Genomic DNA, 115343 nt, shown 5'->3' with positions numbered 1-115343 from the left:
CTGCCCACGACGCGCTGGCCCAAGATCTTCGTGCGGCCTTGGTAGAACGGCCCCGGTAGAGCCGCCCTGGTAGAGCAGGGCTGGCCGGGCAGGGCGGCCGGCAGGCTTACCATAGGGCGCAGTTCAGCTTCCGGCCCAACGCCATGTCCGATCCGACCTCCACCACGCAGCCCAAACCCGCCGTTGTTCCCAGCAATCCTTCGGGGCCCCTGGACTGGCGCAGGCTGGTGCAGTGGCTGCTGGCCGATGGCGTGATCACGGCCGAAGAGGCCCAGCGCACCGTGGCGCGCTGCTCGCAGGCCGAGAGCACCCAGCACCCGCTGGTCCGGCTGGCCAATGTGGGCATGGCCCGCGCCGGCGACGGGCGCGCGCTGGACATCGAGGAGCTGACCCAGTACCTGGCAACCCGCAGCGGCATGGCCTACCTGCGCATCGACCCGCTGCGCGTGGACGCGGGCCGCGTCGGCGAAATCATGAGCGCCAGCTATGCCGAGCGCCACAAGGTGCTGCCCGTGCAGGTATCGCCGCAGGAAGTGGTGGTGGCCACGGCCGAGCCCTTCATCGACGACTGGGTGGCCGAGGTCGAGCGCCAGGCGCGCCGCAAGGTGCGCCGCGTGCTGGCCAGTCCGCTGGACCTCAAGCGCTACACGGGCGAATTCTTTGCGCTGGCCAAATCGGTGCGCGCAGCCGAGAAGGCGGGCGGGGCCGCCAGCGCGGCCAGCTTCGAGCAACTGGTGGAGCTGGGCAACAGCAGCAAGCAGCTCGACGCCAACGACCAGGGCGTGGTGCGCGTGGTGGACTGGCTGTGGCAATACGCCTTCGACCAGCGCGCCAGCGACATCCACATGGAGCCCCGGCGCGAGCAGGGCGTGATCCGTTTTCGCATCGACGGCGTGCTCCACCCGGTCTACCAGGTGCCCATGGGCGTGCTCAATGCCATGGTCTCGCGCGTGAAGCTGCTGGGGCGCATGGACGTGGTGGAAAAGCGCCGCCCGCAGGATGGCCGCATCAAGACCCGCAACCCGCGCGGTGACGAGGTGGAAATGCGCCTGTCCACGCTGCCCACGGCCTTTGGCGAGAAGCTGGTGATGCGGATCTTCGATCCCGACAACACGGTCAAGGACCTGGATGCACTGGGCTTCACCAGCCATGACGCCCAGCGCTGGAACGAGCTGGTGCGCCGCCCGCACGGCATCATCCTCGTGACCGGGCCCACGGGCTCGGGCAAGACCACCACGCTGTACTCCACGCTCAAGCGCGTGGCCACGGAGGCGGTCAATGTCAGCACCGTGGAAGACCCGATCGAAATGATCGAGCCCAGCTTCAACCAGACCCAGGTGCAGCCGCAGCTGGACTTCGGCTTCACCGAGGGACTGCGCTCGCTGATGCGCCAGGACCCGGACATCATCATGGTGGGCGAAATCCGCGACCTGGCCACCGCCGAAATGGCCGTGCAGGCCGCGCTGACCGGCCACCTGGTGTTCTCCACGCTGCACACCAACGATGCGCCCAGCGCCGTGAGCCGGCTGATGGAGCTGGGCGTGCCGCCCTACCTGATCAATGCCACGCTGCTCGGTGTGCTGGCCCAGCGCCTGGTGCGCACGCTGTGCCCGCAGTGCAAGCAGCGTGACGAGGAGACCTCGGCCGCCACGCTGGCCGAGGCCGTGCGGCCCTGGAAACTGTCAGGCAGCTACCAGCCCTACAAGCCCGTGGGCTGCGTGGAGTGCCGCATGACGGGCTTTCGCGGGCGCATGGGCCTGTACGAGCTGCTGACCGTGAGCGAGGCGCTCAAGCAGCAGGTCCACACCTCGCCTTCCATGGATGCGCTGCGCCGCCAGGCCGTGCAGGACGGCATGCGCCCGCTGCGCCTGGCAGGTGCCCTGCGCGTGGCCGAAGGCGTGACCACGCTGGACGAGGTCATGGCCAGCACGCCCTTGCTGGGATGACGGGCAGGCGAATGGTGGGCTGGAGCGTGAGTGCCTGCTCTGGCGCAGGCCTTTGACATGGATGGATCGGGTGCCCCCTGCTGGCACCCTTTTTCATTCATGCGGGTAGGACATGAGGGTATGCCCTTTGTAGGTGGAATCCACATCCAGACACAGTTTTTCTGAACGCAAAATCGCCGGGTCGTGATTCCGTAAGGAGACATTCTCGTGAAAATCAAGAGTCAGAAAGACTTTTTTTCGGGCGTGATGTTTTTGGTTATCGGCCTCGCTTTTGCGATCGGCGCTACCAACTACACCGTCGGCTCCGGTGCCCGCATGGGCCCGGGCTACTTCCCGCTGATCCTGGGTGTGCTGATGTCCATTCTGGGCACGGCCATCTGCTTCACCGGCCTGACCAAGGGTCCTTCGGACGGTGACAAGATCGGCAAGTGGGCGTGGAAGCAAGTGTTCTTCGTCCTGGCTGCGAACTTCGCGTTCGGCGTACTGCTGGTCGGCGTTCCCAATCTGGGCATTCCCCAGTTCGGTCTGATCGTCGCCATCTACGCGCTGGTGTTCATCGCCAGCCTGGGTGGTCATGCCTTCAAGTTCAAGGAAGTGGCAATTCTGTCCACCGTCCTTGCTGTGGGCAGCTATGTGGCCTTCGTTTGGGCACTGAATCTTCAGTTCCCCGTCTGGCCCAGCTTCATCACCGGCTAAGCAGGAGCATCGTCCGTGGAACTTTTTCAGAACCTGGCGACCGGCTTCGGCGTCGCCTTCACTTTCCAGAACCTGATCTACTGCTTCGTCGGCTGTCTGCTCGGTACGCTCATCGGCGTGCTTCCAGGCATCGGCCCCGTGGCAACGATCGCCATGCTGCTGCCAGCAACCTACGCTCTGCCTCCGGTGGCGGCGCTGATCATGCTGGCCGGTATCTACTACGGTGCGCAGTACGGTGGCTCGACCACCGCCATTTTGGTGAACCTGCCTGGTGAATCCTCGTCCGTGGTGACCGTGATCGACGGCTACCAGATGGCAAGAAAGGGGCGAGCGGGACCCGCTCTCGCTGCCGCAGGCATAGGCTCGTTCTTCGCAGGTTGCGTGGGCACCGTGATCCTGGCCGCCTTCGCGCCTCCGCTGACGGAAGTCGCCTTCAAGTTCGGCCCTGCCGAGTACTTCTCGCTGATGACCCTGGGCCTGATCGGCGCCGTGGTGCTGGCTTCGGGCTCGCTGCTCAAGGCCATTGCCATGATCGTGCTGGGCCTGCTGCTGGGCATGGTCGGCACCGACGTGAACTCCGGCGTTGCCCGCTACAGCTTCGACATTCCCGAGCTGACCGACGGTATCGACTTCGTCGTGATCGCCATGGGTGTGTTCGGCTACGGCGAAATCATTGCCAACCTGTCCAAGCCCGAGGACGAGCGCGAAGTGTTCGCCGCCAAGGTGACGGGCCTGATGCCCACGAAGGAAGACTTCAAGCACATGATTCCGGCCATGCTGCGCGGCACGGCCCTGGGTTCTGCCCTGGGTATCCTGCCCGGTGGCGGTGCCATGCTGTCGGCCTTTGCTGCCTACACGATCGAGAAGAAGACCAAGCTCAAGCCGGGCGAAGTCCCCTTCGGTCAAGGCAACATCCGCGGCGTGTGCGCTCCCGAGTCGGCCAACAACGCCGGTTCGCAGACCTCCTTCATCCCGCTGCTGACGCTGGGCATTCCGCCCAACGCCGTGATGGCGCTGATGGTGGGCGCGATGACCATCCACAACATCCAGCCGGGCCCGCAGGTGATGACCAGCAACCCCGAGCTGTTCTGGGGCCTGATCGCCTCGATGTGGATCGGCAACCTGATGCTGATCGTGCTGAACCTGCCGCTGATCGGCATCTGGATCAAGCTGCTGACCGTGCCCTACCGCTGGCTGTTCCCGTCCATCGTGCTGTTCTGCGCGATCGGCGTGTACGGTACCAACAACAACACCTGGGACGTGTGGATGGTGGGTATCTTCGGCTTCGTGGGCTATGTGTTCCACAAGCTGGGCACCGAACCGGCTCCCTTGCTGCTGGGCTTCATCCTGGGCCCGATGATGGAAGAGAACCTGCGCCGGGCGCTGCTGCTGTCGCGTGGCGACTGGAGCGTGTTCGTGACCCGTCCGATCTCGGCCGGCCTGCTGCTCGCCGCCGTGGTGCTGCTGGTGGTAGTGCTGATGCCTGCAGTGAAGAACAAGCGCGAAGAAGCATTCGTAGAGGATTGATCGCCTCAGCGTTGCAACCATGTTGCTTGACGGCCCTTCGGGGCCGTTTTTTTTGGTCAACAAGCGATCCCGGCGGAAAGCTGTTGATCCCGGATGCCTGGGAGCCGACGCGCCCGTGACTGCACAATAGCGCGCAGTCTTTCGAGGTCACGATGTCCCCACTACTGTCATCCCAGCACCCGCAGCGCGTGCTGCTGCACAACGAGATCCACGCCCGCCCCGCCGAGGAGATGCAGGCGCCGCTGGCCATCACCCACGTGGTGATGCTCACCGATGCGGCCCAGCGCGAGGCCAGCCGCGCCCATGTGGCCACCCTGCTGCGCAACCACCACCTACCGCCGCCCGATGCGGCGACCACCCATGTGCTGATCGACCTGGGCGCCTTTCACCTGCGCTGGGAACTGCACACGGAGTTCGTCTGCTGGACCTTCAGCAAGCCCATGTCGCAGGCCGGCATGGACGATGTGCGCGAGCCCGAGGCCGCCATCGACTACGTGCCGCGCGACTGGCTGGCTGCCTTGCCCGGCCAGTGCCTGAGCGGCCTGCACCTGTGGGCCTTGCAGGAGCAGGAGGTCAATGAGCCGCATCTGGTGCGCCACCTGCTGCAGGAAGACACGCTGGTGGGTGCGCGCGTGGCCGGCGATGCGGGCAAGGTCTACACCGACTTCGCCATCCATGCCGATGGCTTCTCGCGCATGCTGCTGCTGGCCGGCGAGTCATTGTCGCCACGCCGCCTGGGGCGGCTAGTGCAGCGGCTGCTGGAGATCGAGACCTACCGCATGGCGGCCCTGCTGGGCCTGCCGGCAGCCCGCCAGGCCGCTGCCGTACTGGCCACGGCCGAGCGGGATCTGGCGGCCCTGGCCCATTCCATCCGTCTTGCCGACCGCGATGCCGAGCCGGCACTGCTGGACCGGCTGACACGCCTGGCCGGGCAGGTGGAGAGCGAATACGCCACCACGCATTCGCGCTTTTCCGCCAGCGCGGCCTATTTCGAGCTGGTGGACAAGCGCATTCAGGACATCCAGGAATCGCGCATCGACGGCATACAGACCATCCGCGAGTTCATGGACCGGCGCCTGACGCCGGCGCGCAGCACCTGCGAATGGGCAGCGCGGCGGCAGAACGCGCTGTCCGAGCGCGTCTCGCGCGTCAGCAGCCTGCTGCGCACGCGGGTAGAGATCGAGCAGCAGCAAAGCAGCCAGCAGTTGCTGGGCGCCATGAACCAGCGCCAGGACATGCAGTTGAAGTTGCAGTCCACGGTGGAAGGCCTGTCCGTGGCCGCCATCACCTACTACTTCACGGGCCTGATCAGCTACCTGGCCAAGGGCGCCAAGACGCTGGGCTGGCCCTGGTCGCCGGAGAGCACGGCCGCCGTCGCCATTCCCGTGGTGGCACTGGGCGTATGGTGGTCGCTGCGCAGGCTGCACCACAGATTGTTCCGTGGCCAGCACGGGTCCGGCACGCACTGAAGGGAGCTCCCGCAGACCCGTCCATGCGCCTGTGTTCTCCTGCAGCGGCGTTTTCGCGTTTTCACACGTTTGGCGTGAAAGCATCGAAGCCTCGCGCACAATGTGCGCTGCCGTTCTGCAAGGATCGAGCAAGGCTTTTTTTGTTCAGGAGTGAGACATGGATCTGGGAATCGCGGGCAAGTGGGCCCTGGTATGTGGCGCCAGCAAGGGACTGGGCTTTGGCTGTGCCAAGGCGCTGGCGCAAGAGGGCGTGAACCTGGTGATCAATGCGCGCAATCCCGAGGCCCTGCAGGAAGCTGCGGCCAGCCTCGCCGCCCTGGCGCCGCAGGTGAAGGTGCTGGCCGTGGCGGCCGACATCACCACCGAGGAAGGCCGCGCCGCCGTGCTGTCGGCAGCTGGCGGCCCGGGCGTGGATTTCGACATCGTCGTCACCAATGCCGGCGGCCCGCCTCCCGGTGATTTCCGCGACTGGGACCGCGCGGCCTGGCTCAAGGCCGTGGACGCCAACATGCTCACGCCCATCGAGCTGATCAAGGCCACGGTGGACGGCATGGCGGCGCGCGGATTCGGCCGCATCGTCAACATCACCTCCAGCGCCGTGAAGGCGCCCATCGACATCCTGGGCCTGTCCAATGGCGCGCGCAGCGGCCTCACGGGCTTTGTGGCGGGCCTGGCGCGCAGCGGCATTGCGGCCAAGGGCGTGACCATCAACAACCTGCTCCCCGGCAAGTTCGACACCGATCGCCTGCGCACCACCTTCACGGCCGCCGCCAACAAGAGCGGCAAGAGCCTGGACGATGTGCGCCTGGTGCAGCAATCCCAGGTGCCGGCCCGCCGCTTCGGCTCGCCCGATGAATTCGGCGCCATCTGTGCCTTCCTGTGCAGCGCGCACGCAGGCTACATGACGGGTCAGAACATCCTGCCCGACGGCGGCCTGTACGCAGGAACCTTCTGATGCGCCGGTGCACTGCCTCCATGAACGGGTCCAGGGCCGGCAAGGCCCGGGAAATGGTCCCTTGCATGGCTGCGCAGTGCCGAGCGGTCCATGGGCAGGGTCAGCCTTGACAGTCCCGTTCCTGCATCGTGGCCAGCGGCCCTGCCGCAGCCTGCCCATTCCAAACGCCATGCAGGGAGCCCGGAGATGACGGGCCAGCCCCATCAGACGGACTGGGCGGCGGCCGACCCCGTCCGCGCGCCCGGCCCGGCAGCGGCCGCAAGCCCTGCGGGCATGCGCCATACCCTGGCGCTGATGCTGGTGCTGCTGACGGTGGCCCTGGCGGCCGCCATGGTCTGGCTGCTCAGCGGCATGCGGACCACGGCGCAGGAAGAGGCTTCGCTGCGCCTGGTGCGCTTTGTGCTGGGCACCGAGGCGGCCATCAGCCGCAGCCTGGAATCCCTGGATGCCCTGGCGCTGGGCGTGGACGAACTGCTGGGTTCGCGCAACCCCGCATCGGCATCGCAGCCGCAACTGCAGGAAATGCTGCACACCATGGTGCGGCAGAACACGCTGGCGCAGCGCGCCTCGGTGCACGATATCCAGGGCCGGGAACTGGCCGCTTCGGGCGATGGCCCGGTCATCGACCTGCCTGCGCAGGCCTGGGAGCGCCTGGCGGGCCAAAGCCGCTCCCAATTGCTGGCAAGTCCACCCTCCGTCGCGCCGCAGGTGCCGGGTGGCGAGCGCATGCTGTACCTTGTGCGGCCCCTGAGCCGGGCGGAGCAGGGCGGCTATGTGCTGATGCAGGTGCCGGCTGCGGCGCTGGGCGCCGTGCTGGCCCAGGGCGGTGTGCTGGACGGCCTGGAGGTCACGCTGGAGCAGGGCAGCGGCGAGCTGCTGCTGTCCATGCCCCAGTATGGCGATGTCGCCGCTGTGCGGCTGCTGCCGACGACGTCGCAGCTGCCGTCCAGCGGCGTCATGCACATGGCTGCACGCCTGAGCCGCGTGCCTGCCCTGGTGGCTGCGCATCCGCTGCCCAAGGGCCATCTGTGGGTCACGGCCAGCCTGCCCATGTCCTCCGTGCTGGCCAGCTGGCGCGTTGCTGCCTGGCTGATGGTGCTGGCCGTGATGATCTTCGGCGTGCTGCTGGCCGTGCTGGGCTGGACCGTGCACCGCTACATGGACCGCCTGCATGCCGCGCGGCGCCAGGCCCAGCGGTCCGAGCAGTGGCTGGACCAGGCGCTGGACAGCATGGTCAGCGGCTTTCTGCTGCTGGATTCGCAGCAGCGCGTGCTGCGCTGGAACCGCTGCTACGAGGAAATGTTCCCCTGGCACGCGGACCAGCTGGAGCCTGGGCGGCCCCTGCAATCGCTGCTCGATTCCTGCCCCAGCGCCGTGGGTCTGGCGGCGGCGCCGGCGCAGGCCTATGAGGCCAAGGACCTGCACCGCCAACTGGTGCTGCGCCCTGGCGTGCCCTTTGAGCAGCAACTGCCCAGCGGCCGCTTTGTCCAGATGACGGCACGGCTGGCCGCCGAGGACGGCGTGGTCATCACCTACAACGATGTCACCGATATCCGGCTGGCCACGGCCGAGATCGAGAGCCTGGCCTTCTACGATCCGCTGACCAGCCTGCCCAATCGCCGCCTGCTGCTGGACCGCCTGGCCCAGGCCACGGTGCTGGCCGCACGCGAAGGCTGGACCGGGGCGCTGCTGTTCCTGGACCTGGACCAGTTCAAGATGCTCAACGACACGCTGGGCCACGAAGTGGGCGACCAGCTGCTGCAGCAGGTGGCGCACCGCCTGCGCAGCGCCGTGCGATCTTCGGACACGGTGGCGCGCCTTGGGGGGGATGAGTTCGTGGTCATGCTCTGCGAGCTGTCGCACGAGCCTGCCGAGGCGGCCACGCTGGCCCAGCGCATCGGCGAGAAGATCCTGGCGCGGCTCAACCAGTCCTATGTGCTGGGCGCCCACCTGCACCGCAGCGCCTGCAGCATTGGCGCCACGCTGTTCGGCCGCCAGCCGCAGTCGGCGGCCGAGCTGCTCAAGCAGGCCGACATCGCCATGTACCAGATCAAGGCGCGCAACGGCAGCGGTCTGTGCTTCTTCGATCCGCAGATGCAGGTGGAAATCCACCAGCGCGTGCGCATGGAAGGCGACCTGCGCCAGGCCCTGGCGCAGTCCCAGTTCGAGTTGCACTACCAGCCCCAGTTCACGCTGGCCGGCGAGGTCATAGGCGCCGAAGCCCTGCTGCGCTGGCGCCACCCCGAACGCGGCCTGGTGCCGCCCGGCATGTTCATTGCCGTGGCCGAGGAAAGCGAGATCATCGTGCCGCTGGGCATGTGGGTGATCCGCACGGCCTGCGAGCAACTGGCGATCTGGCAAAAGGATGCGCGGCTGCGCCATCTGCAGGTGGCCGTGAATGTCAGTGCCCGCCAGTTCCGGCACCAGAACTTCGCCTCCCAGGTCATCGAGCAGGTGCGCAATGCCGGCATTGCGCCCCATCTGCTCAAGCTGGAGCTGACCGAGTCGCTTGTGATCGAGAACGTGCAGGAGTCCATCGACAAGATGAAGCAGCTGCGCAGCCATGGCGTGTGCTTTTCCATGGACGACTTCGGCACCGGCCACTCCTCGCTGACCTATCTCACCCAGCTGCCGCTGAACCAGCTCAAGATCGACCAGTCCTTCGTGCGCCACCTGGGCTTGCGCCATACCGATGACGTGATCGTGCAGACCATCATCGGCATGGCGCGCAACCTGAACCTGGATGTGATCGCCGAAGGCGTGGAGACCCTGGAGCAGCGCGCCCTGCTCGCACACTACGGCTGCGAGTATTTCCAGGGCTACCTGTTCAGCCCGCCCGTGCCCATACGCGCGTTCGAGCAGCTGCTGGCCAAGGTGCCCGTGCGCACCGTGGCGCATGGCCTGCCCAAGGCTATGCCCGGCGCGAAGACACCATGATGCCGCCCACGATGAGCGCGAAGGCCAGCCCGTGGTACAGCTGCGGCGTCTGGCCCAGCAGCGGAATGGACAGCAGGGCGGTGAACAGGGGCATCAGATTGCCGAAGAAGCCCGCCACCGCAGGGCTGCTGCGCTGCACGCCCAGGCCCCAGAAGCGATAGGCCAGGATGGCCGGCCCGACGGCGATGAACAGCAGGGCGCCCAGCAGCGGCCACCCTGCCTGAAGGTGAAACCGTCCCGATGCGGCCTCCAGTCCCGTGAACAGGCCGGACCACATCAGGCCGAAGACCATTTGTGCCAGCAGAAAGCCCGACCAGTCCGCGCGCAGCTGTCCTGACACGCTGGTCCTGGACAGCAGCCACGTATAGAAGGCCCACAGGATCGTGGCCAGCACCATGAACAGGTCGCCCGGCACCAGCTGCAGCTGGCGCAGCACCTGCGGATCACCGCGCGACAGCACCACGGCCACGCCCAGCACCGACAGCGCAGCCCCCAGCAACTGGCGGCGGCTCACGGCAATGCCCCAGCAGATGCGGCCCACGGCCAGCATCCACACCGGCATGCTGGAGCCGACCAGGGTGGCGTTCAGAGGCGTCGATGTTTTCAGTGCCAGGTACAGCAGGGCGTTGTAGCAGCCGATGCCCAGCAATCCCAGCAGCGCGAACTGGCGCCACTGCGGCCAGACGGCGCTGTCCCGGCGCAGCACCCATCCCGCCAGCGGCAGCAGCAGCATGAAGGCAATGGCCCAGCGCAGGAAATTCAGCGCGAAGGGCGAGATCAGGTCATGGACCATGCGGCCCACGATGGCATTGCCGGCCCACAGCAGCGGCGGCAGCGTCAGGATGGCGGCGGTGGAAGGCTTCAGCGGCTGGCTCATCGGGATCATCCGGCTTTCGGGCTCGCCACTATAGGCGTTGCGCGCTCTTTGCGCCGGCCATGCGTTGCCGTCTTCCGCGAGGCGGGCCGAAACATGGCACGATGCCGCTCTTGTCGCTTTTTGCAGGAGTGCTCCCATGGGTATTGCAGTGCAGATCCGCCACAACGGCGGCCCCGAAGTCCTGGAGCTGGTGCAGGTCGCCGTGGGCGAGCCCGGGCCAGGCGAGGTACGCATACGCCACCATGCGGTGGGCCTGAACTTCATCGATGTGTACCAGCGCTCCGGCCTGTACTCGCTGCCCATGCCCTTGAGCCTGGGCATGGAAGGCGCAGGCGTGGTCGAGGCCGTGGGGGCCGGCGTGGAGCACCTGTGCGTGGGCGACCGCGTGGCCTATGCCAGCAATCCACCGGGCAGCTACAGCGAGGTGCGCGTCATGCCCGCCATGTGCGTGTGCCGCCTGCCCGATGCCATTGCGTTCGAGACGGCTGCCGCCATGATGCTCAAGGGCCTGACCGCCCAGTACCTGCTCAAGAAATGCATTCCGGTCGAGGGCCTGGCACCGGGTGATGCCGTGCTGTTCCATGCGGCGGCCGGTGGCGTGGGCCTGATCGCCTGCCAATGGGCCAGGGCCCTGGGCCTGCAGCTCATCGCCACCGCGGGCTCGGACGAGAAGTGCGCGCTGGCCCTGGCCAACGGTGCAGCCCATGCCATCAACTACCGCAGCGAGAACTTCGCCGAGCGCGTGCAGGAGATCACGGGCGGCCAGGGTGTGAAGGTGGTCTACGACAGCGTGGGCAAGGACACATGGGAAGGCTCGCTGGCCTGCCTGCGGCGCTTCGGCCTGTTGGTGAGCTTCGGCAACGCCTCGGGCCCCGTGGCGCCTTTCGCTCCTGCCGTGCTCGCGGCCAAGTCGCTGTATGTGACGCGCCAGACCCTGTTCTCCCACATCACCAGCCGCGAGGCCACCCAGGCGATGGCCGACGATCTGTTCGCCGTGGTGGAAAGCGGTGCCGTGAAGATCCATATCGACCAGCGCTATCCGCTGGCCGAGGTGCGCCAGGCCCACCTGGACCTGGAGGCGCGCAAGACCACCGGCTCGACCATCCTGCTGCCATGAGTGTGCAAAAGCGCCTGACTGATCCGGCCGACCCGGCCGACCCGGTCGACCCGGCCGTGCAGGCCTGGCTGGACCGCCTGCGCGCCGACACGCGCCAGCCCGCGCTGCAGCCGCGCCGGCCGTTGCTGGTGGCGGGGCAGGAGACAGGTTCGCTGGAAGACGGCCTGGCCGCGCTGCTGCCGGACGATGTGATGCATGCCCACGGCGTGGCACTGCGCCTGCAGGCCGGTCAATGGCATCTGCAAGGCCAGGGCGATGCCACGACCCTGCTCAACGCCCTGGCCCGGGTGCTGCGTGCCACGGGCCACAGCGGCCCCTGGCGCGATGAGCAACTGGCCGTGTGCAACGTCCAGGGCCAGCGCATTGCCACCGTGGAGCGCGGCGCCGTGCGCCCGCTGGGCATTGCCACCCAGGCCGTGCATCTGGTGGGCGAGACGGCCGATGGCCGCATCTGGGTGCAGCAGCGCGCCGACAACAAGCCCACCAACCCCGGCATGTGGGACACGCTGATGGGCGGCATGGTGGCCGCGTGCGATACCGTGGCCGAGGCGGTGGAGCGTGAAACCTGGGAAGAGGCCGGCTTGCGCGTGGCCGAGCTGCAGGGCCTGCGCCATGGCGGCCATGTGCTGTTCGAGCGCCCCAGCGACGAGGCCGAGGGCCGGGGCTTCATGCGCGAGCGCATCGACTGGTTCAGCGCCACCGTGCCGCCGGCGCTGGAGCCCGGCAACCAGGATGGCGAGGTCCAGGCCTTTGCGCTGATCGAGCGCGACCAGCTCGTCGAATGGCTCCTGCAGGGCCGCTTCACGCCCGAGGCCGCCCAGGTGCTGGCGGCCTGGCTGGGCTGGTGAAACGCTTCAGCGCGCCGTCTTGTTCAGTGCCGATTCCTTGAGCCGGCTGGGCGCCAGGGCGCCGGCCGATTCGAGGATGGGGTAGGCCACCGAGCACAGCAGCGAGTTGATGCGCTTGAGGTCGCTGATCAGGTCGATATGCAGCGAGCTGGTCTCTATGCTGGAGACGGTGTTGTCGGACAGGCGCGCCAGGTGGGTGGCCGAGTAGGCCAGCTCCAGGTCGCGGAAACGCGCCTTTTCCTCCAGCAGCTTCTGCGCCTCGCGCACATTGCCGTTGAGGAACACGCTCATCGCCAGGCGCAGGTTGTCCAGCAGGTGGTGCAGCAGCTCGCGGATCTCCTGCGTGCCGGCCTCGGAGAACTGGCGGCCCTTCTTGATCTTCTTGTCCTCAATGTCCAGCAGCACGCGCTCGATGATGTCGCCGATCTGCTCCATGTTGATGGTGAAGCTGATGATTTCCGTCCAGCGCTGGCCCTCGCGCTCGTCGAGTTCGGCGCGCGAGATCTTGGTCATGTAGTACTTGATGGCCGAGTACAGATCGTCCACCGTGCCTTCAAGCTCGCGCAGCTCCTGGGACAGCTTGAGGTCGTCGGTCTCCAGCACGCGCTGCATGCCGATCAGCATGGACTCGACCATGTCGGCCTGGTGCAGGGCCTCGCGCGCGGCGCAGGAAATGGCCAGCGACGGCGTGCTCAGCGCCGAGGGGTCGAGGTGGCGGGGCCTCAGCAGGCTGGTGGAACTGGCCTCGGGCTTGGGCAGCAGGGCCGTCACCCAGCGCGCCACGGTCTGCGTCAGGCCGATGAAGCACAGGCTGTTGAAGATGTTGAAGGCCAGGTGGAACAGCACGATGTTCTGGCCCTTGCCGTCGATCATCGGCATCACGTAGGTGGCCCACAGCCCCAGGAAGGGCGCGACGATGGCCACCCCCATGATCTTGAACAGCATGTTGCCGATGGTGACCTGGCGCACTTCGGTGCTGGACTTGGCCGTGGTCAGCACGGCCACCAGGCCGCTGCCGATATTGGCGCCCAGCGTCAGGCCCAGCGCCACTTCCATGGGAATCGCGCCCGAGCTGGCCATGGCCGCGATCAGCAGCACGATGGCCAGGCTGGAATAGGCCATCACGGCCAGCAGCGCACCCAGCAGCAACTCCATGAAGATATCGCTGGTGACCGAGCCCAGCAGGGTGCGCACGGCGGGGGCTTCCAGCAGCGGCTCGGTGGCCTCGACCACCAGGCGCAGCGCCAGCAGCATCACGCCCAGGCCGATCAGCACGCGGCCTATGCGCCCGGCCGTGGTGTCCTGGCGGGTGATGAACAGCACCACGCCCACGAAGATGAACAGCGGCGACAGCCAGGACAGGTCGGTGGAGAACAGCACGGCCATCAGCGCCGTGCCCACGTCGGCGCCGCGCATCACGGCCAGCGCGGCCGGCAGCGAGATCAGGCCCTGGCCCACGAAGGCCGAGGTCATCAGCGAGGTGGCCGTGCTCGACTGCACCAGCGCAGTCACGCCCAAGCCCGACAGCGCAGCCGAGAAACGGTTGCTCATGCTGTGGGCGAGCAGGTCGCGCAGGTTGGCGCCGAACACCCGCAACACGCCGGTGCGGACCATGTGCGTGCCCCAGACCAGCAGGGCGATGGCGGCCAGTAGATTGAGTAAGTGCTTCATGTGCTGTGAGCGGAGAAGCGGACCAATATAACCCCGGTCCCGGCTTGCGCGCAGGAGAGTCGGCCGCATGAGCGCACAGTTTGGTGCGAAATAAAGAAAATTGTAGAAATAAAACGAATCAAAAAGAATTTCGGTTGACCAAAAACGCACTCAGGAAAACCCGAGGAGAAAGCCCGTCGACACGCAGTTGGCGGCAGCCTCCATGAAAAAGCCCCTCGCAGGAGGGGCTGGGCTGGCTGTCGTGGCGTGCGCCGCGGATCAGGTTCTTTTGGCCCGCCGTGCGCGCAGCACCTCGTCCAGGATCAGCAGGGCCGCCCCCACGCTGATGGCGATGTCGGCGGCATTGAAGGCCGGAAAGTGCGAACGGCCCCAGTAGAAGTCCAGGAAGTCCACCACGTAGCCGTGCTGCAGGCGGTCCACCACGTTGCCGATGGCGCCGCCCAGGATGCTGGCCAGCGAGAAGCAAAACAGCTTCTGCCCCGGATGCTTGCGCAACTGCCAGACGATGAGCAGCGTGGCCGCCACGCCGATGCCCACGAACAGCCAGCGCTGCCAGCCGCCCGCTCCGGCCAGGAACGAGAAGGCCGCGCCCGTGTTGTGGGCCCGCACGATGTTGAAGAAGCCCGTGATCGGCGTCCAGTCGCCCAGTTGGTAGGCACCAAGGATCCACTGCTTGGTGAGCTGGTCGATGGCGATGATCGCCAGCGACCAGGCCAGCCAGGGCCAGATGCGGCTGTTGCGGGATTCGGGGACCGCAGCAAAGGTAGGGGTCATGGCAGCGCCTCAGGGGTTGATTACGCCTTGTGGCGCTCTTCGCCAGCACCGTGCAGGTTGCTGTCGCAACGGCCGCACAGGCTGGGGTGCTCGGGGTTGATGCCCACGTCGGCACGGTAGTGCCAGCAGCGGTCGCACTTGGCATGGCTGCTGGGTGTGACGGCGGCCTGCAGGGCCTCGCCTGCCAGGGCCTCGGCCGCCGAGGTGATGAAGACGAACTTCAGGTCGTCGCCCAGGCTTTGCAGCAGGGCCAGGTCTTCGGGCTGGGCCGAGACACTGACTTCGGCCTGCAGCGAGGAGCCGACCCGGCCTTCGGTGCGCACGGCCTCGATGTCCTTGTTCACCACGTCGCGGATCTCGCGCAGGCGCGCCCACTTGGCCAGCAGGGCCTCGTCACCGGCCGGCAGGTCGGTGTAGGTCTCCAGGAAGATGGACTCGCTGTCGCCGAAGACCTTCCAGGCCTCCTCGGCCGTGAAGGATAGGAAGGGCGCCATCCAGCGCAGCATGGCATGCGTGATCTGGTGCAGGGCGGTCTGGGCGCTGCGGCGGGCCAGGCTCTTGGGCGCGCTGGTGTACAGGCGGTCCTTGAGCACGTCCAGGTAGAAGCCGCCCAGGTCTTCCGAGCAGAACAGCTGCAGCTTGGCCACCACGGGGTGGAATTCATAGACCTTGTAGTGGGCCAGCAGCTCGGCCTGGAACTGGGCGGCGCGGGCCAGGGCCCAGCGGTCGATCTCCAGCAGCTCTTCGGTGGGAACCGAGTCCTGCGCAGCATCGAAGTCGCTGACGTTGGCCAGCAGGAAGCGCAGCGTGTTGCGGATGCGGCGGTAGGCATCCACTACGCGGGCCAGGATCTTGTCGTCGATGCCCAGGTCGCCCGAGTAGTCGGTCGAGGCCACCCACAGGCGGATGATCTCGGCGCCCATCTTGTTGCTCACGTCCTGCGGGGCGACGGTGTTGCCCAGCGACTTGGACATCTTCTTGCCCTGGCCGTCCACGGTGAATCCGTGCGTCAGCAGGCCGCGGTAGGGCGCGCGACCGAAGATGGCCGAGGCCAGCAGCAGCGACGAATGGAACCAGCCGCGGTGCTGGTCATGGCCTTCCAGGTAGAGGTCGGCCTCGGGGCCCTGGTCGTGGTGCATGTCGGCGTGCGTGCCGCGCATCACGTGCCAGAAGGTGGAGCCGGAGTCGAACCAGACTTCGAGGATGTCGGTGCTCTTGGTGTAGTGCACGGCCTCCTCGGCGCCCAGGATGTCCTCGGCCGTCACGCGGCTCCAGGCCTCGATGCCGCCCTGCTCGACCATGGCGGCCGCCTGGTCGATGATCTCCATGGTGCGCGGGTGCAGCTCGCCGCTGTCCTTGTGCAGGAAGAAGGGCAGGGGCACGCCCCAGCTGCGCTGGCGCGAGATGCACCAGTCGGGGCGGCCGGCGATCATGTCGCGCAGGCGGGTCTTGCCGTTCTCCGGGTAGAACTGGGTGTGCTCGATGGCCTCCAGCGCGATCTGGCGCAGCGTCTGCGCGGGCTTGTCGCCGGGCTTGGTGAACACTCCCTCGCCTTCGTCCATGCGGATGAACCACTGGGCTGCGGCGCGGTAGATCACGGGCGTCTTGTGGCGCCAGCAGTGCGGGTAGCTGTGGGTGATGGTCTTGGTGTCCATCAGGCGGCCGGCCAGCTTGAGCGCGTCGATGATGGCGGGCGTGGCCTTCCAGATGTGCTGGCCACCGAACAGCGGCAGCTCGGGTGCGTAGACGCCGTTGCCCTGCACGGGGCTCAGGATGTCTTCGCGCGTCATGCCGTTGTTCATGCAGCTGTTGAAGTCGTCCACGCCATAGGCGGGGGCCGAGTGCACGATGCCGGTGCCGTCATCGGCCGTGGCGTAGTCGGCCAGGAACACGGGCGAGACGCGGTCGAAGCCCTTGTCCATATCGGCCAGCGGGTGCTTGAACTGCAGGTGGTCCAGCTTCCTGCCCACGGCGGTGGCGACGACCTGGCCTTCGAGCTTCCAGCGTGCCAGACACTTCTCGACCAGGGCCGAGGCCACGATCAGCAGGCCGCGCTCGGTGTCCACCAGGCTGTATTCCAGCTCGGGGTTGACGTTGAGCGCCTGGTTGGCGGGGATGGTCCAGGCCGTCGTCGTCCAGATGACGATGAAGGCCGGCTTGGCCAGCGAGGGCAGGCCGAAGGCGGCCGCCAGCCTGTCGGGCGCGGCCGTGGGGAACATCACGTCCAGCGTCTGGCTTTGCTTGTCGGCGTATTCGATCTCGAACTCGGCCAGCGAGGAGCCGCAGTCAAAGCACCAGTACACGGGCTTGAGGCCGCGGTAGACGAAGCCGCGCTCCATGACGCGCTTGAGGGCGCGCAGCTCGGCGGCCTCGTTGGCGTAGTTCATGGTCTTGTAGGGATGGTCCCAGTCGCCGAGCACGCCCAGGCGCTTGAAGTCCACCATCTGCTGGGCGATCTGCTCGGTGGCGAAGGCGCGGCTCTTGGCCTGCATCTCGTCGCGCGGCAGGTTGCGGCCATGCAGCTTTTCGATGGCGTTCTCGATGGGCAGGCCGTGGCAGTCCCAGCCCGGCACGTACAGCGCGTCGAAGCCTTCGAGCTGGCGGCTCTTGACGATCATGTCCTTGAGCGCCTTGTTCACCGCATGGCCGATGTGGATCTTGCCGTTGGCGTAGGGCGGGCCGTCATGCAGGATGAACTTGGGCGCGCCGTGGCGCGCGTCGCGCAGCTTCTTGTAGAGCCCCTTGTCCTCCCATTCCTGGACCCAGCCCGGCTCGCGCTTGGGCAGGTCGCCGCGCATGGGGAAGGGCGTGTCGGGCATGTTCAGCGTGGCGCGATAGCCCGCATTGGCGTTGGGAGAGACTTTCGAATCAGACATGGAGAACCTTGAAAGCAGGCCAGAGCCCGGACCGTCTGGTCCAGGCACGGAAAAAGGGGAGGGAAGCCTGGTGCGCACCCGCGCCCGGGCAGGTGACGGAGAGCGTCAAATTCGGTCGCGCGTGGTCTGGCGACGGGTCTCTGTGTAGATGGGCGTGTGGATGGTGGCGAAGAACGCGCGCGCGTCATCGCAGTCCTTGGCGATGCCGGCGGTGAGGGCGTCGAGACTGTCGTACTTCAGCTCGTCGTGCAGTTTGTGCAGAAGTTCCACGCGGATGATTTTACCGTAGGCCTCTTCGCCTCCCGGCGCGCCGGGCCAATCGAGGCAATGCGTCTCCAGCAGGACGCGCCCGCCGTTGACATCAGTCGGGTCCAGGGAAGGGCGCACGCCGAGGTTGGCCACGCCGCGCAGCGGTCGTTCATTCAGGCCATGGACCAGCACGGCGAAGATGCCGCTGGCCGCAGGCTTCCAATGGTTGAAGCGCAGGTTCAGCGTGCGAAAGCCGTCGCCCGCGCCCTGGCGGCTTTCGGCCAGGCTGCGGCCCAGCTTGCGGCCGTGCACCACATGGCCGGAGATGGTGTAGGGATGGCCCAGCAGCCGCGCGGCGTCCTGCATGCGCCCCTCGGCCAGGGCTGCGCGCACATGGGTGCTGGACACGCGCAGGCCGTGCACCTCGTAACTGTTCATGCGGGCCACGTCAAAGCCCTGGCGCTGGCCCGCCGCATCCAGCATGGCGTAGTCGCCCGCACGCTGGGTGCCGAAGCGGAAGTCGTCGCCAACCAGCACGTATTTCGCGCCTAGGCCCGCCACCAGCACTTCGTCGATGAAGGCCTGCGGCGACTGGCTGGCCAGCGTCTGGTTGAAGGGCAGCACCACGGTCTGGTCCACGCCGCAGCGCTCCAGCTCCGACAGCTTGTCGCGCAGCGTGCCTATGCGCGCCGGCGCGATTTCAGGCCGTCCCAGGGTCTGGGCGAAGTAGTCGCGCGGATGGGGCTCGAAGGTCAGCACGCAGGTGGGCACGCCGCGCTGTGCAGCCTCGGCCGATAGCAGGGCCAGCATGGCCTGGTGACCCCGGTGAACACCATCGAAATTGCCGATGGTGACGGCACAGGCCGATTCCCGCCCTGGATGGTTGAAGCCTCGAAAAATCTTCATGAGACGCTTTGTTTTCAATAGCGGCTGGCACGCGCGCAGCCAGCGCAGGCTGTCAATCCGACATGGAAACAGAGTATATTGCCTCGATAAGGCCTGCCTTGCAGGCCCTGTGCACTGGCTGCATTCCCGTTCACTTTGGTGTCAGAGGAGGCGTGTCGTGAAGGTCTTGAAGCTGTCGGCCCAAGGGCTGCCCCAATCCTGGATCACGCTGGAGCAGGCGGCGCTGCATTACGCGGCGGACGATGTGCGCTGGGAGTCCGGCGGAGAGGTCGCCTGTTTCCGCGGTGGTCACAATGCCGTCACGGGCTGCCAGTCGGTCATCCACATCAACAGCATCATCGGTACGCGCGGTGCGCCTGCCATCAATCCGCACAGCCTGCAGCCCGGCCTGACCAATGGCAAGCTGTTCGCACGCGACCGCTGCATCTGCGCCTATTGCGGCCGGGTCTTTCATGAAAACGACCTCACGCGCGAGCACATCGTGCCCATCTCCGCAGGGGGAGGCCACCAGTGGATGAACCTGGTGACGGCCTGCCGCTCCTGCAATCACCGCAAGGGCGCCCGCACGCCCGAGCAGGCGCGCATGCCGCTGCTCTATACGCCCTATATACCCAGCCTCTGGGAAGACTTCATCCTGCGCAACCGGCGGATCCTGGCCGATCAGATGGAGTTTCTGCTGCTGCACGTGCCCCGGAGTTCGCGCTGGGCACGGGACGGATTCGCCGAGGGCGGTGGTGCGCCCACGCACGAGGTGGCGTGGGCTTGATGAAGGCCCGTCAGGCAGCGGTTTTGGTGGCCGTCACGACAAAGCCCTGAACCGGCTCGCCACCTTCCTGGCGCAGCACCAGTTCTTCCGTCGACACACTGAAACCGGCTTGCTTGCACAGTGCTTCGATATGGCTGCGCTTGTGGGCGTAGCGCTGGCTGGGTTGGAGGACCAGGTCGGGACCATCTTCCGGGGCGGTTTCGCAGGAGAAGATAAGTTCGCCACCCGTCTTGAGAATGCGTGCGGCATTGGGGATGACCAGTTGGGGGGCGCCAATGTAGATCAGCACATCGAGCAGGGTGAGTACATCGTATTCATTGGCTGGCGTGTTCTGAAGCGCACCCAACAGGTCCACATTGTGGAAACGGTCATAGACGCCGTGTTTGGCAGCTTCCTCGATCATCTTGAGCGAGCTGTCCACACCGATCAGATAGCCTTGCATCGGACCCAGGAACAGCCCCAGCAGGCCGGTACCGCAGCCCAGATCCAGCAGGTTGAAGTCCTTCTCCGGGTGGCGAGCAATCAATTGCCCTGCAACGATTTTCGGCAGTTGGTAGTTCAGGCCGAGAACCAGGTGCCTGTCAAAGCGCTCGGCCATCTCGTCGAACATGGCTTGGTGCATTCCCACCGGAATATGCTGGGGAGTCTCGGCCCGTGCCAGTGCCGCGTAGTAAGCCAGTGTGGCGTCCTGTGGGAATTTTTCCTCAAGGGTGCGGATATCGTCCAGGGCCGCTACGGGTTCGCCGCGTGCGATTTGAACCTTGATGCGCCCCATTTTGTAGACAGGCTGTTCCGGGAATTCATCCACCAGAGCGTTCCAAATCTGGAGTGCCTCGGTGTGTTCTCCCAATTCGCCCAGGTCAGCGGCCAGATGCTGCCGCAGCATGGCATCGTTTGGAAAAAGCTCCAGTCCCCGGCGCAGGTGCAGGACAGCCATTTCATGATTTCCGGCACGGTGCGCGATGTCCACGACGCCCGCAAGCACCTGCGGATTGCGGGGCTCGATGCGCGCCACCTTTTCCGCCATTTCAATGGCGAGATCGAACTGATCGCGACGTGCGCGATAAAGGGCCGTTTCCAGGAGGCCCGGGCCCCACATCGGGGCGAGTTCAACGCAGCGATCGAAAGCCTCTTCGGCTTTGGTCAGGTTGCCGGCCTTTTCTGCCATCAGCCCGGCCAGCATGAAGACACGGGCATCGCCTGGCATCTTGCGATGGGCCTTGTTCAGAGTCAGTGCGGCCTTCTGCAGATCGCCGTTGGAGATCTGCTGGCGAGCCATTTCCAGGTGCTTGCGGTTGATGTCGGCGGGGATGGAAGTAGCGCTCATGGACAGGTGTGTGTTTATGGCCAAGGAGAGGCGGGCGTTGACTGCGGCATGTGCCGGCAGGCCACGCCAGTGGCGAACTTTTCATTATCGTGGATTCTTCGCCCGGCCATGTTTCAAGCCGATGCCTGCAAGGTCTTGGCCTGCGGTGCGGGCAAGGGGCGTGGTGGCAGCGTGAGCGTGAAGCTGGTGCCGCCCTGGTCTGATGGCGCTGCCTGTATGTCGCCGCCGTGCAGGCGCGCAATGCGCCGCGCCACCCACAGGCCCAGGCCGAAGCCGCGGGCCTGGTCCGCGCGGTGGCCGCGCTCGAAGCGCTCGAAGATGCGTTGCGCCAGCTCGGGTGCAAGACCCGGGCCCTGGTCGCTGACAGTGAGTTCCAGCCGGCCGTGTTCGTCGGTGCGCGCGCGCACGGCGATTTCTCCGGCCTTGGCGTATTTCACCGCGTTGTCCACGAGGTTGGACAGGGCGATGCGGGTGAGCGTGGAGTCGCACTCCCATGTGGCGGGCGCATTGGCGCTGTCCAGATTCAGATGGTGGCGGCGTGACCAGTGCACAAGCTGCGCGGCATCATCGACCAGCTCCATGACGGGAGCGCGGTGCAATTGCAGCCGGAATGCGGGAGCATCCAGGCGGTCGCTGATCAGGCAGTTGTCCACCAGGGCCGTCAGGCGCCTGCAGGCGCGCCGGATCTGGGCGGCGCGTTCCAGCTGGGAGTCGATGTCGGGCGAGGGAAAGGACAGCTGCTCGGTGGCCGCGCTGTCCACCACGGCCAGCGGCGTGCGGAATTCATGGTTGACCATGTTGAAGAACTGGCGCTGCTCCAGCCGCAGCGTGCGTTCGCTGTGCAGTGCCGCCTGCAGTGCGTTCTGGGCGCGCAGCAGCTCGGCCGTGCGCAGGCGTACACGCTCTTCCAGCGCATGCTCGGACTTGGCAAGGGACTCGAGCAGCTGTGCCTGGCGTGCCATGGAGTCGCGGAATTTCTGGATCAGACCGGCGCCCACGGCCACGGTGATCACGATGTTGACCAGCAAGGTGTTGAGCTGCCAGAACACGCTGGTTTCTATGGTCGGCAGGCTGGTCAGGCCGACATAGGCCGCCGTCACATACAGGCCCATCAGCCCATACATGGTACTGGGAACCACCATCAGCACATGGACCAGGTTGGCACGCTCGCGCAGCAGATTGCTCCATGCCACCACGGCGAACAGTGCGCTGATGGCCCAGGGCGCGCCAACCCCTATCCAGGCCCAGTCCTGGTAGCGGCCCAGCGGTATGCTGGGCAGGCACAGCAGCGGGATGATTCCCAGGGCAAGCAAGGCCCGGTCCATGCGCCGCCAGCGTGTGTCGCGTGTCAGCAGCTCGCGCATCTGCCAGGCCAGGGCGGCGGGCAGCATCAAGGTACCCAGGCTGACGCACAGATGGCCCCAGTGCGCGAGGTGGTCGGGCAGCCAGATCTGCAGGTACCCCCGGTCGCTGGCGCCGTGGATCAGCACGGCGATGGCGGCCACGGCCATGGCGGCGAGATTGCGCAGGCGCAGGGCCAGGGCAGCGCCGATGATCAGCAGGGCCAGCATGAGGTTGATGCCCTGGTGGATGCCAGAGGCCCATTCCACGGCCGAGAACTGTGTCATCAGGCCGCTGCTGCGCCAGAGCGTGGCGTCCAGCTGCATGGGGCTTGAGGTCTGCACGCGCAGGATGAAGGGCTGGCCCGAGTACAGCGGAAACACCAGCTGCCGAACATGCACGCGCGGTTCGTCGGTGGCCGTATCGCCGCTGCTGCGCATGCGCCATGCGCCGTCCACGTGCTGGTAGAGCGCAACTCGGTCGAGATAACTGGGCAGGATTTCCAGCCACAGCGGATCGTGCTCGGGGTCTGCCTTGCCGACTGCGATGTGAGGCGCCTGCACCTTGAGCCAATACACATCGCGCGTATAGCCCTTGTTCAGCGGTGTATCGAGCAGGGTGAAGGCCGTATCGGGCAGGGCTGCCACCTGATCGATGGTGAAGCTGCCCTGGGCATCGACGAGCGCCAGCATGGGCAGGTCCGTGCCCAACTGCAGGCGCTTTGCCGGCAGGGACTGCCAGGCCGGGCTGAGAATGAAGCAGACCACCAGCACCAGCGAAAACACCAGCCAGCCCGGCAGCGCCAGCCGGTTCAGGATACGCAGCAGGTTCAGGATACGCATGGCGAGGCGGGCTGTGTTGCAGCTGTGGCAAGGCCGCTGTCTTCGGGAATGCTGCTGGGCAGCGTCAGCGTGAAGCAGGTGCCGCCGCCCGCAGCTGGCGTGACCTGCACATCGCCGCCATGCATCTGGGCCACGCGCCGGGCCACCCACAGCCCCAGGCCGAAGCCTCGGGTCTGGTCCGAACGCTCTCCGCGCTCGTGCAGCTCGAAGATGCGCTGCGCCAACTCGGGCGCCAGGCCAGGGCCCTCGTCGCTGACGGTGAGTTCCAGCCTGCCCTGTGCGTCCAGGCGGGCGCATACGGCGATTTCTCCGGCCTGGGCGTATTTCACGGCGTTGTCCACGAGGTTGGACAGGGCGATCCGTACCAGGGTGGGATCGCACTCCCAGGAGGCGGGGACGCCCGCAGTCTCCAGCTTCAGATGGTGGCGGCGCGACCAGTGCACGAGCTGCACGGCATCGTCGATCAGCTCCATCACGGGCACCCGGTCGAGCTGCAGCCGGAACGCAGGCGCGTCCAGTCGGTCGCTGACCAGGCAGTTGTCCACCAGGGCCGTGAGGCGCCTGCAGGCGCGGCGGATCTGGGCTGCGCGTTCCAGCTGGGAATCGATATCGGTGGACGGAAAAGTCAGTTGCTCGGTGGCCGCGCTGTCCACCACGGCCAGCGGCGTGCGGAACTCATGGTTGACCATGTTGAAGAACTGGCGCTGCTCCAGCCGCAGCGTGCGCTCGCCATGCAAGGCGGCCTGCAGCGCGTTTTGCGCATGCAGCAACTCCGCCGTGCGTGTGCGCACCCGTCCTTCCAGCGCATGTTCCGACCGGGCCAGCGACTCCACCAACTGTGCCTGCCTGCCCATGGAGTTCTGGAATTTCTCGACCAGGCTGGCACCCACGGCAATGATGATGAGGATGTACAGCAGCAGCGATTCCAGCTGCCAGTACATGCCTGCCTCAATGTCGGAAGACACCAGTCCCGTATAGGCCGCAGCCACGTGGATGCCCATGACCGTATGCAGCGTGTAGGGAATCAGCACCAGCAGGTTGACGATGCTGGGGCCCTGGCGGAACAGGTTCTGCCAGGCCACCAGCGCACTCAGCAGACTGGCCATCCAGGGCACGCTGACCCCCAGCCAGGCCCATTGCGTGTAGTGCCCCGTCGGTATGCTGAGTACGGCCAGCAGCGGTGCCACGGTCAGCAGCACCAGCATGCGATCGATGCGGCGCCAGGCCGTGCCGCGCGTCAAGGTCTCGCGTGCCTGCCAGGCAAAGGCGGCAGGCAGCAGGAAGACGCCCACGCTCACCCAGACATCCGCATGCGGCGCCCAGGGCTCGGGCAGCCACAGCTGGGCATAGCCGCGCACATTGGCGTTGTGGGTCAGCACCACGAAGGCCAGCAAGGTCATGGCCATCAGGCTGCGCATGCGCAGGGCCAGGGCCGCGCCCGCGATCAGCAGGGTCAGCACCAGGTTCACACCCTGGTGCACGCCCGATGCCCACTCGACGCTGGACAACCAGGCCATCAGCCCCGTGCTGCGCCAGACCGTGGCGTACAGCTGCATGGCGCTGCTGGTCTCGATGCGCAGCACAAAGGGTTGGCCAGCGCGCAGTGGAAACACCAGCTGGCGCACATGGATGCGCTGAGCCATGGGCACGGTGTCACCGCTTTCCCTTGCCTGCCACAGGCCGTGCGCCTGCTGGTAGAGCGTGACCCTGTCCAGATAGGTGGGCGTGATCTCCAGCCACAGCGCATCGTTGTCGGCAAGCCCGCTTGTGGGCGCAAGCGCAGGCGTGGCAACCCTCACCCAGTAAGCATGGCGGGTATAGCCCTCGTTCAGAGGCGTGCGCCGGGTTTCGAAGGCATCATCGGGCAGGGCCGCGACCTGTTCAATGGTCATGCTGCGGCCCGCATCGGCAAGCACCTGCATGGGCAGGTCCTTGCCAAGACGCAGTCCCTTGTCAGGGGGAGGCATGGACGCCGGGCTCAGCACGAAAAATGCAAGCAACCCGAGCGAGACCATGATCCATGCAATAAATGTAAATTTTTGTGTGTTTCTCTGAACTGTGAGCATTCGAGAGTGTTCGTGCATGGCGGCGGACGTTCGCCCCAATGAAAATCCGCGCACCAATAGGCAAACATCATGCAGCAGACACTAGAGCCATCGATCGAGTTCACCGTCGCCGTCGTAGAGGACGACGAGGATATTCGTATCAATGTGTGTCGATTTTTAACAAAGTCTGGCTTGCATGCCTGGGGCACGGATTCTGCAGAAGACTTCTACATAAAGCTACTGCGTCAGAAGGCAGATCTGGTCGTCGTCGACCTGGGCCTGCCCGGCGAGGACGGCCTGAGCCTGGTCAAGCGCCTGGCCGAGCAGGAGATTCCCGTCGTGGTGCTCACTGCACGCGGCGATCTGGACAGCCGCATCGCCGGCCTCAATGCCGGCGCCCTGCAGTACTTCGTCAAGCCCACCGACATGAACGAGCTCGTGGCCGGCATCCGCTCCCAGCTGCGCCGCAACACGGGCCAGCCGGCGCGGGCGGCGGCACCGTTTCTGACCTGGCGCCTTGACCCCCTCTCGGCCTGCATGGTCGCGCCCAACCACCAGATCATTGCCCTGACCAGTCGCGAGCTGGAATTGCTCGGCTGCCTGATGGCAACCCCCGGAACCATGGTGGCCAAGCAGACCTTGATCGAGGCCATGGGATACGCCGATGTGGATGACGGCTTCCACCGCATCGAATCGCAGCTGACGCGGCTGCGCCGCAAGACCCTGGATATCTCCGGGCTGGCCCTGCCGGTGAGGGCAGTGTTCGGCCGAGGGCTGGTGTTCGTGCCTTAAGCACCCGCCACTTTTCTTTCCCTTTTCCCCACCTTTTGAACGCGGCTTTCAGAGCCCGCGCAGGGGATTCGTTCGCTCTTTTTTTGAGCGCGGGAAAGCTGCGGGGCTGTCGACAGTGGCGCTACAGAGTTTTTTCAACGGTGCGAAAGCATCAAAAAAGAGAGGAGCGGTATGACAAGACAGACTATCCGTGCCGAGCGGAGTGCTTTCAAACAGAAGGCCGGAACCCAAGCAAGGCGCCTGGCACTGGGAGCTGCGCTGCTTGCAAGCACCGTGGCCCAGGCATCGTTCATCAATGGCGATTTCGAGACGGGAAATCTGAATGGCTGGACGGAAGAGGCCTGGACCAACAATGGCACGGCGGCGACCTTGACGTCCAACCCCGTCAAACTGGCTGACCTGCAGCGTGCGGCTCCGGCGGGAAAGCTGCCGTTGAACTCGGTCGTCACAGCGCCCGAGGCGACGGTCAAGGATCGCCTGTGGGTTTCGGGCAGCTCCGATCTGTTGCTGCCCACGCGCGGCAGCAACACGGCCCGCATCAACCTGACCGAGACGCATATCCCTCGCAATGTGTCGCCAGAGCCCTCGTTTACCCAGCAGCCGAAGACAGCCAGTGCCATTTCGCAGGAAGTGACGCTGACGGCCGACGACATCGACAAGGACGGAAAGATCCATATCCGTTTCATCGCTGCGCCGGTGCTGGATGATCCAGGCAGCGGTCACACGCCTGCTCAGCGTCCGTACTATGCCATTGCATTGGTCAAGACTTTCGATGCACAAACTGCTTCGGTGGTGGATAAGGAACTTTTCTTTAAATATCACTATGCGGGTCAACCGGGTGTGGCTTGGAAATCGTTCCAGGATGCGAATGGGCACTCGGAGTTGTTCACCGACCCTCAGGCCTATGACGTGGCGCCAGGCAATGAAGTGCTGCGTGTGGGCGATAAGGTTCGACTGGAAGCGATTGCCGCTGGCTGCAGCCAGAGCGGACACTCGGGCCACCTGTACGTGGACAACTTCACCACCGCCCTGCCCAAGGGGGTATGGATCACGGCGTCGGGACCGGTGAGTGCCCCCAAGAACGATGGCACTGAGATCACCTACACGTACAGCTATACCAACAATGCCAGTACGCCGGTGACCAATGTCGAGGTGACGCCGGCCATGCCGCAAGACAGCACAGGCGTTTCCACCAGCTTTGTCTCTTTGGTCGATGCGAAAAACTATTGCACCGCACCTGTGGGTGGCGTGGACTCCACGGGCCCTGCAAAGTGCAGCATCCCCAGCCTTGCACCAGGTGAGACCCTGACGTTCAAGATGACGGTCAAGGTTCCGCTGGGCACGCCGGGCGACCAGATCAACAACGGCAACTACACCATTGGTGGCGATGGCGTGGCCACACTCATGGGAGCCATGGTGCAGACCAACCTGCTGGACGCTGCGTCCTCCAGCGACATGACCACGAACCCGAGCGGACTGCCGCCCAAGGGCACGGTGGGCGTGCCTTATCCGCCGACAGCTTCGTTCTCCTGCACCAACCAGGGTGCTGCAACTGCGAACAATGCGATCTGCGGCGTGACCGGCCTGCCCCCGGGTGTTACCGTGGGCCAGTGCAAGGTGAATGGTGTGGACTGGGCCCAGGGCGATGCCGTCGCTGCAGGCGAGACGGTGGTCTGCCCGGTCTCTGGCACGCCGACGGCTCCAGGCACTTCCAACGTACAGGTCACGACGGGTGCGGACAACGACGTGACTCCTGCCAACAACCAGGTGGCGGCGTCTCCTGTGGTGATTGCGTCCCCTGCGGGCCCGGCCTCCATCCCCACGCTCTCCGAATGGGGCCTGATCCTGATGTCCGGCCTGATGGGCATCATGGGCTGGGGCATGGCGCGCCGCCGCCGCGCCAACCCGCTGTGACCGGCAGTCGGTCGTGACACAGGGCGCCCTTCGGGGCGCTTTTTTTTCATCTGGGCGCGGCCGCAGCCAATTGACTTGCTCAATATGTGATCGAATAAGGGTTTGTACCTAGCGATATCCCCATGATCGTCCGTGATCGCCCCGCCGGCCTCAGGCTGTTTCTGATTTTGCGGGGCTCGGTGCTCCAGCGTATCCAGGTCACGCTGCTCGTGAACATCGTGTTCGCCGCCATCATCACTCTGGTGCATGGCAACCTGTTCGACGTGAAGATCACGGTGACGCCCATCCCTTTCACGCTGATCGGCCTGCCGCTGGCCATCTTCCTGGGCTTTCGCAACAACACCGCCTATGACCGCTACTGGGAAGGCCGCAAGCTCTGGGGTGAGATGGTGATCTGCGCGCGCACGCTGGCGCGCCAGTGCCAGAGCCTGATCGTCATCGACGGCGATCCGGACCCGGCCCGGCGCAGCAGCGATGTGCGCGTGCGCATGGTGCACCGGGCGATCGCCTTTGCGCATCTGCTGCGGACGCAGTTGCGCGGACTGCATGAGGATGTGGCCGCAGGCCGCTGGCTGGTGGACAAGGAATGGCGCCAGCTCCAGGGCCTGCCGCTGGAGCAGCGCTGCGACGCACTGATGATGTCCATGGGCCGCGATCTGGCGCAGTGCGTGCGCCGTGGCGAGATGGACCCCTGCCTGGCCGCGTCCATGGACAAGACCTTCACGCGCATGACGGCGGCAGCCGCCTCGTGCGAGCGCATTCGCAATACGCCCATGCCGTTCTCCTATGCGCTGCTGCTGCACCGCACGGCCTATATGTACTGCTTTCTGCTGCCGTTCGGCCTGGTGGACACGACCGGGTTCATGACGCCCTTTGTCGTGGCCATCGTGGCCTACACCTTCTATGGGCTCGACGCCCTTGGCGATGAGCTCGAAGAGCCCTTTGGCCTGGAGAGCAACGACCTGCCGCTGGACACCATCTGCCGCTCCATCGAGATCAGCCTGGGCTGCACGCTGGGCGAGACGGATCTGCCGGCACCGCTCAGGCCGGAGGGCTACCGGCTGACCTGAGGCGGCGGGCAGACATGGGCAAAGGCCCATGAAAAAAGCCCCGCAGTTTTCTGCGGGGCCTGGTGTGGTGCGGCGCGGTGAGGTCAGGCCTCAGGCAAACACGCCGGCCGTGTCCTGCATCTTCGCGGAGACGATGCCCAGGTGATGCAGGGTGTCACCGCCCGTCATCTCCATCTGAGTCAGGCGCTTGAAGTAGTGGCTGCCCGCGTACTCGTCGGTCACGCCGATGCCGCCGTGCAGCTGGACTGACTGCTGGCCGACAAAACGCAGCGACTGGCCCAGCTGGACCTTGGCGCGCGCGATGGCCACGTGGCGCTCGGCATCGGCTGCGCTCATCTTGAGGCTGGCGTAATAGCTCATGGAGCGGGCCAGCTCCAGCTGCATCTTCATGTCGGCCACGCGGTGGCGCAGGGCCTGGAAGCTGGCGATCACCGTGTTGAACTGCTTGCGCTGGTTCATGTACTCGGTGGTCAGCTTCAGCGTCTGCTCCATGGCGCCCACGCCTTCGGCGCACAGCGCGGCGTTGGCGGCGTCCTGGGCCAGCGTGAGGGCGGCCAGGCCATCGGCCGTCACCAGCGTGGCGGGGGCCGCCTGGCAGCGCAGCTCGGCCGCGCGGCTGCCGTCCTGGGTGCGGTAGCCCTGGGTGCTGACGCCGCTGGCGCCGCGCTCCACCAGGAAGAGGGCGATCTTGCCGTCCAGCTGGGCTGGCACCAGAAAGGCGTCGGCCGCGTCGCCTGCGGGCACCACGCTCTTGGTGGCGTCCACCGTGTAGCCGCTGCCGCTCTTGCTGGCCTTGGCGGCGCAGACATCGAGGCGGTAGCGGGCCTGGCGCTCCTGGTGTGCCAGCACGACCAGGGCCTCGCCGCTTGCCACGCGCGGCAGCCACTGGCCGGCCACGGAAGCGTCGGCGTGCTTGCCGAGCACGCCGGCGGCCACAAAGGCCTGCGCCAGCGGCTCCATCACCAGGCCGCGGCCCAACTCCTCCATCACCACCATCACGTCGGTGGCGCCCAGGCCCAGGCCACCGTGCTCCTCGGGCACGGTCAAGGCCGTCAGGCCCAGTTCGGCGAGCTCGCCCCAGACCTCGCGCGAAAAACCGCCCGCCTCGACGATGGAGCGGCGGCGCTCGAAGGTATAGCCCTTGTCCACCCAGCGGCGCACGGCGTCGCGCAGTTGCTGCTGGTCATCCGAAAAATCAAAGTCCATTTTCTGTCTCCCGAAGCTGATCGAAGCGCGTCCGGCGCACTTCCGGGTTCAGCGAAACTCCAGCCAAAATCAGCCCAGCACCGTCTGAGCGACGATGTTTCTTTGCACCTCGTTGGAGCCGCCGTAGATCGTCGTCTTGCGCATGTTGAAGTACGTCGATGCCAGCGGCGCGTTGTCCACCACGCCGCCGGGGAAGTCGCCCTGCCAGCCGGCTTCCATTGCCTCTTCGATGAAGGGCAGGCTGAAGGGGCCGGCGGCCTGCATCATCAACTCGGAATAGCGCTGCTGGATCTCGCTGCCCTTGATCTTGAGCAGGCCGGCGATGTCCAGCGGGTTCTTGCCCGATTTCTCGGCCGACAGCACGCGCAGCACCAGCATTTCCAGCGCGACCACGTCGACTTCGAGCTTGGCGATCTCGTCGCGGAAACGCTGGTCCTCGTAGACGCCTTCGGCCTTGGCGATGCGCTTGAGGCGCTCCAGCTCGCGCTTGGCGCGGTTCACGTCGGCGATGTTGGTGCGCTCGTGGCTCAACAGGTGCTTGGCGTAGGTCCAGCCCTTGTTTTCCTCGCCGATCAGGTTCTCGGCCGGTACCTCGACGTTGTCGAAGAAGACCTCGTTGACCTCGCACTCGCCGTCCAGCAGCTTGATCGGGCGCACGGTCACGCCGGGGCTCTTCATGTCCACCAGCAGGAAGCTGATGCCGGTCTGGGGCTTGCCCTCGTTGCTGGTGCGCACCAGGCAGAAGATCCACTCGCCGTACTGGCCCAGCGTGGTCCAGGTCTTCTGGCCGTTGACGATGTACTTGTCGCCCACGCGCTCGGCACGGGTCTTGAGGCTGGCCAGGTCCGATCCCGAGCCCGGCTCCGAGTAGCCCTGGCTCCACCAGACCTCGCCGCTGGCAATGCCGGGCAGGAAGCGCTGCTGCTGCTCGGGCGAGCCGTAGGCCATGATCACGGGCGCCACCATCACGGGGCCGAAGGGAATGATGCGCGGGGCGCAGGCCAGGGCGCATTCCTCCTCGAACAGATGCTTTTGCACGGCTGTCCAGCCGGGGCCGCCGAACTGCTTGGGCCAGCCGTAGCCCAGCCAGCCTTTCTTGCCAAGAATCTTGGCCCAGTTCTGCAGGTCGTCGCGCGTCAGGCGCAGCGAATGGCGCACCTTGTGCGCGATGTCCTGGGGCAGGTTGGCCCGCACCCAGGCGCGGACTTCCTCGCGAAAGGACTGTTCTTCAGGGGTAAATGCCAGGTCCATGGACTGTGTCTCCTTCAATCCCGGCTTTTGTAGCACGCACGTTCTTTTTTGGACTGTCCAGGGCGTGACAACCTATGGCAATCCCTGATGCAGCAAGCCCCGGGCGGCGAGGCCGTCCGGGGCTTGCTGCTGGGGCTGCCTGAGTGCAGGCGATCAGCTGGATTGGCCGGGCTCCTCCAGCCCCAACTGTGCATAGACATGCGCAAGACGTGCCTGCAATTGCTGTACTTGGGCTTCGAGATCGACCACGCGCTGGGCCAGGGCATCGCCGCGTGCGCCTGCTGCAGCGGGGGGCTGGGCCATGGCGTTCACGTCCACGGGGCCGCACAGCAGATGCGCCCAGCGCTGCTCGCGTGCGCCAGGCGCGCGTGGCAGCAGCACGACCAGCGGGCCGCCTTTTTCCTCGCTGCGTTCGCGCAGCTCTTCCAGGAAGGCTTCGACCGAGGAGATGTCGGCGAAGCGGTGCCAGCGCTCGGAGTTGATGCGCAGCTCGCCCGCCGTCTGCGGGCCGCGCAGCATCAGCAGGGACAGCAGCACGGCGCTCTGGTCGGGCACCCCCACGCCGCGCGGGAAGTTGTGCTCCCAGCGCGTGGCGCGCGCGCTGCTGATCTGTACGGACATGGTGCGCAGGCGCAGGCTGTCCAGCGCTTCCTGGGCCTCGCCCTCGCTGACTTCCATCACCGGATCACGGCTGCTTTTCTGGTTGCAGCCCGTGACCAGCGCGTTGAGCGTGAGCGGGTAGCTGTCGGGCACGGTGCGCGCCTTCTCCATCAGGGTGGCCAGCACGCGGGCTTCGACAGCGGTCAGGGGGGTGGTGCGGGGATCGAATGGCATGGGTGTCTGGACGGAAGAGGTGACAAGGCCCGGCAGGGCCATGGGCCTTGCCGGGGCTGGCGCAGGCCGCGCGGCCTGCGGTGCGACAATCGCCGCCCATGAAAAATATCGTGATCCTGATCTCGGGCGGCGGCTCGAACATGGCTGCCATTGTGCGTGCTTCGCAGCAACAGGACTGGGCGCGGCGTTACGGCGCCCGCGTGGCCGCCGTGGTCAGCAACAAGGCTGAGGCCTCGGGCCTTGTTTTCGCGCGCGAGCAAGGCATTGCCACCGAGGTGCTGGACCACCGCCCGTTTCCCAGCCGTGAGGCCTTTGATGCCGAGCTGGCCCAGGTGATCGACCGCCACGCGCCTTCGCTGATCGTGCTGGCCGGCTTCATGCGCATCCTCACGCCGGGCTTCGTGGCGCATTACGAGGGACGCATGATCAACATCCACCCCTCTCTGCTGCCCGCCTTCACGGGTCTGCACACGCACCAGCGGGCGATCGATGCAGGCTGCCGCTTTGCCGGCTGCACCGTGCACCGCGTTACGGCCGAGCTGGATGTGGGCCCCATCCTGGAGCAGGCCGTGGTGCCCGTGCTGCCCGGCGACACGGCCCAGGCGCTGGCCGCGCGCGTGCTGGTGCAGGAGCACCTCATCTACCCGCGCGCCGTGGCGCAGTTGATGCGGGGCTAGGGTCTGCTCACAGGCCTTCGCTCTGAAAGGCCTGCTGCTCCGGCTCGGGGCAGCGTGCAAAGCGGGGCTGCTCCACGCCGTCGATGACCACGGTTTCATTGAACATGGCGGCAGGCCGCACCCACAGGCCGCGCTCGCCATAGAGCGCGCGATACAGCGTCATGGACTCGCGCGTCTCGCTGTGGCGCACGGTGGCGAGCACTTCGTAGAGGGCGCCCTTGTAGTGGCGGTACAGGCCCGGGGGCGTGGGGATCAGGGGAGGCAGGTCGTCGTCGGTCATGGGGCGCCATGGTAGCTGCGCCAGCCGGGGGCTGCTGCGGGTTCCGACCTGTGGCCCTCTCGGATTTGCAAGGCAGTGGGACAATTGCGCCCATGCATCCCAAACAGCTTCTCGACGCCTGCGCCGAACTGGTCAAGCGCACCCTGACTTTCGAACACCCGGCCGACGCCGTGGTGTCACGCTTTTTCCGTGAAAACCGCAACCTGGGCCCGCGCGAGCGTGCCGCGCTGGCCGAAACCGCCTACACCGTGCTGCGCAAGAAGCTGCTTTTTGAGAGCCTGGCACGTTCTGGCAGCGGCTCGCGTGAGCGCAGACTGGCCATCCTGGGCTTTGCCCATAGCCAGGAAGCCCTGGCCCGCGTGGCCGGCAAGTCCGAGCAGGGCGTCAAGGAGGCGCTCGGCTTTGCGCGCGCGGCGCTGTCCCCCCAGGAACTGCAATGGCTGGACGCCTGCGATGCCGTGCGCCCCGATGAGCTGATGGAGCCGCACCGCCACAACCTGCCCGAGTGGCTGGTCGCGCCGCTCAAGCAGCAGCTGGGTGAAGATTTCTGGGCCTTTGCCCAGAGCATGGAGCAGGCCGCACCGCTGGATCTGCGCGTCAATGCGCTGAACGCCAAGCGCGCCGATGTGCAAAAGGAACTGGCCGATGCCGGCATCGCCGCCGAAGCCACGCCGTACTCGCCCTGGGGCCTGCGCGTGCAGGGCAAGCCTGCGCTGGCCCGGCTGGACGCCTTCACGCGCGGCGCCATCGAGGTGCAGGATGAAGGCTCCCAGCTGCTGGCGCTGATGCTGGACGCCAAGCGCGGCGAAATGGTGGTCGATTTCTGCGCCGGCGCAGGCGGCAAGACCCTGGCCATTGGCGCGTCCATGCGCAGCACGGGGCGCCTGTACGCCTTCGATGTGTCCGGCCACCGGCTCGAAGCCCTGAAGCCGCGCCTGGCGCGCTCGGGCCTGTCGAACGTGCACCCCGCGGCCATCGCCCATGAGCGCGACGACCGCGTCAAGCGCCTAGCCGGCAAGATCGACCGCGTGCTGGTCGATGCGCCCTGCTCGGGCCTGGGCACGCTGCGCCGCAATCCCGACCTCAAGTGGCGTCAGTCGGCCAAGGCCATCGAGGAGCTCACGCAAAAGCAGGCGGCCATCCTGGCCAGTGCAGCGCGTCTGGTCAAGCCGGGTGGGCGTCTGGTCTATGCCACCTGTTCGGTCCTGCCCCAGGAAAACGAAGCCATCGCCGAGGCCTTTGCATCGGAGCACTCTGACTTCGTGGCCATGGATGCCGGCGAACTGCTGGCCCAGCTCAAGGTGGAGCAGGGCAATGCGCTGTGCAGCGGCGGCGAGACCGGCACGCAGTACCTGCGCCTGTGGCCGCAGCGCCATGAGACGGACGGATTTTTCGCCGCCGTTTGGACCCGGAAGCCGTAACTTGCAGACGCAATAAGCTGTAAATCGCAGGAGATTGCCGAATGCCTTTGTAGGCGCATCGCCTAAAATTGAGGCATCGGTGCCACTGGGCGCCGCCTTGCCAAAGGCTTCGGTTATGTCGCTGGATTTCGGATCGGTTTGGAACCTCGCCGTGGATTGGATGGCCCATGGCCTGTGGCAGCTGTCGTGGTGGCAGCTGCTGCTGTACGCCCTGGTCACCACCCACATCACCATTGCGGGCGTCACCATCTTCCTGCACCGCTGCCAGGCCCACCGCTCGCTGGACCTGGGGCCGGTTCCTTCGCACTTCTTCCGGTTCTGGCTGTGGCTGGGCACGGGCATGGTCACCAGGGAGTGGGTGGCCATCCACCGCAAGCACCATGCCAAGTGCGAAACCGAGGACGACCCCCACAGCCCGCAGACACGCGGCCTGGACACCGTGATGCGCCAGGGTGCGGAGCTGTACCGCGAAGAGGCGGCGAACGCCGAGACACTCAGGAAGTTCGGCCACGGCACGCCCGACGACTGGATCGAGCGCCATCTCTACAGCCGGCATTCGATCTGGGGCCCTTCGCTGATGCTGATCATCGACGTGCTGCTGTTCGGCGCCATCGGGCTGACGATCTGGGCCGTGCAGATGGCCTGGATTCCGTTCTGGGCTGCCGGCGTGGTCAACGGCCTGGGCCATTTCTGGGGCTACCGCAACTTCGAGGCCCAGGATGCCAGTACCAACCTCGTGCCCTGGGGCCTGATCATTGGCGGCGAGGAACTGCACAACAACCACCATACCTACCCGACCTCCGCGAAGTTCTCGGTCAAGCGCTATGAGTTCGACATGGGCTGGGTCTACATCAGCGCCATGCAGAAGCTGGGCTGGGCCAAGGTCAAGAAGACGGCGCCGCGGCTGGTCATGGGCGCCGTCAAGCCCGTGGCCGACGAAAAGACGCTGGAGGCCGTGATCGCCAACCGCTACGAGGTCATGGCCCGCTATGCGCGCGGCGTGCGCGCCGCCGTGCAGATCGAGCTCGATGCGCTCAAGCAGCGCAAGGCCCGGCAGGCCGACCTGTCCCTGCTCAGGACGGCGCGCCGCTGGCTGCACCGCGATGCCGACAAGGTGCCCGCCCAGGCACAGGGGCAACTGGCCCAGGCGCGCGCAGCCCACCCCGTGCTCGACCAGATGCTGGTCATGCGCGAGGAGCTGCGCCAGCTGTGGCTGAACACCTCGCTGTCGCGCGAGCAACTGACGGCCCATCTGCAGGCCTGGTGCCATCGCGCCGAGGCCAGCGGCATTGCCGCGCTCAAGGAGTTCTCCGTCAAGCTGCGCGCTGCCCACGCCTGAGGCCGCGAAGCCAGCCGGCAACCGACCATGCCCGGGGCCGCATCCCCTCTTCGGAGGCGATGCGGCTTTTTGCCGTGGGGCTCTGCCGCAGTTCCAGGCTTGCCATGGCCTGGGACAAGGAGCGGACCCGTATCTGCAGGTCGGCGCCCGCACGCCAGCCCTGGCCCGGCTGCAGTCTGAAGGCCGGTGCGGGCACCCCATCCGCCCAGGCCTGTTGCGGGGCGGTGATTTCCAGCGGGCCGTGGCGGCAGAACAGTTCACTGCCCTCCAGCACATGCAGGTGAAGATCGTTGCCGGGGGCAAGATGGCGCAGTTCGAAGGAGCGGGTGTCGGCGTTGTGCATGGTCTGTGTCCTGTGATTCCAGGCCCTCAAGCGTAGGCATGCGGCCTTCATCGGCACAGGCACAGCCCGCGGCTTGTTGCATCGCAGCAGTGCAGATGGCGGTGGATCTGTTGTGCTTTGTGGTCCATGGATCTGTATCTGTTGCGTAACAGCGCATTGCGGCAAGATCGCGGGCAAGTCCTCTCGTCCCCGATTCGTTCTCCATCTGCTCCATGACCCTTGCAAGCGCCTCTCCGACCCTGTACCGCCGCCTGGCGGCCGACTACAGCCTGGCCATGGAACTGGGCACGCTCAAGGCGGGCGAGCGCATGCCTTCCGTGCGCGAGCTGATGCGCCGCCATGAGGTCAGCCTGTCCACGGCGCTGCAGACGCTGCGGCATCTGGAGGACCTGGGCCAGCTCGAAGCCCGCCCGCGCGTGGGCTACTTCGTGCGCGATGCCCGGCCTGCAGGCCTGGCCCCGGCCAGCGAGCCCGACCTGAGCCAGCCGGTGCAACCGCTGCCGCAGCCGCACTTCGCAGGCATCAATGAACACATTTCCCTGATGCTGGAGCGCGGCCGCCAGGCCGACGTGCGCGTGGACCTGGGCGGTGCCACGCCGCCGCCCGAACTGTTCGATCGCGGCTACCTGAACCAGGCCGCCGCCCGGCTGCTGCGCGAGCAGCCCGACCTGTTGGTGCTGGGGCGCTCCATGATGGGCAGTCACCCCGATTTCCAGCGCGCCATGGCGCGGCGCGCGTTGGCGGCGGGCATCCATGTGGCACCGGCCGATGTGCTGGCGACCACGGGCAATTCCGAGGCCGTGAGCCTGGCGCTGGCCGCCGTGGCCTCGCCCGGCGACGTGGTGGCCGTGGAGTCGCCGACCTACTACGGCCTGCTGCAGGTGGTGGAGTCCTTGCAGATGCAGGCGCTGGAGATTCCCTGCAGCCCGCGCACCGGCCTGTCCATCGAGGCGCTGGAGCTGGCCCTGCAGACCCAGCCGCGCCTGAAGGCCGTGGTGGTCGTGCCCGAGCTGCAGATGCCGCTGGGTACGCGCATTCCCGATGAGCACAAGGCCAGGCTGGTCGATCTGTGCGGTGCCCACGGCGTGGCATTGATCGAGGACGACTCCTATGGACTGTTCGTGGAAAGCAGCCAGCCCGTGCGCCCCATCAAGGCCTGGGATCGCCTGCCGGGCCATGTCATCTATTGCGAGGCCTTCAACAAGAGCATGGCGCCGGGCCTGCGCCAGGGCTGGATGAACGCTGGCCAGTGGCATGGGCGGGTGCAGATGCTCAAGTTCGCGCGCAGCCGGGGCACCCAGACCCTGGCCCAGTTGCTGGCGGCCGCCTGCGTGGGCTCGCCCGCGCATCTGCGCAATCTGCAGCGCCTCAAGCAGCAGTTGCGGCGCCAGCGTGAAGGCATGGCGCAGCTGGTGGCGCGGTTTTTCCCGCTGGGCACGCGGCTGAGCCTGCCGCCCGGCGGGCTCAGCCTGTGGCTGGAGTTTCCGGCTGGCGTGTCCACGTCCGCGCTGTTCACGCAGGCGCTGGCGCGCGGCATCCGCACGGCGCCGGGCAGCATGTTCTCGAACTCGGGGCGCTACGAGCACTGCATGCGCCTGGGCTGCACCCTGCCGGTGGATGCCGTGATCGAGCAGGCCTGCCGCGAGCTGGGTGCCATGGCCTGTGCGCAGCTGGGTCAGCCGGCGCGCAGTGGGTGACAGGCGAAAAACAGACGTAAAACGGACGCAAAGCGGGCACAAAGCCAACACAAAGCGGACGCAAAAAAACCGCCGGGCTTGCGCCGGGCGGTTTTTTGTCGGTACCGGGAACAGGCTGAATTACTTCAGCTTGATTTCCTTGTACGTGACGTGCTTGCGAGCCTTGGGATCAAACTTCATGATCGCCATCTTCTCGGGCATTGTCTTCTTGTTCTTGGTCGTGGTGTAGAAGTGGCCGGTTCCTGCAGTGGATTCCAGCTTGATCTTTTCGCGTCCGCCTTTAGCAGCCATGGTGTTTCTCCTTGAGGGATTTAGGCTTGGCCACGGGCACGCAGGTCTGCGAGCACGGAGTCGATACCGTTCTTGTCGATCAGGCGCAGAGCAGCGCTGGAAACGCGCAGGCGCACCCAACGGTTTTCGCTCTCAACCCAGAAACGGCGGTATTGCAGGTTGGGCAGGAAACGACGCTTGGTCTTGTTGTTGGCGTGGGAAACGTTGTTTCCCACCATGGGCTTCTTGCCCGTTACTTCACATACGCGTGCCATGAGGACACTCCGATAGTTGTACAGCCGCCGACGCTGATGCCCTGCATTTGCTGCATGGCTTGCCGGCAACCTCACCTCGCCATAAAGGGTGGCGGTAACCCCATGCTGAAAGTGTCCTGGCCATGCAAGCAAGGCGCGCTTCAAATTCAGCAAAGCCACGGATTATAGCGTCTCCATGAGAAAAGCCCCTGGGCCAGCCAAACACGGCTGCAGCCAGGGGCTTTTGCCGCCCTGCTGGAGAGCAGGGCGGGGCAGGGTGGCGTCCTGCTTATTCCTGTTCGAGGAAGCGCTGGGCGTCCAGCGCGGCCATGCAGCCCGTGCCGGCGCTGGTGATGGCCTGGCGGTAGACATGGTCCTGCACGTCGCCGGCCGCGAACACGCCGGGCACGCTGGTCTGCGTGGCAAAGCCCTTGAGGCCGCCCTGGGTGATGATGTAGCCGGTCTCGTCCATCTCCAGGTGGCCCTTGAAGATCTCGGTATTGGGCGCATGGCCGATGGCGATGAAGCAGCCCTGCAGCTGGATGTCCTCGGCATGGCCGTCCTGGGTGCTCTTGATGCGGATGCCGGTCACGCCGGACTGGTCGCCCAGCACCTCTTCGAGCACGAAGTGGGTCTTGAGCTCGATCTTGCCGGCCCGGACCTTGTCCATGAGCTTGTCCACGAGGATGGGCTCGGCCTTGAACTTGTCGCGGCGGTGCACCAGGGTGACCTTGCTGGCGATGTTGGACAGGTACAGGGCTTCCTCGACGGCCGTGTTGCCGCCGCCGACCACGCACACGGGCTGCTCACGGTAGAAGAAACCGTCGCAGGTGGCGCAGCCGGAGACACCGCGGCCCATGAAGGCCTCTTCGGAAGGCAGGCCCAGGTACTTGGCCGAGGCGCCGGTGGCGATGATCAGGCTGTCGCAGGTATAGGTGCCGGAATCGCCGGTCAGCGTGAAGGGGCGCTTGGAGAAATCGACGCTGTGGATGTGGTCGAACACCACCTGGGTCTTGAAGCGCTCTGCGTGCTCCAGAAAACGCTGCATCAGCTCGGGGCCCTGCACGCCGTTCACGTCTGCAGGCCAGTTGTCCACCTCGGTCGTCGTCATCAGCTGGCCGCCCTGGGCCATGCCAGTCACCAGCAGCGGGTTGAGGTTGGCGCGCGCGGCATAGATGGCGGCCGTGTAGCCGGCAGGGCCGGAGCCGAGGATCAGGACTTTGGCGTGTTGGGTAGAAGACATGGATGCAGTTCTTGAAAAAGGCGCACGCCGGCAGCCGGCGTGCAGAAAAAAAAGATACATCGGGAACAGCTGTGGAGTATCGCTCCGCAGTCAGGTTCCCGTTGCCATATGGATCAATGGCCCGGATTGTCAAAAATGATCGACGTGGCGCCGTCATGCGGCGGTGTCATGCTCTGTTGCAAGTGCTTGCATTACGCTTGCGGGTCGCCCTGGCTGTTTTTGCGGCCAGTCCGAGGGGGCTGGGGTAAGCTCCCGCCTGCGTATGACTTACTCATTGAACGCTCTGAACGCTTCCACATCCGCCAAGGGCAAATCCAGGTCTGCGGCGCGCCCCGGCATGGTGGCGCGCTTCGGCCACGAAATGCTGCTGCTGGCGGGGCTGCTGGCCCTGGTGTTCTGGCTTGCCTCCATGCTCAGCTACTCGCCCCAGGATCCAGCGTGGTCCACCTCCGGGGCGGGACACGCGCGCCTGGTCGCCAACTGGATGGGCCGCGTCGGAGCCTGGCTGGCCGACGCCTGCTATTTCGGTTTCGGCATGTCGGTCTGGTGGCTGGTGCTGGCCTCGCTGCAGACCTGGCTGTCTTCCTTTGCGCGCTGGCTGCGCGGCGGCGTGCCGCGCGACGGTGTGCCACTGCCGCCCCTGTGGCGCCGACGCCTGCGCTTTTGGGGTGGGCTGCTGCTGCTGCTGGGTGCGAGCTGCGCACTGGAGTGGACGCGCCTGTACCGCTTCGAGAGCGTTCTGCCCGGCCCGGCCGGCGGCGTCTTCGGCTACATGCTGGGGTACCACAGCCTGCAGTGGCTGGGCTTCATGGGCTCGGGCCTGATCGGCATTTGCGTGGCCGTGATCGGCCTGGCCATGGTGTTCCGCTTTTCCTGGGGCCATCTGGCCGAGTCCATGGGCGCACGCCTGGACGGCTGGGTGCTCTTTCTTTTTGCGCGCCGTGAAAAGGCCCGGGACGAAGCCGCAGGCCGCCGCGCTGCGCGCGAGCGCGAGGAAGTGGTGCAGGAAGAGCGCACGGAAAGCGCCGTGCAGCACCCGCAGCCCGTGCAGATCATCGAACCCGTGCTCCAGGAGGCTGCGCTACCCAGCGTGCGCGTGGTCAAGGAGCGCCAGAAGCCCCTGTTCTCCGAACTGCCCGACAGCAAGCTGCCCCAGGTGGATCTGCTCGATGCGGCGCAGCAGCGCCAGGAAAGCGTCTCGCCCGAGACGCTGGAGATGACCAGCCGGCTGATCGAAAAGCGCCTCAAGGACTTTGGTGTCGATGTGCATGTGGTCGCCGCCATGCCCGGCCCCGTGATCACCCGCTACGAGATCGAGCCGGCCACGGGCGTCAAGGGCTCGCAGATCGTGAACCTGGCCAAGGATCTGGCGCGCTCGCTGTCCCTGGTGTCCATCCGCGTGATCGAGACGATTCCCGGCAAGAATTTCATGGCGCTGGAGCTGCCCAATGCCAAGCGCCAGTCCATCCGCCTGTCCGAGGTGCTGGGCTCGCAGGTCTACCACGACGCCAAGAGCATGCTGACCATGGGCCTGGGTAAGGACATCGTGGGCAATCCGGTCGTGGCCGATCTGGCCAAGATGCCGCACGTGCTGGTGGCCGGCACCACGGGTTCGGGCAAGTCGGTGGGGATCAACGCCATGATCCTGTCGCTGCTGTACAAGGCCGAGGCCCGCGATGTGCGCCTGCTGATGATCGACCCCAAGATGCTGGAAATGTCGGTCTACGAAGGCATTCCTCACCTGCTGTGCCCCGTGGTCACCGACATGAAGCAGGCCGCCAATGGCCTGAACTGGTGCGTGGCCGAGATGGAGCGCCGCTACAAGCTCATGAGCAAGCTGGGCGTGCGCAATCTGGCGGGCTACAACGCCAAGATCGACGAGGCCAAGGCGCGCGAGGAATCCATTCCCAACCCCTTCAGCCTCACGCCCGAGGAGCCCGAGCCGCTGCAGCGCCTGCCGCACATCGTCATCGTCATCGACGAGCTGGCCGACCTGATGATGGTGGTCGGCAAGAAGATCGAGGAGCTGATCGCGCGCCTGGCCCAGAAGGCCCGCGCGGCCGGCATCCACCTGATCCTGGCCACCCAGCGCCCCAGCGTGGACGTGATCACCGGCCTGATCAAGGCCAACATCCCCACGCGCATCGCCTTTCAGGTCAGCAGCAAGATCGACAGCCGCACCGTGCTTGACCAGATGGGCGCCGAATCCCTGCTGGGCATGGGCGACATGCTCTACATGGCCAGCGGCACGGGCCTGCCCGTGCGCGTGCACGGCGCCTTCGTGTCGGACGAGGAAGTGCACCGCGTGGTGGGCTACCTCAAGGAGCAGGGCGAGGCCGACTACATCGAAGGCGTGCTCGAAGGCGGCACGGCCGAGGGCGACAGCGAGTTCGGCTCGGAGTCCGGCGATGGCGGCAACGGCGAGAAGGACCCCATGTACGACCAGGCCGTGGAAGTGGTCCTCAAGGACCGCAAGGCCAGCATCTCGTATGTGCAGCGCAAGCTCAGGATTGGTTACAACCGATCGGCGCGCCTGCTGGAAGATATGGAAAAGGCGGGCCTCGTCAGCGGTCTCACGGCCAGCGGGCAGCGCGAAGTGCTGGTGCCCGCGCGCGCCGGGGAATGAGCCCGCTTCCCCGCAATCATGGAGAAAGAATGAAACGTCTGTTGACTGCAGTTGTGATCGCGGCAAGCGCGACGGCCTCGTGGGCCGATGGCCTCAAGAGCCTGGAAGCCTTCATGAAGAATTCCCAGGCCGGCCGCGCCGAATTCACCCAGGCCGTCACGGCCCCGTCCAAGGATGGCCAGCCGCCACGCACCAAGAACTCCAGCGGCCAGTTCGAATTCCAGCGTCCCGGCAAGTTCAGGTTCGTCTACACCAAGCCGTTCGAGCAGACCATCGTCGCCGACGGCAAGACACTGTGGCTTTATGACGCCGACCTCAACCAGGTCACGCAGCGCCCCCAGGCCCAGGCCCTGGGCAGCACGCCGGCCGCCATCCTGGCGTCGGCCAACGATCTCAAGGCGTTGAGCGCCGACTTCGATCTGCAGTCCGCGCCCGAGCAGGATGGCCTGCAATGGGTCCAGGCCAGCCCCAAGGACAAGAACGGCCAGCTCAAGAGCGTGCGCGTGGGCTTTGCGGCCGATGGCCAGCTTTCGGCGTTGGACATCCTGGACAGCTTTGGCCAGCGTTCGCTGATCCGCTTCAACCAGTTGCAGACCCAGGCGTCCCTGCCGGCCTCGACTTTCGATTTCAAGGTGCCAGCGGGCGCCGACGTGCTCAAGCAGTAAGCCGCGCTGCCGCGCGGGGCAACCCTTCAGGCCTGTCACAGCTGCAGTGCGCAGTTTGTGAGGTTTTGTAATGGTTTTGCCTAATATCGTCGAGACAATGGCGGCCTGCGGCCAGCGATTGTTTCGACGTCCCTCCGAGGACATGCTGGCCGGCTCTCGCATGCCTTTATGAACCTCAGTCGCAAGTTGCCGCTCGCCATTGCCATGGCGCTGCTATTCACCCTCGCTGCCGGATTCTTCGGACTCTGGTCGGCCCATCGATCCCTAGGCGTCTTTCACGGCGATGTCCAGCGCCACATGGCGGCGGAACGCCTCGCCGCCGAGGTGGAAGGCCACTTCAAAACCCAGGTCCAGGAATGGAAGAACGTGCTGCTGCGCGGCTCGGACAACGCGCTGCGCGAGCAGCACTGGAAGGGCTTTCTGGCCGATGAGCGCGCCGTGCAGGACAAGACCGCTGCCTTGCTGGCCCTGGTGGACGATGCCTCCCTGCGCGAGATCGCCCAGGGCTTTGTGGCGCAGCACCGCAAGATGGCCGAAGGCTACCGCGTGGGGCTGGACAAATTCGAGGCCACGGGCTTCGACCCCTCAGTAGGCGACATGGCCGTGCGCGGCGTGGACCGCGAGCCGGCCGAGATGCTCTCCCAGCTCAAGGCCGGCATTGCGGCGCAGAGCAAGGCGGTGGCCGACGATGCCTACAGCAGCGGCAAGCACGCCACGGAGCTGAGCCTGGTGCTGATGCTGGTGGCGGCCGTGGCCGGCGTGGCCATTGGCTGGCTCATCACACGTGCCGTGGTGGCACCGTTGCGCAGCGCGGTCCAGCTGGCCGAGAAGGTGGCCCAGGGCCATCTGACCAATGCCATAGCGAGCGGCGGGCCAGACGAGCTGGGCCAGCTGCTGCGGGCGCTGGGCGCCATGCAGGAGCAGCTGCGCAGCATCGTCGTGGAAGTGCGCGGCAATGCGGAGCAGGTGGCATCCGCCAGCTCGCAGATCGCGGCGGGCAACAGCGACCTGGCCCAGCGCACCGAGCAACAGGCATCGGCCCTGCAGATGACGGCTTCGTCCATGGACCAGCTCGACTCCACCGTGCGCGGCAATGCCGATCACGCAGAGAAGGCCAACCTGCTGGCTTCTTCCGCCAGCGACATCGCCACGCGCGGTGGCGATGCCATCTCGGCCGTCGTGGGCACCATGCGCAGCATCCAGGATGCGTCCGAGCGCGTGGTCAGCATCATCGAGGTGATCGACGGCATCGCGTTCCAGACCAATATTCTTGCGCTCAATGCGGCCGTGGAGGCCGCGCGGGCCGGAGAACAGGGCCGGGGCTTTGCCGTGGTCGCCGCCGAGGTCCGCACGCTGGCCCAGCGCAGCTCGGGCGCTGCGCGGGAAATCCGTGAGCTGATCCAGGCCAACGCCCAGCGCGTGGCCCTGGGGGCCGAGGAGGTGGACAGCGCGGGTGCGACCATGGCCTCGGTGCAGGAGGTGATTGCCAAGGTCTCGCGCATGATCGGCGCCATCAGCCACTCCAGCGGCGAACAGAGCGCGGGCGTGAGCCACGTCAACAGCGCCATCGTCCGCATCGAGGAAGGGACCCAGCAGAACGCCGCCCTGGTGGAGCAGACCAGTTCGGCCGCCGAGAGCCTGCGCAAGCAGGCCCATCAGCTGGTGGAACTCATGGCGCGTTTCAGGACGGCCTGAACGCGTTGGCCGGGGCCGGGCGCAGCCGGTCGTGGAGCGCCGCCAGCACCAGGGTGGCTGCCACGGGCAGGGCCCAGCCCATGCCGTTGCCCGGCAAGCTGTTCAGGAAGGCCGGCAGCCAGTCCTGCCAGCCGGCCGCCTTGGCGGCATCGACAAGACCGAACACCAGCGCCACGGCCAGCACCGGCGCGAACACGCGCTGCGCATTGCGCCACAGGCCTGACAGCAGGCTCAACACCACCAGGGCGATGGCCAGCGGATAAATGCCCACCAGCACGGGGCCGGACAGGGCGATCAGCTGGGCCAGGCCCTGGTTGGACACCAGGATGCACGCCAGCCCAATGGCCACCACCACCGCGCGGTAGGGCAGGCGCAGCATCTCGCTGAAGTAGGCGCCACAGGCGCTGACCAGGCCCACGGCCGTGGTCAGGCAGGCCAGGGAAATCACCACGGCCAGCAGCAGGCTGCCGATGGGGCCGAAGGTGTGATCCACGTAGCGCGTGAGGATGAGCACGCCGGTCTGCGCCTGCGGGGCGATGGACTGGCTGGTGGCGCCCAGATGGATCAGCGACAGATACACCAGACCCAGGCCCACGGCCGCGATCACGCCCGCGATGATGGCGTAGCGCGTCTGCAGCCCGGTGTGGGAGATGCCCCGGTCCCGGATGGCGTTGACGATGACGATGCCGAAGGCCAGGGCGCCCAGCGCGTCCATGGTCTGGTAGCCCTCCAGAAACCCTTCGGTCAGGGGCGCGACCAGATAGTCGCCGCTGGCGCTGGTGGCGGCACCGGCCGGCAGCAGCACGGCGGCAGCACCCAGCACCACCAGGGCCAGGATCAGCACGGGCGTGATCAGCTTGCCGATGGTGTCGATCAGCTTGCCGGGGAACAGGGACAGGCCCATGACCAGCATAAAGTACACCGCCGAGTAGATGAACAGCGCAGTGCTGCTGTGGCCCACGAAGGGCGCAAAGCCCATCTCGAACGACACGGTGGCCGTGCGCGGCGTGGCAAACAGCGGGCCGAGGATGAGATAGATCAGCAGGCCCAGCACCATGCCTGCCTTGCGGCCCACGGGCGAGGTCAGCGCATCGAGCCCGCCGCCCACGCGCGCCAGCGCCACCACGGTGAGCAACGGCAGGCCCACGCCCGTGAGCAGAAAGCCCGTGGCCGCAGCGGCCGCGTGCTCGCCGGCGCCCTGGCCGACCATGGGCGGAAAGATGATGTTGCCCGCGCCGAGGAACAGCGCAAAGGTCATGAAGCCTAGGGCGATAAGGTCCCGGGTCTTGAGTGTTTGCATGGATGCAGAAATGAAAAGGTCCCGCCTTGCCGCATGGCAGGCAGTTCCGGAAACGGTGGGAGGCGCGGAGCGGATGGGGCAGCAATGGCGCAGGCCCGATGGCCGCGCATGCCGCGCGGCCGGCTCCGCAAAGGGCAGCATTTTAGGGCGGCGGCCCGAAGCGGGTGAAAAATGTCAGTGATTGCTCTTGATGAGGTGCATGCAAAACATTCATGTCATGTGAGTGACATGCCTTCAGGCGATGGCCAGGATCCCAGCTGGCGATCCATGGCTTCATCCCCCGCAACCAGGTACAGGCATCAGGGGCTGGCGCACCCGCTGCCGCCATGGCGTGGACAATGGCGTCATGGTTTTGCAACTGCATCTGTTCCCCTCGGCAGCGAATCCGGCACACGGGCTGCCGAACGCCTTCTGCGCGGCGCTGCCGGCGACGGAGCTGGCCCATGGCTGATCTGTTCACCCAGGAGCCCTCCGCACCACTGGCCGAAGCCCTGCGGCCCAAGACCCTGGACGAGGTCGTGGGCCAGTCCCATCTGCTGGGCGAGGGCAAGCCGCTGCGCCTGGCCTTCCAGTCAGGCAAGCCGCATTCCATGATCTTCTGGGGGCCGCCCGGCGTGGGCAAGACCACGCTGGCCCGGCTCACGGCCACGGCCTTCAAGTGCGAGTTCATTGCGCTGTCGGCGGTGTTCTCCGGGGTCAAGGACATCCGCGCGGCCATGGAGCAGGCGCAGCAGAACCTGGCCATGGGCCGGCACACCATCCTCTTCGTGGACGAGATCCACCGCTTCAACAAGTCCCAGCAGGATGCGCTGCTGCCCTATGCGGAAAGCGGGCTGGTCACCTTCATCGGTGCCACCACGGAAAACCCTTCCTTCGAGGTGAACTCGGCCCTGCTGTCGCGCGCGCAGGTCTATGTGCTGCAGTCCCTGACCGACGATGAACTCAGGCAACTGCTGCTGCGGGCTCAGGAAAAGGCCCTGGGCGGCCTGGAGTTCGACGACCTGGCGCGGGACACCATCGTCGGCTATGCCGATGGCGATGCCCGGCGCTTCCTGAACCTGCTGGAGCAATGCCAGACGGCGGCCGGCGCTGCGGGCGTCACGCGGATCGATGCCGAGTTCGTGCAGAACGCGCTGACCTTGAATGCCAGGCGCTTCGACAAGGGCGGCGACAACTTCTACGACCAGATCTCGGCCCTGCACAAGTCCGTGCGCGGCTCCCATCCCGATGCGGCGCTGTACTGGCTCACGCGCATGCTCGATGGCGGCGCCGATGCGCGCTACCTGTCGCGGCGCATCGTGCGCATGGCCTGGGAGGATATCGGCCTGGCCGATCCGCGTGCCATGCAGATCGCCAACGACGCGGCCCTGACCTATGAGCGCCTGGGCAGCCCCGAGGGCGAACTGGCGCTGGGCCAGGCCGTCATCTACCTGGCCATGGCCGCCAAGAGCAACGCTGGCTACAACGCCTACAACAAGGCCCGGGCCTTCGTGAAGCAGGACAGGAGCCGCGAGGTGCCCGTGCACTTGCGCAACGCGCCCACCAAGCTCATGAAGGAGCTGGGCTACGGCCATGAATACCGCTACGCGCACGACGAGCCCAACGCCTATGCGGCCGGCGAGACCTATCTGCCCGAAGGCATTGCGGAGCCGGGCTGGTACCAGCCCGTGCCCCGGGGCCTGGAGATCAAGATCGGCGAGAAGCTGGCCGTGCTGCGCAAGTGGGACGAAGAGGCTGGCGGCGCATAGCCGAAGCCGGTGAGGGCAGGCCGGTGCCGGGGCTAGGCGCCCGGGCCGGGCTCCACCGCCACGTCCCGCGCGTGCAGGGGGGCGAGGCACTCCGAGCAGACGACCAGGGGGTCGAACGTATGGCCGCACACCGTATGGCGGTGCAGCAAGGGCCGGCCTTCCTCGCCGGACATGTGTACATCACCCCAGTGCACGATGGCCATGACCACCGGATGCAGGTCCAGTCCCTTGGGCGTGAGACGGTACTCGTACCGTACCGGCGCCTCCTGGTAGGCCACCTTCTTGAGCACGCCTGCCTCGACCAGCCTGGCCAGCCTGTCCGACAGCATGGGGCGTGAAATGCCCAGGCGTCCCAGGAATTCATCGAAGCGGCGCACTCCCAGAAAGCAGTCGCGCAGCACCAGCAGTGTCCAGCGGTCGCCGATGACCGAGACCGTGCGTGCGATGGAGCAGCGCTCCTCTTCCAGTTCGTTCCATTTCATTGGGCAGTTCCCCGCTTGACGGGTTCTGATTTTAAACCTACCGTGCATTTAGTTCAAAAAATGAACTGACCAATCATCCACGGAGATCCCATGACCGACAAGAAAGCCATTCTCGTGATCGGCGCTGGCGACGCCACGGGCGGCGCCATCGCCCGGCGTTTTGCGCGCGAAGGCTATATCGCCTGCGTCACGCGCCGCGACGCGGACAAGCTCCAGCCCCTGGTCGAACAGATCCGCGCCGCCGGTGGCCAGGCCCATGGTTTTGGCAGCGACGCGCGCAAGGAAGAGGAAATGGTGGCCCTGGTGCAGAAGATCGAGGCCGAGATCGCACCCATCGAGGTCGCCGTCTTCAACATCGGCGCCAACGTGCGCTTCGGCATCACCGAGACCACGGCGCGCGTCTACTTCAAGGTCTGGGAGATGGCCTGCTTCGCCGGTTTCCTGATGGGGCGGGAGGCGGCCAGGGTGATGCTGCCGCGCGGCCGGGGCACCATCATCTTCACGGGCGCCACCGCCAGCCTGCGCGGGCGCGAGGGCTTTGCCGCGTTTGCCGGTGCCAAGCATGGCCTGCGTGCGCTGGCCCAGAGCATGGCGCGCGAGCTCTGGCCCAAGGGCATCCATGTGGCCCACCCCGTGATCGACGGCGCCATCGACACGGAGTTCATCCGGACCAACTTTCCCGATCGCTATGCCCTCAAGCAGCAGGACGGCATCCTCAATCCCGACCACATCGCCGACCTCTACTGGCAACTGCACCAGCAGCCGCGCGACGCCTGGACGCATGAAACCGAAATCCGTCCCTGGATGGAGTCCTGGTAGGCCCTTCAGCCATTTCCGCCCCTTCAGCCCCTTCAGCCAGTTCGCTTCGATGCTCCATCCCATTTGATGCAGGCCGTGCCATGAAACCCAACGTGCAATTTCTCTTCGACTTCGGCAGCCCCAACGCCTATCTCTGCCACCAGGTCATCCCCGCAATCGAGGCGCGCAGCGGCATCCGCTTCGACTATGTGCCGGTCCTGCTGGGCGGCCTGTTCAAGCTGGCCAACAACCGCTCACCGGCCGAGGCGAATGCCGATATTCCCAACAAGCGCGCCTATGAGGCGCTGGAGCTGCAGCGTTTCGTGCAAAGGCATGGGCTCACGCGCTTCCGGATGAATCCGCACTTTCCCGTCAACACCCTGCAGATCATGCGCGGGGCCGTGGCGGCGCAGGGCCTGGGCTGCTTCGAGCGTTATGTGGATGCGGTGTTCTCCAGCATGTGGGAGAAGGGCTGCAAGATGGACGACGCCCAGGTGATCGGCACCGAGCTGTCCGGGGCGGGCCTGGACGCCCCAGCCCTGATCGCCGCAAGCCAGACGCCCGAAGTCAAGGCCCGGCTGCTGGCAAATACCGAGCAGGCCTTCCACCGTGGCGCTTTCGGATCGCCCACCTTTTTTGTTGGCGACGAGATCTACTTCGGCAAGGACCGCCTGCGCGATGTGGAGGAACAAGCGCTGCGGGCCTGAAGCCAGCCTCAGGCCGATCGCCCGTCGTAGCGCGTGATGCGCAGCGCCTCGGGGTCCACGCCTTCCAGGCAGCGCACGTTGACGGCCGCCATGTGCCGGCCCTGGGGATCGATGGCCTCGCCGAACGGATGGATGCCGCAGGTAGGGCAGAAGCGGTGCTGGATCAGGTGCCGGTGGAAGGTGTAGGTGCGCATCTGCTCCTCGGGCGTGCTCAGTTGCAGTTGTTCGCGGGGCACGAACCACATGAGGGCGCCCTTGCGCGCGCAGATGGAGCAGTTGCAGGCCATGGCCTGCGTGAGTTCGCCTTCCACATCGAAAGCGATGCCGCCGCAGTGGCAGCTGCCGTGGTATTTCATCGGGGTTCTCCGTGGCCACCGCGGGCTGGCGGCACTGCCGTTGATGGTAGGAGTTCATGCTGGCTACGGCAAATTGCTGCAGTGCTACATAAGAGCGTTTGGCTTGTAAAGCCTCGGAAAACCCCCCTGCAACAAGGCGTTGCAGGCCACCGGGGGGTGCCTAGAATCGCCAATCCCCTGCGGTTTCCGGGCCACAAGCCAGGATGCGGCGGGAGAGCTTCCACCACCATGGCATTGCTGGCTCCGTTCGTTTGGATGCGAGGCACGCTGAATGTCTCCATCCTGGACTAAAGGGGAGAGCGCATATGGACATACTGCTTCAGCAGGTCATCAACGGATTGGTCCTGGGCAGCATGTACGCCCTGATCGCCCTGGGCTACACCATGGTGTACGGCATCATCCAGCTCATCAACTTCGCCCATGGCGAGGTGCTCATGGTCGGCGCGCTGACCAGCTGGAGCTGCATAGGCCTGATGCAGGAGGCCATGCCCGGTGCGCCGGGCTGGCTGATCCTGCTGCTGGCGACCGTGATCGCCTGCGTGGTGGCCGCGGCACTGAATTTCGTGATCGAGAAAGTGGCCTACCGCCGCCTGCGCAGCAGCCCGCGCCTGGCGCCGCTGATCACGGCCATCGGCGTCTCGCTGCTGCTGCAGACGCTGGCCATGATCATCTGGAAGCCCAACTACAAGGCCTATCCCACGCTGCTGCCGAGCACGCCCTTCGAGATCGGCACGGCGGTGATCACGCCCACCCAGATCCTGGTGCTGGTGGTCACGGCGATTGCGCTGGCATCGCTGACCTATCTGGTCAACTACACCAAGCTCGGGCGCGCCATGCGGGCCACGGCCGAGAATCCGCGCGTGGCGGCCTTGATGGGCGTCAAGCCCGACGTGGTGATCTCGGCCACCTTCATCATCGGCGCCGTGCTGGCGGCCATCGCGGGCATCATGTACGCCTCCAACTACGGCACGGCCCACCACACCATGGGCTTTCTGCCGGGGCTCAAGGCCTTCACGGCGGCCGTGTTCGGCGGCATCGGCAACCTGGCCGGCGCCGTGGTCGGCGCCATGCTGCTGGGGCTGATCGAGTCCATTGGCTCGGGCTACATCGGCGACCTCACGGGCGGCGTATTGGGCAGCCACTACACCGACATCTTCGCCTTCATCGTGCTCATCATCATCCTGACGCTGCGCCCCTCGGGCCTGCTGGGTGAGCGTGTGGCCGACCGCGCCTGAGGAGACCCGCATGAACAGCAAGAAGACCGTGCAATGGATTCTGGGCGGCCTGGCGCTGATGGTGCTGCCGCTGGTGCTGCAGTACTTCGGCAATGCCTGGGTGCGCATCGCCGACCTGGCCCTGCTCTATGTGCTGCTGGCACTGGGCCTGAACGTGGTGGTGGGCTATGCAGGCCTGCTGGACCTGGGCTACGTGGCCTTCTATGCCGTGGGCGCCTACATGTTTGCGCTGATGGCCTCGCCGCATCTGGCGGATACCTTCGAGGGCTTTGCCGCCATGTTCCCTGACGGGCTGCATACCTCCATCTGGCTGGTGATACCGCTGGCGGCGCTGCTGGCGGGCATCACGGGAATACTGCTGGGCATCCCGGTGCTCAAGCTGCGCGGGGACTACCTGGCCATCGTCACGCTGGGCTTCGGCGAGATCATCCGCATCTTCATGAACAACCTGGACCAGCCGGTCAACATCACCAACGGCCCCAAGGGCATAGGCCAGATCGACTCGGTGAAGATTTTGGGCCTGGACCTGGCCAAGCGCCAGGAGATCTTCGGCTACGACATCAGCTCGGTCACGCTGTACTACTACCTGTTCCTCTTCCTGGTGCTCGTCAGCATCGTGATCTGCTGGCGCCTGCAGGACTCGCGCATCGGCCGTGCCTGGATGGCCATCCGAGAGGACGAGATCGCCGCCAAGGCCATGGGCATCAACACGCGCAACATGAAGCTGCTGGCCTTCGGCATGGGCGCTTCCTTCGGTGGTGTCTCGGGCGCCATGTTCGCGGCCTTCCAGGGCTTCGTCTCGCCCGAGTCGTTCAGCCTCATGGAGTCCATCATGATCGTGGCCATGGTGGTGCTCGGCGGCCTGGGCCATTTGCCGGGCGTGATCCTGGGGGCGGTGCTGCTGTCGGCCCTGCCCGAGGTGCTGCGCTATGTGGCCGGTCCCTTGCAGCAGATGACCGACGGGCGGCTTGACGCCTCCATCCTGCGCCAGTTGCTGATCGCGCTGGCCATGATCGTCATCATGCTGATGCGTCCGCGCGGCCTGTGGCCGTCGCCCGAGCATGGCAAGAACCTGCCGCACCAGTCCTGAGCATGGAGACAACGCAGATGGCGAACACGGCAGACAACGGCTCTACCTCCCCGGTGCTCAGGGTTTCGGGCATTTCCAAGCGCTTTGGCGGACTGCAGGCCCTGTCCGATGTGGGCATGACCATTGGCCGTGGCCAGGTCTACGGCCTGATCGGTCCCAACGGCGCGGGCAAGACCACTTTCTTCAACGTGATCACGGGCCTGTACACGCCCGACAGCGGCAGCTTCGAGCTGGCCGGCAAGGCCTACGAGCCCTCGGCCGTGCACAAGGTGGCCAAGGCCGGCATTGCGCGCACCTTCCAGAACATCCGGCTGTTTGCCGAGATGACTGCGCTGGAGAACGTGATGGTCGGGCGCCATGTGCGCACGCATTCGGGCCTGATCGGCGCGGTGTTCCGCACGCCCGGCTTCAAGGCCGAGGAAGCCGCGATACGCGCGCGGGCCCGCGAACTGCTGGACTACGTGGGGATTTCCAAATACGCCGACTTCAAGGCCCGTACGCTGAGCTACGGCGACCAGCGCCGCCTGGAGATCGCGCGGGCGCTGGCCACCGACCCGCAACTGATCGCGCTGGACGAGCCTGCCGCCGGCATGAACGCCACCGAGAAGGTGCAGCTGCGCGAGCTGATCGACCGCATTCGCCGGGACCAGCGCACCATCTTGCTGATCGAGCACGACGTGAAGCTGGTCATGGGCCTGTGCGATCGCGTCACCGTGCTGGACTATGGCAAGCCCATCGCCGAAGGCACGCCGGCCGAGGTGCAGAAGAACGACAAGGTGATCGAAGCCTATCTGGGCACCGGAGGACACTGAACCATGGGTGAGCAAGTGCAAGACAAGGGCGTGTCCGCGCCGGTGCTGTTGAAGGTCCAGGGACTGAAGGTGGCCTATGGGGGCATACAGGCCGTCAAGGGCGTGGACTTCGAGGTCCGCCAGGGCGAGCTGGTCTCGCTGATCGGCTCCAACGGGGCGGGCAAGACCACGACCATGAAGGCCGTCACGCGCAGCCTGCAGATGGCGGATGGCGACGTGCACTACCTGGGCCGCAGCATCCGCAACGTGGGCGCCTGGGATCTGGTGGCCCAGGGCCTGGTCATGGTGCCGGAGGGGCGCGGCGTGTTCGCGCGCATGACCATCACCGAGAACCTGCTCATGGGCGCCTACACGCGCAACGACAAGGCCGGCATTGCCGCCGACATCGAGCGCATGTTCGGCATCTTCCCGCGCCTGAAGGAGCGCCGCGACCAGCTGGCCGGCACCATGTCGGGTGGCGAGCAGCAGATGCTGGCCATGGCGCGCGCGCTGATGAGCCAGCCCAAGGTGCTGCTGCTGGACGAGCCCTCCATGGGCCTGTCGCCCATCATGGTGGACAAGATCTTCGAGGTGGTGCGCGATGTGCATGCACTGGGCGTGACGCTGGTGCTGGTCGAGCAGAACGCCAGCCGTGCGCTGGCGCTGGCCGATCGCGGCTATGTGATGGAATCCGGCCTGATCACCATGACCGGGCCCGGCCAGACCCTGCTCAGCGATCCGCGCGTGCGGGCCGCCTACCTGGGCGAGTGACCACCGGGGTCGCCGCCTGCGCAGAGGTTGCTGGAATGTCCCGTGCCACCGACGGGATATGGCAAAAATATGACGATTTGATGAAGATTCATCGAATGCCCTTCGATGCGGAATGTTGCGTATCTGTGCGATGAAGCAGGTTTTTCGAGAAAATTCGCGCAAAAAAGCAATTTTTAGAAAGCAATCGAAAAACCGGCTTCTGGCGCTGCGGGCGCGATAATTCAGGCCTTCCAGCACCCGGGCGCACCTCACATGAACTGGCTCCAACACATCCCCGTCGGGCTGCAGACCGTGGTCCTGCTGGCCATGAGCAATGTCTTCATGACGTTTGCCTGGTATGGGCACCTGAAGAACCACGCCTCGTCGCCCTGGTACGTGGCAGCCCTTGTCAGCTGGGGCATTGCGCTGTTCGAGTACCTGCTGCAGGTGCCCGCCAACCGCATAGGCCACACGCAGTTCAGCGTGGCGCAGCTCAAGATCATCCAGGAGGTGATCACGCTGTCGGTGTTCGCGCCTTTTGCCGTGCTCTACCTGAACCAGCCCCTCAAATGGGACTTCCTGTGGGCCGGCCTGTGCATGGTGGGCGCGGTGTATTTTATTTTTCGCAGCGGCTGACAAGGCGGCGCGCCGGCGCGCAAAAACGCGCTTGGGACTCAAGAGTACACTTCGCCCCGTTCAAGCCGGGAAGCCATGCCAAGCATCCGCAATGTGACGCAGTGAGTCGCCTGGTTCCCACTTTTCCCGGTAAGGAGCATTCATGCTTTTTGGCAAACTATTGCCACGCGAAGGCAATTTCTTCGAGATGTTCAACCAGCATGCCGACCGCATCGTCGATGCCGCGCATGCCTTCTCGCAGCTTGTCGCCAACTACAACGATCCTCATCTTCGCGAGAAATACAACGAGGACGTGAACAACGCCGAGCGTGCCGCCGACCGCGTGACGCATGACGTCACCAAGGCGCTGCACAAGACCTTCATCACGCCGCTGGACCGCGAGCACATCCATTCGCTGATCAACACCATGGACGACGTGGCCGACCTGATCCAGGACTCGGCCGAGACCATGGCGCTGTACGACGTGCGCCACATGACGGATGAGATCACGCGCCTGACCGACCTGTGCGTGCGCTGCTGCGAGCGGCTGCGCGATGCGGTCAAGCTGCTGTCGCGCATCTCCGATCCATCGGTGGTGGACGCGGCGATGAAGACCTGCGAGGAAATCGACCGCCTCGAATCGGACGCCGACCGCGTGATGCGCTCGGCCATGAGCAAGCTGTTCCGCGAAGAGCCCGATGTGCGCGAAGTCATCAAGCTCAAGGCCATCTACGAGCTGCTGGAGACGGTGACCGACCGCTGCGAGGACGTGGCCAACCTGATCGAGGGCATCGTCCTCGAGAATTCCTGAGCCCTCGCGGAGTCGTTTCGTTATGGAATCCGTACAAGCGGCCCTGTGGGTCGTGATCCTGCTGGTGGTGCTGGCCTTGCTGTTCGACTTCATGAACGGCTTCCACGATGCTGCCAACTCGATCGCCACCGTGGTCTCCACGGGCGTGCTCAAGCCCACGCAGGCCGTGGCCTTCGCGGCCTTCTTCAACGTGGTGGCGGTCTTTGTCTTCCACCTCAGCGTGGCGGCCACCGTGGGCAAGGGGATCGTCCAGCCCGGCATCGTGGACACGCACGTGGTCTTCGGCGCCCTGGTCGGCGCCATTGCCTGGAACGTGATCACCTGGCACTACGGCATCCCCAGCAGCTCCTCGCATGCGCTGATCGGCGGCATCGTGGGCGCCGTGATCGCCAAGGCCGGCGCGGGCGCACTGATCGCCAGCGGCATCTGGAAGACCGTGGCCTTCATCTTCGTCTCGCCGCTGCTGGGCTACCTGCTGGGCTCGCTGATGATGGTGCTGGTGGCCTGGATCTGCCGCCGCGCCGCTCCCAACCGGGTGGACCGCTGGTTCCGCCGGCTGCAGCTGGTCTCCGCCGGCGCCTACAGCCTGGGCCACGGCGGCAATGATGCGCAAAAGACCATCGGCATCATCTGGCTGCTGCTGATCGCCACCGGCTATGCCAATGCCGGCGACGCGGAGCCGCCGCTGTGGACCATCGTCAGCTGCTACCTGGCCATCGGCCTGGGCACCATGTTCGGCGGATGGCGCATCGTCAAGACCATGGGCCAGAAGATCACCAAGCTCAAGCCCGTGGGAGGCTTCTGCGCAGAAAGCGGCGGCGCGCTGACGCTGTTCTTCGCGACCTTCCTGGGCGTGCCGGTCTCGACCACGCACACCATCACGGGCGCCATCGTCGGCGTGGGCTCCACCCAGCGTGCCAGCGCCGTGCGCTGGGGCGTGGCAGGCAACATCGTCTGGGCCTGGGTGCTGACGATTCCTGCCAGCGCCTTCGTGGCATCGATTGCCTACTGGATCAGCCTCCAGCTGTACTGAGCCAGAGCCATCGCCAAAAAGAAAGACCGCCAATGGCGGTCTTTCTTTTTGGGAGAGGCATTGCGCATCACTGGGAAATCTTGCGCGCTTCCTCCACCTGGTGCTCGAAGTAGTGCTGGAAGCTGTAGGCAATGCTGGCCATGAGCACGGCGGCACCCAGCATCAGGGACAGCGCAATGGCAAAGATGGTTGACCAGCCCGTGCGCCCGGCCTGCGCCTGCACGTCAATGCCGGGGTTGTGGCGCCGGTTCCAGGCTTCGGTGTCGGTCAGCCCGTAGAGGATGGCGCGCAGCGCGCAGCCGGCGATGGTGAAGCCCAGCAGCGGAATCAGCAGCCAGCTGAGCTGGTCGTCCTGCCCCAGTTGCTGGACGCGCTCGATGCCGTACACGCCCAGCGCCGTGGGCACGGGCAGCAGCCAGCCCAGCCAGTCGCCGAAGCCATGCAGATAGAAGCGGTGCAGCCCCAGCGGCCCGCCGACGAAGGCCAGCCAGGTCGTCAGGGTCTTGCTTTTGGAGCGCGCAGCCCCCTGCTGTGCTTGAGCGGGCTGAGGCAAAGGCGTGCTGGGTCGGTTCATGCGCCCATTATTCGGGCGAACTGCGGTTGCCGTCTCCCAGGGTCTTCTCCATGAGAACGATGTCCAGCCAGCGGCCGAACTTCCATCCCATGGAGCTCAGCGTGCCCGCCGGGGTGAAGCCTGCGGCGCGGTGCACGCCGATGGAGCCGGCATTGGCCGAGTCACCGATCACCGCCAGCAGCTTGCGCACGCCGGCCGCCTCGCATTCGCGCGACAGCGCATCGAGCAGCAGGCGGCCCAAGCCCTGGCCGCGCGCCGCGTCATGCACGTAGATGGAATCCTCGGCGGAGAAGCGATAGGCCGGGCGCGGCTTGAACCAGTTGGCATAGGCGAAGCCCAGCACCTGGCCCTGTTCGTCCACGGCGACCAGATAGGGCAGGCCCTTGGCCAGCACGTCCGCGCGGCGCGTTGCCATGTCCGATTCGGCAGGGGGATCGGTCTCGAACGTGCCCGTGCCGTGCAGCACGTGGTGGCGGTAAATGGAGGTGATGGCGGCGAGATCGCCGTCCAGGCTTGAGCGAATGGTAGGCATGGAAAGGGAAGTTGGATATAATCGCTGGTTTTACGGCGTGTCGCTGGCCGGGTGGCCATGTCGCGTGTCTCAAACGCCGCAAAACATGTGCAGCCATTCATTGTCTAGTTAATTGTGTGGTGGCTGCGCCCACCCGAAGGAAAATCATGGTCGTCATTCGACTCTCTCGCGGCGGTTCCAAGGCCCGTCCTTTCTACAACATCGTTGCCGCCGACAAGCGCGTGCGCCGCGATGGTTCGTTCATCGAACGCCTGGGCTTCTACAACCCCAACGCCCGTGGCGGCGAAGAGGGTCTGCGCGTTGCTCTGGACCGCGTGAACTACTGGAAGGGCGTTGGCGCGCAGGCTTCCGAGACCGCAGAGCGCCTGATCAAGCAGGCCACCCAGAAGACTGCTGCCTAATTCAGCATCCCTTCTGAAATCGGGTTCCGTTGGCTTGTCTGACGGAGCCCGTTTTTGTTTTCCCCTCCGGATCGCCTTGCACGGATCTGCAACGATCTGCATTGACTGTCCATCTACTGCCTACCGACTGCCATGAGCCACATGCCTGAACTCGAAGCCAGCGTCCTGCCCGCCGATGCCGTGGAGGTCGGGCGCATCGCCGATGCCTGGGGCATCAAGGGCTGGTTCAAGGTGGCCGCCTTCAGTGCCGACCCCGAGGCCCTGTTCACCGCAAAGCAGTGGTATCTGCAGCCCCCCGAGAAGGGTGCGCGGCAGTTCACCGGTACGGTGCTGCTGCCGGTCAAGCAGGCGCGCGTCCACTCCGATTCCGTCGTCGCCACCTCGCCTGTCGTGAACGACCGCAATACCGCCGAGGCCCTGCGTGGCGCGCGCATCTTCGTGGCGCGCAGCGATTTCCCGCAGCCCGAAGATGGCGAGTATTACTGGGTCGATCTGCTGGGCCTGTCCGTGGTCAACCGCGAGGGCGTGGTCCTGGGCGTCGTCCGCGACCTGCTGTCCACCGGCCCGCAGACCGTGCTGGTGCTGGCCTATGAAGAGGATGGCAAGGAGCGCGAGCGCATGATTCCTTTTGTCGATGCCTATGTGGACAAGGTGGATCTGCCGGGCAAGACCATCGTTGCCGACTGGCAGCCCGACTATTGATCGCCGACCTCCATGCGCTTCGACATCATCACGCTGTTCCCTGAGCTGTTCACGCCGTTTCTTGAAAGCGGCGTCACGCGCCGTGCCTATGCCTCGGGCCAGGTCGGCGTGCACCTGTGGAATCCGCGCGACCATGCCCAGGGCAACTACCGGCGCGTGGACGATCGCCCCTTTGGCGGCGGTCCGGGCATGGTGATGATGGCCGAGCCGCTGCAGCGTTGCCTGGAGGCGGCCCGGCAGGCGCGCCGCGAGGCCGGCGAGCCCGAGCCGGCTCCCGTGGTGCTGTTCTCGCCGATCGGCACCACGCTGCGCCATGCCGTGGTGGCCGAGTGGGCGCAGGGGCAGGGCGCAATCTTGCTGTGCGGCCGCTACGAGGGCCTGGACCAGCGCTTCATCGATACCCATGTCACGCACCAGTTGAGCCTGGGCGACTTCGTGCTTTCTGGCGGCGAGATCGCTGCCATGGCCCTGCTGGATGCCGTCGCGCGGCTGCAGCCCGGCGTGCTCAATGACGAAGGCAGTTTCCAGCAGGACAGCTTCAATCCGGCGCTCGATGGCCTGCTCGATTGCCCGCACTACACCCGCCCCGAAGTCTGGGAAGGGCGGGAAGTGCCGGCGCCACTGTTGTCCGGCCACCACGCGCAGATCGAGCGCTGGCGCCGCGACCAGCGCCTGTCCATCACGGCCAGGCACCGGCCCGAGCTGATAGAGCAGGCGCGCGCCCAGGGCCTGCTCAACGCCAAGGACGAGGGGTTTTTGGCAAAAAACGTCTCCGGGCTATAATCCGCGATTCTTCGATCCTCTATCCGGCCGCTGCTACGAACAAAGCAGCCATGGCGCCAATCCCGGCGCTTGCCAATCCTGGCGCGGACAAGATCGATTGGATGTTGACCATGAATCTGATCCAGATCCTCGAGCAAGAGGAAATCGCCCGTCTGAACAAGACCATCCCCCAGTTCGCCCCCGGTGACACCGTCATCGTGAGCGTGAACGTGGTCGAAGGCAGCCGCAAGCGCGTGCAGGCTTACGAAGGCGTGGTGATCGCCAAGCGCAACCGTGGCCTGAACAGCGGCTTCACCGTGCGCAAGATCTCCAGCGGTGAAGGCGTGGAGCGTACGTTCCAGACCTACTCGCCCCTGATCGCCGGCATCGAAGTCAAGCGTCGCGGTGATGTGCGTCGTGCCAAGCTGTACTACCTGCGCGAGCGCAGCGGCAAGTCGGCCCGCATCAAGGAAAAGCTGCCGTCGCGTGTCAAGGTTTCTGCCGAAGCCTAAGCACCTGCGTCACAGCTGGAAAGCCGCTACAGTCGCCTGTAGCGGCTTTTTTGTTGTCCGGCCGTTGCCCATCACAAGCCTTCATTCGTGTCCTCTCTGCCCGATACCGCCATTCCCGTGCCGACCGGCGGGCCAGTGCCCGCAGCCGTGCCGTCGATCGCCGACCCGCGCATGGCGCAACTGATTGGCAAGGACAGCCACCTGCCTGCCGTGCCCCCCGAAGCCCGCACGCCCGAGGCCCTGCGCCAGCGCTTTGCGCTGCCGCCCCAGTGGGCTCCCGAGGTGGTGCGCGAGAAGCGCTTCAGCGATCGCCAGCCCACCGATGCCGCCGTGCTCGTGCCCATCGTGATGCGCCCCGAACCCACGGTGCTGCTGACCGAGCGCACGGCCCACCTGTCCACGCATTCGGGGCAGGTGGCATTTCCGGGCGGCAAGCGCGATCCGGAGGATGCCTCTGCCCAGGCCACGGCCCTGCGCGAGGCGCATGAGGAAGTCGGACTGGCCGCCAGCGATGTGCAAGTGCTGGGCACGCTGCCCATCTACATCACGGGCACGGCCTTCCTGATCACGCCGGTGGTGGCCCTGGTCGATCCCCGGGCGCACCTCAATCCCAATCCCTACGAGGTGGCGGATGTGTTCGAGGTGCCGCTGGCCTTCCTGCTCGATCCTGCCAACCATGAGCGCCACTCCATGGTCTGGAACGGCGTGCCGCGCGAATGGTTTGCAATGCCCTACCAGGATGGTGATCGCCAGCGCTACATCTGGGGCGCCACGGCCGGCATGCTGCGAAATCTTTACCGATTCCTGTCGGCCTGATGCCCGGATCGCGGGCCGTGCCACCCCGGGGTCACTGACCTGTCTGCATGCGCCAGTATGATGGCCGGATGAGTTTCTTTGCCATTCTGATCGCCTTGCTGATCGAGCAGGCGCGCCCGTTGACGCCGGCCAATCTTGTGCACACAGGCTACAGAGCCTGGACGGTTTCGGTGCGCCGCAACTTCGATGCCGGCCAGGCGCACCATGGCTGGCTGGCCTGGACCGTGGCGGTGGCATTGCCCTGCGTGCTGGTGACGGGCATCTACCTGCTGCTGCTGTGGGGCGTGGGCTGGCCGCTGGCCATGGTCTGGAATGTGGCCGTGCTCTATGTGACGCTGGGCTTTCGCCAGTTCAGCCACCACTTCACACGCATCCGCGATGCGCTGGATGCAGGCGATGAGTATGCCGCGCGCGAGGCGCTGGCTCACTGGCAGCAGGTCGATGCCAGCGAGGTGCCGCGCAGCGAGGTCGTGCGCCATGTGATCGAGTACTCGGTGCTGGCCGCGCATCGCCATGTGTTTGGCGTTCTGTTCTGGTTCTCTGCGCTGGCAGCGCTGGGGCTGGGTCCGCTCGGCGCCGTGTTCTACCGCATGACCGAGCACCTGTCGCGCTCCTGGTCGCGCAAGGGCCTGGTGGGCGGCACCCAGGTCAGTCCCCAGTTGCAGCATACCTCCCGGCTGGCCTGGACCGTGATCGACTGGTTGCCTGCACGGTTGACGGCGCTGTCCTTTGCCGTGGTCGGCAGCTTCGAGGAAGCCATCGAAGGCTGGCGCTTCCACGCCCAGCGCTTTCCCAACGACAACGATGGCGTGATCCTGGCCGCCACCTCGGGTGCCATCAACGTGCGCCTGGGCGGCGAGGCACTCAAGCGCCGCGAAGGCATCTCGGTGACCCGCGACGACGGCGAGGAGATCGATCTCGATGTGGACAGCGAAGCCACGCCCGGCCGCGAGCCCGAGATCGGCCATCTGCGCAGCGTGGTCGGCCTGGTCTGGCGTTCGGTCGTGGTCTGGCTGCTGCTGCTGGCCCTGCTGTCGCTGGCGCGTTTGCTGGGCTGATCGCTGCGCCGCAGAAGGCGAGCCCTGCCTGTCTTGCCAGGCAGCAGCCCGCCCTTCCTGATGCAGCCGGGTCGTTGTTTTGAGGAGGTCAGTACTTCTGCGCCTGGCTCAATTCATCGAACAGCTCGGCGTAGATGTAGTAGCGGTTGGCGCTGATGTCGTGGTCGGCATCCATTCCGGTTTCCTCGTCTTCCACGCGTGGCATGACGGCGCATCCCGGCTCGTGCAGGTGGGTGCAGTTGTAGAACTTGCATTCCTGCGCGTGGGCGCCGATGTCGGGCATGCAGCGGGGCAGGTCCGTGGGCTCTATGTGGCGCAGGCCGAATTCCTGGAAGCCCGGTGAGTCGATCAGCGCCGTGGTGCGCTCTTCGTCCATCCAGTACCAGCTGGTCGTGGTGGTCGTGTGCTTGCCGGAGTTCAGCGCCTGCGAGATCTCGTTGGTGGCCGCGCGTGCGCCGGGCACCAGCAGGTTGATCAAGGTGCTTTTGCCCGAGCCGGACGGGCCCAGGACCAAGGTGGCCTTGCCCTTGAGGTGTTGCATCAGCAACTGCCGGTCGGCCTCGCCTTCGTTGGCCAGCGACAGCGACAGCACCTCGTAGTGCGGCGTTTCCTGGCCCAGGTACATCTCGCGATAGGGCTTCAGGCGCTCCCAGGCATCGGCGAAGGGCTCGGCCAGGTCACGCTTGTTCAGGGCGATCAGGGGCTTGATGTGGGTGGCTTCGGCGGTGATGAGGGCACGGGCCAGCTGGCTTTCGGAGAACACCGGCTCGGCCGCGATCAGGATCAGCACCTGGTCGATGTTGGCCGCAAAGGACTTGGTGCGTACCTCGTCCTGGCGGTAGAACAGGTTGCGCCGTTCCAGCACCTTCTCTATGGTGCCTTCCTCGCCCTGGCCGGCGGGTGGCAATTGCCAGCGCACGCGGTCGCCGACCACGGTCTGGCTCTTCTTGCCGCGCGGATGGCAGATGTGGCGTGCGCCTTCTTCGGTCTCGACCACGCAGTGGCGGCCATGGCTGGAGACGACCAGGCCTTCTCGCAATGCGGAGCGCTCAGCCATGGGATGCCGGGGTGGGATTCATGGATGCTCCAGCAGCGCATCGATGCGGCGGGCGCACTCGATGTCGGTGGACGAGATGCCGTTCACGTCATGCGTGTTCAGGCGCACACCGCAACGGCCGTAGCTCACGGTCAGATCGGGGTGGTGGTCCTGCTGGTGGGCGATCAGGGCCAGCGCGTTCACGAAGGCCATGGTCTCGTAGTAATTGGCAAAGGCGTAGCTCTTGGCGATGGCATCGCCATCGAGCTGCCAGCCCGGCAGGGCCGCCAGTGCGGTGCGCAATTCGTCCGGCGTCAGCGCGCGGCGCTGCTGCGTGGACCAGTCCTGTTGTTGCAAGCGTTGTGTGCTCATGGTGGATGTGAAAGGGTCAGGTCGGAGAAGGCATGCGCGCCAGCCGGGCGAGGGCGGGCGGATGCGAGTAGTAAAAGCCCACGTACCAGGGATCGGGCGTGAGCGTTGAAGCATTGTCCTCGTACAGCTTGAGCAGTGCCGAGGCCAGATGGGCGCCGCTGGCCTGTTGCATGGCATAGGCATCGGCTTCGAATTCGTCGCGGCGCGACAGGGCCGAGAACAGCGGGGTGACAAAGAAGCTGAACACCGGCACGGCCAGCAGGAACAGCAGCAGTGCCACGGCCTCGTTGCCGGCGCCTATTCCGCCATGGCCCAGCGCAAGGTCCAGGCCGGGGCGCACGCCCAGGCCCAGGTAGAACCACAGCTGCTGCGACAGCCAGCCCAGCAGTGCGAAGCCGGCCAGGCTGGCGGCGAACATCAGCAGCATGCGCTTGAGGATGTGGCGGTGCTTGAAGTGGCCCAGCTCGTGCGCGAGCACGGCCTCCACCTCGTCGGCGTCGAGCTGCTTGAGCAAGGTGTCGAAGAACACCACGCGCTTGGAATGGCCGAAGCCCGTGAAATAGGCATTGGCATGGGCCGAGCGGCGGCTGCCATCCATCACGAACAGGCCTTTGGCCGTGAAGCCGCAGCGCTGCATCAGTGCGCTCACGCGCTCCTTGAGAGTGCCTTCGGCCAGCGGTTCGAACTTGTTGAACAGCGGTGCGATGAAGGTCGGAAAGATCCACATCAGCAGCAGGTTGAACGCCGTCCACACGGCCCAGGCCCACAGCCACCACAGGTCGCCGGCCGAGCCCATGAGCCACAGGATCAGAGCCGCCAGGGGAAGGCCGATGGCCGCGCCCATGGCGGTGGACTTGATGGCATCGGTCAGCCACAGCCGCAGCGTCATCTGGTTGAATCCAAAGCGCTGCTCCAGCACAAAGGTCTGGTAGAGCGACAGCGGCAGCTCCACCAGCCCGGAGATCAGGGCAAAGCCGGCCAGCAGTGCCAGTTGCTGCCACAGGCCGGCGCCCATCAGTTCCAGCAGCCACTGGTTGAGTGCGTCGAGCCCGCCCAGCAGTGTCCATGCGAGCAGCACCACGGCGCCCAGCGTCATCTCGATCAGGGCGATGCGGGCCTTGGCCAGCGTGTAGTCGGCGGCCTTTTGATGGGCCGCGAGGCTGATGCGTTGCGCAAAGGCCTCAGGCACCTCGGCCCGATGGCGGGCCACATGGCGGACCTGGCGCGAGGCCAGCCAGGCGCGCAGCAGCCACTGGGCGAGCACGGCTGCGGCAAACAGCAGGGACAGCGTCGAGGAAAAATCGGGGTTGAAGGCCATGTGGCCGCAGTGTAGGCGACAATTTGGGCCATGTCCGAAGCCTCCGAAGCCGCCAGCGCTTGCATTCCCGTCCCCGCCGAACCCGGCACGTCCATCATCCTGGCCAAATCCGATCTCAACCTCGTCTGGCTCGACTGCGAGATGACCGGGCTGCAGCCCGATACCGATCGCATCATCGAGATCGCCGTGGTCGTCACCAGTCCGGACCTGGCCATTCGCATCGAAGGGCCGGTATTTGCCATCCATCAGGCAGATGCGCTGCTCGATGGCATGGATGCCTGGAACAAGGGCACGCATGGCAGGAGCGGCCTGATCGATCGCGTCAAGGCATCGACCACCAGCGAGGCCGATGCGGAGGCTGCGTTGATCAAGTTCCTCTCGCAGTACGTTCCCAAGGGCAAGGCCCCTCTGTGCGGCAACAGCATCGGGCAGGACAGGCGCTTCATGGAGCGCTACATGCCCAAGCTCAACAACTTCTTCCATTACCGCAATGTCGATGTCAGCACCCTCAAGGAACTGGCCAGGCGCTGGAAGCCCGACGCCTATGCCTCCTTCAAGAAGGCCCAGCGCCACACCGCACTGGCCGATGTGCACGAGTCCATCGATGAGCTGGCGCACTACCGTGCGCGCCTGCTGAGTGTCTGAATCTGGCGGCCCAGGCCATTTTTTGTGCCAGGGGCTTGCGGGAAAACCCGGGGAGTGCGACAATCTCCAGCTTGCCCCCATCAACAAGGGGCAATTTGCACATCTCCATCACACAAGGGCCCCTGCGCTGTGTGTCTGCGGTCGGTGTCCATAGACCACCATGAAGGCTTTCATGGATGGCGGGACCACCGGTTTCGGACCAGCCGAAAATGCCCATCCGCCCTTTTGCGAAGGGCCGGTTAAGTCTGACGGTGGATGTTGACCCAACCGTCGAGAAAAGCGTGCCAGATCGCTGACTGCGCGTGCTTTTCGTTAGAGCCATTCATGAACGATATCTCTCAAGAGCAGGGCATCATTGCCGCTGCCGATTCCTCTTTTGCTTCCGCCGCTGAAGCATCTTCCGTGCTGAACGCCGCCGTTGCCAGCGCCGAGCAGGCCGCCGAATCCCTGGCCGCCGCCGAAGTCGTGGAAATCGCCGAAGGCGCCGAGGATGTTGAAGCAGCCCCCGAACTGCCCAATGCCTTCATCGAGCTGGGCCTGGCTGAAGAGCTGGTCCGTGCCGTTGCCGATCTGGGCTACACCCAGCCCACGGCCGTGCAGGCGCAAGCCATTCCCCTGGCCATGGGCAGCGATGACCAGGCCTTCATCGACCTGATGGTGTCCAGCCAGACCGGCTCGGGCAAGACCGCTGCCTTCCTGCTGCCCGTGCTGCACACGCTGATCCAGCAAAAGGCTGACGAAGAAGCCGCCATCCGCGCCGAATATGACCGCCAGTGCGCCGAAGCAACGGCCAGCGGCCAGCCCACCCCCAAGCGCAACAAGCGCAAGGACCCCACGAATCCCCGCAACTTCAAGGCAGCCGTTCCCGGCGCCCTGATCCTGTGCCCCACGCGCGAGCTGGCACAGCAGGTGGCGCATGACGCCATCGAGCTGGTCAAGCACTGCCGCGGCATCCGCATCGCCAACGTGGTGGGCGGCATGCCCTACCAGCTGCAGATCGCCAAGCTGCAGAACGCCAACCTCGTGGTGGCCACTCCCGGCCGTCTGCTGGACCTGCAGCGCTCGATGCAGATCAAGCTCGACCAGGTGCAGTTCCTGGTGGTGGACGAAGCCGACCGCATGCTGGACCTGGGCTTCTCGGACGATCTGGCCGAAGTCAACGACCTGACGGCACAGCGCAAGCAGACCATGATGTTCAGCGCCACCTTCGCGCCCCGCATCCAGCAACTGGCCATGCGCGTGATGCATGACGGCGGCTCCGGCGTGAAGAAGGTCACCATCGACACGCCTCAGGAAAAGCACGCCAGCATCAAGCAGGTGCTGTTCTGGGCCGACAACTCCCAGCACAAGCGCAAGCTGCTGGACCACTGGCTGCGCGACACCACGATCAACCAGGCCATCGTCTTCGCATCGACCCAGGTCGAGTGCGACGGCCTGGCCAACGACCTGCAGCAGGACGGCTTCTCGGCCGTGGCACTGCACGGCGCTCTGAGCCAGGGCCTGCGCAACCGCCGCCTGATGGCGCTGCGCAGCGGTCAGGTGCAGGTGCTGGTGGCTACCGATGTGGCGGCACGCGGCATTGACGTGCCCACCATCACCCACGTCTTCAACTACGGCCTGCCCATGAAGGCAGAGGACTACACCCACCGTATCGGCCGCACGGGCCGTGCCGGTCGCGAAGGTGTGGCCGTCACGTTCGCGGAGTTCCGTGACCGTCGTCGCATTTTCGATATCGAGGCCTACAGCCGCCAGCAATTCAAGGCCGAAGTGATTCCTGGCCTGGAGCCCGCACAGCGCGCACCCAGCAGCAACGAAGGCCGTGGCGGCCGTCGTGGCGGCGGTGGTTTTGAAAGCCGTGGCGGCGATCGCCGTGGTGCCGGCGGCGGTGGCCGTGGCGGTTTCGGTGGTGATCGTGGCTTTGGCGGCGATCGCGAGCGCAGCTTCGGTGATCGCGGTGGCGATCGTGGCTTCGGCGCACGCCGTGATTCCGAAGGCTATGGCCGCAAGGCTGGCTTCGGTGGCTTCGGCGGTGGCCAGCGCGAAGGCGGCTTCGGCCAGGGCCAAGGTCAGCGCGAAGGCGGCTACAGCCAGGCTCCGCGTGAAGGCGGCTACAGCCAGGCCCCGCGCGAAGGCGGCTTTGGCCGTGGCGGTGAAGGCCGTGGCTTCAGCGGCGACCGTGGCGCTGCGCGTGGCGGCGATCGCCGTGACGGCGCTCCCCGCGAAGGCGGCTTCCGTGGTGCATCCGGCGAGTCGCGCGGCTTTGGCGGTGGCGAATCCCGTGGCGGCTTCGGCGGCGGCGAGCGCCGTCCTGCCTTCGGCAAGAGCGCTCCCAAGCCTTACTCGCCCCAGGGCGGTGATCGCAAGCGCGTCGTGCGCTGATCGATCTCGGCATTGCATGCAGACCGGCCCTTCGGGGCCGGTTTTTTTTCGGCCATCTGCGTCCTCGCGTGGTGCGGCCTGTCCTTGATGGTGCAGAACCTGCTGTCTGGCGGGCTCTGTGACTGCCATAATCGCGGCGCGGAGGTGCCCTGTGGAGTCTTTGATCGCGTCCAGTGTGGATTTTGAACACATGTTCGAACTGGCCCCCGTCTCGCTATGGCTGGAGGACTACAGCGCGCTCAAGCAGCTGCTCGACCAGTGGCGTGCACAGGGCGTGACCGATCTGCAGGCGCATTTTCTGGCCCACCCCCAGGCGCTGCAGCAGTGCAGCGCGGCGCTCAAGGTGGTGCGCGTCAACCAGCGCACGCTGGACCTGTTCGGCGCCAGTGACCAGCAGACCTTTCTTGCCAGCCTGGGCCGGGTGTTCCGCGATGACATGCACGCCGGCCTGGCCTGCGAGCTGGAGGATCTGTGGCAGGGCTCTCTGAGCTTTGCCAACCGCACCGCCAACTACACGCTGGACGGGCGGCGGCTCGATGTGCAGATCCGTGGCCGCATCCTGCCCGGTCATGAAGCGCTTTGGGACTGCGTGCTGGTGTCGCTGGAAGACGTGACGGCCGAGATGCGCAGCGCGCGCCAGCTGCACCGCAGCGAACAGTACTCGCGCGACCTGTTCGAGTACTCGCCCGTGTCGCTGTGGGTCGAGGATTTCAGCGCCATCAAGCGCCTGCTCGACGACGTGCGCGCCCAGGGCATCAGCGACTTCGCCACCTTCCTCAAGGTGCACCCGGAATTCGTCTCGCGCTGCATGCAGGAGATTCGCGTCGTGGACGTGAACCGCCAGACGCTGCGCATGTTCGGCGCCACCGACAAGCTGCAACTGCTGAGCCGGCTGGGCCGCATCTTCCGTGACGAGATGATCGACTCCTTTGCCGATCAGTTGCAGGACCTTTGGAGCGGCAAGCTCGTGCAGCACCGCGAAGTGGTGAACTACGCCCTGTCAGGCGACGCTCTGCACATCCACATGCAGCTGGCCGTGCTCGATGGCCATGCCGATGACTGGGGGCTGGTGCTGCTGTCGCTGGTGGACATCACGGCGCGCAAGAAGGCCGAGGCCTACCTCGAATACCTGGGCAAGCACGATGTGCTGACCCAGTTGCGCAATCGCGCCTTCTATATCGAGGAACTCAATCGCCTGGCACGCAAGGGGCCCTGGCCGCTGGCGGTGATTGCCATCGACATGAATGGCCTCAAGGAGGCCAATGACGAGCATGGCCATGCCGCAGGCGACGACATGCTGCGCCGCGTGGGCGAAGTGCTGACCAAGGCCGTGGATGCGCCTGCCTGCGCGGCGCGCATAGGCGGCGACGAATTCATGGTGCTTTTACCGGCTTCGGACGAGCGCGGCGCCGAGGCGGTCAAGGAGCGCATCCTCTCGCTGCTGGAGCTCAACAACCAGTTCTATCCGGGCCAGGCGGTCAGCCTGTCCATGGGCGTGGCCTGCTGCGATTCGGGCAGCCAGGTCGAGGCCACCGTCTCGCGCGCCGACCAGGCCATGTATGCCGAAAAGGCGCGCTACTACAAGGAAAGAATGCTGGACCGCCGCGCGGGCCGCGCTTAGCGGTCTTGCACCGCAGTGCCTGTCACGCCTCCGAGGCGTGCCGCCCGATTTCGGGCCAGCGGTGGTGCAGGTAGATCCAGGACGCCAGCCCGATCAGCATCATGCTGATCGAGCCCAGGGCCAGCAGTACGGTCGAATGCATCACCAGCGGTGCAATCATGCCGGCCACGATGCCATTGGCCGTGGAGCCGACCACCGCCTGCAGCGATGAGGCCAGGCCGCGCCGCTCCGGGTGGATGTCCAGCACCAGCAGCGTGACCACGGGCACCATCATGGCCCAGCCGAAGGCGAACACCCCCACGGGAATCAGCGCCCAGCTCACGTGGGCGGGCCAGATCAGGTTGGCGACCAGGTTGATGATGGACACGACGAACATGATCAGAAAGCCATGGCGGATCTGGTGCTTGGGCGGAATGCGCCCGGCCAGCCGGCCGCTCACCCATGCGCCGCCCATGATTCCCGAGATCGAGATCACGAAGAACCAGAAGAACTGCTGCGGCTGCAGGTGCAGCAGGTCGCCCAGGAAGGCGGGCGCCGACAGCACATACAGAAACATGCCGTTGAACGGCACGCCGCTGGCAAAGGCCAGCAGCACAAAGCGCGGATCGCTGCACAGCTCCTTGTAGCCGTGCATCAGAGGCTTGAAGCGGAAGGGCTGGCGCTGCGCCTGTGGCAGGGATTCCGGCAGGAATCGCCAGTTGATACCCCACAGCAGCACGCCCACCAGGGTCAGGAACCAGAACACTGCCGCCCAGCCCAGGTGTATGAACAGCCAGCCGCCCATCACAGGGGCCAGGGCTGGCGCGATGCCAAAGAAGATGGTGATCTGCGCCATCACGCGCTGGGCCTGGGCGGGTGGAAACAGGTCGCGCACCACGGCGCGCGACACCACGATGCCGGCACCCGTGGACAGGCCCTGCAACGCGCGAAACAGCACCAGCTGCGTGATGTTCTGCGACAGCGCACAGCCCGCCGATGCCAGCGTGAATACGGCCAGCCCCCACAGCACCACGGGCCGGCGGCCAAAGCTGTCGGCCATGGCGCCGTGGAAAAGGTTCATGAAGGCAAAGCCGAACAGATAGGCCGACAGCGTCTGCTGCATCTGCAGCGGCGTGGCGTTCAGGGCCTGGGCGATGCCGGAGAAGGCGGGGATATAGGTATCGATCGAGAACGGCCCCAGCATGCCCAGGATGGCAAGCAGGACGGCCAGGGCCCAGCGCGGGCCCTGCCAGAGCGGGGAAACATTTTGTGGCATGCAGGCGAGGCGGTTGTGCGTTGCGGGAGACCGCAGGCGCAGAAAAGGGCCGCGCGCCCTTGCGCCTGCGGCAGGGTGACACTGTAGCGGCTTGGCTGGAATCCGGTGTGACGGATGGCTTGGCGAATGACCTGGGCGATGGAATAGATTGATAGTTTGTATCTAAATGATATAAATATCGATAGAATTTATCTTTTGCGCCAGCATGCACAGGTCCGCCGTGGGGTGGATCGCATGGTTCTGGGCGCTTTCGCCAAGGATCTTTCATGACTGTTTCTCGCCGCACGTTGATATCGGCTCTGGCTCCGGCTGCGTTGCAACTGACTGCCGGCGCTGCCTGGTCCAAGGGCCACCGACTGCAGCTCTCGGCGGCCTATGGCGATGGCATCTTCCACACGCAGAACCTGCGCAACTTCGCGGCGCGCGTGCATGCCGATACCCAGCAGGCGCTGGAGATCGATGTGGTGTCCAACTCTGCGCTCAAGCCAATGGCGCAGGTGCTTCCAGCGCTCAAGCGCAATGAAATCCAGTTCGGCGAAGTTCTCATGTCGTCCTATGTGGATATGCATCCGCTGCTGGGCATGGACTCGCTGCCTTTCATAGTGCGCGGCTTTGACGAGGCCGCGCGCCTGTGGCAACTGACCCGTCCCGTGCTGCAGGAATTTTTGCTGGCTCAGCAGGGTGTGCGCCTGCTGTTTGCCGTGCCCTGGCCGGCGCAGGGCCTGTTCTGCCGGCGCCCGGTCAACAGCATCGTGGATCTCAAGGGGCTCAGGCTGCGTGTGCAAAGCGATGCGACCAAGCGGCTGGCGGAACTCTGGGGAGCGCAGCCGGTGGTGCTCGCGGCCGGTGATCTTGGCATGGTGCTGGAGCAGGGAGGTATTGACGCCATGGTTTCATCCAGTGCCACCGGCGTCGACAGCCAGGCTTGGAAGACCATGAAGGTGTTTCTGGACATCAAGGCCTGGATTCCCAAGAACATGTTGTGCGTCAGCGAACTTGCCTGGAAGGGCTTTGCCGAGCCGGAACGCCAGGCCATCAGCCGTGCCGCCGTGCTGGCCGAGAAAGAAGGCTGGGCGCTGGCCCAGCAGGCCGATGAGCTGGGCAAGAAGGTTCTTGTCGACAACAAGATGTCCGTCACCGCGCCATCGGCGGACCTGCGCCGCATGCTGGATTTGGTGGGGGAGCGCTTTGGCCGGGAGTGGGTGGCCAAGGCTGGCAGCAGCAATATGTCTGTGCTGATGGAATACAACAAGAAAAGGCACTGAGCGCTGTCGCGCCGAGTGCCTTGTTCTGGGTATTGGTGGTGGGCCCTGAGTGATTCGAACACTCGACCAACGGATTAAGAGTCCGCTGCTCTACCAGCTGAGCTAAGAGCCCACGTATTTCTGCGTGGATGCCTGATGAGATCAGGCAAAAAAATTCTTGGTGGGCCCTGAGTGATTCGAACACTCGACCAACGGATTAAGAGTCCGCTGCTCTACCAGCTGAGCTAAGAGCCCCCTCGGGTATTCCGAAGGAATCAGCCTGGATGAATCCAGGCTGAAAAGGAATTTTTGGTGGGCCCTGAGTGATTCGAACACTCGACCAACGGATTAAGAGTCCGCTGCTCTACCAGCTGAGCTAAGAGCCCCAAAAACAAGTCTGCGCTGCAAACGAGACCGCAATTATGCGGCATTTTTTGTGCGCTTGCAGGAAGACGCGGCAAATTTTTAGTTCATGGCATGGTGGCGCTGAGCCGGGCCCGCGTGCCACCCGGTGCGCAGCCGCAAAAAAGGCGGCCGAGGCCGCCTTTGGGGTGCTGGCGCGCAGCGCGCTTACATCAGCAGATGTTCGCCTGCGTTGTCACCGCCCAGGATCACGTAGTTGACCTTGCGGATGTCCATCAGCTTCTTGCCGCCGGAGTAGCTGATCGAGCTTTGCACGTCCTGCTCCATCTCGATCAGGGTGTTGGCCAGAAGGCCCTTGACGGGCTCGAGGATGCGCTTGCCCTCCACGTGCTTGTACTCGCCCTTGTTGAAGTCCGAGGCCGAGCCGTAGTACTCCTTGAAGCGTTGGCCGTTTTCCTCGACGGTCTGGCCCGGCGATTCCTCGTGGCCCGCGAACAGCGAGCCGATCATCACCATGGTGGCGCCAAAGCGCACGCTCTTGGCGATGTCGCCGTGGCTGCGGATGCCGCCATCGGCAATGATGGGCTTGGTCGCCACGCGCGCGCACCACTTGAGCGCCGACAGCTGCCAGCCACCCGTGCCAAAGCCCGTCTTGAGCTTGGTGATGCAGACCTTGCCGGGGCCGATGCCGACCTTGGTGGCGTCAGCGCCCCAGTTCTCCAGGTCGATCACGGCTTCGGGCGTGCCCACGTTGCCGGCGATCACGAAGGACCTGGGCAGCTTTTCCTTGAGGTAGCCGATCATGTTCTTCACGCTGTCGGCATGGCCGTGGGCGATGTCGATGGTGATGTATTCGGGGCACAGGCCTTCGGCGACGAAGCGGTCCACGGTGTCGTAGTCGGGCTTCTTGACGCCCAGCGAAATGGAGGCGAAGCAGCCCTTGCCCTGCATCTCGCGCACGAACTGCACGTTGTCCAGGTCAAAGCGGTGCATCACGTAGAAGTAGCCGTTCTGGGCCAGCCAGGTGCAGATGCTCTCATCCACCACCGTCTTCATGTTGGCCGGCACGGCCGGGATGCGGAAGGACCGACCGCCCAGCTCCACGCTGGCATCACACTCCGAGCGGCTTTCCACGCGGCACTTGCGCGGCAGCAGCAGGATGTTGTCGTAGTCGAAGATTTCCATTTGATTCCAAGCTCCATGAAAGGTCGCGGCAGGAACATCCCTCCGCGATGGGGCGCTTGGCTTGGAGGCCGGTCTTGCGGGCGGCGCGGGCGGGCCGCGTCGCCAGGGCGGCTGTGGCCCGGGCACAAAAAACCGGACCGCAAGAAACTTGGGCCCGGTGATTGATTCTATACGTTGCCGGCGACGGGCCTGGGCACCCTGTCGATATAGCGGTTATAGGGATGGCGTTATGAACCTGCAAGGGCGCGCTGCGCGTGCCGATTGCGGGCAGATTGCGGGAAATGCGGCATCGGTTTCCCTGGGGGGCAAGGTGCTTTCTACAATGCCGGGATGTTCCCGATCGATCTGCTCGACGGCGCCTCCGGTGCCGCACCCGCCTCCAACTCCCCTTTGCTGGCCAACCTCAACGAAGAGCAGCTTGCTGCCGTCACGCTTCCGGCCGGCCACGCGCTGATCCTGGCAGGTGCGGGCTCGGGCAAGACGCGGGTGCTGACCACGCGCATCGCCTGGCTGCTGCAGACGGGCCAGGCCACGCCGGGCTCCATCCTGGCCGTGACCTTCACCAACAAGGCGGCCAAGGAAATGCTGGCCCGCCTGTCGGCCATGCTGCCCTACAACGTGCGCGGCATGTGGATCGGCACCTTCCACGGCCTGTGCAACCGGCTGCTGCGCGCCCACCACCAGGCGGCAAAGCTGTCGTCCACCTTCCAGATCCTGGACACGCAGGACCAGCTGTCGGCCGTCAAGCGCCTGTGCAAGCAGTTCAACGTGGACGACGAGCGCTTCCCGCCCAAGCAGCTGCAGTACTTCATTGCCGGCTGCAAGGAAGAGGGCATGCGCCCCGGCGACGTGGTGGCCAATGACCCGGACACGCGCAAGAAGGTCGAGATCTACCAGCTCTACGAGGAGCAGTGCCAGCGCGAGAGCGTGGTCGATTTCGGCGAGCTGATGCTGCGCTCCTACGAGCTGCTGCGCGACGATGCCGCGCTGCGCGCCCACTACCAGCGGCGCTTTCGCCACATCATGGTCGACGAGTTCCAGGACACCAACAAGCTGCAGTACCAGTGGCTCAAGCAGCTGGCGGGCGACATGGTGGATGGCCGCCTGCAGGCCACGGGCAGCGTGATCGCCGTGGGCGACGACGACCAGAGCATCTACGCCTTTCGCGGTGCGCGCGTGGGCAACATGCAGGACTTCGTGCGCGAGTTCGACGTGCGCCAGCAGATCAAGCTGGAGCAGAACTACCGCTCCTACAGCAACATCCTGGACTGCGCCAACGCGCTCATCAGCCACAACAGCCAGCGCCTGGGCAAGAACCTGCGCACCACCCAGGGCCCGGGCGAGCCCGTGCGCATCTACGAGGCGCCCACGGACATGGCCGAGGCGCAGTGGATGGTCGAGGAAATCCAGCAGCTCGTGAAAAAGGACGGCTGGCAGCGCCAGGAAATCGCCGTGCTCTACCGCAGCAATGCGCAAAGCCGGGTGATCGAGTCGCAGCTGTTCAATGCCGCCATTCCCTACCGCGTGTACGGCGGGCTGCGCTTTTTCGAGCGCGCCGAAATCAAGCATGCGCTGGCCTACCTGCGCCTGCTGGAGAACCCGCACGACGACACCAGCTTTCTGCGCGTGGTGAACTTCCCGCCGCGCGGCATCGGCGCGCGCAGCGTGGAGACGCTGCAGGACGCGGCGCGCAGCGCGGGCTGCTCGCTGCACGATGCCGTCTCGGCGGTGCCGGGCGCGCCGGGCACCAAGCTCGCAGGCTTTGTCGCCAAGATCGACGTGCTGCGCGAGCAGACCCAGGGCCGCACGCTGCGCGAGATCATCGAGGCCATCGAGGAAGAAAGCGGCCTGCTCGAGCACTACCGCAACGAAAAGGAAGGCGCCGACCGCATCGAGAACCTGCAGGAACTCGTGAACGCGGCCGAGAGCTTTGTCACCCAGGAAGGCTTTGGCCGCGACGCCGTGGCCCTGCCGCTGGACGAGCACGACGGCGCCAGGGCACTGACGCAAAGCCCCGCCAGCCAGGGCCTGGACCCTGCGCTGCCGCTGCTGGACACGCCGCTCACGCCGCCGGCCGGCACCGTGGCCGGCATGGTTGATGCCGATACCGGCGAGACACTGTCGCCGCTGGCCGCCTTCCTGACGCACGCGGCGCTGGAGGCTGGCGACAACCAGGCCCAGGCCGGCCAGGACGCCGTGCAACTGATGACCGTGCATGCCTCCAAGGGGCTGGAGTTCGACGCCGTCTTCATCGGCGGCGTGGAAGAGGGCCTGTTCCCGCATGAGAACGCCATGATGGACCGCGGCGGCCTGGAGGAAGAACGCCGCCTGGCCTATGTGGCCATCACCCGCGCGCGCAAGCGCCTGTACCTGAGCCATTCGCAGACGCGCATGCTGCACGGGCAGACGCGCTACAACGTCAAGAGCCGCTTCTTCGACGAGCTGCCCGATGAGGCGCTCAAGTGGATCACCCCCAAGCAGGGCGGCTTTGGCAGCTACGCGCCCCGCCCCGGTGGCGGCGGTGGTGGCAGCTATGGTTCACGCGATCGCGGCGGCTTCGGCAACAAGGCCGAAGGCTGGCGCAGCGAGGTCTTCGCCAGCCCGCCCGTGCCGCCGCAAAAGGCTGCTCCGGGCCACGGCCTGCGCGTGGGCCTGAACGTGTTCCACAACAAGTTCGGCGAAGGCAAGGTGCTGGCCCTGGAAGGCACGGGCGACGACGCGCGCGCCCAGGTCAGCTTTGGGCGCCACGGCACGAAGTGGCTGGCGCTGTCCATTGCCAAGCTCACGGTCGTGGAGTGAGGCGCGGGCTGCCGCGCCCGGCGCTCAGGGCTTGACTTCGAAGCTCAGCGTCGTGGTGTGGCGCACGTCGGTGTACTTCTTGCCATCCAGCGTGACCGAGCCGTTGTCCACGCGCGCCGTCACCTCCAGCACGTACAGGCCCGGGAAGTAGGGCTTGAAGCTCACCGTGCCGTCCTGCGATGGCGCGAGCGTGCGGTACCAGCCCTCGCTGGTCTGCACGTTGACCTGGCTGGCCGCGACCTTGCGGCCCTTGAACACCAGCTGGAACGTATCGCCGCCCGCCGTGGTGGGCACCAGCTCCAGGTCGTTCACGGCCTTGGTGTCGTTGCGGCCGAAACGGGCCTGGTAGTAGGTCAGCACGCCATTGGCGCCGGGGCGCGTGGCGGCGATGCGCACATCGCCCTGGCCTGCGTCCGCGGTGAAATGATTGGCGTCGGCCTTCAGGGGAAGGCTCTTGCCGTCGGGCAGGACCTGCCTGGCGTCTTCCAGGGCCGGCAGCTGTTCCAGCGGCTTGCGCAGCTCTCCGGCATAGGCCCGGGCCTGTCCTGCGTCCTGCTGCAGCCAGAGATAGTCGGCATGCGCGGCCGGCACCGCCAGTGCGGCGGCGGCGGCCAGCCATGCGGCGGTGCTGCGAAGGATGCGGGAAGGTTCGGTCATGGAGTCTCTCCTGTGGTGTGGCTCTGCGTGCGCCTGCCGGGCCTTGAGGGGCGTGATCCGGCGGGGCTGAAGATGGTGCGATGGCGGGCGAGCGACGCCGCAATGCATCAGAAATTATAGCGAGCAGATGAGAATGAATCTTGTTTTGCACGCCAGGAGTCGGGTTCATGACATCCATGCAATTGCGGCGCAGACATGCAAAAAGGCCATGGAAATCCATGGCCTTTGTGTGGCTGCGCCACGCGCCGCAGGGCGGCGGGGCGCTGTGGCGGTGGTCAGGCCGACAGCTTGGGCTGGGCCGCGGTGCCGGTCAGGTAGCCGACGGCGGCGCCGAACTTGCCGCGATAGTTGGCGCTGATCAGCGGGTCCAGCGTGGGCTTGACCACGTTGTGGATGGCGCCCCAGTCACCGGCGTGCTGGAAGTTGCTCATGATGTAGGTCCAGCCGTTGATCTCGTCCACGGCATGCAGGCCGGTGGATTCGCCGCCTGCGGGAATCGACATCAGGCGCGACAGCTGCTTGGTGTCGATGTTGTAGGCCCACAGGAAGTTGTTCACGTGCTGGCCGCTGTCCTCGCCGATGAACAGGGTGCGCATCTTCTCCGAGAACTTGAGGTTGTCGGGGTTGCAGATCTTGTTCGGGTTGCCGGTGTTGCCCAGCGCGTCGGCGCTGATGTCCTCGCCGGCCAGCAAGGCCTTGGTGTCCACGGGCATCCACTCGCTGTTGATGGCGGCGCCTGCCGTGTCCTTCTGGCCGCCGCGCAGGTTCAGTGCCATCACGGCGCCGGCCTTGAGCTGCTTGGGGATGGACACGCCGTTGCCGGCCACGTTCAGCGCATCACCGGCCACCATGGACTTTTCGCAGTTCTGCAGGGCCGAGTAGGCCACCTTGTCCTTGGCGTTGACGGTCGTGCCTTCCATCTTGGTGAAGCCCATGCTTGCGCCCTTGAAGGCGGCGTAGCGGTGGGTTTCCAGGAAGGCGGCGGCCTTGTCCATGCCGGGGTTGATCTTGATCCACTCGACCTTGCCGTTGGCCGTGATCTTGGTGTAGCTGGCGTCGCCCGGATCGGTCTTGGCCACGGTCATGATGTCCGTGGGCTTGAGCGTGTTGGCCAGTTGCTCGATCTCGGCGCTGGTGGCAGAGCCCAGCTTGATCCAGGTCAGCGCGGCGGCGCTGCCCGATGCGGGGTCGATGGAGAAGCCCGCGCCCACCTTGGCCACGTACAGCGAACCCGAGGACAGGTCCTTTTCCTTGTCGGCCACGAAGACGAAGTAGCCGCTGTTGGTGGCGTCGTCGCCCATCAGCGCCGTGCGCTGGTCGGGCATGACCTGGACCAGCTCGTGCGAGATGCGGCCCATGCAGAAATGCTTCTTGATGCTGGCCGTGCCGTCCGCGTTGACCGTCACTTCGGGCATGTGGCCGTAGTGGTAGGGGTTGGCCTTGTTCTGGTCGCCATACAGGTTCTGGCTGAAGGCCAGCAGCTGGGCATTGCCGGAGGTGAAGGCGTCGGGCTCGTACTCTTCGCTGGACAGGTGGGTGCCCCAGGGCGACAGGCTGGCGCCGCAGGTGATCCACAGGCCGTGCACCTTGGAGGTGTCCACGTTGTGGTACTTGACCAGGCTGAGCTTGCCGGTGGTCTGGTCCTGGTCCAGCGTCAGCACGGCGATAGGCGAGGGCAGCTTGCCGTACATGTCGGTCTTGCCGTCCTGCGCCCAGGTGGTGTATTCGAACTGCACCACGGCGAACACGGGCTTGCCCTTGACGCCGTCCACCTTGGCATTGGGCACGGTCAGCAGCGAGGTGCCGTCGGGCGAATCGGAGAAGAAGTGGCGCTCGCTGCCGGCCACGGTGCGGTCGATGATCTTGTTGTTGTTGATGTCGTAGTAGCCGCCGGCCAGGATCTTGCCGCCCTTGCCGTCCGGCACTTCATCGCCGGTCACGAAGAAGGGCTGGTAGCCCAGGTCGAAGCTCTGCTCGCTGTTGTCGCTGAACTGCACCTTGAGCTGCGAGGCCACGGTCATCCTGGCCATGGCCTGGGGGTTGGCCAGCGTGGGCGCTGCCATGGAGGTGAAGCTGGCCGCCACATAGTTCTTCGCGGGGCCGTCGTCACCGCCGCCGCAGGCGGTCAGCAGGCCGGTGGCGGACACGGCGGAGCCGAGCGGCAGCAGGGGGGCGCCGGTCAGGAATTGCAGCGCCTTGCGGCGGGAGAGCATCGTGGATTGGGACATGGGGCTTCCGTTATGGGTTTGTCAGCGTCAACCCATCGGGGGCGGGATGGGCCGGGATGCCGCCGCGCACTCGCTGGCTTGACATCCGCACGGCATGCTAGGCAGCCGGTGTGACAGAGCAATGGCATCCGCATGACGAAACCGTGACAGCGTCATATGACAGCCGCCAGGCGAGGGGTGCCAGGCGATGCGGCCCGTCAAAAAAACAAAGAAGAGGCGCGAAGTAGGGCCCGAAGAACGGTCCAAAGAAAAAGCCCCTTGAAAGGGGCTTTGTGGGGTGCAGTGGCGAAGCGCTCAGCCGGACAGTCCGGGCGGCGCAGGCGGCTCGGTGCCGATGGCGTCGCTGCCATCGCTTTCATCGGGCGCTGCAAAGCAGTCGCGGAAGGTGAAGACGATGGAGGTGAAGAACATGGCGGCCAGCAGCATGGCCGTGCCGATCATCAGGCCGTTGGCAATGCTGCCCAGCACCTGGGCCAGCACGGCCGAGATCAGGGCCATCACGATGCCGGCCACGATGAACACGCCCATCCAGCTCAGGCCGAAGACCACCAGCGCGCCGATGTTGCGTACACAGGCCACCAGGCTGAAGAACACGGCCTTGACCGGGGGCACGTTGTGCCAGTGCACCAGCCCCGGCGCGTGCCAGAACAGCAGTGACAGCGGCAGGTACAGGCCCATGCTCAGCCACATGGCGGCCTGGAAGTCGGGCGACTCGGCGATCTCGCGCGTCAGCGGCTCGCCGCCCAGGTAGACGTTGGCAAACTGGCCGTCGTCCACCAGCATGGACAGGCCCATGATCAGCAGGAAGCCTGCCGCATACATGGCGCCCAGCGTGAGCATGGAGTTCAGGCGCTGGCGCCCGGTGCGAAAGGCCACCAGCAGCAGGGCCGGCGTGGGCGCACGCCCGTGCGATGCCTCGGCCGCCGCCACCATCATGGCCAGCGAGGTGGCCGGCAGCAGGCCCAGCGCGATCACGGGGCCGATCAGCGGCAGCACCGTGACCAGCGACATGGCCGCCATCGACAGAAAGAACAGCGCCGCCAGTGCCAGCGGCTGCTGGCGGAAGGTGCGGATGCCCTGCTGCACCCATTGCAGGCCGGTACGGGCGGGAACGATGAGAAGTTTCATGGGGTGAGGAAGTCGGGGCGCCTGGATGGGGCATGGCCTCTGGCATGGGCCGCGCCGCTGGCGCCCGAACGGGGACTGTACCCGAGGACGCGCGGCCCGTGGACCGCAAAGCCCTCTGTCGGCCGCGCTGTGGCGGTCTTCGGACGTCAGTCCAGCGCCACCGGGTGGGCCAGGCGCTGGCGCAGCACGCGCTCGAAATGGGTGGGGTCGTGGGGAACGAGCATGGAGGCCTCGCGCGGCAGGTGGAAATCCCACAGGCGGGAAATCCAAAAGCGCAGCGCGCCCGCGCGCAGCATGGGGTTGAACAGCTCGCGCTCGGCGGCGGTCAGGGGGCGCACCGACTGGTAGGCGTCGATCATGGCCCTGGCCTTGGTGGCGTCATGGGCGCCGTTGGCATGTTCGATGCACCAGTCGTTGAGGCACACGGCCAGGTCGAACAGCCAGCTGTCCACGCCTGCGAAGTAGAAGTCGAAGAAGCCGGTCAGGCGCTCGCCATCGAACATCACGTTGTCGCGGAACAGGTCGGCGTGCACGGGGCCGCGCGGCAGCGCCGCATAGGCGGGCGAGGCGGCCACATGGTTCTGGAAGGCCAGCTCGGAGCGCAGCAGGTCGGCCGTGGGTGCGTCTATGTGCGGGATGACCGTGGGCACGGTCTCGTTCCACCAGGGCAGGCTGCGCAGATTGGGCTGCTGGCGATCGTAGTCGCGTCCGGCCAGGTGCATGCGCGCCAGCATCTCGCCCACGGCGGCGCAGTGCGCGGGCTGGGGCGCCAGCTCGCTCTTGCCGGGCAGGCGGTTGACGATGGAGGCCGGCTTGCCGCACACGCTCAGCAGGATGTCGCCGCTGCGGGTCTCGGCCTGCGGGTCGGGCACGGGAATGCCGGCCTGCGCCAGGTGCTTCATCAGGTACAGGTAGAAGGGCAGTTGCTCGGCCGTCAGGCGCTCGAACAGCGTCAGCACCCACTCGCCCTGTTCGGTGGTGAGAAAGTAGTTGGTGTTCTCTATGCCGCCCTGGATGCCGCGCAGCTCCTTGAAGGAACCCAGGGACATGCGGCGCAGCAGCTCGCGCGCGTCTTTGTCGGAGACTTCGGTGAAAACGGCCATGTTGCATTGCCGGCCTTCAGGGCGCGGCGGAAATCGTTGTCGTCAGATATGGAAAGAGGGCAGCGCCGTCAGGTGCTGCCCCCTGGGATGCCGCCGGGCCGGGGCCCGGACAGTCCGGTGAGGATCAGAACTTCTTGAGGTTCCAGACGCGCGTGCCGTTGGTGCCGTCGCCATCGCCGCGGTTGCGCGAGGAACGGGCGCCGTCGTTGGACTGCACTTCATACGAAGGCATGTCGCCGACCTTGGGCTGCACGGTGATGCTGCGGGTCTGGCCGCCCACGCGCAACTCGTCAACGCGGCTGCCGCCATCTTCCACATGGATGTGTTCCACGCGCTGGTTGGTTCGGTCGCGGCCCTCGGGCTTGGCCGTGTCCGGCGCGGTCTGCTCGGTCGCCGCCGCAGGAGCGGTGGAGGCAGCCGGGGCAGGCGTGGGGTTCTGGGCCAGCACGGAGCTGGCGGCCAGGGTCAGGAAGATGAAAAGTGTAGCGGCGCGCATAGGCTCCATTGTAGAACTTGCAGCGGGCGCTGTCCCGCCCTGTCACCCTGCCGGCGCGTGCACAATCGGCGCATGAGCAATTCCAAGACCCTGGTGCTGATCGACGGCTCCAGCTACCTCTACCGCGCCTACCACGCCATGCCGGACCTGCGCGCCGAGCCCGGCAACCCGGAAAGCCCTGCCACGGGCGCCATCCGCGGCATGATCAACATGCTCCAGGCGATCAGGAAGGAAGTGGCGGCCGACTACGCCGTCTGCGTGTTCGACACCAGCGGACCCACCTTCCGCGACACGCTCTACCCCGAATACAAGGCGCACCGCTCGCCCATGCCCGACGATCTGCGCTCGCAGATCGAGCCCATCCATGAAGTGGTCCGCCTGCTGGGCTGGCCGGTGCTGGCCATCCAGGGCGTGGAGGCCGACGACGTGATCGGCACCCTGGCCAAGACGGCCGCCGCCCAGGGCGTGAACGTGGTGATCTCCAGTGGCGACAAGGACCTGTCCCAGCTGGTGGACTCCCACATCATGGTGATGGACACCATGAGCGGCAAGCGCCGCGACGTGGCCGGCGTGACGGCCGAGTTCGGCGTGCCGCCCACGCAGATGATCGACTACCAGGCCCTGGTCGGCGATGCCGTGGACAACGTGCCCGGCGTGTCCAAGGTGGGCCCCAAGACGGCCGTCAAGTGGCTGGCAGAGCACGGCTCGCTCGACGGCCTGATTGCTGCGGCCGACGGCATCAAGGGCGTGGCCGGCCAGAACCTGCGCGATGCCATCGCCTCGGGCCAGCTGGCGCTGAGCCGCCAGCTGGTCACCATGAAGACCGACTGCGACCTGAGCGCCGAAGTGCCCACCCTGCCGGTGCTCGACGCGCTGGCGCCGCGCGAGCCCGATACCGCGCCGCTGCGCGACTTCTATGAGCGCTACGGCTTCAAGGGCCTGGCGCGCATGCTCGGCGGTGCCGCGCCCGAGCCCGATGCGCTGGAAGCCGTCAAGGCCGGCCGCAAGCCAGCGGCCAAGCCGCGTGCCGACCAGTCCACGGGCGACATGTTTGCCCAGGAGCAGGCCGAATCCGACGACGCCACCACCGAGGCCGAGGCCGTCCAGCAGCGCCCGCTGGACTATGACGTGGTGCTGACCTGGGAAGCGTTCGACCAGTGGCTGGCCAAGATCAACGCCGCCGAACTCACGGCCCTGGATACCGAAACCACCTCGCTGGACGAGATGCGTGCCGAGATCGTGGGCATCTCGCTGAGCGTGGAGCCCGGCGCCGCTGCCTACATCCCCCTGCGCCATGCCGGCCCCGACGCGCCCGAGCAACTGCCGGCCGACGAGGTGCTGCAGCGCCTCAAGCCCTGGCTGGAGGATGCGGCCCGGCCCAAGCTGGGCCAGCACGTCAAGTACGACCGCCATGTCTTCGCCAATGCCGGCATCGAGGTGCACGGCTATGTGCACGACACCATGCTGCAAAGCTATGTGCTGGAAGTGCACCGCCCGCACGGCCTGGCCAGCCTGGCGCTGCGCCACACCAACCGCACGGGCATCAGCTATGAAGACCTGTGCGGCAAGGGCGCCCACCAGATCCCGTTCGCCCAGGTGCCCGTGGACAAGGCTGCCGCCTATGCCTGCGAGGATGCCGACCAGACCCTGGACGTGCACCGCGTGCTGTGGCCGCAGCTGCAGGCCAACGACGGCCTGCGCGGCGTCTACGAGCTGGAGATCGCCACCAGCGAGGCCCTGTTCCGCATAGAGCGCAACGGCGTGCTCATCGATGCCGCCACGCTGGCCAGGCAGAGCAACGACCTGGGCCAGCGCATCGTGCAGCTGGAGCAGGAGGCCTACGACATCGCGGGCCAGCCCTTCAACCTGGCCAGCCCCAAGCAGCTGGGCGAAATCTTTTTCGACAAGCTGGGCATGCCCGTGGTCAAGAAGACGGCCACCGGCGCACGCAGCACCGACGAAGAGGTGCTGGAGAAGCTGGCCGAGGACTATCCGCTGCCCGCCAAGCTGCTGGAACACCGCAGCCTGTCCAAGCTCAAGGGCACCTATACCGACAAGCTGGCCCAGCTGGCGCTGCCGCGCACGGGCCGCGTGCACACGCACTACGCCCAGGCCGTGGCCGTGACGGGGCGCCTGTCCAGCAACGACCCCAACCTGCAGAACATCCCCATCCGCACGCCCGAAGGCCGGCGCGTGCGCGAGGCCTTCATTGCCGCGCCCGGCCATGTGATCGCCAGCGCCGACTACTCGCAGATCGAGCTGCGCATCATGGCCCACCTGTCGGGCGACGAGTCCCTGCTGCGCGCCTTCCACGAAGGCCGCGACGTGCACCGTGCCACGGCATCGGAAGTCTTCAACGTGGAGCTGGAGCAGGTCAGCAGCGAGCAGCGCCGCTACGCCAAGGTCATCAACTTCGGGCTGATCTACGGCATGAGCAGCTTTGGCCTGGCCAAGAACCTGGGCATAGAGACCAAGGCCGCGGCCGCCTACATCGACCGCTATTTCCAGCGCTATCCGGGCGTCAAGCGCTACATGGACGAGACGGTGGAATTCGCGCGCGACCACGGCTACGTGGAAACCGTCTTCGGCCGCCGCCTGTACCTGGTGGACATCAACGGCGGCAGCGGCCCGCGCAAGAAGGCGGCCGAACGCCAGGCCATCAACGCGCCCATGCAGGGCACGGCGGCCGATCTGATCAAGAAGGCCATGGTGGCAGTGCAGGCCGAGCTCGATGCCAGGCAGTCCGAGGTCCGCGTCATCATGCAGGTGCACGACGAACTGGTGTTCGAGCTGCCCGAAGGCGAGTCGGACTGGGTGCGCACCGAGATCCCGCGCCTGATGGCCGGCGTGGCCGACTTGAAGGTGCCGCTGCTCGCCGAGGTGGGCCTGGGACCCAACTGGGACAAGGCACATTGAGCTTCACGCAGGCATCGTAGACTTGGCCGGTTCTCAACCACCACCAAGGAGAGATGCATGCGTGACGATCAGCAGCAAGACCTGAAGGCCCTGGTTCCGGGGCGCAGCAGCGAAGAGGGGCCCACGCGGCGCCTGGCATTGCAGACGGCCCTGGGCCTGGGCTATGCCGCAGCGGCCACGCCGCTCATGGCGCAGACCGCCATCTCCACGCCGGCCGACGGCCTGACGGCCGGCGAGGTGCATTTCACCGTGAACGGCTTCAAGGTGCCCGCCTACCGCGCCGCGCCCGCGGGCAAGAAGAATGTGCCCGTGGTGCTGGTGATCTCCGAGATCTTCGGCGTGCATGAATACATTGCCGACACCTGCCGCCGCCTGGCGCGTGCCGGCTACCTGGCCATTGCCCCCGATCTGTATGCGCGCCAGGGCGACCCCAAGACCTATACCGACATCGCCAAGCTCATGAGCGAGCTGGTCTCCAAGGTGCCCGACGAGCAGGTCATGGCCGACCTGGACGGCGCCGTGCAATGGGCCGGCACCCAGGGCGGCGATACGGCGCGCGTGGCCATCACGGGCTTTTGCTGGGGCGGGCGCATCACCTGGCTGTATGCGGCCCATGGCCCGGTCAAGGCCGGCGTGGCCTGGTACGGCCGGCTGGAGGGCGCCAAGACGGCGCTGCAGCCACGCCATCCGCTGGAGCTGGTCTCCAGCCTCAAGGCGCCGGTGCTGGGCCTGTATGGCGGGCAGGACACGGGCATTCCGCTGGAATCCGTGGAGCGCATGCGCGAGGCGCTCAAGCAGGGCTCGGCAGCGGCCAAGGCCTCGGAGTTCGTGATCTACCCGGAGGCGCCCCACGCCTTCCATGCCGACTACCGGCCCAGCTACCGCGAGCAGGCTGCGCGCGACGGCTGGCAAAAAATGCTGGCCTGGTTCAACAAGAACGGCGTCGCGCCCTGAGCTTTTTCGCGCAGGGGGGCTTGACAGCTTCTGTAGGCTGAAACCGAGGGCACCCGACACCGTGGCCTGCTTCCTTCATGGGATCGCAGGCCACGGCTGCGATGGGGCCTGTCTTTCTGCGAGAATTCGCGGGTTTCGCCTGCAAGGGCATACGGTTGAAGCACAAATCGCTATGACATTGGTAGCAATCATTCTGGCCACCCTGGCCGCCGGTATTGGCAGCGTCTGGGTGGCCGCGTTGTTGATGGGGCTGGGAGGCAATCGCGCGCCGGGCATGATGCCGCAGCGGCTGTTGAGCCTGGCGGCGGGCGCGCTGCTGGCCACGGCCTTCATGCACCTCTTGCCCGAGGCCTTTGAGAGCGAGGCAGGCGCGCATGACCTGTTCGTGACGCTGCTGGTGGGCCTGGTGTTCTTTTTCCTGCTGTCCAAGGCCGAGCTGTGGCACCACGGGCATGAGCACGGGGCGCCGCCGGCCCATGAGCACGATCACCACGAACATCACGATCACCAGGGCCACGCCCATGACCATTCCCATGACCACCATCACGGCCACCGCCACGGCGGCTGGGCGGTGCTGACCGGCGACAGCGTGCACTGCTTTGGCGATGGCGTGCTGATCGCCTCCGCCTTCATGGCCGACATGCGCCTGGGGCTGATCGCGGCGGTGTCGGTGCTGGCCCACGAGGTGCCGCACCACATGGGCGACATCGTGGTGCTGCGCCAGTCCAGCTCCAACCGGCGCGTGGCGCTGATCAAGGTGTCCATGGCCGGGGCCGTGACCACGCTGGGCGGCATTGGCGGCTATTTCCTGGTGGGACAGCTGCAGGAACTGCTGCCGTACTTCCTGGCCGTGGCCTCCAGCAGCTTCATCTACGTGGCGCTGGCTGACCTGATTCCCCAGCTGCAAAAGCGCCTGAGCGCGCGCGAGACCGTGGCCCAGGTGGGCTGGCTGATGCTGGGCATCGTGCTGGTCACCGTGGTCAGCCGCGCGGCGCACGCGCACTGAGGCTGATGTTGAGGCTGAGGCGCGGGTCCTAGCCTGCGCGGGCCTCCTGGGGTGCCGGCCCCAGCAGGTCGGCGTAATCCACCGCGTACTTGATGAAGGCCGCATGGCCGTCGATGCGCAGCTTGCGGCGCAGGTGCAGGCGGTGGGTTTCCACGGTGCGCACCGAGGTGCCCATGAGCGCGGCGATTTCCTTGTTGGAGCGGCCCTCCGAGATCCACTGCAGCACGCTGGCCTCGCGCGGCGTGAGGGCGCGCCGGGGCCCGGACGCGCTGCCGTCTTCTTCGGCCACGGGCTGCAGGCCGGGGCTGAAATACAGGCCGCCGGCGTAGACCCGGTCTATGGCCTCGATGAGCTGCTGCGCAGGCGCGTCCTTGAGCACATAGCCGCGCGCGCCCAGCGCCACGGCGCGGCGCACGTATTCGGGATCCTCATGCATGGACAGCACCAGCACGCGCACCAGGGGGAACTGATCGCGGAACAGCGCGGCCAGGTCGATGCCGCTGGCGCCCGGCATGCGGATGTCGGTGACCACCAGGTCGGGCGACAGCTGGCGGGCCAGCGGCAGGGCCTGGTCCACGCTGGCGGCCTCGCCCACCACACGGATATGGTCCGTGGCCTGCAGGCGCATGGACACGCCGTCGCGCACGAGAGGGTGGTCGTCCACCAGGAGGATGCGGATCATGGGGTTCATGCAGCGGCCCGTGGGAGTTCGAATTCCGGTGAGGGAGACAGCGGCATGCCGCCATCGCGGTAGAGCACGGCGACCAGCCGGGTGCCCCGGCGCCCCGAACTGATGGACAGGTGGCCGCCCAGGCCTTCGATGCGCTCGCGCATGTTGCGCAGGCCGATGCCGCCCTGGCGGTCGCGCTGCACGCGGCGCATGTCGAAGCCCTGGCCGTCGTCGCTGACCTGCAGCACCACGCGGCGGCGCTGAAAGTGCAGGCTGACATCGATGCGCGTGGCCTGGGCATGGTTTTGCGCATTCGTCACGGCCTCCTGGGCCACGCGGAACAGGGCCGTGGCATGGCTGGGCGGCAGAAAGCGCGTCTCGCCGCGGCAGCCGAACTGCATGCGCAGGCCGTCCTCGGCCTGCATTTGCTGGCTCATCAGCGCCAGGGCCGGGGCCAGGCCCAGGTCGTCCAGCAGGGCGGGGCGCAGGCCGTGGGAGACACGCCGTATCTCCACCAGCGCGTGGTTGAGCTGCTCCAGGCCCTGGTCCACCATGCGCTGGGCCGTGGCCGGGTCCTGCGCGGCCAGCCGCCTGAGCTGTGCCTGGGCCGTCTCCAGCAGGAACTTGGAGGAGACCAGCACCTGCACCACGCCGTCATGCAGGTCGCGCGCCACGCGCGTGCGTTCCTCTTCCTGCGAATGCACCACGCGCTGGGCCAGCCGCTGCAGCTTGTTGCTGGACACGCGGTGATCGCTGAGATTGAAGACCAGTCCCGCCACGCCGATGAGCACGATGCACAGCGCCGCAATGCCGAAGATGCGCCAGCGCGTGGCCGCGATGTTGGCCTGGGCGCTTTCGTCGATCTGGCGCAGCGCCTGCTCCACATCGTCCAGGTACAGGCCCGTGCCCAGCGACCAGCCCCATTCGGGCACCGTGGCCACGTAGGCGAGCTTGGCCTCGGTACGCAGCGATGACGGTTTTTGCCACTGGTAGCGCACCAGGCCGCCGCCGCTGCGCGCGGCGTCCAGGATGATCCTGGCGGGTCCTGCGCCGCCGGGGCTGTTGGGATCGCACAGGTCCACGCCCGACAGGCCCATCTGGCGCGCATCCAGCAGCACGTTGCCGTGTTCGTCGTAGACAAAGAAGTAGCCGTCCTCGCCGAACTGCATGCGCGACAGCATCTCCAGCGCCTGGCGCCGCTGCACGGATTGCTCCTCGCCGCTGGACTTGATGCGCGTCAGCGCCGTGGTCGCCAGCTGGACGTAGTGGCGCAGCTCCGTCTCCTTGCTGTGCAGGTAGGCGGTCTCGACCAGTTCCCTTTCCTGGTGGGCCAGCTCCAGGGTCTGGTGCTGCACGGTCGCCGCGACCAGGCCCAGGGCGAGCGCGATGGCGGCAATCGACAGAAGTGCAAGTTTCAGCGGAAGTTGCATGGGAGCCTGTGTGGGGTGCACCGACGATCTTTTCCGCCCAGTGGCCGGGCCTTGTCAACAGGGCTTGCGCGCATGCCGCCAGCGCCAGGGCGGCGGCCTTTGAATGGCAGGCGCTGTATTTTCCAATGGCCTGCGCGCCCGTATATCCACACGGATTCACGCGCGCGTGAAAAGGCGTTTGAATATCCCAAGGGAAACACCATGAAAAATGGTTTTTGGGCACGAAACAATATCCCATGGATACTGGAAATCCGAGATGCATTTTCTTGGTGCGTACTCCCCTTTTTGGGGTTTTGGATAATCGTTTTGCCGTATTGTGGTGCGCCGTCCCTCTGATGCCTGATGTGCTGCTTGTTGTTGAGCAGATTCCGTGCCAAACCATTGTTTTCAAAGAATGTTGAAGGGCTGCGTAGCACTGCGTGGGTCCGTGTGCGTAGTGGTGCGTAGGGGAAAATTCATTATCGAATGCTCCAGATCCCTGCCTAGAATTTCTCCGTGAAATCACGAATTCGAATCATTTTGTATCGATGATTCAGGTCACCTCTGAGGACTGGGTTAATGGTGACAAAGTGTTTCCATAACGCCAATGCAGTAATGCGTGGCACGGCAGTGGCAGCTTGTATTTTTGTTTGAGAAGGGCAATACCATGGATATTCGAACGAACCTGGGGCGCATGGCGCTGGCATGCGGGGTGGCGGTGACGGCGGCGGCGCTGGTGGGTTGCGCTGCGCCCAACAAGCGCGAGGTGCTGTCCACCACGCAGATCTACCCGGCCATCGGCCCGTACTCGCAGATGGTGGCGCATGGCAACACCATCTACTTCTCGGGCGTGCTGCCGCTGAACGCACAGGGCACGGCCATCCAGGGCGCCACCATCGAAGAGCAGACGCGCGCCGTGCTCGACCACATCGGCGCCAAGCTCAAGTCCCAGGGACTGGGCTACGAGGATGTGCTCTCGACCTCGGTCTTCATGAAGGACCTCAACGAGTTCGCCGCCATGAACAAGGTCTATGGCGAGTACTTCAAGACCGGCGCCCCCGCTCGGGCCACGGTGGAAGTGGCGCGCCTGCCGCGCGATGTGAAGATCGAAATCTCGGCCATCGTCGGCCGCCGCTGACCGCTTGCGCAACGACAGGAGGACCGCATGAACGCACGACACCCCCAGATCGCGGCCGAGCAGGCCACATCCCTGACCGCCACTGCGGCCGCCGGCGAATCCGGCTATCCCGCGCGCTGGACTTCCAAGCGCCGCGACTTCCTGCGCATGCTGGGCTACGGCACCGGCGCCGCCACGCTGGGCCCGCTGCTGGCCGCCTGCGGCAGCGGCAACGCCCAGACCTCGGCGGCCGCGCTGCGCGAGCAGCTCATGCGCGACGAGGCCTTCTGGACCGACGTGCAGAGCATGTTCATCCTCAAGCCCGAGAAGACCTACATGAACATCGGCACGGCCGGCTCCATGCCCAAGCTGGTGCTCGACGTGTTCGATACCGAAAACCGCAAGAAGGCCGCCGACTCGGGCAACGGCTACAGCAACCTGCTGGACCTGCGCAAGCAGGTGGCGCCGGGCTTTGGCGTGGATGCCGACGAACTGGCCTTCTCGGCCAACACCTCCTCGGGCATGTGCCATGCCATCCTGGGCATCGACTGGCAGCGTGGCGACGTGGTGGTCACCACCAACCACGAGCACGGCGGCGGCGACACGCCGCTGAAGATCGCCCAGGACCGCTACGGCATCGAGGTCTCGCGCATTGCGCTGCCCGTGGGCAACAACCAGACGGCGGCCACCTACGTGAACCTGTTCGACGAGCGCATCCGCGCGCTCAAGGCCCAGGGCAAGCGCGTGCGCGCCATGATGTGGTCCTCTCCCACCTACAAGACCGGCACCATGCTGCCCATTGCCGACCTGATGGGCGTGGTCAAGGCGCATGGCCTGATCAGCATCGTGGACGGCGCCCACCTGCCGGGCATGATGGCCTACAACTATGCGGAGCTGGGCATGGACTTCATGTCCGGCGCGGGCCACAAGTGGCAGTGCGGCCCGGGCTCGACGGGCATCCTCATCATCCGCAACAAGATGCGCGCCTCCAACCCGCTGCCCCTGCCCAAGTGGTACCCGGTGCACACCAGCGCCTACCCGGCGCTGGAGCGCACGACCACGGCCAAGGAGACCTACGACATCGCCGCCTCGGTCACCTCCTGCGGCAGCGTGCACACGCCCATGTTCATGGCGCTGGCCCAGGCCTGCGCGCAGTGGGACAGCATCGGCCGCAAGAAGATCGAGACCTATGACCTGACGCTGTCGTCCTACCTCAAGGAAAAGATCGTCGAGCGCTGGGGCGTGGACTCGCTGTACTCGCCCAAGGACGATCCCAAGCTGCTGTCGGCGCTGACCTGCTTCAACCCGTTCCAGAACAAGGACGACGTGATGAACGGGACCAAGTCATCGACCTTCGTGGCGCGCATGCTCAGCGACTATCCGCAGGGCTTCGTGATCCGCAACTCCAACTTCCCCGTGATCGGCGCGGCGGCAGACCACTACGGCGTGCGCGTCTCCACGCACCTGTGGCATGACGCGCGGGACGTCGATCTGCTGGTGGATGCGATGTGGGATCTGTCTAGAAAGATGGCTTGACCCCCTGAGCCGCTTCGCGGCTTCCCCCTTCTCGCTTCGCGGAGGGGGATGACACCCTCGGTGCGGGGCGGCGCGGCCGGCATAGGCCCTTCCTCGGTGTCTCTGAGGTGGGCCGCGCTTGTTTTGGGGCGTGCTTTCTGGCGCAGAGCGCTGTCCTCAGCCTTTCATCGTCAGCCGGGCTGTCCTTCGTCGCGGATGGCAGCGCGGACCTGGGGGAGCTGGCGGCGGGAGACCATGAGCAGTTCGGGGATGCCGTGCAGGCGCAGGGCCCAGCCTTCGCCTTCGGTGGGGTCGTCGTGGCGTTCCAGGGCGCGCAGGGCGCTGCGGGCCACCAGCGCGTTGCGGTGCACGCGCAGCAGGTGGTCGGCGTGGCGGGTTTCCAGGTCGGCCAGGGCGCCGTCGAGGATGTAGCTGCGGCCCACGGTGCGCACGGTCACGTATTTCTGTTCGGCCTTGAGGTAGAGCACTTCGGACAGGGGCAGGCGCACGGTGGTGCCCCGGTCCTGTATCAGCAGCACGGGGCCGCTGTCGCGCTCGGCCGTCTGGTGCACCGCCGTGCGTGCGGCCTTGGCCAGGGCCTGCTGCAGGCGCTCGCGGCGCACGGGCTTGGTCAGGTAGTCGGCAGCGTCCAGGTCGAAGGCCTCGACCGCATGGCCGGCATGGGCGGTGACGAAGACCACGGCAGGCGGCAGCGGCAGGCGGCGCAGTGCGTGCGCCAGGGCCAGGCCGTCCTGGCCCGGCATGTGGATGTCCAGCAGCGCCAGTTCCACGGCGCGCGGGCCCGGCGCCTGCAGCACGGCCATGGCCTGGCGCGCGTCTGCCGCTTCACTGACCTGGTGCGGGCCGGTGCCCGTGCAGGCTTCCACATCGGCCAGCAGGGTGCGCAGTCGCGCGCGGGCCAGGGCTTCGTCGTCAACGATCAGGATGTGCATGGTGCTTCTTCTTCGATAGAGCCTTCGTGGGTTGGCTGGCAGGCGCAGCCAGCGGCAGGCTGATGCGCACCACGAAATGGCCCTTGAGCGTGCGCGCCGTGAGGTGGGCCTGCAGGTCGTGCAGCAGCGACAGCCGGGCGCGCACATTGGCCAGCGCAATGCCGTTGCCGCGCGTGCCAGCTGCGCTGGCGGAATCGATCTCGGTGGGCAGGGTGTTGGTGATGCGCACCTCCACCAGATCGCCACGGCGCTCGGTGCGCACCTGCAGCTTGCCGCCGTGTGCGCTGGGCTCCACGCCATGGCGTATGGCGTTTTCCACCAGCGGCTGCAGCAGCAGCGGCGGCAGCAGGGCGCCGTGGGCGGCAGGGTCCAGTTGCCAGCGCACCTGCAGCCGTTCGCCGAAGCGCACCTGCTCGATGGCCAGGTAGCGCTGGGCCAGCTCGATCTCCTCGGCCAGCGTGGTCGTGCTGTGCGGCTCGGCCAGCGCGTAGCGGAACAGGTCGCTGAGGTCTTCCAGCAGGGCCTCGGCCTTGGCGGGCTCGGCACGCACCAGGGCGATGGCGCTGTTGAGCGTGTTGAACAGGAAATGCGGGCGTATGCGCGACTGCAGCTCGGCCAGCCGCGCCTGCGTGTCGGCGGGGGTGTGGCCGCGTGCGCGCAGCACCAGGGCGGCCACCAGCAGGGCCGCCAGCAGTCCGCCGGACATGGCGCTGGCCAGCCAGGGGGCGCTGTTGCCACCGGCCAGTTGCAGCATGGCGCAGGCATACAGCCCGGCCGCCATGCCCAGCAGCACGCCGGCTGCGTACTGCCCGGTGGACGGCAGGCGCTGCAGCGGATGCTTGAGCAGGCAGGCCGCCACCAGCCAGACCAGGGTGCCGGGCAGGCTGGCGCCGGTCAGCAGGGCCATGTTCTCCAGCCACTGCAGGGGCGAGTCGGCGCCGAACATCGCAGCCGTGGCCGCCACGGCCTGCACGAAGAGCACGGCGCGCAGCACCACGCCGACGTTGCAGGCGTCGAAGACCAGCGCCGCAGGCAGGGGCGGCGGGGCAGCGGAGGTGGATGGCTGGGGCGGCAAGGGGCGGGTGATGGGGTGTTGTGGCGAAAATGCGGCGGAGTTCGTCGGGCGTTCGTCGGAAATTGGCGGAAACGGGCGGAAATGGGCGCAATGGCTCCGCGCCGCATGCCCGGATTATGGTCATGCCGGGCCGGCCTGCACAGCCGCTGGCCGGCCCCTGCACGGGCGTGGCGCCGCCCAGGTCGATAGAATCTTCGCTTCCTGCCCGCGCGGGGGCGTGCCGCCCGCCGCCAGCACCGCCTAATCGAAGATCGCGTCCTCACATGTCTGCCAATCAACCAACGTCCGCCTCGCACAACCAGCTCGACACCAAGGCCCAGGCCTGGTCCGCTCTCTTTGAAGAGCCGATGAGCGATCTGGTCAAGCGCTATACCTCCAGCGTGTTCTTCGACAAGCGCCTGTGGCAGGCCGACATCACGGGCAGCCTGGCGCATGCCGAGATGCTGGCGGCCCAGGGCATCATCGCCGCCGCCGACCACGAGTCCATCCGCAAGGGCATGGCGCAGATCACGCAGGAAATCGAGTCCGGCCAGTTCGAGTGGAAGCTCGACCTGGAAGACGTGCACCTGAACATCGAGGCCCGCCTGACCCAGCTGGTCGGCGACGCCGGCAAGCGCCTGCACACGGGCCGCAGCCGCAACGACCAGGTGGCCACCGACGTGCGCCTGTGGCTGCGCGGCGAGATCGACCTCATCGAAGGCCTGCTGGGCGAGCTGCAGCTGTCCCTGGTCGAAGTGGCCGAGAAGAACGTGGACGTGATCCTGCCCGGCTTCACCCACCTGCAGGTGGCCCAGCCCGTGAGCTTTGCCCACCACCTGCTGGCCTATGTGGAAATGTTCAAGCGCGACGCCGAGCGCATGCTGGATCTGCGCCGCCGCGTCAACGTGCTGCCGCTGGGCAGCGCCGCCCTGGCCGGCACCACCTACCCGCTGGACCGCGAGCGCGTGGCCCGCACCCTGGGCATGGAAGGCGTCTGCCAGAACTCGCTGGACGGCGTCAGCGACCGCGACTTCGCCATCGAATTCACCTCGGCCGCCAGCCTGTGCATGGTGCACGTGAGCCGCCTGTCCGAAGAGCTGATCATCTGGATGAGCCAGAACTTCGGCTTCATCCGCATCGCCGACCGCTTCACCACGGGCTCGTCGATCATGCCGCAGAAGAAGAACCCCGACGTGCCCGAGCTGGCACGCGGCAAGACCGGCCGCGTGGTCGGCCACCTGATGGGCCTGATCACCCTGATGAAGGGCCAGCCCCTGGCCTACAACAAGGACAACCAGGAAGACAAGGAGCCGCTGTTCGACACGGTGGACACCCTGAAGGACACGCTGCGCATCTTCGCCGAGATGATCGGCGGCCAGGCCGACCCGGCCACGGGCGGCAAGAAGGGCGGCATCACCGTCAACGCCGAAGCCATGCGCGCCGCCGCGCTCAAGGGCTACGCCACGGCCACCGACCTGGCCGACTACCTGGTCAAGAAGGGCCTGCCCTTCCGCGATGCGCACGAGACCGTGGCCCATGCCGTCAAGCTGGCCTCGCAAAAGGGCGTGGACCTGACCGAGCTGCCGCTGGCCGAACTGCAGGCCTTCAACCCCGGCATCGAGGCCGATGTCTTCGAGGCGCTCAGCCTCGAAGGCTCGCTCAATGCGCGCAACACCCTGGGCGGCACGGCGCCGGCCCAGGTGCGCAAGCAGCTCGCAGGCCACCAGGCGCGCTTGAATGCACGCCTGAACGCACGCCTGGGCTGATCCCCCGTTCGCCGGAGCCGCGCCATGACATCCTCCCGCCGCCAACTGCTGACCGGGGCGCTGCGCGCCGCCGGCGCAGTGACTGCCGTTGCCGCCTCGTCGGCCCTGGCTCCGCTGGCCTGGGCACAGCCCGGGCAGGTCATCCGCATCCTGGTGGGCTTTCCGCCGGGCGGCGGCACGGATGCCATCGCACGCCTGCTGGCCGACCGGCTCAAGGACGTGCTGGGCACCACGGTGCTGGTGGACAACCGCCCCGGCGCGGGCGGGCAGATCGCGGCGCAGCAACTCAAGGCGGCTGCGGCCGACGGTCATACCCTGTTCCTCACGCATGACCACACCATCTCCATCCTGCCCCAGGTGGTGAAGAAGCCGGGTTTCGACCCTGGCCATGACTTCGTTCCCGTGGCCGGCTTTGCCACCTTCGTGAACGCGCTGGCGGTCTCCGCCAACACGCCGGCGCGCAACCTTGCCGAGTATGTGGAGTGGGTGCGCCAGGGCGCAAAGCGCGGCAGCATCGGCATACCCGCGCCCGCGTCCACGCCGGAATTCCTGGTCAGGCTGCTGGGCGAGCACTACAGGCTGGACCTGGTGGCCGCGCCCTACCGGGGCAGCGCGCCCATGCTGGCCGACATGCTGGGCAACCAGATTCCGGCCGGCATCGCCTCGGTGCAGGACTTCATGGAAAACCACAAGGCCGGCAAGCTGCGCGTGATCGGCGTGCTGGGCACGCGCCGCCAGGCCACCATGCCCGAAGTGCCCACGCTGGCCGAGCAGGGCGTCAAGGGCTTCGAGGACACGCCCTACTACGGCATCTACGCGCCGCGCGGCACGCCCCAGGCCTTCATCGACCGCTTCTCCGCCGCAGTGGCCACCGTGCTCAAACAGCCCGATGTGCACGAGCAGCTCACCGCCCTGGGCCTGACCGTGGGCCACATGCCGCCCGCGCAACTGGCCGAGCGCGAGCAGGCCTATACCCAGGTCTGGAAACGCATCATCCAGACCAGCGGCTTCCAGCCGCAGTAAGCGCGCGTCCAGCGGTCCCGCATGTTCTACGCGATTCCGCTGGAGGACCGGCCCCGCTGGAGCAATCCGCCGTGGATGACGCTGCTGATCATCCTCGTGAACGTGCTGGTGTTCTTCGGGCCCCAGCGCTCCGAAGAGCGCGCCCAGCAGGCGGCGGCGCAGTTCTATGCCGCCAGCGCGCTGCCGGGCATCGAGTTGCCGCGCTTTGTGGACTGGCTGCAGCGCACGGATTCGCCCATTGCCAAGCAGGCGAAGGTGCTGCAGAAAAAGGGCCTGGTCGAGCCGCTGCTGCAGCGCATGGAGCAGGAGCCCGCCTTCCTGGCGCTGCTGCGCAGCGGGCAGATCGTGCCCGAAAGCGATCCCCTGCACGAGCGTTGGCAGACCGACCGCAGCCGCTACGAGGCGTTGCAGCCGGAACCTTTCACCACGCGCTGGGCCAAAAACTATGCCCTGGACGCGCCGATGCGCCCGGTGACCTGGATCACCGCAGCGTTCCTGCATGTCGACACCAGCCACCTGGTGGGCAATATGCTGTTTCTCTTCATGTTCGGCTTCTCGGTCGAGTTGATGCTGGGGCGCGGCACCTATCTGTTGTTTTATCTGCTGGGCGCCGTGGGTGGCTCGGTGCTTTCGGGTTGGGCCTATGCAGGCACAGGCAGTTACGGCTTGGGCGCCTCGGGCGCCGTGGCCGCCCTGATGGGCATGTACGCCGTCATGTACCGGCTGCGGCGTGTCCGTTTCTTCTATCAGCTGTTTTTTTATTTCAACTACGTCACTGCGCCCGCCTTGATCCTGCTGCCAGCCTGGATCGCCAATGAAGTGCTGCAGCATTTTTTCAGTGGCCAGAGCGCTGGCTACATGGCCCACCTGGGCGGCCTGCTCACGGGCGCGACCCTGATGGCCCTGCATCTGCGCCGCAAGCCACGGGCGGCGTTGGCGGGCTGCCATTCGGCGCCGGACGATGGCTTCGACGCACATGTCGCCAACGCGCGACGCCTGGGCCAGGCGCTGGACATGGAGGGCGCCCTGCGCGCCTGGCGCGCCGCAGCCCAGCTGCGGCCTGCCGACACCGAGGTGCTGCGCGCCTGGTTTGCCGCAGCCCGCTATGCGCCTGCCAGCGAGGACTTCCACCGTGCGGCCCGGCGCATCTTCAGGCTGCCGGCCCGTGATGCCGCCACCCTGGCCTGGCAGCACGCCAGCTACCGCATCTACCTGGACCTGGCCCGCCCAGGCGCCAGAATCGCGCCCGAGGACATGGCCAGGCTGGTGCGCCGCTTCACGCGTGCCCGTGCGTTCGACGATGCCGAGAAGCTGTGCCGCGCGCTGCTGCAGGCAGCACCCGGCCAGCCGGGCCTGGGCGAGACGCTGTGCCTGCTGGTCAACGGCCTGCTGCAGCAGGGGCTGGCACAGCGCGCCCGCGCCTGGCTGCCACAACTGCAGCGCTGGGCGCCCGATGAGGCCGTGACCCGGCTGTTGCTCGACGGGCAGGCCCGGTCCCAGGCCACGGCGTGATCAGTGCGGGGCCGGGCGCGGGTCCGGTCCCTGTTCCGGTTCCGGGTCACGCAGCAGCCACCGCACCTCCTGCGTGGCCTCGCTGTCGGGATGGCGCGCCTGCAGCGTGGCCAGGATGCCCTGGGCCATGTCCCGGCGCCCGAAGCCCTGCAGCATCAGGCGCGCCGCCAGTTCATAGGCATGGGGCACGGCGGCATGGCCCTTGAAGCGTTTGTCGAAGCCCGAGATCAGGGTCAGCGTCGCCTGTGCATCGCCCGCGCGCCAGGTGCTGCGCGCCAGGGCCAGTGTCTGGTCGGCATCGTCCAGCGCAAAGCTCGCTTCCTTGGCGCGGCAGGCCTGGAACACCTTGAGCGCCTCGGCGGTCTGGCCCTGGCGCAGCAGCAGGGCGATGAAGCGCCGGCCGTGGTCCAGCAGCGTGGCCGTCTTGTCCGACAGCAGCAGCAAGCGGTGGTAGCGGCGCTGGGCATGCGTGTCGTCGGGGTGGGTGCGCTGGTCCTCGTAGGCCAGGCCCAGCGCGGCGGCCAGGTCGCCAGCGGCCACGTGCTCGGCCACGTCCTCGTCCAGCTGCTGGCGGGCGATCTGTTCGGGCGTGCGCGCAGGCGCCCCGTCGGGTCCGTTGTCTGCCTGGGGCGCGGCGTCGATGCCCAGAGCCTCATGGTGCTGGTACATCACATAGCCCAGCAGGCTGGCCATGACCCAGCCGAAATAGATCATGGCGAAGTTGAACAGCGGCAGCAGGATCAGCCCGCTGAACAGCGGCAGCAGCAGCGACATGGCGATCTGCGCACCGCTGCTCAACAGGAACAGAAAAAAGCACAGCAGCGCATAGGGCTTGCCGATGATGCGCACCGTGTCCAGGATCAGCAGCGGATTGAGTGCGGAGAAAAAGCCCGTCGTCTGCACCAGCACGATGATGCTGGCCGGCAGCAAAAAGGACAGCAGCAGCAGGGCCAGCTGCGCCATGCCCAGGCTCACCCGCGCACACCATCCGACGATGATGCCGTGCACCACCAAAATGGCGAACAGCTTCCAGGGCAGATGGGTCCAGTCCGGGTCCAGGTGGCGAGGATAGTCCGCAGCGCGCGATATGCCCTGCGAACCCAGCGCTGCCACCTTGAAACCATAGCGGCTGGCGGCCAGCAGGATACCGATCTGCACCAGCCCGATGGCCAGGGGTGCGGGCAGGAAGAACAGCGCCTTGAACAGCAGGCTGCCCAGCGACAGCAGCAGCGCATAGCCCAGCGGCTGTGACTGCAACGGAAAGGCGAAGAACTGGTTGATCCGGTGCCAGAACGGCTGAGGCACGGCAACGTGGTTCGGCTTCATGGACGGACTCTCTCCCTGTGTTGTATCCGCGCAGTATAGGCAGCACGCTGTATGTAGTCTGACGGGGCCTGTGGTGGGAGGTGAGCCCTGTGATTGCATGGATATGACGTGTTGATGCGCCGATGTCTTACAGATGGATACACCGCAGACCCGGTTCCGGGCACCCGCCGCAGGGCCTGCAGCGGATGCGGGCCGGTATCATCCCGCGCAGTGGTTTTCAGCCGCAGCGGATGCGGCCCTGCATTCGGTGCATGCGGGCGACAGGCCTGCGCCTTGTTCCAGCCCTTGCCGCCGAGCCCTGCCTGCAGCGCAGGGTTTTTCATTTGCAGCGTGTCATGCGGACAGCTCGCGTCGCAGTGCTGAAAGCCTGCTCATTCCAAGAAAACAGCGGGCCATCTGAGCCCGACAGAAGGGATTGCCATGGGGGTGCTTCGCACGAAAGCGATCAGTGGGTTGCAGGGGGCTCCGGCGCACAGCCGGCCCTGGAGCCGGTGGGGGTTGGGGCTGCTGCTGGGATCGGTGGCGCTGACGGCGCAGGCCGTGGGCGTGCGCCAGTTCAGCCCGCAGGGAGAGGTGGCCAAGGTCGAGCAGGTGGTGGTGCAGTTCGATGGCACGGCCGTGCGCTTTGGCGACCCCAAGGCGGCCGCGCCGGTCACGCTCAGCTGCAGCGATGCGGCGGCCACCCAGGGCACGGGCCGCTGGAACAGCGACCGCGAATGGGTGTTCGACTTCAAGCAGGCCCTGCCGCCGGGCGTGCGCTGCACGGCCCAGCTGGTGGCCGGCTACAAGTCGCCTGCGGGCACGGCCGTGACGGGCGCTGCCAGCTACCAGTTCCAGACCGGCGGCCCGGCCGTGCTGGACATGGCGCCCGACACCTATGAACAGATCGACGAGGAGCAGTACTTCGCGCTGCGCCTGTCGGGCCCGGCCACCGTGCAAAGCCTGCAGCAGCACATGTGGTGCACGGCCGAAGGCGTGGGCGAGCGCATTCCCGTGCGCCTGATCGAAGGCAAGGAGCGCGACGAGCTGCTCAAGCACCGCGGCTGGGACAAGGCCGCCGCCAAGAACCCGCTGCAGTACGCCACGCTGGCCTGCAACCGCCGCCTGACGGCGGGCACGACCATGAAGCTGGTTTTTGGCGCCGGCATCGCCACGCCCAATGGCGTGGCCAGCCGCCAGGACAAGCGCTTCGAGTACCGCGTGCGCGAGCCCTTCGCGGCCGAGTTCAGCTGCGAGCGCGAGAACGCCCAGGCCGCCTGCCTGCCGATCCGCCCCATGCGCCTGAGCTTCAATGCCCCCGTGCCGCGCAAGCTGGCCGAGGGCATTCGCCTGAGCAGCGGCGCCTCCAAGGTGGCGCCCGTGATCGACGGCGAATACGGCGAAAAGCTCAGCGAGGATTCGCTGGTGCAGAACCTGAGCTTCCCGGCCACCATGCAGGCCCAGGCGCGCTACACGGTGGAGCTGCCTCCGCAGTTCAAGGACGCGGCAGGCCGCAGCCTGAGCAATGCCGACATGTTCCCGCTGCAGGTGGCCACGGGCGCGCTGCCGCCGCTGGCCAAGTTCGCGGCCTCGCCCTTCGGCATCGTCGAGCGCTATGCCGAAGGCCCGGACGGCCCGGCCCTGCTGCCCGTGACGCTGCGCAATGTGGAGTCCGAGCTGGCCACCAAGTCCCTGGATGCCAGCCGCGTGAGCACCAAGCAGCCCGGCAGCGATGCCGAGATCATCGCCTGGATGCGCCGCGTGGCCGACTACGAGTCCTCCGACATGGACCGCAAGCGCGCCTCGCGCGACATCAAGGGCCCGCTGCCGCCCGTGATCGACAACGAAAACCGCGACTATGTGCAGACGCGCATGCTGTCGCTGCTGGCCGGCCAGGGCGACGTCAAGACGCTGGAGCTGCCCAAGCCCGTCAAGGGCGATCCGCGCCCCTTCGAGGTGGTGGGCATTCCGCTCACGCCGGGCTTTCACGTGGTCGAGATCGCCTCGCCGCTGCTGGGCCAGTCGCTGCTCGATGAGCGCTACGGCTCGGCACGCAGCATGTATGTGCGCACCTCCGCCCTGGTGACCAATTTGTCCGTGCACTTCAAGCTCGGCCGCGAGAACGCGGCCGCCTGGGTGACCACGCTGGACAAGGGCCAGGTCGTGGCCAATGCCAGGATCCAGGTCTCCGACTGCAATGGCAAGGTGCTGACCTCGGCCACCACCGATGCCAGCGGCGTGGCGCGCCTGGACGGCCTGTCGCCCGAGCCGCCCCAGTGCACGGGCGGTGTCGGCTACCGCTCGCCGGCCTACTTCGTCAGCGCACGCGCCCAGGGCAAGGACGGCCAGCAGGAGCTGGCCTTCACCTGGAGCGACTGGCAGCGCGGCATCGAGTCCTGGCGCTTCAACGTGCCCACCAGCCGCAGCGCCCAGCGCGACGAGGTGGCCCACACCATCTTCGACCGCACGCTGCTGCGCGCCGGCGAGACCGTGTCCATGAAGCACCTGATGCGCACCCAGACCGGCATCGGCCAGGGGCAGGGCGGCTTTGCGCTGCCCGAGCAGCGGCCCACGCAACTGGTCATCACCCATGAAGGCAGCGGCCAGCAGTACACGCAGCCGCTGCAGTGGCGTTCCACGGGCACGGGCGGCCTGAGTGCGGAAAACAGCTTCTCCGTGCCCAAGGGTGCCAAGCTCGGCTCGTATTCCGTGGAGCTGCGCGGCGATGGCAACGGCTCGCGCGGGCGCAACAACCGCTTCGGCACGGGCAGCTTCCGTGTCGAGGAATTCCGCCTGCCCGTGCTCGAAGGCCGTGTGGGCCCCGAAGGCAAGCAGGCCCTGGTCGGCGTCTCCAGCCTGCCGGTGCAGGTGCAGGTGAACTACGTCTCCGGCGGCCCGGCCGCCAACCTGCCGGTGCGCGTGTCCGCCCTGGTGCGCTCCACCTGGATGGACCGCAGCGACTGGCAGGGCTTCAGCTTCTCGGCACCGCGCAGCGCCCAGGACACGGGCCAGAGCGATGACGAGGAGGCCACGGCCTCACAGGACAGCAAGGTGGTGGCCGACAAGCTGCCCGTGACGCTGGACCGTGAAGGACTGGGCAAGCTCAAGATCGAGAACCTGCCCAAGCTGCGCGAGCCGCGCGAGCTGCTGATCGAGGCCACCTATGCCGATCCCAACGGCGAGGTGCAGACCCTGCGCAGCACGCAGATGCTGTGGCCCGCGGCCATCGTGGCCGGCGTGCGCGCCGAAAGCTGGATCACCACGGGCCGCAAGCTGCAGTTCCAGGCGCTGGCCCTGGGCGTGGACGGCAAGCCCCAGGCCGGCGTGCCGGTCAAGGTCGAGGCCATCTCCCGCGTCACCACCAGCAGCCGCAAGCGCCTGGTGGGGGGCTTTTACAGCTACGACAACCAGACCACGCTCAAGTCCATGGGCACGGTGTGCACGGGCAACAGCGATGCCCAGGGCATGGTGCAGTGCGAGGCCCAGCTGTCGCAGCCCGGCGAGGTCGAGCTGATCGTCACCGCCTCCGACAAGGACGGCCGGCCCGCCCAGGCTGCCTCCAGCGTCTGGGTCACGCGCCAGGGCGAACTGTGGTTCGGCGGCGAGGACCATGACCGCATGGACGTGCTGCCCGAAAAGCGCAGCTACGAGCCCGGCGAGACCGCGCGCTTCCAGGTGCGCATGCCCTTCCGCTACGCGACGGCCCTGGTCGCCGTGGAACGCGAAGGCATCGTCAGCACCCAGGTCATGCAGCTCAATGGCCAGAACCCCACCGTGGAGCTGAAGGTCCAGCCCGACTGGGGCCCCAACGTCTACGTGAGCGTGCTGGCCCTGCGCGGGCGACTGCGCGAGGTGCCCTGGTACAGCTTCTTCACCTGGGGCTTCAAGGCGCCGCGCGAGTGGTGGAACGCCTTCTGGCACGAGGGCAAGGAGTACATCGCGCCCACGGCCCTGGTCGATCTGTCCAAGCCCGCTTACCGCCTGGGCATGGCCGAGATCCGCGTGGGCACCAAGGCCCATCGCATCGACGTCAAGGTCACGGCCGACCAGGCCAGCTACCAGGTGCGCGGCACCGCCAAGGTCACCATCAGCGCCACGCTGCCCGACGGCAAGCCCGCCGCTGGCGCCGAGGTGGCGCTGGCGGTCGTGGACCAGGCCCTGCTGGAGCTCATGCCCAACACCAGCTGGCAGCTGGCCGACGCGATGCTGCGCCGCCGCGAGTGGGGCGTGCAGACCTCGACCGCGCAGATGGAGGTGATCGGCAGGCGCCACTACGGCCGCAAGGCCGTGGCCGCTGGCGGCGGCGGTGGCCGCAGCCAGACGCGCGAGCTGTTCGAGACGCTGCTGCTGTGGAATCCGAGTGTGGTGCTCGATGCCCAGGGCAAGGCCCAGGTCAGCGTGCCGCTCAACGACTCGCTGACCACCTTCCAGGTGGTGGCGGTGGCCGACCATGGCGTGTCGATGTTCGGCACGGGCCAGGCGCCCATCCGCACGGCCCAGGACCTGCAGATCATCAGCGGCCTGCCGCCGCTGGTGCGCGAGGAGGACCAGTTCCGTGCCATGGTCACGCTGCGCAACACCTCGGCCAAGGCCATGAAGGTGCAGGTCACGCCGCGTGCCACGCTGCTGGAGCTGGCAGCGCAGACCGTGGAGATTCCCGCGGGCGAGGCGCGCGAGGTGGCCTGGAACGTCACGGCGCCGGCCCAGCTGGGCCAGACGCGCGCCGAGGCGCTGATCTGGGAGATCGAGGCCCGCGACACCGCAGGCGGCGACAAGCCGGCCAGCGACAGGCTGAAGGTCAGCCAGCGCATCATCCCGGCCGTGCCGCTGACGGTGCAGCAGGGCACGCTGATGCAGGTCGATGGCAGCATCAACCTGCCCGTGCAGCTGCCGGCCGATGCACTGTCCGGCCGGGGCGGCCTGCGCATGTCGCTGGCGCCCAAGCTGGCCGAAGGCCTGCCCGGCGTGCGCGACTGGTGGGCGCGCTATCCCTACAGCTGCCTGGAGCAGGTCACCAGCAAGGCCGTGGGCATGAGCGACGCCACGCTGTGGCAGTCCACGATGGGCCAGCTGCCCAGCTACCTGGACGGCGACGGCCTGGCCAGCTACTTCCCGCTGGCAGGCGACGGGTCGGGCCGTGCGGCTCGCGGCAGCGATACGCTGACGGCCCACCTGCTCAACCTCTCGGCACTGGCGCAGGGCGTGGACAAGCGCTTCGTGCTGCCGGCGGCCGAGCGCGAGCGCATGGAAAACGGTCTGATCGCCTTCGTCGAAGGCCGCATCCAGCGCAGCTTCTGGAGCCCGCGCAAGGATCTGGACATGCGCAAGCTGGCCGCCATCCAGGCGCTGGCGCTGACGGGCCGCGCCAATCCGCGCATGCTCGACAGCATCACCATCGCGCCCAACGACTGGCCCACGCATGCCGTCATCGACTGGGTGGCCCTGCTCAAGCACATGCGCGAGCTGCCCCAGCGCGAACAGCAGCTGGCCCAGGCCCAGCAGATCCTGCGCGCCCGCCTGAGCTACCAGGGCACGCGCGTGGCCTTCAGCAACGAGCAGGACGACCAGTGGTGGTGGCTGATGCAGGGCCCCGAGGTCAACCTGGCCCGCCTGATGCTGGTCAACATGGACGACCCGACGTGGAAGGAAGAGCTGCCGCGCCTGGCCAACGGCTTCATCTCGCGCCAGAGCAACGGCGCCTGGGGCACGACCACGGCCAACCTGTGGGGGGCGCTGGCACTGCAGCGCTTCTCGCAGCAGTTCGAGGCCACGCCCGTGACGGGCGCCACCCAGGCGGCTTTGGGCGCGTCCCAGGCCCGCGTGGAGTGGAGCCAGGTCACGCGCATGCGCGCCAGCGACACCGAGGGCGCGGCCCACCAGGCGTCCAGCTTCGGCGCGACCACGGTGGTCGGCGGCCTGCGCAACAACACCATGTTCCTGCCCTGGAGCGCGGTGGGTGATGCCCGCAAGGGCCAGCTGACGGTGACCCAGCAGGGCACCGGCAAGCCCTGGCTCACGCTGCAGTCCGTGGCGGCCGTGCAGCTCAAGGCGCCGTTCAGCGCCGGCTACACCGTCACGCGCACGGTCAAGCCCGTGGAGCAGGCCGACAAGAGCCTGCCCGCAGGCCAGTACTCGCGCGGCGACGTGCTGCGCGTCACGCTGGAGGTGCAGGCCCGCACCGACATGACCTGGGTGGCCATCACCGACCCCGTGCCCACGGGCGCCACCATCCTGGGCGGCGGTCTGGGGCGCGACTCGGAGATCGCCTCGGGCGGCGAGCGCGCGGAAGGCGCGGGCTGGCTGGCTTATGAAGAGCGCAGCTTTGAGGCCTACCGCGCCTACTACCAGTACCTGCCCAAGGGCAATACGCGCGTGGAGTACACCGTGCGGCTGAACAATGCCGGCGACTTCGCGCTGCCGCCCACGCGGGTGGAGGCGCTGTATGCGCCCGAGATGTTCGGCGAGGTTCCCAACGCCCGCATCAAGGTGAGCGACAAGCGCTGATGCAGCGTTGATGGCGCCCTGACAAGGGGGCGGCCCTGCGGCCTATGATGGCTGCAGGACCGCCCCCTTTTTTCATCACCTCCGCTCCATGGCACAAGTCATCCTCTCTCCGGTTCCCGCGGGCAGCGCCCTGCAGGACCGCCTCAAGACCGCCTATTTCCACGACAGCTACCAGCTGCAATTGCCGGACGACGGCAGCAGCCCCATGGCGCTGTACCTGCGCTGCATGGGCCGCACGCCGGGCTGGATCGACTTTCTGATGCGCCTGCGCAACCGCGTGGTGGCGCCCTTCGGCATCAAGGACCTGGGCACGCTCAGCGGCGTCGATGCGCAGCGCCAGCCATCGAGCTACCGCGTGGGCGACCGCGCCGGCATCTTCCGTGTCCATGCCCTGAGCGACAGCGAAGTGGTGCTGGGCGACAGCGACAGGCATCTGGACGTGCAGGTCTCCCTCATGAAGCTGCCCCGGCCCGAGGGCCTGTCGTCGGCCACCTTCACCGTGGCCATGTCCACCGTGGTCCATGTGCACAACGCGCTGGGCCGCATCTACATGCTGGGCGTGACGCCGGCCCACCGCGTCATCGCCCCGGCCGTTGTGGCCAAGCTGGCGTCCTGAACCAGCCAGGCCTGATCTGGTCCGAGGTCGGTACGTCAGCAAAACGGAAGCATTCAGGGCCTGCGTCCGACGCGACCAGACGCGGCGAATCACGATACTTGCGGCCTTTGCCCGGCGGACATCCCCCGAGCAGGGAACGCGGCCCGCCCCACAAGGGCAGGGCCGCCACCATTGCGAATCGGTTCCCGGGCACACCATTGATCACAAGAGAGAGGGTATATGCCAGACACGACCACCGATCCCCGACCGGCGCCACCTGCGCCGCCAGTGGCTGCGCCACCGGATGCGCCGCAGGCGGCCACGCCATCGCCAGCCGAGCCTGCACCGCGCATCACGTTCTCCGGCCCCGTCGTCATTCCTTCCTTGCTGGTTCTGGGCCTGCTGCTGCTGTACTGCGGCTTCATGCCCGACAGTGCCGACCGGCTGTTCTCCAGCGCCCAGGCCTGGGTGGTGGGGCACATGGACTGGTTCTATGCCGTCTCGGTCACGCTGTTCCTGGTCTTTCTGATCTTCGTCGCGTCCAGCCGTTTCGGTGATATCCGCCTGGGTCCCGATGATGCTGAGCCCGAGTTCAGCTTCATCTCCTGGACCGCCATGCTGTTCGCCGCCGGCATGGGCATCGGCCTGATGTACTTCGGCGTGGGCGAGCCGCTGCAGCATTTCCTCAAGCCGCCCACGGCCGTGCCTTCCACGCCGGCTGCCGCGCGCGAGGCGCTGCAGTCCACCTTCTTCCACTGGGGCTTCCATGCCTGGGCCGTCTACGGGACCATGGGCCTGGTGCTGGCGTACTTCGGCTTTCGCTACAACCTGCCGCTGACCATGCGCTCGGGCCTGTACCCGCTGCTGGGCAAGCGCATCAACGGCCCCATCGGCCACAGCGTGGATGCCTTCGCGCTGGTGGGCACCATCGCGGGTATCGCCACCACGCTGGGCTACGGCGCGCTGCAGCTGGCCGCCGGCCTGCACACCCTCACGGGCTGGGACACCTCTGCGGCGGCTTTCCGCATCGCGGTCATCGTCATCGTGGTCTGCCTGGCCGGGCTGTCGGCCGTCTCGGGCCTGGACAAGGGCGTGCGCCGCCTGAGCGAGTTCAACCTCGTGCTGGCCTTCATCCTGCTGGCCTTCGTCATCGTGGCCGGGCCCACGGTCTTCCTGTTCGAGGCGCTGAGCGAGAACATCGGCAACTACGTGTCTGGCCTGGTCCAGCTGTCGTTCCGCACCTTCGCCTACGAGCCGCCCAGCCAGGAAGGCTGGTTCGGCGGCTGGACCATCCTCTACTGGGCCTGGTGGATCTCCTGGTCGCCCTTCGTGGGCATGTTCATCGCGCGCATCTCGCGCGGGCGCACCATCCGCCAGTTCGTGACCGGCGTGCTGCTGGTGCCCACGGCCTTCAACCTGCTGTGGATGACGGCCTTCGGCAACAGCGCCATCTGGATAGACACCCACGTGGCCATGGGCGCGTTGGGGCAGACGGCCTCGAACGTGGATGCGCTGCTGTTCCGCTTCTTCGAGTACCTGCCCTGGTTCAAGCCCGTGGCTTGGCTCACCATCGTGCTGATCGCGGTGTTCTTCGTCACCTCGGCGGACTCCGGGGCCTTCGTGGTGGACAACATCGCCTCGCGCGGCCATGCGCGTTCGCCGGTCTGGCAGCGGCTGTTCTGGGCTGCCGTGCTGGGCGTGACGGCCATGGTGCTGATGCTGGCCGGCGGCCTCAAGGCGCTGCAGGCCATGACCCTGGTGGCGGCCCTGCCCGTGGCGGTCATCATGCTGGCGCTGTGCTACGGGCTGTGGCGCGGGCTGCAGGCCGACCGCGCGCACTTCTCGCCCGACCTGGCTCCGGCCACCAGCTTCTGGAGCGGCCAGCACTGGCGCAAGCGCCTGGAGCAGATCGTGCACCAGCCCTCGCGCGCCGATGTGCGCAGGTTCCTGGCCGGCGTGGTGCTGCCCGCCATGAACGAGGTGGCCGCCGAGATGCAAAGGCGCGGTGTTGAGGCCGTGGTCACCGAGGACCTGGATGGCGAGGGCGCCTTGCGCCTGACCGTGCCCGATCCCTCGCTGCGCGACTTCGTCTACGGCGTGCGCGCCACGCGCCGCACGGTGCCCACCTTCCTGGTGAGCGAGGCGGCCAGCGAGCAGGAGCGCCGCCATGTCTACGAGCCCATCACCTTCTTCGAGGATGGGCGCCTGGGCCACGACATCCAGTACCTGCGAAGCGAGGAAGTCATCGCCGACATCCTGCGCCACTACGAGCGCTACCTGTCGCTGAGCGCCGACAAGCGCACGCATCTGCTGAACCGGGCTCCGGGCCACAGCTGAGCCGTGCTGCGCAGTGCCGCCGTCGCGGCACCCCGGGCCTTTGGGTAAACACCGGGGTGCCAGCCGGCGGCCGCCTGCGGATACTGGGCGCTGCCATGCAGCTCGAATACTCTACCCATTCGCAGGAGCCACGCCATCGTTTCGACTACTGGCACGAGGTGGTCTGCCGCCACTGCATCCCGGCCGACAGCCACCGCGCGCAGGGGGACGCCGCAGGTCCCGGCGGCTTCGGGGCCACGCTGTCCGTGCGGTCCCTGGGACTGCTGGAGATCAGTGCCATGTCGGCGCCCAGCCACCGCTGGGTGCGCAACGCAGCCCACCTGCGCCTGCATGCCCGCGACGAGCTGTGGCTGGGCTATCTGCTCCAGGGCCAGGCCGAGGTGCGCCAGGGCGGGCAAGTGGCCCGGCTGAGTGCGGGCAATCTGGTGCTTTATGACGCTTCGCAGCCTTTCGAATTCTCGGTGGCGCCCCGCGATATCCTGCTGATGCGCATTCCGCGCAGCGAATTGTTGAATCGCTTTGCCCGTGCACCCTTGCACGCGGGCCGGGTGCTGCATGGCCATGCCCCGGCCGTGGCGCCGCTGCGGGCCATGCTCGGCGAGGCCATCGCCATGCCGCCTGCGCCGCACGGTGATGCCTTGGCGCAGCGCTTCGGCATGGCGCTGCTCGACGTGCTGGCCCTGGCGCTGGAGATGCAGGAAATGGCCGTGCAGCCCCGCGCGGAAAGGGACCTGCATGGCCGCATCCAGGCGTTCATCCAGGACAACCTGGGCTCGCCCGAGCTGTCGCTGCAATGGCTGGCGCAGCAGCACAACGTCTCGCCGCGTACCGTGACACGGGCCTTTGCGCGGCGCAACCAGACGCCCATGGGCCTGGTATGGCAGCTGCGGCTGCAGGCCAGCCGCCAGGCCCTGATGCAGGGGCGCTGCTCCAGCGTGACCGAGGCGGCCTTCGCGCATGGATTCTCCGATGCGGCGCACTTCAGCCGAGCCTTTCGCAAAGCGTTCGGCTGCACGCCCCGCAGCCTGCTGGCCGCCTGAGCAAGGTCGCTGACCCTCACGAACAAGCGTCGGTGCCGCCGGCTCCCTAGCATGGGCCTGCCGTGCGTCCCGTGCGGCTTTTCCAGTGCAACAACGGTGGCGCCCCGGAGCCGGGCGCCGGGAGACATGCCATGAACGACAGCGAACTGCACCATCTCGAACTGCTGGAGGTGGGGCGTGAGATCCAGTCCCGCCGCATTTCCTCGGAAGAGGTGACCCGCCACATGCTGGCGCGCATCGAGGCCGTGGACGCGCGGCTGCACAGCTACGTGACGGTGATGGCGCAGCAGGCGCTGGAGGACGCCCGCCGCGCCGACGCGGAGATCGCGCAGGGCCGCCGCCGTGGTGCGCTGCACGGCGTGCCGCTGGCGCTCAAGGACCTGCTGTGGACCCGGGGTGTCCCCACCACGCATGGAATGACGCTGCACCGCGAGCATCGCCCCACGGAAGATGCCACCGTGGTGCGCAGGCTGCGCGAGGCCGGCGCCGTCATCCTGGGCAAGCTGCAGCAGACCGAAGGCGCCTTTGCCGACCACCATCCCGAGATCACTGCCCCCGTCAACCCCTGGGGAGCCCAGCTGTGGCCCGGGGCCTCGTCCAGCGGCTCGGGCGTGGCCACGGCGGCGGGGCTGTGCTTCGGATCGCTGGGCACGGACACCGGGGGCTCCATCCGCTTTCCATCGGCCGCCAACGGCATCACGGGGCTCAAGCCCACCTGGGGCAGGGTGAGCCGCCACGGCGCCTTCGAATTGGCCGCGTCCCTGGACCACATAGGCCCGATGGCGCGCAGTGCCGCCGATGCCGCAGCCATGCTTGCGGCCATCGCCGGGGCGGACCCGCTGGACCCTACGGCCAGCCAGTGCAGCGTGCCCGACTATCTGGCCATGATGACGCGCGGATTCTCCGGCCTGCGCCTGGGTATGGACCGGCAATGGGCACTGGACGGCGTGGATGCCCCCTCCCGCCAGGCGGTGGAGCAGGCCCTGGCGGTGGCGCAGCGCCTGGGGGCCAGCGTGCAGGAAGTCCGCTTTCCCGATGCCACCCAGGCGGTGCAGGACTGGCCGGCGCTGTGCGCGGTGGAGACCGCCGTGGCGCACGGCGCCACGTTCCCTGCACGGCGCGAGGCCTATGGCCCCGGGCTCGCCGGGCTGATCGACCTGGGGCTGGGCCTGTCCGCCACCGACTACCAGCGGCTGCTGCTGCGCCGCGCGGACTTCACGGGCCGGGTGCGCGCACTCTTCGCGCAGGTGGACCTGCTGCTGGTTCCCGCCACGGCCTTTGCGGCCCCCACGCTGCAACGCATGGCGCATTTCGGCTCCGATGCCGAGCTGTTCTCGGGCATGCTGCGCTACACATGCCCCTTCGACCTGACGGGCAGCCCCACGATCACGCTGCCCGGAGGACGCACTCCTGAGGGCGCGCCCGTGGCCTTCCAGTTCGTGGCCCCCGACTTCCGCGAAGACCTGCTGGTGCGCGCGGGCTGGGCGTTCCAGCAGGCCACGGACTGGCACAGACAGCACCCTGCTGCCTGAGCTGCATGGGGCGCCAGTCCGGTGGCGCGACACGGGCCTGTCACACAGCCTTCCTAGACTGGCGTGATGTCCTTGATCGAGATGGAAGGTGTCGCCAAGTCCTGGGGCGGCACCACGGCACTGCAGGCACTGGATCTGCGCATTGAACCCGGATCCTTTTGCGTGCTGCTCGGTCCCTCGGGCTGCGGCAAGTCCACCACGCTGCGCATCATCGCGGGCCTGGAAAGCGCCACCTCGGGCCGCGTGCGCATCGATGGGCAGGACGTCACCCACCTGCCGCCCGCACGGCGCGGCATTGCCATGGTGTTCCAGAACTACGCGCTGTTCCCGCACCTGACGGTGGCGCAGAACATCGGCTTCGGCCTGTCCGTGCGCAAGGTCCCGGCGGCCGAGGCGCGCCGGCGCATCGACGAGGCCGCCGCGCTGCTGGGCCTGGACGCGCTGCTGGCGCGCCGGCCCGGCCAGTTGTCGGGCGGCCAGCAACAGCGCGTGGCCTTGGGCCGCGCCCTGGTGGCCCGCGCCCGGGTCTGCCTGATGGATGAGCCGCTGTCCAACCTCGACGCCCAGCTGCGCCAGGAAATGCGCACCGAGCTGCGCGAGCTGCAGCGGCGGCTGGGCCTGACCGTGGTCTATGTCACGCACGACCAGGCCGAGGCCATGGGCATGGCCGACCAGGTGGTGCTGCTCAGCCAGGGGCGCGTGGAGCAGTGCGCCGCGCCCCAGGAGATCTACAGCCAGCCCGCCACCACCTTTGCCGCGCGCTTCATCGGCACGCCGGCCATGAACATCGCACGCCTCGACGGCCTGCACATCGCGGGCAGCCATGCCAGCGCCGCGCCCGCCGGCCTGCAGCAGCCGGGACAGGCGCGCTGGCTGGGCGTCAGGCCCGAGGACATGCGCCTGTCGCTCCATGGCGATGTCGGCAGCGGCCCCGTGGTGGCTGCCGACATCGAAAGCCTCGAATACCTGGGCGCCGACCTGGTGCTGCGCTGCCGCGTGGGCAGCGAACAACTGATGGTGCGCACCGCAGGCAGCCAGCTCGGCGGCCTGCAGCCGGGCCAGCTCGTGGGCCTGCGCTGGGCGCGCGAGGCCACGCATTTCTTTGACGAAAAGGGGCGGCGCTGCACGGCCTGATGCCGAGGCACCGGCCCCCAATTCCTTCGCCAATCCACCGTTTCAGCCGTTCCGGCTTTCGCACCCGAAGCACCTTCCAGGAGAGTCCGCCATGCAACGCCATGCCTTCCTCAAAACCCTTGCAGCCGCTGCCGCCGTGGCCGCCACGGGCCTGCTGAACACCGCCAGCGCGCAGACGCCGCTGGAGGTGCCGTTCTACTACCCCGTGGCCGTGGGCGGCCCCATCACCAAGGTGATCGACGGCTATGCGGCCGAGTTCAACAAGGCCCATCCGCAGTACCGGATCACGCCCGTCTACGCGGGCACCTACCAGGAGACCATCGTCAAGGCGCTGACGGCCCACAAGTCGGGCAAGCCGCCGGCCAGCTCGGTGCTGCTGTCCACCGACATGTTCACGCTGATCGACGAGGACGCCATCGCCCCCATCGACGACTTCGTGAAGACCGATGCCGACCGGGCCTGGCTCAAGGGCTTCTACCCGGCCTTCATGGCCAACAGCCAGGCGGGCGGCAAGACCTGGGGCGTGCCCTTCCAGCGTTCCACCGTGGTCATGTACTACAACAAGGAAGCCTTCAAGGAAGCCGGCCTGGACCCGAACAAGGCGCCGCAGAACTGGAAGGAACTCAAGGAAGCCGCCCACAGGCTGACGAAGAAGGACGCCAGCGGCAAGGTCGTGCAGTACGGCATACAGATCCCGTCCACGGGCTTTGCCTACTGGATGCTGCAGACCCTGACCACGCCCAATGACGTGCTGCTGGCCAACGAGGCCGGCACCCAGGTCACGCTGGACAGCCCCCGGGTAGTGGAGGCGCTGGACTTCTGGGTGGGCCTGGTCAAGGAAGGCGTGCACCCGGCCGGCGTGGTGGAGTGGGGCACGACGCCCAAGGACTTCATGGAAAAGAAGGCCGCCATCATCGTCACCACCACGGGCAACCTGACCAATATCCGCGCCAATGCCAAATTCGACTTCGGCGTGGGCCAGATCGCAGGCAACGTGCGCAAGGGCTCGCCCACGGGCGGCGGCAATTTCTACCTGTTCAAGAAGGCGCCCCGGGAGCAGCAGGAGGCGGCCTTCCAGTTCATGAAGTGGGTCACCCAGCCCCCGCTGGCCGCGCAGTGGAGCATGGACAGCGGCTACGTCGCCGTCTCGCCCGCCGCCTATGACACGCCCGCGCTCAAGAAGTACGGCCAGGACTTCCCGCAGGCCCTGGTGGCGCGCGACCAGCTGCCCGTGTCGGTGGCCGAGTTCTCCACGCATGAGAACCAGCGCGTGACCAAGGTGCTCAACGACGCCGTGCAGGCCGCCCTCAACGGCAGCAAGACCTCGGCCCAGGCCCTGCAGGATGCGCAAAAGGAAGCAGACCGCATCCTGCGCCGCTACAAGTGATGGCGCAGTGCCGCTGACCGCATGAGCTCCGCTCCCGCCTCCCTTGTCCGTGGCCGCCAGGCCGTCCATGCCTGGCTGATGCTGCTGCCGGCGCTGGTGCTGCTGGTGGCCTTCACGCACTGGCCGGCCGTGGCCACGCTGATCGACAGCCTGCATGCCACGCCGCGCGGCGGCCAGCCGGGGTCGTGGGTGGGGCTGGAGAACTACGCCGTGATGGTGGATGACCCGGTGTTCTGGCAGGCCGTGCGCAACAACCTGTGGTTTGCGGCGGCCACGATTCCGCTGTCCATGGCGCTGGCGCTGGCCATGGCGCTGTGGGTCAACGAGAGGCTGGCCGGCCGCGCCTTCGTTCGCATGGCGTATTTCACGCCCACGGTGCTGCCCATGATTGCCGTGGCCAACATCTGGCTGTTCTTCTACACGCCGCAGTACGGGCTGCTGGAGCAGCTGCGCGGCGCACTGGGCCTTCCCGCGCACAACTGGCTGGGCGACCCGTCCACGGCGCTGGCCTGCGTGACCGTGGTGGCGGTGTGGAAGGAGGCGGGCTTTTTCATGATCTTCTACCTGGCCGCGCTGCAGACGCTCAACCCCAGCCTCAGGGAAGCTGCGGCCATCGAGGGCGCCTCGCGCTGGTACTTCCTGCGCCGCGTGCAGTGGCCGCTGCTGATGCCGACCACGCTGTTCGTGCTGGTCAACGCGGTGATCAATGCCTTCCGCCTGGTGGACCATCTCTTCATCCTCACGCGCGGCGGGCCGGACAACGCCTCCACGCTGCTGCTCTATCACCTGTACGAAGTGGGCTTCAAGTTCTGGGACACGGGCTATGCGGCCGCCATCACCGTGGTGCTGGTCGCCGTGCTGGCGGCCGTGGCGCTGCTGCAGTTCTTCGTGCTCGACAAGAAGGTGCACTACCAATGAGCGCTGCACCCATCGCCCCGCGCCATGCGCCCCCCGCGCTGTACGGCGCCACCTGGCTGGACACGCTGGCCGCCTGGCTGCTGGCCCTGCTGTGGATACTGCCGCTGGCCTATGCGTTCTGGACGGCCTTCCATCCGCCCGAATACTCGGCACGCTTCGACCTGGCAGCGCCCTGGACGCTGGAGAACTTCCGCCGTGCCTGGCAGGCCGCGCCCTTTGCGCGCTATTTCCTGAACACGGCCGTGCTGGTGGTCATGATTTTGGCGGCCCAGCTGGTGCTGGGCACGCTGGCCGCCTATGCCTTTGCGCGCTACCGCTTTCGCGGCCAGGGCCTGGCCTTTGCCCTGGTGCTGGTGCAGCTGATGATCATGCCGGACATCCTGCTGGTGGCGAACTACCAGACCCTGTCGCGCCTGGGCGCCGTCGATACGCTGCTGGGCATCGGCCTGCCGTACTTCGCATCGGCCTTTGCCATCTTTTTGCTGCGCCAGACCTTCCTGGGCATTCCCCGGGAACTAGACGAGGCCGCGCGGGTGGAGGGTGCCAGCACCCTGCAGATCCTGTGGCGCGTCTACGTGCCGCTGGCGCGGCCCGTGTACCTGGCGTTCGCGCTGGTGTCGGTGAGCTTTCACTGGAACAACTTCCTGTGGCCGCTGATCATCACCAACAGCGTGCAGGCGCGCCCGCTCACGGTGGGGCTGCAGGTGTTCTCCAGCGTGGAGTCGGGCGTGGAATGGGCCACCATCACGGCCGCCACGCTGATGAGCTCGGGCCCGCTGCTGGTGGCCTTCGTGCTGTTCCAGCGCCAGTTCGTGCAGAGCTTCATGCGTGCGGGGATCAAGTGAGGGCGGTGCTAAAGTTCCTTGTCCCAGCCTTTCACCCCGAGGTCCACCATGTCCGGTCCCGCATCCGCAGGTCTGTTCATCTACGCCAAGCAGCCTGACCGGCTGGCGCTGTTCTACATGGAGGTGCTGGCCATGCGCATGCTGCACCACACCAGCGAGCTCATGGTGCTGCAGTCGCCGGACCTGCAACTGGTGCTGCACGC

General features: G+C 66.6%; 95 protein-coding genes and 3 tRNA genes (2 of these 98 cut by a window edge). 59 read left to right on the top strand and 39 right to left on the bottom strand.

What is annotated here, in order from left to right; translation table 11 throughout:
• The 7 genes from DACI_RS27290 to DACI_RS27260 all read left to right on the top strand — a co-directional run.
• A protein-coding gene (locus DACI_RS27290; RefSeq protein WP_043782785.1) for a class I SAM-dependent methyltransferase crosses the window boundary here: on the top strand, positions 1-45 show its final stretch. 765 nt of this gene lie to the left of the window's left edge; 45 of the gene's 810 nt are visible here — the last part of the coding sequence; the start codon falls outside the window, past its left edge; its stop codon occupies positions 43-45.
• Between the two features lie 98 nt (positions 46-143).
• On the top strand, positions 144-1946 hold the full coding sequence (locus DACI_RS27285) for a GspE/PulE family protein (RefSeq protein WP_012207193.1): 1803 nt from the start codon (positions 144-146) through the stop codon (positions 1944-1946).
• A 207-nt stretch (positions 1947-2153) separates the two neighbouring features.
• Positions 2154-2642, top strand: coding sequence for a tripartite tricarboxylate transporter TctB family protein (locus tag DACI_RS27280; RefSeq protein ID WP_012207192.1), 489 nt, complete (start codon positions 2154-2156; stop codon positions 2640-2642).
• A 15-nt stretch (positions 2643-2657) separates the two neighbouring features.
• On the top strand, positions 2658-4169 hold the full coding sequence (locus DACI_RS27275) for a tripartite tricarboxylate transporter permease (RefSeq protein ID WP_012207191.1): 1512 nt from the start codon (positions 2658-2660) through the stop codon (positions 4167-4169).
• Positions 4170-4321: 152 nt separating this feature from the next.
• A complete protein-coding gene (locus tag DACI_RS27270) occupies positions 4322-5638 on the top strand; it encodes a DUF3422 family protein (RefSeq protein WP_012207190.1) in 1317 nt (438 codons plus the stop codon).
• 157 nt (positions 5639-5795) lie between these two features.
• Positions 5796-6593 carry an SDR family oxidoreductase gene (locus DACI_RS27265; RefSeq protein ID WP_012207189.1) on the top strand — a complete coding sequence of 266 codons (798 nt, stop codon included), beginning with the start codon at positions 5796-5798 and terminating at the stop codon, positions 6591-6593.
• A 186-nt stretch (positions 6594-6779) separates the two neighbouring features.
• Positions 6780-9530 (top strand): bifunctional diguanylate cyclase/phosphodiesterase, encoded by a 2751-nt coding sequence (locus tag DACI_RS27260; protein ID WP_012207188.1) that lies wholly within the window; start codon positions 6780-6782, stop codon positions 9528-9530.
• Here the strand turns inward: DACI_RS27260 and DACI_RS27255 are convergent.
• Entirely contained in the window at positions 9505-10407 is a 903-nt protein-coding gene (locus DACI_RS27255; RefSeq protein ID WP_012207187.1) for a DMT family transporter, read from the bottom strand. The two genes, DACI_RS27260 and DACI_RS27255, sit on opposite strands and share 26 nt — an antisense overlap.
• Before the next feature lie 136 nt (positions 10408-10543).
• On the opposite strand from DACI_RS27255, the gene DACI_RS27250 reads away from it, so the two are divergent.
• On the top strand, positions 10544-11524 hold the full coding sequence (locus DACI_RS27250) for a quinone oxidoreductase family protein (protein ID WP_012207186.1): 981 nt from the start codon (positions 10544-10546) through the stop codon (positions 11522-11524).
• Positions 11521-12372 carry an NUDIX hydrolase gene (locus DACI_RS27245; RefSeq protein WP_012207185.1) on the top strand — a complete coding sequence of 284 codons (852 nt, stop codon included), beginning with the start codon at positions 11521-11523 and terminating at the stop codon, positions 12370-12372. Before DACI_RS27250 ends, DACI_RS27245 begins: the two co-directional genes overlap by 4 nt.
• Before the next feature lie 6 nt (positions 12373-12378).
• Here the strand turns inward: DACI_RS27245 and DACI_RS27240 are convergent, their stop codons facing one another.
• From DACI_RS27240 to DACI_RS27225, 4 genes are all read right to left on the bottom strand, one after another.
• Positions 12379-14043, bottom strand: coding sequence for a Na/Pi cotransporter family protein (locus tag DACI_RS27240; RefSeq protein WP_013800898.1), 1665 nt, complete (start codon positions 14041-14043; stop codon positions 12379-12381).
• A 258-nt stretch (positions 14044-14301) separates the two neighbouring features.
• A complete protein-coding gene (lspA, locus tag DACI_RS27235; protein WP_012207183.1) occupies positions 14302-14817 on the bottom strand; it encodes a signal peptidase II in 516 nt (171 codons plus the stop codon).
• 20 nt (positions 14818-14837) lie between these two features.
• Entirely contained in the window at positions 14838-17693 is a 2856-nt protein-coding gene (gene ileS, locus DACI_RS27230; RefSeq protein ID WP_012207182.1) for an isoleucine--tRNA ligase, read from the bottom strand.
• A gap of 105 nt (positions 17694-17798) precedes the next feature.
• Positions 17799-18848, bottom strand: coding sequence for a bifunctional riboflavin kinase/FAD synthetase (locus DACI_RS27225; protein ID WP_012207181.1), 1050 nt, complete (start codon positions 18846-18848; stop codon positions 17799-17801).
• Positions 18849-19005: 157 nt separating this feature from the next.
• Here DACI_RS27225 and DACI_RS27220 point away from each other — a divergent pair, with 157 nt between their 5' ends.
• Positions 19006-19614: an HNH endonuclease gene (locus DACI_RS27220; protein ID WP_012207180.1), complete on the top strand. Its 609-nt coding sequence runs from the start codon at positions 19006-19008 to the stop codon at positions 19612-19614.
• Positions 19615-19624: 10 nt separating this feature from the next.
• Here the strand turns inward: DACI_RS27220 and DACI_RS27215 are convergent, their stop codons facing one another.
• The 3 genes from DACI_RS27215 to DACI_RS27205 all read right to left on the bottom strand — a co-directional run bounded on the left by DACI_RS27215 (position 19625) and on the right by DACI_RS27205 (position 25091).
• Complete coding sequence (locus DACI_RS27215; RefSeq protein WP_012207179.1) at positions 19625-20941, bottom strand: tetratricopeptide repeat protein; 1317 nt, start codon at positions 20939-20941, stop codon at positions 19625-19627.
• 113 nt (positions 20942-21054) lie between these two features.
• Positions 21055-23124, bottom strand: coding sequence for a sensor histidine kinase (locus DACI_RS27210; protein ID WP_012207178.1), 2070 nt, complete (start codon positions 23122-23124; stop codon positions 21055-21057).
• Complete coding sequence (locus DACI_RS27205; RefSeq protein WP_043783686.1) at positions 23112-25091, bottom strand: sensor histidine kinase; 1980 nt, start codon at positions 25089-25091, stop codon at positions 23112-23114. The genes DACI_RS27210 and DACI_RS27205 overlap by 13 nt, the downstream gene beginning before the upstream one ends.
• A gap of 168 nt (positions 25092-25259) precedes the next feature.
• Here DACI_RS27205 and DACI_RS27200 point away from each other — a divergent pair, with 168 nt between their 5' ends.
• From DACI_RS27200 to DACI_RS27190, 3 genes are all read left to right on the top strand, one after another.
• Entirely contained in the window at positions 25260-25961 is a 702-nt protein-coding gene (locus tag DACI_RS27200) for a response regulator transcription factor (protein WP_012207176.1), read from the top strand.
• A gap of 171 nt (positions 25962-26132) precedes the next feature.
• Entirely contained in the window at positions 26133-27875 is a 1743-nt protein-coding gene (locus DACI_RS27195) for an IPTL-CTERM sorting domain-containing protein (protein WP_012207175.1), read from the top strand.
• A gap of 122 nt (positions 27876-27997) precedes the next feature.
• On the top strand, positions 27998-28945 hold the full coding sequence (locus DACI_RS27190) for a bestrophin family protein (protein WP_012207174.1): 948 nt from the start codon (positions 27998-28000) through the stop codon (positions 28943-28945).
• Positions 28946-29035: 90 nt separating this feature from the next.
• On the opposite strand, the gene DACI_RS27185 is transcribed toward DACI_RS27190, so the two are convergent.
• The 3 genes from DACI_RS27185 to DACI_RS27175 form a co-directional block, all read right to left on the bottom strand.
• Positions 29036-30151: an acyl-CoA dehydrogenase family protein gene (locus tag DACI_RS27185; RefSeq protein ID WP_012207173.1), complete on the bottom strand. Its 1116-nt coding sequence runs from the start codon at positions 30149-30151 to the stop codon at positions 29036-29038.
• A 69-nt stretch (positions 30152-30220) separates the two neighbouring features.
• Complete coding sequence (locus DACI_RS27180; protein ID WP_012207172.1) at positions 30221-31402, bottom strand: acyl-CoA dehydrogenase family protein; 1182 nt, start codon at positions 31400-31402, stop codon at positions 30221-30223.
• A 153-nt stretch (positions 31403-31555) separates the two neighbouring features.
• Positions 31556-32236: a YceH family protein gene (locus DACI_RS27175; RefSeq protein ID WP_043783684.1), complete on the bottom strand. Its 681-nt coding sequence runs from the start codon at positions 32234-32236 to the stop codon at positions 31556-31558.
• Between the two features lie 98 nt (positions 32237-32334).
• On the opposite strand from DACI_RS27175, the gene purN reads away from it, so the two are divergent.
• Positions 32335-32913 carry a phosphoribosylglycinamide formyltransferase gene (gene purN / locus DACI_RS27170; protein ID WP_012207170.1) on the top strand — a complete coding sequence of 193 codons (579 nt, stop codon included), beginning with the start codon at positions 32335-32337 and terminating at the stop codon, positions 32911-32913.
• A gap of 7 nt (positions 32914-32920) precedes the next feature.
• On the opposite strand, the gene DACI_RS27165 is transcribed toward purN, so the two are convergent.
• The gene (locus DACI_RS27165; RefSeq protein WP_012207169.1) at positions 32921-33193 is read right to left on the bottom strand and encodes a DUF1653 domain-containing protein; all 273 of its coding nucleotides are present in this window, start codon (positions 33191-33193) and stop codon (positions 32921-32923) included.
• Between the two features lie 92 nt (positions 33194-33285).
• Here DACI_RS27165 and DACI_RS27160 point away from each other — a divergent pair, with 92 nt between their 5' ends.
• Complete coding sequence (locus tag DACI_RS27160) at positions 33286-34614, top strand: RsmB/NOP family class I SAM-dependent RNA methyltransferase (protein ID WP_043782775.1); 1329 nt, start codon at positions 33286-33288, stop codon at positions 34612-34614.
• Between the two features lie 115 nt (positions 34615-34729).
• Positions 34730-35953: a DesA family fatty acid desaturase gene (locus tag DACI_RS27155; protein ID WP_012207167.1), complete on the top strand. Its 1224-nt coding sequence runs from the start codon at positions 34730-34732 to the stop codon at positions 35951-35953.
• On the opposite strand, the gene DACI_RS27150 is transcribed toward DACI_RS27155, so the two are convergent.
• Positions 35928-36296, bottom strand: a complete 369-nt coding sequence (locus DACI_RS27150; protein ID WP_043782771.1) for a hypothetical protein — start codon at positions 36294-36296, stop codon at positions 35928-35930. The genes DACI_RS27155 and DACI_RS27150 overlap by 26 nt on opposite strands.
• A gap of 212 nt (positions 36297-36508) precedes the next feature.
• Between DACI_RS27150 and DACI_RS27145 the strand changes: the two genes are divergently transcribed.
• Entirely contained in the window at positions 36509-37993 is a 1485-nt protein-coding gene (locus DACI_RS27145) for an aminotransferase-like domain-containing protein (protein WP_012207165.1), read from the top strand.
• A gap of 120 nt (positions 37994-38113) precedes the next feature.
• Here DACI_RS27145 and rpmG read toward each other — a convergent pair whose 3' ends face one another.
• From rpmG to trxB, 3 genes are all read right to left on the bottom strand, one after another.
• The gene (rpmG, locus tag DACI_RS27140; protein WP_012207164.1) at positions 38114-38284 is read right to left on the bottom strand and encodes a 50S ribosomal protein L33; all 171 of its coding nucleotides are present in this window, start codon (positions 38282-38284) and stop codon (positions 38114-38116) included.
• A 20-nt stretch (positions 38285-38304) separates the two neighbouring features.
• Positions 38305-38538 carry a 50S ribosomal protein L28 gene (gene rpmB, locus DACI_RS27135; RefSeq protein ID WP_012207163.1) on the bottom strand — a complete coding sequence of 78 codons (234 nt, stop codon included), beginning with the start codon at positions 38536-38538 and terminating at the stop codon, positions 38305-38307.
• A 268-nt stretch (positions 38539-38806) separates the two neighbouring features.
• Positions 38807-39760: a thioredoxin-disulfide reductase gene (gene trxB / locus DACI_RS27130; protein WP_034396780.1), complete on the bottom strand. Its 954-nt coding sequence runs from the start codon at positions 39758-39760 to the stop codon at positions 38807-38809.
• Positions 39761-40022: 262 nt separating this feature from the next.
• Between trxB and DACI_RS27125 the strand changes: the two genes are divergently transcribed.
• The 3 genes from DACI_RS27125 to DACI_RS27115 all read left to right on the top strand — a co-directional run bounded on the left by DACI_RS27125 (position 40023) and on the right by DACI_RS27115 (position 44746).
• On the top strand, positions 40023-42386 hold the full coding sequence (locus DACI_RS27125; RefSeq protein ID WP_012207161.1) for a DNA translocase FtsK: 2364 nt from the start codon (positions 40023-40025) through the stop codon (positions 42384-42386).
• A 29-nt stretch (positions 42387-42415) separates the two neighbouring features.
• Entirely contained in the window at positions 42416-43051 is a 636-nt protein-coding gene (gene lolA / locus DACI_RS27120; RefSeq protein WP_012207160.1) for an outer membrane lipoprotein chaperone LolA, read from the top strand.
• A 168-nt stretch (positions 43052-43219) separates the two neighbouring features.
• Positions 43220-44746 carry a methyl-accepting chemotaxis protein gene (locus DACI_RS27115; RefSeq protein WP_012207159.1) on the top strand — a complete coding sequence of 509 codons (1527 nt, stop codon included), beginning with the start codon at positions 43220-43222 and terminating at the stop codon, positions 44744-44746.
• On the opposite strand, the gene brnQ is transcribed toward DACI_RS27115, so the two are convergent.
• Entirely contained in the window at positions 44733-46046 is a 1314-nt protein-coding gene (gene brnQ, locus DACI_RS27110) for a branched-chain amino acid transport system II carrier protein (RefSeq protein WP_012207158.1), read from the bottom strand. The genes DACI_RS27115 and brnQ overlap by 14 nt on opposite strands.
• Before the next feature lie 443 nt (positions 46047-46489).
• Here brnQ and DACI_RS27105 point away from each other — a divergent pair, with 443 nt between their 5' ends.
• A complete protein-coding gene (locus DACI_RS27105) occupies positions 46490-47794 on the top strand; it encodes a replication-associated recombination protein A (protein WP_012207157.1) in 1305 nt (434 codons plus the stop codon).
• A gap of 32 nt (positions 47795-47826) precedes the next feature.
• Here the strand turns inward: DACI_RS27105 and DACI_RS27100 are convergent, their stop codons facing one another.
• The gene (locus tag DACI_RS27100; protein ID WP_012207156.1) at positions 47827-48276 is read right to left on the bottom strand and encodes a winged helix-turn-helix transcriptional regulator; all 450 of its coding nucleotides are present in this window, start codon (positions 48274-48276) and stop codon (positions 47827-47829) included.
• A 90-nt stretch (positions 48277-48366) separates the two neighbouring features.
• Between DACI_RS27100 and DACI_RS27095 the strand changes: the two genes are divergently transcribed.
• Positions 48367-49095, top strand: coding sequence for an SDR family oxidoreductase (locus tag DACI_RS27095; RefSeq protein WP_012207155.1), 729 nt, complete (start codon positions 48367-48369; stop codon positions 49093-49095).
• Between the two features lie 80 nt (positions 49096-49175).
• Positions 49176-49781: a 2-hydroxychromene-2-carboxylate isomerase gene (locus DACI_RS27090; RefSeq protein ID WP_012207154.1), complete on the top strand. Its 606-nt coding sequence runs from the start codon at positions 49176-49178 to the stop codon at positions 49779-49781.
• Positions 49782-49789: 8 nt separating this feature from the next.
• Here the strand turns inward: DACI_RS27090 and DACI_RS27085 are convergent, their stop codons facing one another.
• On the bottom strand, positions 49790-50137 hold the full coding sequence (locus tag DACI_RS27085) for a GFA family protein (RefSeq protein ID WP_012207153.1): 348 nt from the start codon (positions 50135-50137) through the stop codon (positions 49790-49792).
• 305 nt (positions 50138-50442) lie between these two features.
• Between DACI_RS27085 and DACI_RS27080 the strand changes: the two genes are divergently transcribed.
• The 7 genes from DACI_RS27080 (at position 50443) to DACI_RS27050 (ending at position 56462) form a co-directional block, all read left to right on the top strand.
• Complete coding sequence (locus DACI_RS27080; RefSeq protein WP_012207152.1) at positions 50443-51372, top strand: branched-chain amino acid ABC transporter permease; 930 nt, start codon at positions 50443-50445, stop codon at positions 51370-51372.
• Positions 51373-51382: 10 nt separating this feature from the next.
• Positions 51383-52462: an ABC transporter permease subunit gene (locus tag DACI_RS27075; protein WP_012207151.1), complete on the top strand. Its 1080-nt coding sequence runs from the start codon at positions 51383-51385 to the stop codon at positions 52460-52462.
• 17 nt (positions 52463-52479) lie between these two features.
• Complete coding sequence (locus DACI_RS27070; RefSeq protein WP_012207150.1) at positions 52480-53274, top strand: ABC transporter ATP-binding protein; 795 nt, start codon at positions 52480-52482, stop codon at positions 53272-53274.
• Positions 53275-53277: 3 nt separating this feature from the next.
• Positions 53278-54024, top strand: a complete 747-nt coding sequence (locus DACI_RS27065; protein WP_012207149.1) for an ABC transporter ATP-binding protein — start codon at positions 53278-53280, stop codon at positions 54022-54024.
• 252 nt (positions 54025-54276) lie between these two features.
• Positions 54277-54639, top strand: coding sequence for a DMT family protein (locus DACI_RS27060; protein ID WP_012207148.1), 363 nt, complete (start codon positions 54277-54279; stop codon positions 54637-54639).
• Between the two features lie 142 nt (positions 54640-54781).
• On the top strand, positions 54782-55429 hold the full coding sequence (locus DACI_RS27055; protein WP_012207147.1) for a DUF47 domain-containing protein: 648 nt from the start codon (positions 54782-54784) through the stop codon (positions 55427-55429).
• 22 nt (positions 55430-55451) lie between these two features.
• Positions 55452-56462 (top strand): inorganic phosphate transporter, encoded by a 1011-nt coding sequence (locus tag DACI_RS27050; RefSeq protein ID WP_012207146.1) that lies wholly within the window; start codon positions 55452-55454, stop codon positions 56460-56462.
• Between the two features lie 67 nt (positions 56463-56529).
• Here DACI_RS27050 and DACI_RS27045 read toward each other — a convergent pair whose 3' ends face one another.
• A complete protein-coding gene (locus DACI_RS27045) occupies positions 56530-57036 on the bottom strand; it encodes an NINE protein (RefSeq protein ID WP_012207145.1) in 507 nt (168 codons plus the stop codon).
• A 7-nt stretch (positions 57037-57043) separates the two neighbouring features.
• Entirely contained in the window at positions 57044-57568 is a 525-nt protein-coding gene (locus tag DACI_RS27040) for a GNAT family N-acetyltransferase (RefSeq protein ID WP_012207144.1), read from the bottom strand.
• Between the two features lie 146 nt (positions 57569-57714).
• Here DACI_RS27040 and rpsP point away from each other — a divergent pair, with 146 nt between their 5' ends.
• From rpsP to DACI_RS27010, 6 genes are all read left to right on the top strand, one after another.
• The gene (gene rpsP / locus DACI_RS27035; RefSeq protein ID WP_012207143.1) at positions 57715-57969 is read left to right on the top strand and encodes a 30S ribosomal protein S16; all 255 of its coding nucleotides are present in this window, start codon (positions 57715-57717) and stop codon (positions 57967-57969) included.
• Between the two features lie 132 nt (positions 57970-58101).
• Positions 58102-58671, top strand: coding sequence for a ribosome maturation factor RimM (rimM, locus tag DACI_RS27030; RefSeq protein WP_012207142.1), 570 nt, complete (start codon positions 58102-58104; stop codon positions 58669-58671).
• A gap of 12 nt (positions 58672-58683) precedes the next feature.
• Positions 58684-59454, top strand: coding sequence for a tRNA (guanosine(37)-N1)-methyltransferase TrmD (trmD, locus tag DACI_RS27025; RefSeq protein WP_012207141.1), 771 nt, complete (start codon positions 58684-58686; stop codon positions 59452-59454).
• A 110-nt stretch (positions 59455-59564) separates the two neighbouring features.
• Positions 59565-59945 carry a 50S ribosomal protein L19 gene (gene rplS / locus DACI_RS27020; RefSeq protein WP_013800930.1) on the top strand — a complete coding sequence of 127 codons (381 nt, stop codon included), beginning with the start codon at positions 59565-59567 and terminating at the stop codon, positions 59943-59945.
• Positions 59946-60032: 87 nt separating this feature from the next.
• Positions 60033-60761 (top strand): CoA pyrophosphatase, encoded by a 729-nt coding sequence (locus tag DACI_RS27015; RefSeq protein WP_012207139.1) that lies wholly within the window; start codon positions 60033-60035, stop codon positions 60759-60761.
• A 68-nt stretch (positions 60762-60829) separates the two neighbouring features.
• Positions 60830-61819 carry a CobD/CbiB family protein gene (locus DACI_RS27010; RefSeq protein WP_034398910.1) on the top strand — a complete coding sequence of 330 codons (990 nt, stop codon included), beginning with the start codon at positions 60830-60832 and terminating at the stop codon, positions 61817-61819.
• 88 nt (positions 61820-61907) lie between these two features.
• On the opposite strand, the gene rsgA is transcribed toward DACI_RS27010, so the two are convergent.
• The 3 genes from rsgA to DACI_RS26995 are packed head-to-tail and all read right to left on the bottom strand — an operon-like array spanning position 61908 to position 64545.
• Entirely contained in the window at positions 61908-62876 is a 969-nt protein-coding gene (rsgA, locus tag DACI_RS27005; protein ID WP_012207137.1) for a ribosome small subunit-dependent GTPase A, read from the bottom strand.
• An 18-nt stretch (positions 62877-62894) separates the two neighbouring features.
• Complete coding sequence (locus DACI_RS27000; protein ID WP_043782756.1) at positions 62895-63227, bottom strand: 4a-hydroxytetrahydrobiopterin dehydratase; 333 nt, start codon at positions 63225-63227, stop codon at positions 62895-62897.
• Positions 63228-63243: 16 nt separating this feature from the next.
• On the bottom strand, positions 63244-64545 hold the full coding sequence (locus tag DACI_RS26995; protein ID WP_043782752.1) for a M48 family metallopeptidase: 1302 nt from the start codon (positions 64543-64545) through the stop codon (positions 63244-63246).
• A gap of 30 nt (positions 64546-64575) precedes the next feature.
• Here DACI_RS26995 and orn point away from each other — a divergent pair, with 30 nt between their 5' ends.
• From orn to DACI_RS26980, 3 genes are all read left to right on the top strand, one after another.
• A complete protein-coding gene (orn, locus tag DACI_RS26990; RefSeq protein ID WP_043782748.1) occupies positions 64576-65190 on the top strand; it encodes an oligoribonuclease in 615 nt (204 codons plus the stop codon).
• Positions 65191-65514: 324 nt separating this feature from the next.
• Positions 65515-67569, top strand: a complete 2055-nt coding sequence (locus DACI_RS26985; protein WP_043782744.1) for a DEAD/DEAH box helicase — start codon at positions 65515-65517, stop codon at positions 67567-67569.
• Positions 67570-67720: 151 nt separating this feature from the next.
• Complete coding sequence (locus DACI_RS26980) at positions 67721-69190, top strand: sensor domain-containing diguanylate cyclase (RefSeq protein ID WP_012207133.1); 1470 nt, start codon at positions 67721-67723, stop codon at positions 69188-69190.
• Between the two features lie 22 nt (positions 69191-69212).
• Here DACI_RS26980 and DACI_RS26975 read toward each other — a convergent pair whose 3' ends face one another.
• Positions 69213-70445 (bottom strand): multidrug effflux MFS transporter, encoded by a 1233-nt coding sequence (locus tag DACI_RS26975; RefSeq protein WP_012207132.1) that lies wholly within the window; start codon positions 70443-70445, stop codon positions 69213-69215.
• A 266-nt stretch (positions 70446-70711) separates the two neighbouring features.
• Here DACI_RS26975 and DACI_RS26970 point away from each other — a divergent pair, with 266 nt between their 5' ends.
• Positions 70712-71710, top strand: a complete 999-nt coding sequence (locus DACI_RS26970; protein ID WP_012207131.1) for a TRAP transporter substrate-binding protein — start codon at positions 70712-70714, stop codon at positions 71708-71710.
• Positions 71711-71746: 36 nt separating this feature from the next.
• Here the strand turns inward: DACI_RS26970 and DACI_RS26965 are convergent.
• From DACI_RS26965 to DACI_RS26950, 4 genes are all read right to left on the bottom strand, one after another.
• Positions 71747-71822, bottom strand: a tRNA-Lys gene (locus DACI_RS26965).
• A gap of 46 nt (positions 71823-71868) precedes the next feature.
• Positions 71869-71944, bottom strand: a tRNA-Lys gene (locus tag DACI_RS26960).
• Between the two features lie 55 nt (positions 71945-71999).
• Positions 72000-72075, bottom strand: a tRNA-Lys gene (locus DACI_RS26955).
• Positions 72076-72259: 184 nt separating this feature from the next.
• Positions 72260-73237 (bottom strand): GMP reductase, encoded by a 978-nt coding sequence (locus tag DACI_RS26950; RefSeq protein ID WP_012207130.1) that lies wholly within the window; start codon positions 73235-73237, stop codon positions 72260-72262.
• A 330-nt stretch (positions 73238-73567) separates the two neighbouring features.
• Between DACI_RS26950 and DACI_RS26945 the strand changes: the two genes are divergently transcribed.
• Positions 73568-76036: a UvrD-helicase domain-containing protein gene (locus tag DACI_RS26945; protein ID WP_012207129.1), complete on the top strand. Its 2469-nt coding sequence runs from the start codon at positions 73568-73570 to the stop codon at positions 76034-76036.
• A gap of 24 nt (positions 76037-76060) precedes the next feature.
• On the opposite strand, the gene DACI_RS26940 is transcribed toward DACI_RS26945, so the two are convergent.
• From DACI_RS26940 to DACI_RS26920, 5 genes are all read right to left on the bottom strand, one after another.
• Positions 76061-76693 carry a hypothetical protein gene (locus DACI_RS26940; protein WP_012207128.1) on the bottom strand — a complete coding sequence of 211 codons (633 nt, stop codon included), beginning with the start codon at positions 76691-76693 and terminating at the stop codon, positions 76061-76063.
• A 275-nt stretch (positions 76694-76968) separates the two neighbouring features.
• Positions 76969-78921: a PhoX family protein gene (locus DACI_RS26935; RefSeq protein ID WP_012207127.1), complete on the bottom strand. Its 1953-nt coding sequence runs from the start codon at positions 78919-78921 to the stop codon at positions 76969-76971.
• Between the two features lie 294 nt (positions 78922-79215).
• Entirely contained in the window at positions 79216-80049 is an 834-nt protein-coding gene (locus DACI_RS26930; protein WP_012207126.1) for a BPSS1780 family membrane protein, read from the bottom strand.
• Positions 80050-80195: 146 nt separating this feature from the next.
• Positions 80196-81152, bottom strand: coding sequence for a homoserine kinase (locus DACI_RS26925; protein WP_012207125.1), 957 nt, complete (start codon positions 81150-81152; stop codon positions 80196-80198).
• Between the two features lie 124 nt (positions 81153-81276).
• Entirely contained in the window at positions 81277-81648 is a 372-nt protein-coding gene (locus DACI_RS26920) for a hypothetical protein (protein ID WP_012207124.1), read from the bottom strand.
• Between the two features lie 72 nt (positions 81649-81720).
• On the opposite strand from DACI_RS26920, the gene polA reads away from it, so the two are divergent.
• The 3 genes from polA (at position 81721) to DACI_RS26905 (ending at position 86524) form a co-directional block, all read left to right on the top strand.
• Positions 81721-84564, top strand: a complete 2844-nt coding sequence (gene polA / locus DACI_RS26915) for a DNA polymerase I (protein ID WP_012207123.1) — start codon at positions 81721-81723, stop codon at positions 84562-84564.
• Positions 84565-84621: 57 nt separating this feature from the next.
• On the top strand, positions 84622-85518 hold the full coding sequence (locus tag DACI_RS26910; protein ID WP_012207122.1) for a dienelactone hydrolase family protein: 897 nt from the start codon (positions 84622-84624) through the stop codon (positions 85516-85518).
• 172 nt (positions 85519-85690) lie between these two features.
• Positions 85691-86524 carry a ZIP family metal transporter gene (locus tag DACI_RS26905; RefSeq protein WP_012207121.1) on the top strand — a complete coding sequence of 278 codons (834 nt, stop codon included), beginning with the start codon at positions 85691-85693 and terminating at the stop codon, positions 86522-86524.
• Positions 86525-86552: 28 nt separating this feature from the next.
• Here the strand turns inward: DACI_RS26905 and DACI_RS26900 are convergent, their stop codons facing one another.
• Both DACI_RS26900 and DACI_RS26895 read right to left on the bottom strand, forming a co-directional pair.
• Positions 86553-87215, bottom strand: coding sequence for a response regulator (locus DACI_RS26900; RefSeq protein ID WP_012207120.1), 663 nt, complete (start codon positions 87213-87215; stop codon positions 86553-86555).
• The gene (locus DACI_RS26895; RefSeq protein WP_012207119.1) at positions 87212-88624 is read right to left on the bottom strand and encodes a cache domain-containing protein; all 1413 of its coding nucleotides are present in this window, start codon (positions 88622-88624) and stop codon (positions 87212-87214) included. The genes DACI_RS26900 and DACI_RS26895 overlap by 4 nt, the downstream gene beginning before the upstream one ends.
• 646 nt (positions 88625-89270) lie before the next feature.
• Between DACI_RS26895 and DACI_RS26890 the strand changes: the two genes are divergently transcribed.
• Together DACI_RS26890 and DACI_RS26885 are read left to right on the top strand one after the other, a co-directional pair.
• Complete coding sequence (locus tag DACI_RS26890; RefSeq protein ID WP_012207118.1) at positions 89271-89741, top strand: Rid family detoxifying hydrolase; 471 nt, start codon at positions 89271-89273, stop codon at positions 89739-89741.
• Between the two features lie 27 nt (positions 89742-89768).
• Positions 89769-91256, top strand: a complete 1488-nt coding sequence (locus DACI_RS26885; protein ID WP_012207117.1) for an aminotransferase class V-fold PLP-dependent enzyme — start codon at positions 89769-89771, stop codon at positions 91254-91256.
• A 170-nt stretch (positions 91257-91426) separates the two neighbouring features.
• On the opposite strand, the gene DACI_RS26880 is transcribed toward DACI_RS26885, so the two are convergent.
• Entirely contained in the window at positions 91427-92188 is a 762-nt protein-coding gene (locus tag DACI_RS26880; protein ID WP_012207116.1) for a LytR/AlgR family response regulator transcription factor, read from the bottom strand.
• Positions 92169-93263 carry a sensor histidine kinase gene (locus DACI_RS26875; protein WP_012207115.1) on the bottom strand — a complete coding sequence of 365 codons (1095 nt, stop codon included), beginning with the start codon at positions 93261-93263 and terminating at the stop codon, positions 92169-92171. The genes DACI_RS26880 and DACI_RS26875 overlap by 20 nt, the downstream gene beginning before the upstream one ends.
• Before the next feature lie 263 nt (positions 93264-93526).
• Between DACI_RS26875 and argH the strand changes: the two genes are divergently transcribed.
• From argH to DACI_RS26860, 3 genes are read left to right on the top strand one after another with little or no spacing between them, the layout of a single operon-like run.
• Positions 93527-95008: an argininosuccinate lyase gene (gene argH, locus DACI_RS26870; protein ID WP_012207114.1), complete on the top strand. Its 1482-nt coding sequence runs from the start codon at positions 93527-93529 to the stop codon at positions 95006-95008.
• Positions 95009-95032: 24 nt separating this feature from the next.
• Positions 95033-96031, top strand: coding sequence for a Bug family tripartite tricarboxylate transporter substrate binding protein (locus DACI_RS26865; protein WP_012207113.1), 999 nt, complete (start codon positions 95033-95035; stop codon positions 96029-96031).
• A 21-nt stretch (positions 96032-96052) separates the two neighbouring features.
• Entirely contained in the window at positions 96053-97543 is a 1491-nt protein-coding gene (locus tag DACI_RS26860; RefSeq protein WP_012207112.1) for a rhomboid family intramembrane serine protease, read from the top strand.
• Here the strand turns inward: DACI_RS26860 and DACI_RS26855 are convergent, their stop codons facing one another.
• Positions 97544-98869 (bottom strand): tetratricopeptide repeat protein, encoded by a 1326-nt coding sequence (locus DACI_RS26855; protein WP_012207111.1) that lies wholly within the window; start codon positions 98867-98869, stop codon positions 97544-97546.
• 420 nt (positions 98870-99289) lie between these two features.
• Here DACI_RS26855 and DACI_RS26850 point away from each other — a divergent pair, with 420 nt between their 5' ends.
• The 10 genes from DACI_RS26850 to DACI_RS26805 all read left to right on the top strand — a co-directional run.
• Complete coding sequence (locus DACI_RS26850; RefSeq protein WP_043782733.1) at positions 99290-105352, top strand: alpha-2-macroglobulin family protein; 6063 nt, start codon at positions 99290-99292, stop codon at positions 105350-105352.
• Positions 105353-105440: 88 nt separating this feature from the next.
• Positions 105441-105968, top strand: a complete 528-nt coding sequence (locus DACI_RS26845) for a DUF2867 domain-containing protein (RefSeq protein ID WP_012207109.1) — start codon at positions 105441-105443, stop codon at positions 105966-105968.
• 219 nt (positions 105969-106187) lie between these two features.
• A complete protein-coding gene (locus DACI_RS26840; RefSeq protein WP_012207108.1) occupies positions 106188-108284 on the top strand; it encodes a BCCT family transporter in 2097 nt (698 codons plus the stop codon).
• Between the two features lie 95 nt (positions 108285-108379).
• Positions 108380-109324, top strand: coding sequence for a helix-turn-helix domain-containing protein (locus DACI_RS26835; RefSeq protein WP_012207107.1), 945 nt, complete (start codon positions 108380-108382; stop codon positions 109322-109324).
• 131 nt (positions 109325-109455) lie between these two features.
• On the top strand, positions 109456-110856 hold the full coding sequence (locus DACI_RS26830; protein ID WP_012207106.1) for an amidase: 1401 nt from the start codon (positions 109456-109458) through the stop codon (positions 110854-110856).
• 66 nt (positions 110857-110922) lie between these two features.
• Positions 110923-111990, top strand: coding sequence for an ABC transporter ATP-binding protein (locus DACI_RS26825; protein ID WP_012207105.1), 1068 nt, complete (start codon positions 110923-110925; stop codon positions 111988-111990).
• A 91-nt stretch (positions 111991-112081) separates the two neighbouring features.
• Positions 112082-113377 (top strand): ABC transporter substrate-binding protein, encoded by a 1296-nt coding sequence (locus DACI_RS26820; RefSeq protein ID WP_012207104.1) that lies wholly within the window; start codon positions 112082-112084, stop codon positions 113375-113377.
• 21 nt (positions 113378-113398) lie between these two features.
• Positions 113399-114295 (top strand): carbohydrate ABC transporter permease, encoded by an 897-nt coding sequence (locus DACI_RS26815; RefSeq protein ID WP_012207103.1) that lies wholly within the window; start codon positions 113399-113401, stop codon positions 114293-114295.
• Positions 114292-115140 carry a carbohydrate ABC transporter permease gene (locus tag DACI_RS26810; RefSeq protein ID WP_012207102.1) on the top strand — a complete coding sequence of 283 codons (849 nt, stop codon included), beginning with the start codon at positions 114292-114294 and terminating at the stop codon, positions 115138-115140. The genes DACI_RS26815 and DACI_RS26810 overlap by 4 nt, the downstream gene beginning before the upstream one ends.
• Before the next feature lie 48 nt (positions 115141-115188).
• On the top strand, positions 115189-115343 hold the beginning of the coding sequence (locus DACI_RS26805) for a VOC family protein (protein ID WP_012207101.1). Its footprint extends 235 nt past the window's final position; the window shows 155 of its 390 coding nt (coding positions 1-155); its start codon is at positions 115189-115191; its stop codon lies off the right edge, out of view.

This window comes from Delftia acidovorans SPH-1 (assembly GCF_000018665.1).
In the GTDB taxonomy this organism is placed as follows: domain Bacteria; phylum Pseudomonadota; class Gammaproteobacteria; order Burkholderiales; family Burkholderiaceae_C; genus Comamonas; species Comamonas acidovorans.
The sequence above is the reverse complement of the archived record's forward strand: the minus strand, read 5'-3'. Positions and strand labels throughout refer to the sequence as shown.

Excerpts from the sequence above, each read along its gene's own strand:
- DACI_RS27285 (WP_012207193.1), top strand. The coding sequence starts at position 144 with ATGTCCGATCCGACCTCCACCACGCAGCCCAAACCCGCCGTTGTTCCC.
- DACI_RS27270 (WP_012207190.1), top strand. The coding sequence starts at position 4,322 with ATGTCCCCACTACTGTCATCCCAGCACCCGCAGCGCGTGCTGCTGCAC.
- DACI_RS27265 (WP_012207189.1), top strand. The coding sequence starts at position 5,796 with ATGGATCTGGGAATCGCGGGCAAGTGGGCCCTGGTATGTGGCGCCAGC.
- DACI_RS27260 (WP_012207188.1), top strand. The coding sequence starts at position 6,780 with ATGACGGGCCAGCCCCATCAGACGGACTGGGCGGCGGCCGACCCCGTC.
- DACI_RS27255 (WP_012207187.1), bottom strand. The coding sequence starts at position 10,407 with ATGAGCCAGCCGCTGAAGCCTTCCACCGCCGCCATCCTGACGCTGCCG.
- DACI_RS27250 (WP_012207186.1), top strand. The coding sequence starts at position 10,544 with ATGGGTATTGCAGTGCAGATCCGCCACAACGGCGGCCCCGAAGTCCTG.
- DACI_RS27245 (WP_012207185.1), top strand. The coding sequence starts at position 11,521 with ATGAGTGTGCAAAAGCGCCTGACTGATCCGGCCGACCCGGCCGACCCG.
- DACI_RS27240 (WP_013800898.1), bottom strand. The coding sequence starts at position 14,043 with ATGAAGCACTTACTCAATCTACTGGCCGCCATCGCCCTGCTGGTCTGG.
- lspA (WP_012207183.1), bottom strand. The coding sequence starts at position 14,817 with ATGACCCCTACCTTTGCTGCGGTCCCCGAATCCCGCAACAGCCGCATC.
- ileS (WP_012207182.1), bottom strand. The coding sequence starts at position 17,693 with ATGTCTGATTCGAAAGTCTCTCCCAACGCCAATGCGGGCTATCGCGCC.
- DACI_RS27225 (WP_012207181.1), bottom strand. The coding sequence starts at position 18,848 with ATGAAGATTTTTCGAGGCTTCAACCATCCAGGGCGGGAATCGGCCTGT.
- DACI_RS27215 (WP_012207179.1), bottom strand. The coding sequence starts at position 20,941 with ATGAGCGCTACTTCCATCCCCGCCGACATCAACCGCAAGCACCTGGAA.
- DACI_RS27210 (WP_012207178.1), bottom strand. The coding sequence starts at position 23,124 with ATGCGTATCCTGAACCTGCTGCGTATCCTGAACCGGCTGGCGCTGCCG.
- DACI_RS27205 (WP_043783686.1), bottom strand. The coding sequence starts at position 25,091 with ATGCCTCCCCCTGACAAGGGACTGCGTCTTGGCAAGGACCTGCCCATG.
- DACI_RS27200 (WP_012207176.1), top strand. The coding sequence starts at position 25,260 with ATGCAGCAGACACTAGAGCCATCGATCGAGTTCACCGTCGCCGTCGTA.
- DACI_RS27195 (WP_012207175.1), top strand. The coding sequence starts at position 26,133 with ATGACAAGACAGACTATCCGTGCCGAGCGGAGTGCTTTCAAACAGAAG.
- DACI_RS27190 (WP_012207174.1), top strand. The coding sequence starts at position 27,998 with ATGATCGTCCGTGATCGCCCCGCCGGCCTCAGGCTGTTTCTGATTTTG.
- DACI_RS27185 (WP_012207173.1), bottom strand. The coding sequence starts at position 30,151 with ATGGACTTTGATTTTTCGGATGACCAGCAGCAACTGCGCGACGCCGTG.
- DACI_RS27180 (WP_012207172.1), bottom strand. The coding sequence starts at position 31,402 with ATGGACCTGGCATTTACCCCTGAAGAACAGTCCTTTCGCGAGGAAGTC.
- DACI_RS27175 (WP_043783684.1), bottom strand. The coding sequence starts at position 32,236 with ATGCCATTCGATCCCCGCACCACCCCCCTGACCGCTGTCGAAGCCCGC.
- purN (WP_012207170.1), top strand. The coding sequence starts at position 32,335 with ATGAAAAATATCGTGATCCTGATCTCGGGCGGCGGCTCGAACATGGCT.
- DACI_RS27165 (WP_012207169.1), bottom strand. The coding sequence starts at position 33,193 with ATGACCGACGACGACCTGCCTCCCCTGATCCCCACGCCCCCGGGCCTG.
- DACI_RS27160 (WP_043782775.1), top strand. The coding sequence starts at position 33,286 with ATGCATCCCAAACAGCTTCTCGACGCCTGCGCCGAACTGGTCAAGCGC.
- DACI_RS27155 (WP_012207167.1), top strand. The coding sequence starts at position 34,730 with ATGTCGCTGGATTTCGGATCGGTTTGGAACCTCGCCGTGGATTGGATG.
- DACI_RS27150 (WP_043782771.1), bottom strand. The coding sequence starts at position 36,296 with ATGCACAACGCCGACACCCGCTCCTTCGAACTGCGCCATCTTGCCCCC.
- DACI_RS27145 (WP_012207165.1), top strand. The coding sequence starts at position 36,509 with ATGACCCTTGCAAGCGCCTCTCCGACCCTGTACCGCCGCCTGGCGGCC.
- rpmG (WP_012207164.1), bottom strand. The coding sequence starts at position 38,284 with ATGGCTGCTAAAGGCGGACGCGAAAAGATCAAGCTGGAATCCACTGCA.
- rpmB (WP_012207163.1), bottom strand. The coding sequence starts at position 38,538 with ATGGCACGCGTATGTGAAGTAACGGGCAAGAAGCCCATGGTGGGAAAC.
- trxB (WP_034396780.1), bottom strand. The coding sequence starts at position 39,760 with ATGTCTTCTACCCAACACGCCAAAGTCCTGATCCTCGGCTCCGGCCCT.
- DACI_RS27125 (WP_012207161.1), top strand. The coding sequence starts at position 40,023 with ATGACTTACTCATTGAACGCTCTGAACGCTTCCACATCCGCCAAGGGC.
- lolA (WP_012207160.1), top strand. The coding sequence starts at position 42,416 with ATGAAACGTCTGTTGACTGCAGTTGTGATCGCGGCAAGCGCGACGGCC.
- DACI_RS27115 (WP_012207159.1), top strand. The coding sequence starts at position 43,220 with ATGAACCTCAGTCGCAAGTTGCCGCTCGCCATTGCCATGGCGCTGCTA.
- brnQ (WP_012207158.1), bottom strand. The coding sequence starts at position 46,046 with ATGCAAACACTCAAGACCCGGGACCTTATCGCCCTAGGCTTCATGACC.
- DACI_RS27105 (WP_012207157.1), top strand. The coding sequence starts at position 46,490 with ATGGCTGATCTGTTCACCCAGGAGCCCTCCGCACCACTGGCCGAAGCC.
- DACI_RS27100 (WP_012207156.1), bottom strand. The coding sequence starts at position 48,276 with ATGAAATGGAACGAACTGGAAGAGGAGCGCTGCTCCATCGCACGCACG.
- DACI_RS27095 (WP_012207155.1), top strand. The coding sequence starts at position 48,367 with ATGACCGACAAGAAAGCCATTCTCGTGATCGGCGCTGGCGACGCCACG.
- DACI_RS27090 (WP_012207154.1), top strand. The coding sequence starts at position 49,176 with ATGAAACCCAACGTGCAATTTCTCTTCGACTTCGGCAGCCCCAACGCC.
- DACI_RS27085 (WP_012207153.1), bottom strand. The coding sequence starts at position 50,137 with ATGAAATACCACGGCAGCTGCCACTGCGGCGGCATCGCTTTCGATGTG.
- DACI_RS27080 (WP_012207152.1), top strand. The coding sequence starts at position 50,443 with ATGGACATACTGCTTCAGCAGGTCATCAACGGATTGGTCCTGGGCAGC.
- DACI_RS27075 (WP_012207151.1), top strand. The coding sequence starts at position 51,383 with ATGAACAGCAAGAAGACCGTGCAATGGATTCTGGGCGGCCTGGCGCTG.
- DACI_RS27070 (WP_012207150.1), top strand. The coding sequence starts at position 52,480 with ATGGCGAACACGGCAGACAACGGCTCTACCTCCCCGGTGCTCAGGGTT.
- DACI_RS27065 (WP_012207149.1), top strand. The coding sequence starts at position 53,278 with ATGGGTGAGCAAGTGCAAGACAAGGGCGTGTCCGCGCCGGTGCTGTTG.
- DACI_RS27060 (WP_012207148.1), top strand. The coding sequence starts at position 54,277 with ATGAACTGGCTCCAACACATCCCCGTCGGGCTGCAGACCGTGGTCCTG.
- DACI_RS27055 (WP_012207147.1), top strand. The coding sequence starts at position 54,782 with ATGCTTTTTGGCAAACTATTGCCACGCGAAGGCAATTTCTTCGAGATG.
- DACI_RS27050 (WP_012207146.1), top strand. The coding sequence starts at position 55,452 with ATGGAATCCGTACAAGCGGCCCTGTGGGTCGTGATCCTGCTGGTGGTG.
- DACI_RS27045 (WP_012207145.1), bottom strand. The coding sequence starts at position 57,036 with ATGAACCGACCCAGCACGCCTTTGCCTCAGCCCGCTCAAGCACAGCAG.
- DACI_RS27040 (WP_012207144.1), bottom strand. The coding sequence starts at position 57,568 with ATGCCTACCATTCGCTCAAGCCTGGACGGCGATCTCGCCGCCATCACC.
- rpsP (WP_012207143.1), top strand. The coding sequence starts at position 57,715 with ATGGTCGTCATTCGACTCTCTCGCGGCGGTTCCAAGGCCCGTCCTTTC.
- rimM (WP_012207142.1), top strand. The coding sequence starts at position 58,102 with ATGAGCCACATGCCTGAACTCGAAGCCAGCGTCCTGCCCGCCGATGCC.
- trmD (WP_012207141.1), top strand. The coding sequence starts at position 58,684 with ATGCGCTTCGACATCATCACGCTGTTCCCTGAGCTGTTCACGCCGTTT.
- rplS (WP_013800930.1), top strand. The coding sequence starts at position 59,565 with ATGAATCTGATCCAGATCCTCGAGCAAGAGGAAATCGCCCGTCTGAAC.
- DACI_RS27010 (WP_034398910.1), top strand. The coding sequence starts at position 60,830 with ATGAGTTTCTTTGCCATTCTGATCGCCTTGCTGATCGAGCAGGCGCGC.
- rsgA (WP_012207137.1), bottom strand. The coding sequence starts at position 62,876 with ATGGCTGAGCGCTCCGCATTGCGAGAAGGCCTGGTCGTCTCCAGCCAT.
- DACI_RS27000 (WP_043782756.1), bottom strand. The coding sequence starts at position 63,227 with ATGAGCACACAACGCTTGCAACAACAGGACTGGTCCACGCAGCAGCGC.
- DACI_RS26995 (WP_043782752.1), bottom strand. The coding sequence starts at position 64,545 with ATGGCCTTCAACCCCGATTTTTCCTCGACGCTGTCCCTGCTGTTTGCC.
- orn (WP_043782748.1), top strand. The coding sequence starts at position 64,576 with ATGTCCGAAGCCTCCGAAGCCGCCAGCGCTTGCATTCCCGTCCCCGCC.
- DACI_RS26985 (WP_043782744.1), top strand. The coding sequence starts at position 65,515 with ATGAACGATATCTCTCAAGAGCAGGGCATCATTGCCGCTGCCGATTCC.
- DACI_RS26975 (WP_012207132.1), bottom strand. The coding sequence starts at position 70,445 with ATGCCACAAAATGTTTCCCCGCTCTGGCAGGGCCCGCGCTGGGCCCTG.
- DACI_RS26970 (WP_012207131.1), top strand. The coding sequence starts at position 70,712 with ATGACTGTTTCTCGCCGCACGTTGATATCGGCTCTGGCTCCGGCTGCG.
- DACI_RS26950 (WP_012207130.1), bottom strand. The coding sequence starts at position 73,237 with ATGGAAATCTTCGACTACGACAACATCCTGCTGCTGCCGCGCAAGTGC.
- DACI_RS26945 (WP_012207129.1), top strand. The coding sequence starts at position 73,568 with ATGTTCCCGATCGATCTGCTCGACGGCGCCTCCGGTGCCGCACCCGCC.
- DACI_RS26940 (WP_012207128.1), bottom strand. The coding sequence starts at position 76,693 with ATGACCGAACCTTCCCGCATCCTTCGCAGCACCGCCGCATGGCTGGCC.
- DACI_RS26935 (WP_012207127.1), bottom strand. The coding sequence starts at position 78,921 with ATGTCCCAATCCACGATGCTCTCCCGCCGCAAGGCGCTGCAATTCCTG.
- DACI_RS26930 (WP_012207126.1), bottom strand. The coding sequence starts at position 80,049 with ATGAAACTTCTCATCGTTCCCGCCCGTACCGGCCTGCAATGGGTGCAG.
- DACI_RS26925 (WP_012207125.1), bottom strand. The coding sequence starts at position 81,152 with ATGGCCGTTTTCACCGAAGTCTCCGACAAAGACGCGCGCGAGCTGCTG.
- DACI_RS26920 (WP_012207124.1), bottom strand. The coding sequence starts at position 81,648 with ATGCGCGCCGCTACACTTTTCATCTTCCTGACCCTGGCCGCCAGCTCC.
- polA (WP_012207123.1), top strand. The coding sequence starts at position 81,721 with ATGAGCAATTCCAAGACCCTGGTGCTGATCGACGGCTCCAGCTACCTC.
- DACI_RS26910 (WP_012207122.1), top strand. The coding sequence starts at position 84,622 with ATGCGTGACGATCAGCAGCAAGACCTGAAGGCCCTGGTTCCGGGGCGC.
- DACI_RS26905 (WP_012207121.1), top strand. The coding sequence starts at position 85,691 with ATGACATTGGTAGCAATCATTCTGGCCACCCTGGCCGCCGGTATTGGC.
- DACI_RS26900 (WP_012207120.1), bottom strand. The coding sequence starts at position 87,215 with ATGAACCCCATGATCCGCATCCTCCTGGTGGACGACCACCCTCTCGTG.
- DACI_RS26895 (WP_012207119.1), bottom strand. The coding sequence starts at position 88,624 with ATGCAACTTCCGCTGAAACTTGCACTTCTGTCGATTGCCGCCATCGCG.
- DACI_RS26890 (WP_012207118.1), top strand. The coding sequence starts at position 89,271 with ATGGATATTCGAACGAACCTGGGGCGCATGGCGCTGGCATGCGGGGTG.
- DACI_RS26885 (WP_012207117.1), top strand. The coding sequence starts at position 89,769 with ATGAACGCACGACACCCCCAGATCGCGGCCGAGCAGGCCACATCCCTG.
- DACI_RS26880 (WP_012207116.1), bottom strand. The coding sequence starts at position 92,188 with ATGCACATCCTGATCGTTGACGACGAAGCCCTGGCCCGCGCGCGACTG.
- argH (WP_012207114.1), top strand. The coding sequence starts at position 93,527 with ATGTCTGCCAATCAACCAACGTCCGCCTCGCACAACCAGCTCGACACC.
- DACI_RS26865 (WP_012207113.1), top strand. The coding sequence starts at position 95,033 with ATGACATCCTCCCGCCGCCAACTGCTGACCGGGGCGCTGCGCGCCGCC.
- DACI_RS26860 (WP_012207112.1), top strand. The coding sequence starts at position 96,053 with ATGTTCTACGCGATTCCGCTGGAGGACCGGCCCCGCTGGAGCAATCCG.
- DACI_RS26855 (WP_012207111.1), bottom strand. The coding sequence starts at position 98,869 with ATGAAGCCGAACCACGTTGCCGTGCCTCAGCCGTTCTGGCACCGGATC.
- DACI_RS26850 (WP_043782733.1), top strand. The coding sequence starts at position 99,290 with ATGGGGGTGCTTCGCACGAAAGCGATCAGTGGGTTGCAGGGGGCTCCG.
- DACI_RS26845 (WP_012207109.1), top strand. The coding sequence starts at position 105,441 with ATGGCACAAGTCATCCTCTCTCCGGTTCCCGCGGGCAGCGCCCTGCAG.
- DACI_RS26840 (WP_012207108.1), top strand. The coding sequence starts at position 106,188 with ATGCCAGACACGACCACCGATCCCCGACCGGCGCCACCTGCGCCGCCA.
- DACI_RS26835 (WP_012207107.1), top strand. The coding sequence starts at position 108,380 with ATGCAGCTCGAATACTCTACCCATTCGCAGGAGCCACGCCATCGTTTC.
- DACI_RS26830 (WP_012207106.1), top strand. The coding sequence starts at position 109,456 with ATGAACGACAGCGAACTGCACCATCTCGAACTGCTGGAGGTGGGGCGT.
- DACI_RS26825 (WP_012207105.1), top strand. The coding sequence starts at position 110,923 with ATGTCCTTGATCGAGATGGAAGGTGTCGCCAAGTCCTGGGGCGGCACC.
- DACI_RS26820 (WP_012207104.1), top strand. The coding sequence starts at position 112,082 with ATGCAACGCCATGCCTTCCTCAAAACCCTTGCAGCCGCTGCCGCCGTG.
- DACI_RS26815 (WP_012207103.1), top strand. The coding sequence starts at position 113,399 with ATGAGCTCCGCTCCCGCCTCCCTTGTCCGTGGCCGCCAGGCCGTCCAT.
- DACI_RS26810 (WP_012207102.1), top strand. The coding sequence starts at position 114,292 with ATGAGCGCTGCACCCATCGCCCCGCGCCATGCGCCCCCCGCGCTGTAC.